Source organism: Bacillus sp. JJ1533 (assembly GCF_036965045.1).
In the GTDB taxonomy this organism is placed as follows: domain Bacteria; phylum Bacillota; class Bacilli; order Bacillales; family Bacillaceae_L; genus Ferdinandcohnia.
The window spans coordinates 268,341-358,346 of record NZ_JBALOV010000035.1 but is presented as its reverse complement, the minus strand read 5'-3'; the positions used below and the strand labels follow the sequence as shown (position 1 = coordinate 358,346).

Genomic DNA, 90,006 nt, shown 5'->3' with positions numbered 1-90,006 from the left:
TTACAATAAGAAGTAAATGTTCAAAAAAGAAAGATAGAACTAAACCAATAATTAGACCAAAAATAATATGAATTAAAAATGCTTTTTTATATCTTTGTTTGCCGTTTAAATTCTTAGTTAGATAATCAGATAAGACAGATACTGGTGAGCCAATAAGAAGTATAAATGGAGCCGCAGCAACAAGCAGAACACCAAGAGCAGCATATAAATTATAATTATCAAAGCCATCCATCATTGCAAAAAAAAGGTTAAGAAATAATCCAGTTAAAAGAGTGGTTAAAACAAATCCTATAAATTTCCTTAATAACATCAAAGCCCCCCAATATAAAACAAATTCAATACTGCTTTTTTTCTAGGTTCTCTTTTAACAAACGTCTGCCCCTAAAAATTCTATTTTTAATAGTACCAATATCTTCATTCAATATTTTGCAAATTTCCTTATAAGTGTGATGTTTATAATGATAAAGAATAATTGGTTTCCTATAGTGCGTAGGTAATAAATGAACAGCTTGCAAAAGAATATCCTTTTCAAAGTTCTGTAAAGCCTCAAATTCTGCCGACTCAGAGCTTAATAGATTTATTTCATTAAGATTTTCGGTTGGAATAACATTTTTGATTTTTTGACTTCGAAGATAATCAATACACTGATTACCAGTAATCTTATAAAGCCAGGACCTTATAGTTGATCTCTTTTCAAACGTATTAATATATAAGAAAGCTTTTAAATACACTTCTTGCATTATGTCATCAACTAATATCCAATCCCTCACATACTTATAAGCTAAAAAGCGTAATTCAGGATCGTATTTAAAAATTAAATTTTCTAGTTCTTTTTCATACAATGGTTGAGAAGTAATAAGGTGTTCACTATTTACTTGTGATTCTTCTGTCATATCGCTCACCGCTTTATTCAACACTTAAAGTTCATACTACTGTAAATTAATACTAGCATATTTTGGTAATTTTATGGAAAGGAAATTTCAAGTACGTTTAAAAAGTGGTACAATTTAAAAATTTCACTTTTCCTTTACAGCCGGAGCTACTAATATGTATTTAGCACTTAGAAAATGCCGTTAAAGGCAATATCTTTAACGAATATAAGAAAGCCTAAAATACGCAAGCATTGAATAAAACCCTGCATATTTAGGCTAATTATTTTGTTTCTTATTGTGCTAATGCACCCTTTAGTTGAACAAGAACCATATTATTTTATGATACATCATTATTCAGCTAAGACAAAAGCATGCATTAATGCTGGCTTTTCCCCTTTTCACATTTCATTTATTTAAATATTATATCTTTCACATCATTTTTTTGAGGTATGGTATCTTTCGCCATACAAAATGACTTAGCAAAAAACTTAGAATAATTCCTAAAAATGTCGTTATAAGAAATTTAGTCCAGACTGATATTGGTAGGTCATTCAATGTATATTGAAGGAAGACAACTACTGGGACATGGATGAAATAAACAACAAATACATTGTTTGATAACATCTTAGACCAACGATTAGTGCCGTTAATTTTTTCTCTAAATAATATTAGAAGACCGATTACAAGCGAAATACACAGTAACGTCTCAATTAATGATCGAGCCAACGAACCGAAGTTTTGCCCCCCTTTTAAAAGAAAAGGATCTACCGTATTTCCTCCAGAATACAAAATGGTTACTATTAATACTCCAATACTAAGCCAGATGTATCCTGCTCTCGCACTCAAAGTTAAAAACCATTTGCGATGATAGGCCATAATGCCTAAACAAAAAAAACTCACATACTGTGGTACATGTGCAAATTCTGTTTGAATTAATCCTAAAAAAGCTGTCCAATGATCAATAGGAAACCATATCCTTGTAATAAAAGTCACTAAACTAACTACCAACCACAGGGAGAGAATCTGATAAAACTTAATGTTTCCATCAAATATATTTGTGGATTTCCTAAATGTAAAGAAGGTCCAGACTGAAAACACAACCGCATACACAAGTAAATGCTCTAAAAACCATAAATGGCCAAATTGCATATCAGGCCATGATGGACCAGACCAATTCGTGGGTTCATTACCAAGTCCAAAAAATATATTAACATAGTATGAAAAAAATGAGATGGGTTCATAATCTCTGAAATTAATGTAATATAAATACATCAGAATAGGAATTATCACTAGAAATCCCAGTAGCAATGGAATACCAATTCTAATAAGCCGTTCTTTTAAAAACCGTTTCGGCCCTTTTCTCGCAATTGATTGAGGGAGAAAATAGGCTGATAAAAAGAAAAACATACTCATAAAAAATGCTGCATTTACAGAGAAAAACCTGCCCAACCAGTTGATAGATTCATCATCCAAAAAATACCACCAACCACCTGGTCCATAGGCTTGTCCAGCATGGTGAGCTACTACAAGCATAATTAAAGCTATTTTTATATTATCGATGAAATATAAATGATCACTCTCTTTTTTCACCTTTAAAACTCCTTTCCCATTAAAAGTTATACTTTAAATAATAGTAACGTATATTTCACCATTATTGGAAAAAGATTGCATTTATGGTTAATAATCTCTTATTCTTGATCGATCATTTTTTTGCATTATTGTCCTTCTGTGATATAGATAATAAGCTAATTCCTACTTCTACTAACCTGACCTTTAGTTCAATAATAAAAGGTGATTACCATTTATTTTAGTAATCACCTCCTGTTACTCTATTCAATAAAGTCTATTTTATTTTCCCGGCACCATTCAATCGCAATTTGTTTATAACACTCGTCTCGGTATGAATACCATTGGTATTCTAATCCATAATCTATAATTTTGTCCTTAAATCTTCTAAAGGCACCCTTTCCCTTAATTGCCTTAAATAAAGAATCCTGCTTTCGTTGATCACTCACTGTTAGGCAAAAGTTTTCTATTATCTCATATTCATTCACATCATATTTAGTAGGTAAATCTATATAATTTTCAAAGTTTTCCACCACATCAATTGCCAGCATTCTATTTTCACGTTCCCATTCGGGTAAATGATCAAATGGTTGTTCGTCCTCAGCAGCTCTCAGGTCATCCGAGGTCACTATCACTATTTCACCCGTTTTAATATTTAGTAAGGAACGTGATTCTTCAAACTGTATTTCCATTTCCTCAATAATATCTTTTAGTTTGACTTGTATACTCATAATTAGATCACCTTTTGATATTTTTTATTAAAGCACCCTTTAGTTGAACAGAAAATTTATTATTTATTCACATCAAATGCTATTAATCTAAAATAGACTCTATAGAAAATTCTATAATAGGGTATTGTGGATTTTCATAACTATCATTTAAACTCTTTAGTTTTTTTTCACCTTCTGTTAAATCTTCTGAGTCAGCACGGTGTTCCAAGTCATCAATAAAATTTTTATTTTTGATAAACACGCCATACCAATCTTCTCCATCCTTATCAGTCATCTCTATAGCTACTCCATTATACTCTTCTTTAAGACTTTCAAATGAATCAGCTATAGATTGCTTAGCATCTTCTTCCCCTGAACCTTCCGTTACAAAGTTCAATTGAACGAACCTTTTATTTTCAATTCTATCAACCACTTTAAAAGAGGGCACGTTTTCTCCATCAACACCCAACTCCTCATAAATTGATGTTCCACAAGCAGTTAAGAATAACAAACCAATCAAAGAAACAAAAAATCCAGAATATCTAAATTGAATAATAATCAATCCTTTCATATATTATTGTCTCATTAACTTCAACAAAAATATGCGAGAATCCTTCTTGGACTATCGCACCCTTTAGCTTAAGTAAATATTTCACAAAATCTAAAAACAAGTTTACCTTTAGGTATTTTTTTATGCTCCTTTTTTAAGTTTTAAGTCTACTAAAATTATGATATTTTATAATTGCGATTGATTTATTCCGATTGTTGTTTTCTTTTTATGGTAGTGGCGACAGTCAGCACAACTATCATCATTACATTAATTACAATTAGCCCGACTATTGCTGATGAGAAGCTATTCGTCGCATCGTGAATCCAGCCAAGAATAAGGGGGCCAGTTGCACCGATCACATAGCCTGCTGATTGAGTCATGGCCGACCAAGCAGCCGGCTCCTGCGGATTGTCGGTGGCATCGAAAGGCAGTAGTGATTTTCATGAAGTCCTTTTTCGTTGGGGCACATGAAACTGGACATATTTTAAAGAATCCAGTTTCAACAATATATTATGTCTTCTAGTTTGAATATCCTCTTTTTAACTTTAGTAATGAAATAAGCCAAAACTATTCAACTCTGTATAAAAAGCTCCATAATATTGGCTCTAAAGATTTTATATGTTATAGAAGATTAGCTTTTCGTTACATTAACAGAGCCTTTCTAATTAAAAATTATAGGAAAAGTAAATGTAACGAAGGCTGCCCAAAGTCCATAGACCGGCAAATACTTAGTGACGGCATCTTGGATAGTTGAAGGTCCGGATTTGTTTTGTAGAAAACGCAAATAGGAGAGCATAATCCAAATTAAATTTGCCCAGATAAGTATGTTTACTCCTAAAACAGCAAGTCTATTAGGCGTAATCCCATAAGTAGAAAGTCTGAACACGATGGCAGACAAAGCCGAACTGTCAATGATAAGCGCAAGAACAATTAAGGCAAGATTTATATAATCTGATATGTTCTTTTTCTCGTCTGAATCGCTCTCGATAATGGAAAATATGGTAACGGCCAATACACCAAGGAGTATTCCGTTGAAGGCTATCAGGAAATTGCGGTCCAAGAATGGATTTTTCCCGACCCATATAACCGTTATAAGATAGACCAACAATGTGACCAAGACAAGAGGACTAAAAATTTTAGTTATATATGGTGTAATATTCTTAGCAAGTTTAAGATTCATTGATACCAGGTATGCAGCCACAATAGCGAGAGCGGCTGCACCAAATATAACGACATTACTAAAATAGAAGTCTTCTATATCCAAGCCAACAAAGCTAAATAACTGCATAGTTAATGCTGCTAGTACCATTCCGCTAACTGCCATACTGGCGTAGAGAATACAATATTCCAAATTAAATTTAATATAGGCTAATCTTGTACTGCCTTTTGAATATTCATTTCCTGTAAATGCAAGCCCTACCAATACCCATAAGAATATGGGAAGGTGTAAATAAGCAAGGATAATACTGTCTTTATAATTTAATGGCAGCATATTAAGATAAAACCCGGAAATTAGGAACAACGCTGCAAGGGAATAAATAACACTTTTTTTCGGAGTATTATTGTAAACAAAATAGGCAGCAATAAAGGGAATTATACCAAAAGCCAGGTTAATTGGAGCAATTGCTTCCTGTTCGACAAAATGGAAAATGATCCTGGTGCTTATCCCGGACAGAATGGCTAAAATGCCAATGAATAAGAAACCTTTTTGAAGCAAGGAAGATTTTTCTGTATTTGCCGTCTCCTTGAAATGCAATCTTTCATGCCAAACACCAAGAACCTGAGAATCAGGATTTTGTTCCCATGCATGTGAGAATGACTTTTTAAAACCTTTCGGGTCTTTTCTATACATTCTCTCCAGCTCATGAGGGTTAGCAATATTTTCAATAATCAAATTGTTAATGTCCATAATTATACCTCCCCTAATAATTGTTATATTAAGTTTCCTCCAAAATGTTTAACTGTCTTTTTTTGTATTCTAAAATATCTCCAGGATGACATTCTAAAGCCTTACAAATTGCCTCTAAAGTGGATAATCGAATCGCTTTTGCCTTTCCATTTTCAATATAGAAAGGTTCGCCATTGTTATTCGAACCTTCTCCGAAAGTTTTGTTACGCTCATTTTCTTTTTTGCTACCCACAGAGCAAGAACTGGGACTCCTAAAAGAATAACAGCTATTTTTATAAATAACGTTGTTACTCTTTCTATAAAAAGCACCTCACTTATTTATTCTGATTTTGATTTTAATATATATTTTATTGTTTTTCAATAAATTTTTATTAATTTGAATAACATTTTTATTGCAGTTTTTTGTTTTAAGCAAAAAAAAGCATTCCTCATTCAAAGAAATGCTCTATAACTATAAACCATTAAATTTATAACTTGTACAGCTAACCTGTCCTATTAGCTGAATAACGGGTGCATTATCTCTCTTAAAGTAATGCACCCGTTACTTTAAGTATATTTCTTCACAGACTTACTTTTGGCATTAGCTTAAAGCTGAGTAAAATGATCCCGTTTATACATAACATTTTGCAATTAAAGCAATTGCCTTAGTTCTTCTGTCATTTGTTCAACTAACTCTGGTCTTCCATGAAACTGAGCTGGAGTGTTCTGGTACAACTTGATTTTCCAATTACCTTCATCTTCTTGAACTACGAGCGTGTGGAGTGTATTTACACTCGGATTGATGTCAAATTGTCCTGGAGGTACCATACCTACAATAGCTCGCAAAATAGCAATTTTATCAGACAGAAATTTAACACTTTTAACTTTACTTACAAATCGTGCAGTACGGTGGTGTTTAAAGATAGGCTCTAAGTGAGCGAATATCTCAGCCCTTCCAATTGACTGACTGCCATCGAAACCAATTTGTTCTCCATCTTCAGCGAATAGATCCGCCATTCCATGAGCGCTTTGTTTGTTCCAAGCCTCCAATAAGTCTTGGTAGATAGAAATTATTTTGTTCTCATTTTTCATGTTTATTCCAAGCTCCTTTGTCGTTCACTCTCTTTTTATTTTAAATCTTTTGTTTACTAAAACAAACCTGCAATATAGTTAAATAACAAAAGGATTGCCGCCGCAATCCCATCTTATAGGAGATACCCTGTTTGTTCATCAAGAATTTCACAAAAAAAAGAGCCAATTGGCTCCTAGTTTTCATTTAACAAGCCCGGTTCTCAATGCATTAACGTCAAATTCTAAATATGCCTTCAAACTAGTCAACATAAAGACCCATCCTTCTTTATTATCTAAAATTTGACTTATGAAATCAGCGTCATTTTCGTTAAACCCTTCCTCATTGATTTCAACAATGGTACTACATTCATCTAACTCATTCAGAGTAATGGTAACAATATGCCCCTCTCCATTTGCACCCCATTGAAACACAATTTCACTATTTAGCTCAATTTCTTTTACTTCTATAAGAACTTCAGCATTATATTCATAATATCTCAATGTAATTATCTTTCCTTGCTCCCATCTTTCAGAACTGGTGGAGAACCAGAAGTTCCCAATTTTTGCAGGGTCAACAAAGGCTTCAAACACTTCATTTACAGGCTTAGATATTTTCATTTTTGTTAGGTTGTTCATATTAAAGTCCTCTTTCATACATATTTTTTGTCTTATTATGTGATTTTTATTTTAAATTATCAAGTGTTATTTTTTTGATTCTTGTTGCACTAGCCTGCTCCGTTAGTACAATTACTTCTACAAAAAAGGCACTTCCCCTCCTTTAAGGAAAGCACCATTAAGTGGAATATATAGATGGAAAACCTAGCCAGCAATTCCTCTTGCTAACACTAGGAAAAATACAAAAACCAAGACTCCTCCATTTAAAAAACCACCCACTATTCCTGACAACCACTTCATTGATAGCACCTCAAATACAATACCCAATAGCGAAAGTGTCCCTAGAATGATAATAGCCATCAACAAATTCGTATTAGGTCCTCTTAAAATTAAAAATGAAATAATACTGGCAATAACCATTAGAAAAGAAAAAAATCCTAACTTATTCATCTCATCCCCCCTATAATTTACTTTCAATTATTACTTTAAAGTCTTCCGGTTCGCCCAGAAGGCCGACTAACTAGCCAAAGTAAGGAACAAATTAATATCCCTAAAAACAAGAATATTCTTCCCATTAAAAATCCCCCTTTACGATTTGACGTGAAATATTATTAAACGTTACTCGCTTTTAAACTAACCTGCATTCGTTAGTACAATTACTTCTACAAAAAAAGGTACTTCTCCTTCTTTAAGGATGGCACCCGTTACTTTAAGTACATTCTTTCACAATCTAGTGTACGGAGTAAACATTCTGAAGTTCTGTTTACTCGCACAAAAAAAGGTCGTCAAAAGACGAACCTTTCTATTCAACTTTTCCAAAAGCAACTTGTCTGTTGTAATTTATTTGTTAGCTATTATCAGGAACCTTTTGGAATTTGTTCGAATTCCCTTTTCGTTTCGATTGTTTTCGATGAAATCACTCAGAATACCAAAGTCGTTCTCTCCGTGACCAAAATCAGGAATGATTGGTGTATGTTTGAGTAAGAATATTAGATCCTCTGGTCTTTGATAGTAATCAATAGCATCATATTCAAAAGATTGAACTTCAGTAAAACCCGCTTCTTTCAGTTCTTTTATATATCTTTCTTTTAACGCCCCATCGACTTTTCCAGAATTTTGTCCCCGTCCAAAAGCTGTCTTCAAATTTAATTTGTCATCTTCGCTCACTTGCTGCGTTAAAAAAATTCCGCCGCTTTTTAATACCTTGGCTATTTCGGTTGAAACAAACGGTGCGTGGCAACTTGAGATGACATCAAAAAAACCAGCAGGGAATTGTAAATTATCAGAAGACATTTGGGAAAACCGAACGTTTAACACCTCTGAATTTTTAAGATTGGATTGAGCCGTTTCCATCATTCCGCTTGATAAATCAATTCCAACCAGGAAAAGCAATGAAGAAGCGATTCTTAATACATTTTCTCCTCCGCCAGTGCCAACGTCCAAGAGAATATCTGAACTTTTGCACCTCTTCGTTACTTCTTCGTAAAAATCCCACTTAACACCTTCGGTTGTGACTTGTAATTTACTAAAATCCCAGCCATTTATTTTTCCGACCTTATCATAAAATTCTAATTCATTCATTTATATGAACCTACCTTTCAAATGTAAAAATGCAAAGAAACATCACAGTGACTTGGCTACATAATTAGAATGACTAACCTACACTGTTCCAAGTTCTAGTTTCCGAAAAAAGGGCAGACTCCTCCCTTTATAGCTGGTACGTGTTTTTTTCAACCCGAAAACTAATTACTTCGAACAATACGGAAAGACATTCCACTCACCCCATTTGAAAGAATACTTTTATTATAAAACGCAAGAAAAAATTGTAAAAATAAAATTATAATTATTAAACTAAACTGCCCCGTTAGNNCTTCTTGGATCATCGCACCTGTTTGTTCATTAAGAAAATGATTTCTTTTTCTTATTAAATTCCTCATATTTCCAACTTAATCTAATTCAATTGTATGAGCAGTTCGTTTAGCTGTCTCTTCGTCAAATAATTTGCTAACTACATGCAATGCCATCTGAATTCCTGCGGATATACCCGCTGAAGTGATAATATTTCCTTCATCTACATACTTTACTCCTCTAATAACTTCTACTTCTGGGAAACTTCTTTCTAACAAATTTAAGGCTACCCGATTTGTAGTCGCTTTTTTTCCGTTAAGAATTCCAGCTTGGCCTAAGAAAAATGCTCCAGTACACACAGATGCTACTATCTTGTCTTTATAGTTTTCAATCCAAGTTATTATTTCTTTATTACTCTCTACTAATTTTAATGCCTTTAACGGACCTCCAGGAACAATGATGATGTCAAATGTTGGTGCATCAGAAAAACTGTAATCAGGCTTTACTTTTAACCCGTTATGTGCAGTTATTTGCTTTCCATCTTTAGAAACTGTACTTACCATAAAAGGTTTATCTTCTAAATTGTTAGAGAAGAGTTTTTTTACATCGTTATCATTATAAGTAGTTAAGTTAAAAACTTCATAAGGTCCAGTGAAATCTAAAACATCAACATAATCAAATAGTAGTATACCTACATTATATTTATTGCGCATTTATTAACCTCCTTTAAGTAAACTATACCCCCCCACCGTATGAAAAGCAATTATAAATATTTCTTATTAAACAAAACTGTACCTTTAGTAAAATAACTTCAACAAAAATATGCGAAAATCCTTCTTGGATCATCGCACCCGTTAGCCATCCATGAATCGCAAAAATCAGCTCTTCACCACAGAGATTGAAAATATCCTAAGATGTCTATAATGGTTCTTAACACAGTTTATCAATCTATAGATTAATGAGTAGCAGCTCTCTTTTTTTTACGAATTAGGAGGGTCTTCTTTGATGTTGTCTCTTTTTGTAATTAGAGAAGTTTATTTTCATGGTAGTTGAAGATCTAGCCAGTTAAATTTTATTGGTCTTGCGACTTTCAAGAACATTGAGAACTGAGTAAGATACTATTAAGATTACCCCAATTAGGAATGCAATAAAAAAACCAAACATCCCTAGAAAACCGACCCATCCAATCGTGAATGTAAGGAAAAATAGTTCATAACAAAAACCGGCTATTATTATTGCAATAGGTACGTTAAAAGGAAATAATCGTTTCCAACCTAAAGCTAAAAAAGAAGAAATTAAAAGTATAGCAACTGAAATGATTGTGTGTAAAAAGCCCCAACGGAATTCCGCACGAGACTGTCCTTCATCACCTAAAGTAGTGTGTGTTGTACTATTTAAGTCATATAACGTAATCACTGTAGTAACAACACCCACCAATACAATGATTGTGAAAATTACCCAGTTTATCATTTTAAAATTATTTTTATTTTTCATTTTACTTACCCCCTAAAAAAATAATCTCCTACTTGTATTTCTATATTCTTGTTTTAAACCCCTTCTTCAAGTAACCTGCCCCGTTAGCACAATAACTTCTACAAAAAAGGATGCTTCTCCTTCTTTAAGGAAAGCACCCGTTTGTGAAAGAACGCAAGGTTATTCAAATGGTAACTGAAGTTCCACGTTGTACATTATATCTTCACTAAAATCCCAATATAGACCTTCTACATCTAAATTCATAACTTTTTTATAATAGCCCATTTTAAATAGCGTTTCTCCATCATTATTAAAATGCACTTCATAGTCAGGTGACTCAAAGTCCATAGATGCTGTTGAGGATGTTCTGGCATTAACTAACTCTTTTACAAGTTCTTCAATAAATTCTTTTTCATCAATAGTGGTGACCAGTTCATCACTGCCCCATTCATACACCTCGATACTTTTAACATCATCACTTAGGCTTAGGGTATTGTTTTGGCACCCTATTAAGAAAAAAGAAAATAACAAGAGTACAGAAACCAATTTTATTTTTGCCATTAAACTTGCCTCCTTTACTTAAATGGACGTTATGGATTATTGTAAAGTTTCAAGTTCTTATTAAACTATCCTGCTCCGTTAGTACAACAAGAAAAAGCTGCCCATACGACAGCTCTGATATTCAAATCTTGCACCCCGTTAGCACAATAAGGAATAACTTATTTTTTACCTTTTAAGTCGCCATAATGGTCAACAATACTATTCAACTGGCGTAATGTTGAGGCTAAATAACTTTGTTCACTTTCAAACTCATAATGTAGAATATTCTCTTGGTGTGCCACTTCCTGAAAATATCCTTGAATGTTTATCTGACCAAACCTATTAAAATTAAGTTCGATTTTCAGATTATCATCCGATTCTGAAAAGGTAACACTACCTTTTAATTCGCTATAACATTTCTGCAACTGAATGAAGAACTGATATACCTGACCAGTGGAAAACCATATTTCAGCATCTTTAACAAAATAATTTCCACTCTTTATGTCGATTTTGCCTTTAACATCATAACCGCCCAAATAACTTGTTTCATTAGGATAACCATACACTTCGTTTAATTCAATTTGTATAAACCCCTGGTTACCAGCAATTTTAAACTCATTCACTTTTATCACTCATTTCATTCAGAAGCACTAATTTAAGGATACCAAAATAGCCCAAAGCATAACAGTTCCTTCTTCCACTAACCTGCCCGTTACTTGAATAAGAAGGAATAGGCTGCACTCCATCTTGAAGTAAATCTACCCGCTAGTTGAAGATATGCTCCAATTCTTTGCCAGAATAAAGTATATTCCAAAAATAAACATGATAATTGGAATGATATAACTTAATGAATATATCCAAGGTATGTTATATGATACTGTAGTAACCCCAGTGTTCCAATCTATCATTTCTTCCCTAATCTTATAACGGTCATAAAGCATATTCATAATTTGGTAAGTTAGTAAAGCTTGAACAATAAGAAATATCCCTAATGCACGTTTCATCAATTCCACCTCCCAAAAACCACTTTGCATATAATATTTACATAAAAACGGAACCCTACCTCTACTAAACTGCCTCGTTAGTTGAGTAACTTCAACAAAAAGGTACATTAATCCTTTTTGGATTAACACACCATCGAAATTTGGTACAAGCTTTTAACCTTCTCTTTTTCTAAATTTAATACATACTAATGCAATTGAAATTATTAAAGCTACTATGCTTGATATAAAAAAACCAATTGAATACAAAGGTATATTTTCTTCTCGAACCCTGTCATTTATTTCAAGACCTAAAAAATATATTCCAGTACCTGCCCCATCAACATTTGTTCCAAGAGACCATAAATCTATGCCGTTTTTAAACAATAAAATAGTAAACACCATAAGGATAAGAGCAACAATCCAACGACTACTATAATTCATCTGAACTTCCTCTCTTATTAGATTTATGAAAAGTTTACCACAAAATACCAAAATGTTGTATATAGTTTATTAAACTAAACTGCCCCGTTAGCTAAATAAGAAAAAGCCACCAAGAATTTTTGGCAGCTAGATCTTCGATTCTTGCCCTCGTTAGGTCGAATTGAAACTTCTCAATTCCATCTGAAACATTCCTTGATTCAAACCCATATTTAGGATAGGGATGGCAATTTCATCACTTTTTTACTTTAATTTTCTCGGGTATGGTTGTCCAGTACATTGGGTCTTCTAAGCCAAGTCGCCAAATCCCGATTCCCCGTAAGTTATATTTCTCTACAAGGTCTAGCTTAAACCGCAGACTATGGCTATTCTCAAACCAGACCTGATGGCTACGTTGTTCTTGATCAACGTAACTGAAATGAGGTGTTTGCGAATTGGAGTCCCATATTACTTCAGCTTTATATTTATTTTTCTGATCCATTATCTGTTCATAGGAGCTATACACGGCTTTGTTTGCTGTTGTATCCCAGTCCCATCCATAACCTGCGATACCGAGTAAAATTTTTGATGGTGATACTCCCTGGTTCAAAGCATAACGAATCGTTGCTTCTGTCCAATCAACTGATGCTGTTGCTCCTGGTGGTGTTCTTGGGTTATGTTCATCGTATGTCATAATCATTAACCCATCAGAATATTGTCCAAGTTTTTCGTAATCAAACCACGGTGACCAGGGATTAGCACGGGCATCACCTGTGTTTGCCGGGACTGAAACCGTAACTTCTTTTCCATCACGATGCAGAGCATCAGACAATTTTTCAATCAGCAGACTAAAGGAATCTCGGTCAGTCAAATTCAAATTTTCCATGTCGATATTAATACCGTCATAATTAAACTGTGTTATTTCATTGCGTAGGTTCTGAATGAAAACATTCCGGTTTTTATCGTTATTAAGTACATCACTCGCTACCTGCTTGCCTCTCTCCACAGTTTCATAGAAGAGATTATGTACAACCATATATACCTTCAGGTTTTTATCATGTGCACTTTGAGTGACATTTCTTTTATGATCTGATGTAACGGTTTCTATAAGATTGCCTGGACGTTTTTCATCAAGCTTATACCAAAAAGGTGCAATGATGCTTAAACGGGCGAATTCCGAGTCAACTGTAGGCTGAGACCCCGGTAACGGTCCTTCCTGTTCTGTGTAGAAACCTAAAACTTCACGAGGAGTTTTCTCATTATTGTGTTCATCTTTTCTTTGTAACTGACTACACGATGTCATAAGTAATAAGGCCAAACTTAAAGAAATGACGGTGATTGACCGATAACAATTCTTCACCATAATACACCTTCTTCTAATTTGTATATTACTTATGTTTATAAGAAAAGTTTAATCTTATTCACGAATTTACCTTCCCTCCTTAAAGGATTTCGGGAAGAAGAATGCAATTTTGAAATAAAGCACCCTTTAGTTGAAGAAGACTATACTATTTTCCCGATGTTTCCTCCAATTCTTTAAATAATTCATAAGGTTCTACTTCTAATCCAATTAACTTCGCATTCCAGTTAACCCCAACTAACAAGCCATCTTGATTCATTCCGTATAGCCAATTATTCATAAATTCTTCTAAAGATAAAGATGTCGGCTCATAGTGCGACCATTCTTCAACTGCACATTGTCGTGCATATGCTTCATCTGACCAAAAAAGCATAACCTCTGTATTTTCATATTCGTTCGATTCACACACACCACCCATCTTCACTTTTTAATCCCCAAACCGTCTTACTATCTGACACTCTTCTTATAAAGTTTTCATATCGTCTTTTAGAATTTATAGTCAAGTCAAACTCCATCACTAATCTCCTTTACATATTAGATACATCTAATAATTCCTCTTTTCTTTATTAAATATTCTTTTAATCTTTTGTATTCTTGCTTTTTGTTCTTGATAGTCGTTTCAGAAAAATTTTTACTAATACAGTGATACAAATATTCCTCTAACACATCTTCTAACAACACAAAAAACCACTCCATTCTGGTTAATTTTTCATCAGAATAAAGTGGTTTTTGATTGTAAAACGTAAGTTACACTTATGTTTTGAGGTAAGATACACTAAACTATACTTTTTAATATATCATCTTCCTCAACGTAGTAGTTGGATGCAACTTAGCTCGTCCAACTTTCTATTACTTGTCCATTTGACCGTTCATAGCTTTTAGCATTTGATTGATTTTCTTCTGAGATGGTTTCATACCCATTTGCATCATCATCACTTTTAGCATTTGCTCATTGATTGGTGGATTTTTCTTTAAGTAATTCATCATGTATTTACGTGCAATAAAAAATCCTAATGCAGCGCCGCCAAGTAAAGCTACCACGATTAGTAAGATAGCTAACCATATTTGCATCATACAAAAACTTCCTCCTTCATGTTGTCTCATTACAGTGTACTAAACCAATAGCTATTATACAATATTTGTTTTATGTTTTCCTAGCCTTTATACAAACTTTCTTTCCTTAATTGGATTTAACCACCCATATTTATTGGCCGAAAAATCCATCGCTAGAAAACACCGATCATATTTACGTAGGATTTCAAAAAAGGCCGTTTCCGCCTCAAAGCTTCCAGTCGATTGTAGATGGATGTAATCATTATGTATGGTTAGTTTTGCGTAGCTATTAAATTCATTCCATTCTAAAATGTGGATATGACTCTCACGTTGGTAATAGGAATAATGAGCAAGGCTTGATTCTATTTTTTGTTGGATGCGTAAAGTTGGAATGGACCTCGTAATAAATTCGATTTGTTTATATAAAATTTGTTTACGCTCTTGCTTAGATTGGTTATATTCTAAGAACAAATGATAGATTAGTGATTCACGCCCAAAGTAATGAGTGGCAAATTCTTCTTCTATTAAATATATGTAATACTCTCTCATCCTCTTTCCTCCTAACACTATCAAATATGCATTATTTAATAGTATATTCGAAAGAGTATGTAATTTTTGTCTGAAACCGGAGTAAGAATCGTCTAGTTTTGTCGAAATCGATATTTTAATGGAAAAGGGGGCCGAATCCGACCCCTTTATTGATTATTGAAGCAATTGCTTTACTCGATTCACAACATTTTCGACTGAGAACCCGTATTCTTTCATTACAATTTCACCTGGTGCAGAAGCCCCAAATTCGTGAATACCGAGGATATCTCCTTCATCTCCAGTATATCTCTCCCATCCAAGTGGAGTAGCCATTTCAATCGCTAAACGCTTCTTCACATGTTTAGGAATCACAGACTCTTTATATTCGGTTGATTGTGCCTCGAAACGGTCCCATGATGGCATACTTACTACAGATACCTCAATATTTTCGGTAGCGAGTTGTTTTTGTGCTTCTACGGCAAGACTTACTTCAGAACCTGTTGCTAAAATTAGAGCTGCCGGTTGTCTAGATTTTGCAGGTGAAACCACATATGCGCCTTTTTGTACTCCTTCATACGCTTTTTCTGCTGTTCCTTCTAGAGTGGGTAGGTTCTGTCTTGTTAAAATAAGGGCAGTCGGAACATCTTTTGATTCAATAGCTGTTCTCCATGCAGCCGCGGTTTCATTGCCATCCGCTGGCCTTATCACAGATAAGTTTGGCATTGCTCTTAATGCTGGTAATTGCTCAACTGGTTCATGTGTTGGACCATCTTCACCAACTGCAATACTGTCATGTGTAAATACATATGTGACTGGTATTTTCATTAATGCAGCAAGCCTAATCGCTGGTCGTAAATAATCGGAGAATACAAAGAATGTTCCACCGAATACTTTAAGACCGCCATGGAGAGCCATACCGTTTAAGGCTGCACCCATAGCAAATTCACGAACCCCAAACCAAATATTTCGTCCACTATAATCATTAGGCATAAAATCAGCAGAACCATTAATCATCGTTTTATTTGATCCTGCCAAATCAGCAGAACCACCAAAGAATTGTGGCACACTCTTTGCAATTGCATTTAATGTTTCACCAGATGATGCTCGTGTTGCAAGCTTCTTACCTACCTCATAGACTGGCAACGTTTTTTCCCAACCTTCAGGGAGCCTGCAATCAATCGCCATTTCTAGTTGTTTTCCTAGCTCTGGATTGCCTTCTTTATATTGATTAAACAGCTGGTTCCATTCTTGTTCACTTTGTTCACCGGCCTTTTTCACGGTTTCCTCAAAATGAGCATAAACCTCGCTTGGAACATGAAAATCATTTTCAAAAGTCCAATTATACGCTTCTTTTGTAAGTTTTAATTCATCCGCGCCAAGTGGTTCACCATGTGCTTTTGATTTTCCTGCACGATTCGGAGAACCATAACCAATAGTTGTGCGAACCTCAATAAGTGTAGGACGGTTTAAATCTCCTTTTGCTTCCTCAATTGCTTTATCAATCGCATCAACATCATTCCCATCCTCTACACGTAGATACTGCCAGCCATAAGCTTTGTATCTTTGTTCAATGGATTCCGAGAACGCTTGGTCAAGGTCACCATCGAGAGATATATCATTTGAATCATATAAAACGATTAAACGCCCTAATCTTAAGTGCCCCGCTAGTGATGATGCTTCACCCGAAACACCCTCCATCAAGTCACCGTCTCCACAAATGGCGTATGTATAATGGTTTACAATCTCTAATGAGTCTTTATTGTAGACACCCGCTAAATGGCGTTCGGCCATTGCCATTCCGACGGCCATTGCGATACCTTGTCCGAGTGGACCTGTTGTTGCATCGACACCTGCAGTATGACCATATTCGGGATGTCCAGGAGTCTTGCTTCCCCATTGCCGAAATTGCTTTAAGTCATCAATCGTTAAGTCATATCCAGATAAGTGAAGCATACTGTACAATAATGCCGATCCATGCCCCGCTGATAGAACGAAGCGATCGCGGTTAAACCAATTCGGATTTTTCGGATTGTGCCTCATATGTCGGGTCCACAAAGTATACGTCATTGGGGCTGCCCCCATTGGCATCCCTGGGTGTCCTGAATTAGCCTTTTCAACTGCATCAATCGAAAGTGTTCGGATCGATGCTATCGACAAGTCAGTAATTGAATGTGTCATAAACAAAACATCCTTTCAAAAGATAGTCGGTTCTTATGTAGTATGCACAAAAAGAAAAGAATACATAGAAGTCTATGTATTCTTTATTAATGCAATCTTTTCCGTTTACTCTCTTTTAATTTTTCAGGGGTTACATCATTTCCCTCTGGATCTACCACTGTTACGGAATGTAATGTATTTGTCATTGAACTTCTAAAAACACGTAAATACTCTTGTCTTAGCTCTTGTTGTTCTTCTTTTTCTTTATCTGAAAGACCAACTGACTTTGCTTTTTTTGCAAGAGCATTGATCCGATTAAGTTTATCTTTTGAAAGCATAATATTTCTCCTTGTATCATCTTTTCTAAATCATAGTTCATAGTACTAGATGAAAAGATTTTTTACAAGTATTCCACTTTCCTTCATTTAACTTGCAGTGATAAAAACCATTCCCATACTTAATAAAACAAATAATACATAATAGATGAATCCGCCTTGTAATTTTTTAAACATGTCATTTCCACTCCTATACAGAATGTTTGTTCGTATTTGTTGTTTTTATTATATATCGAACAAATGTTTTGTGTCAACAACAATTCGAACTTATGTTTGTATAATCTACTAAAACATGCTATACTCTACTTAACAAATTCGGTATTTGTCGAACACAAAAGCCAAATAACCGAACATAATGAAGAATGAGAATTAGATACATATAAAAAAATAAAAAAGCAAGGGGATGAGCGTAGATGACAACAAAGCTTTCAAAACGACAGCAGGACATATTGAATTACATTAAACAGGAAGTAAAAGATAAGGGCTACCCACCTTCAGTAAGAGAAATTGGAGAGGCTGTGGGGCTAGCTTCCAGCTCTACAGTCCATGGGCATTTATCTAGACTTGAAAGCAAAGGATTAATCAGAAGAGACCCGACAAAGCCTCGTGCAATTGAAATTTTACAAGTAGATACAAATGATACAATCCCAACAGCTAATGTTATCAATGTTCCGGTTATCGGTAAGGTTACAGCAGGTCAACCAATCACTGCAGTTGAAAATATTGAGGAGTATTTTCCATTACCTGATCGTTTTGCTGCCCACGATGACCAAATCTTTATGCTTGAAATTATGGGTGATAGTATGATTGAAGCTGGAATCCTTGATGGGGACTATGTCATTGTTAGACAACAGCATGCAGCAAACAACGGGGATATTGTTGTGGCAATGACAGAAGAAGATGAAGCAACTGTAAAGCGTTTCTTTAAAGAAAAAGATCATATTCGCCTCCAGCCAGAAAACTCAATGCTTGAACCGATTATTTTAAAGAATGTATCTATTCTAGGTAAAGTCATCGGTGTATATCGTGCGATTCATTAATAAGTTAAAGGACCATTTCTTTTTGAAGTGGTCCTTTTTATGTAGAAGATTCTCGTAGGTTCAAGTAAGTTATTTACCTACTTTATGTATAATACAAGCCACGAATTGCAACTCCTAATGAACTTTTACCATAGGACTATACCTTTAATTTTCAAAGTTGCTATTTTAGAATAATCTAGTGATGGAAGGGTAATATACGGAGGAATTCAAAAAAGGAGGGTAAATCCATACATGTACTTTTATCGTGAAGACTTGATTAATATTATTGTCCCCGATAAGCCTGATCCATCTGCAGCCAAAGTTTTACAAGAAACCTTGGGGGGAAGATTTGGTGAAATGCGGACGATGATGCAGTTCTTTTTCCAAAGTTCAAACTTCCGCGGAAACCAAAAACAGTACCGTGATTTAATAAGAGGTGTGTTTCTAGAAGAAATTAGTCATGTCGAGCTAGTTCAAACTACTATCAATCAACTCCTAAATGGCGCAGGGGAAAATGCAGTGGGTTCCGAAGGTGCGACTGGTGCACCGCTTGAAGAAGCAATCAAACATGCAAATCCGCATCACTTTATTATGGGAGCACAATCTTCATTGCCAGTAGACGCTGCGGGTAATCCTTGGAATGGAAACTATGTATACAGCCATGGCAACTTAATAAGCGATTTATTAGATAATCTTGTCTTAGAATCTACAGGTGTTCTTCAAAAATCACGGATATATGAGATGAGTTCAAATAAAACCTTTAGAGAAACACTAGCTTTCTTAATTGTAAGAGATAATGCCCATCAAAATGCGTTTGCAAAAGCATTAGAGACTCTTGGTGTAGATTGGGCAAAAATTTTCCCGGTGCCAAACTATGATATTAATAAATATCCAGAGTGCCGTAAATATGTTGAAATGGGATTTCATAATGCACAATTTAATTTTAGATTGGATGACACTTTAATTGGTCAGATATTTCAAGGGGAGTCTCCAAGCCGTAATGATGGTACTCTTCAAGTTGTACCACCACCACAGGGATATCCTATACCAGAAATGCCGGAGATGCCTAACGAACATAGTCCTGGTTTACATGATTTAAATGAATAAAACTAATTCGAAGTGTAATTAACCAGGTTAACTAACTAACCTGGCTTTTTTGTATTTCCGAGCAACAAAAACCCTCAACATCAATAGTGTCAAGGGTTCATCTCTATTAATACATCGTCATATATTGCTCACGTTCCCAAGGGTGCACTTGTGTACGGAACATATCCCATTCAATCTCTTTCGCTTCGATAAAGTGTTCGAACAGATGTCCGCCTAGAGCATTAATTAACACTTCATCCTGTTTTAACTTTTCTAATGCCAGTGCTAAAGTTGGTGGTAAATCCACAATTCCTGCTTCATTACGCTCCTCTGCGTTCATGACATAAATATTTCTGTCAACAGGTGCCGGTGGTGTAAGTTTGTTCTTAATACCATCTAAGCCAGCTGCTAATAATACAGCCATTGCCATATAAGGATTTGCAGATGGGTCGACGGAACGGACTTCAACACGCGTGCTTAGCCCACGAGAAGCTGGGATACGAACAAGCGGACTTCTATTTTGAGCTGACCAAGCCACATAACAAGGTGCTTCATAACCAGGTACTAAGCGTTTATATGAGTTTACTGTTGGATTTGTAACAGCTGTAAAATTAGGTGCATGTTTTAAAATACCGGCAATAAAGTGTCTTGCGTTATCACTTAATTGAAGGTCGGCATTCGGTTCAAAAAATGCATTTTCATTACCTTTAAATAATGAAAGGTTACAGTGCATTCCTGAACCAGCTACACCAAACAATGGCTTTGGCATAAACGTTGCGTGTAATCCGTGCTTGCGGGCAATGGTTTTAACAACGAGTTTAAATGTTTGAATTTCATCACAAGCTGTAAGAGCATCTTCATATTTAAAATCAATCTCATGCTGACCAGGTGCTACCTCATGGTGAGACGCTTCAATTTCAAAGCCCATTTCCTCAAGCTCCAGGACGATATCACGACGGCAGTTTTCACCGAGGTCGGTTGGGGCTAAATCGAAGTATCCTCCATTATCATTTAGCTCAAGCGTAGGTTCACCTTTTTGATCTAATTTGAATAAGAAAAATTCAGGTTCAGGTCCGAGGTTGAAATTTGTAAATCCTAGCTCTTCCATTTCTCTTAAGACTCTCTTTAAGTTATTGCGCGGGTCACCCTCAAATGGCGTACCATCTGCATTATGGATATCACAAATTAAACGAGCAACCTTCCCTTTTTCAGCAGTCCATGGGAATACGACCCAGGTATCTAAATCAGGGAATAGGTACATATCTGATTCTTCGATACGTACAAAGCCTTCAATTGAAGAGCCATCAAACATCATTTTATTACTTAATGCTTTTTCTAATTGACTTACAGGAATTTCAACATTTTTAATTGTTCCAAGAATGTCTGTGAATTGTAAACGTATAAATTTTACATTCTCTTCATTTGCTAAACGAAAAATATCATCTTTCGTATATTTGGACATTAAGTTTTCCTCCCCAAACCTTGTTGTAAGTATAGTTAGTTACATATTCATCCTTAATGAAAAAATCTCGACATATCATTATGATGAGGACCTGATTGCTTTTTAAATCTTCCTGCTTGAAGCAATTCATTTCTCAGCAATCTTCTCAACTCAGAATTAGATATTTCATGTTTCACAGGCTCAACAGGTTTTTCTTCAACGATTGGTTGTTGTTTTTGAACTGCGAAAATTTGTTTAATTCCTGCGAGATTAACTTTTTGTTCGATCAAGCTTTTGATTTCAAGTAATCGATCAACGTCATTAAACGAATAGAGTCTTCGATTTGTTTCAGTTCTTGCAGGAGAAATCAGCCCATTTTCCTCATAATAACGGATTTGTCGGGCAGATAATTCAGTTAATTGCATAACAATTCCTATCGGAAAGAGTGGCATAGAACGTCGAATCTCATCACTCATATGGGAGCCTCCTTTGCAAAGAATAAGTTGATTTTAAATGATGTTAGATATTCTGTCAAGTTCATGTTAGATATTCTGACATGGAAATTAATAAAAAACAGAGGGATTAATCCTCTGTTTTTATGGATATTAGTTGTTTTGAAAGTAATTGATTTAAAGCTAAACAAATAGCTATTTTTACATGTGAATAAGTTAGACCACCTTGTACATATGCAACAAACGGTGGACGAGTGGGTCCGTCCGCTGTTAGTTCGATGCTTGCACCTTGAATAAATGTCCCTGCAGCCATGATGACATCATCCTCATACCCGGGCATATAGCTTGGATATGGCGTTACATGGGAGTTAATTGGTGATGCGAACTGGATAGCCTGACAAAATGCAACCATCCTATCCTTGTCATCAAATTGAACAGATTGAATTAAATCGGTACGTTCACTATCCCAGCTTGGCTCTGTTTTCAGGCCGACTTTTTCTAAAATAGCTGATGTAAATACAGCTCCTTTTAATGCTTGTCCAACAATATGTGGAGAAAGAAACAACCCTTGATACATTTCCTGAAGTGTATAAAGAGATGCTCCGGCCTCTGCTCCGATTCCTGGAGATGTCATACGGTATGAGCAAGCCTCAACAAGTTCTTTCTTCCCAACTAAATAGCCGCCTGTTTTTGCAAGTCCGCCTCCTGGGTTTTTAATCAGTGAACCTGCAATTAGGTCGGCCCCTACATGACAAGGCTCTTGTCGCTCGACAAATTCACCATAGCAATTATCAACAAAAACGACAACATCAGGTTTGATTTCCTTCACAAATTCAATCATTTCTTTTATTTCAGCAATGGTGAAGGATGGTCTTGTTGCATATCCTTTTGATCGTTGGATGCCAATCATTTTTGTATTTTTATTAATAGCATTTTTAATAGCTACATAATCTGGTCGTCCTTCAGCTGTTAAATCGACCGTGTTATAGCCTATATGAAATTCCTTTAATGACCCATTCCCTGAACCACGAATCCCCACAATTTCTTCTAATGTATCATATGGATTCCCAGTAATATAAAGTAATTCATCATTTGGACGCAATACTCCAAAGAGTGCGATTGAGATTGCATGTGTCCCAGAAATAATTTGTTGGCGGACTAGTGCAGCCTCCCCTCCGAAAAGGTCGGCGTAAACTGCTTCAAGTGTATCTCGTCCAATATCGTCATACCCATATCCTGTTGATGGTATAAAATGAGAATCACTCACTCGATTGTTTTGAAAGCTTTTCAGTACTCGATACTGATTATAATCAATATTTTTTTCAATCATTGTATGTACTTCTTTGATCTGTTCTTCTGTTTCATCAACTAATTCTGAAATTAGTTTACCATAATCTAATTCTGTAAACATGATGTTTTCCCCTTTATGAATAAAAATCCCTAAGTTGTCCTATTAAAGAATGACTAGGAAAAATAAAACCTGTGCAATCATATTTTTCCGAATCTTCATTGTAACGCAGTTCTTTTAAGATCGTTTCTTGTTTCAAATGAGCTAATATTCTACCTTCCGAGCTAGGTAGTGACACCTTGTATTCTTCCATCTCCTCCACCATGGATTCCTCCACCTTTGTTTTAATCACCACTAAATCATTTTCATCAAACGCACTAACTAAAACGGATTTCGAAGTTGATGACGGCACAAAATCAGGGTGGACTTTATCTTTTTTATTGTAAAGCGTTAAGATAGGAATCGATTCTACCCCTAATTCATCCAAAAGCTTTAGCACTGTTTTTTCATGATTAAAATAATCCGGATTTGAAGAATCAACGACATGGACAATTAAATCTGCTTCCTTTACTTCCTCTAACGTAGAACGGAATGCAGCGATCAAGGATGTTGGCAAGTCTTGAATAAACCCAACAGTATCAGTTAAAAGAGTGGTTAGTCCACATGGAAGAATCATCTTACGAGTCATCGGGTCAAGCGTTGCAAACAATAAGTTCTCTTCAAACGAATCTGCCTCAGTCAATCGATTAAATAAAGTTGATTTTCCGGCATTTGTATACCCTACCAATGCGATTTGATATGTATTGTTTTTCTTTCTCCGTTCACGATAGCGTTCGCGGTGCTGTACAATGACTGATAGTTGATTTTTAATGTCATCGATTCGCTTATGAATATGTCGTCTGTCTGTCTCAAGCTTGGTTTCACCGGGCCCCCTGGTCCCAATTCCTCCTCCAAGTCTAGATAACTCAATCCCTTTACCTGTTAGACGTGGTAACAGGTATTGAAGTTGTGCTAATTCGACCTGTAATTTTCCCTCTTTAGAATTCGCTCTTGAAGCAAATATATCAAGAATGAGTTGTGTTCGGTCAATCACTCTTGCTTCGAGCTTGGAAGATAAATTCCTCACCTGGCTAGGTGATAATTCGTCATTAAAAATAATGACGTCTGGTTCTAATTCTTCTGAGAGCTGAAGAAGTTCCTCTACTTTTCCTTTCCCAATATAAGTTGCTGGATGGACACGTTCCCGCTTCTGGGTCACTGTCATGATAACCTGACCCTTTGCTGTTTTAGTCAATGATTGCAATTCTTCAAGGGAATATTGAAACCTGTTTTCGTCTTCGGTTTGAGTCTGACATCCTACGAGTATGGCTTTTTCTAATTCTTTCTTATGTTCGTTCGCCAATCAATTTACCTACTTTCATGAATGGTCTTTTTCCTTTAGTTATCATATCAAATTTATTGAAACTACACCAATCTGAGACGAAAAAACCGCCTAGTTGAATAGGCGGTACGGTTATTCTTTAAAAATTAAATCTTGTGTTCTGATTGTTTGAAGCTCCTGTTTACTGTAAGTATCATCAATTAATAATCTCATCGCTTGCGTACGTATTGATTTTTCAATCACGTTCCGGACGTAACGACCATTGCTAAAGGAACCTGGGTAAGAGTCTATTTTAACAGCAAGTAAATGTTCACGTAATTTTCGCTCTGCCTCAGGACTAAAATTATATTCACGTTCAGCCATCATTTTTGCTGAGATTTCCATCAATTGATCGACTGTATAATCTGGAAAATCAACAACAATTGGAAACCGTGAATATAATCCCGGATTCAATGAGAGAAAGTGTTCCATTTCTTTTGAATACCCAGCTAAAATTAAGACAAATTCGTGTTGCTTATCCTCCATATGCTTCACTAATGTATCAATTGCTTCTTTACCAAAATCCTTTTCTCCACCTCTAGCCAATGAATAAGCTTCATCAATAAATAATATACCGCCAATTGCCTTTTTAATTAAATCTCTTGTTTTTTGTGCAGTATGACCAATGTATTCCCCGACAAGATCCGCTCTTTCCGCTTCAATCAGATGCCCTTTTGAAAGAACATTCATTTGTAAAAATAATTTTCCAAGTAAGCGGGCGACCGTGGTCTTACCTGTACCAGGATTTCCCTTAAACATCATGTGCAGCGCTTGCTTTCCTACCTTTAGCCCTTGTTCTTCACGTTTTTTATTAATATAAATCCATGCATAGATTTCTTTAACCATCTTCTTCATTTCATCCATACCAACAAGAGCACTCATTTCTTCCTCTATTTCTTTAAGAGCCGCATGTTTCGTTTGGATTTTCTCTGAAATAGCTTCCTTTGACGTTGAATGCAGTACCTTTAATTTCTTTTTTTCACCATTCAAAACCACATTTATTTGTCCATTATTTTTCATTGTAATTGGTTGATCCAAGAGCTCTCACCTCTCATTTTGTGTACATTATACGTTGTTGGGTTCATTTCGTGACAAAAGCCCAAGGAAAAATCAAAAGTGCAAGCGCATTTAAGCGGAACATCGACTAAATACTGCCACGTCCTGTGGCAAACGTCGATGTCAGCACATCCTCGAAAATGCTTTGCATTTTCTTCGTGCGATGATTATGCTGACGAAGCATTCCTTGTCCTGTGCAAGTCCGACAAGCACAAGACGGGCCGGCTAGAAGGTTGTTCTTTAACCTTCTTGACGGAACGGCTTGTGACCTCGAACGTTTGCCTTTTTCCTTTTATTTCAACAATTTGCTACAAAAAGCCCTTGCTTTTTGTCAAAGATTGCGCTTTCCCAGAAAATATTCCATAACACTATATGTATATGAGGAGTTTTTAAAATCTTGAAGAAAAAATAGACAAGATGAAAAAAACAACCCTACTTTTAAAAGTAAGGTTGTTTTTCGTTTGCTATTCAAGCTCAAGTTTAATATTTTTTTGTGGGGCAAAAGTAGAAATCGCATGCTTATAGATAAGCTGTTGCTTCCCTTCTGTTTCTAACAAAACTGTAAAATTATCGAACCCTTTTACTAATCCTCGTAATTGGTATCCATTTAATAAGAATACAGTTACAAAAGTCCCATCCTTACGCAGTGTGTTTAAAATTTGATCTTGAATATTAACAGCTTGTTTCATGAACATGTCCTCCTCTATATCTTCGGCACAAAATATGCTGGTTCTATCATTGCCCTTTTTTCGGACAATACGAATAATCCTATTATTATCTATTCTCTTAAATTCCCAGCTTTCCTGCTATATATTTATAAATTTCATTAAATTTTTCTTCAAACTCATTTTTCTCTGTCATATCAAACCATTTTACATCCATTTTATTTCGAAACCAAGTCAATTGGCGTTTCGCATATCTTCGGGTATTTTGCTTTAATTGAGAGATTGCTTCTTCTAGTGATAGTGCCCCATCTAAATAATTGTAAAGTTCTTTATAGCCGATTGCTTGGATGGATTGGCAATCACGTAACCCTTGAGAATGAAAACTTGAAACCTCTTCAAGTAACCCCGATTCTATCATCAAGTCAACCCGCTCGTTAATTCGCTCATACAACTTCTTTCGTTCCATTGTTAACCCAACAAGGGCAACATCAAATATCAGCTCTTCCTTCTGTTCTTCCATATATTCCGTCATCGTTTTCCCAGTGGTTTTAAAAATTTCCAAGGCACGAATAACTCTTCTCACATTATTTGGGTGAATTCGTTCAGCACTCTCCGGATCTACTACTTTTAGCTCCTGAAAAAGAAAATCCACTCCGTCTTCAGCAACTTGTTGTTCAAGAATTTTTCGATACTCAGGATTTGAGGCATCATCTGTAAACTGATAATCATAAATGACTGATTGAATATATAGCCCCGTTCCTCCAACAATCATCGGTAATTTTCCACGACTATGTATTTCCGATATTAAATTTCTTACATCCATTTGAAACTCTGCAACCGAAAAACTTTCATCAGGTTCCTTAATATCAATAAGATGATGTGGAATTCCTTCCATTTCATCCATTTTAATTTTAGCTGTACCGATATCCATACCTTTATAAATTTGCATGGAGTCTCCGCTAATAATCTCAGCATTTAGCTTCTTCGCAAGCTCGATACTTAATTTTGTCTTTCCAACGGCGGTTGGACCAATTAGAACAACTAGTTTTTCTTTTTTCTTTTCTTCCAATCAATCACTACCTTTACTTCAATTCATACTATTATCGTAACATAGATAATAAGACGAATACTAAATTATTATATCCAAATTGGCATAGAAAATAACATTTTTTTCTAATCTTCTATACAACTTTCGACATATATGGCAAAAACTCGCCGAATTAGCGAGTTTTTGCCTTTTTAAAAGGTTCCTTACATGACACGCTTAAACATTTTCTCCATTTCATAGGTCGAATGGTGTATGATGATGGGTCGGCCATGCGGGCATGTAAATGGATCACTTGTTTTACGAAGAGTTTCAAGCAAAGCGAAAATTTCATCATTCCGTAAATGATGGTTTGCTTTAATAGATGCTTTACAGCTCATCATAATGGCTGCTGCCTCTCTCAATTTCTTAATATCTATTTTCTTATCGTTAAGCACTTGTTCAATAATTTCCTCGATGACCTCTTTTTCATCCCCTTTTGGAAACCATTGCGGATGTGATCGGACGATATAACTGTTATGACCGAACGGTTCGAGGAAGATTCCAACCTTCTCCAGGTCTTGTTTGTGTGCATTTATCATGATGCATTCATTTGTTGAATACTCCAGAGTAATTGGCAGAAGCAATTCCTGAAGATCTGAAATGTTTTCGCCAACTTTTTCTCTGAAATATTCATATTTAATTCGCTCTTGAGCAGCATGCTGGTCAATAATATATAAGCCTTTTTCATTTTGAGCAAGGATATAGGTTCCATGCATTTGGCCGATGGGATACATAACCGGAACCCGTTCTTCCAAGTTTACAGTTTTTGTATTCGTAACATCTATCTCTTCATGTTCTTCTAGTCCATCACTTGTAGCATCCTGATTTTCTGCAATCACTACGTTTTCCATTTCATATGATTTTTCTTCATATGAAGGATTGGTTACCATTGTTTTCGTTTCAGTTACAAATTCTTCTTTCCTCGGTTCCTCTTGGAACGACTCTATAAATCTAGGGATAGAGGTTTGTTGCTGAGGTTCCGATTTTATGGAATGCTGAAATACAAATTCTTGTTGTTCTGATTTCTCTACTTCTTTCTTCTTTGGGTTTACTGCATCCGGGATTAGTTGTTTATGCTTGAAAACATCCTTAATTCCTTCGTCAATTAATTGATTGAGTTCTGCTTCTTTACTAATTCTGACTTCTAGTTTTGCGGGATGGACGTTCACATCCACTAATAAGGGATCCATCATTATATCAAGCAAAACAATTGGAAATCTTCCAATCGGTAAAAGGGTATGATAGCCTTGTTGAATGGCTTTTACTAATGGATAGTTTCTGATATATCTACCATTAATAATAGTTGAGATATAGTTTCTTGATGCCCTTGTAACCTCTGGCATGGATACAAAACCTTCCACTTTAAAATCTAAGGATTCTAGGTGGATGGGTACCATTTGTTTTGCGATTCCTAAACCATAGATAGCAGCAAGAACCTGCCTTACGTCTCCATTTCCACTTGTATATAATAGTCGTTTCCCATTATGAAGCAAACGAAATGAAATGTCTGGATGCGCAAGAGCGATTCTGTTTACCGCATCAGTAAGATTTCCCAATTCAGTATGAACCGTTTTTAAATATTTCAAGCGTGCTGGAGTGTTAAAGAAGAGATTGGAAACTGTAATATCCGTACCCTTACGACTATTTGTTGCTTTTTTCTCTACAAACTGACCACCCTTAATTAAAATATGAGTGCCTGAATGGTCCCCGGTGCTTGTCTTCATTTCAAGTTCCGATACCGATGCGATACTCGGGAGTGCCTCTCCTCTAAAACCTAACGTCCGGATTCGAAATAGATCATTTTCGTCCTTTATTTTACTCGTTGCATGACGATGAAAGGCATTTACACAATCCTCACTATCCATCCCGTCTCCATTGTCTATAATTCGAATTTTGGAAAGGCCCGCTTCTTCAATTTCAATTTCGATTATTGTGCTATTTGCGTCAATGGCATTCTCGACTAATTCCTTCACAACAGAGGCAGGTCGTTCGACCACTTCCCCTGCTGCTATTTTATTTGAAAGAAGGTCGTCTAGTTGGATTATTTTCCCCATGCCTTCACCCCAATTTCTTAGTGAATCTTAAAAAAATCATCAAATGATATGTTTCGTATTTCAAACATTAATTTTTATGCTTTTAATTGTTTTTGAATTTCGTATAATTGGTTAATGGCTTCTAATGGTGTAAGTCCTAAAATGTCCATTTCTCTAATCGACTTTAATACATCCTTTTCTTTCGAAGATACTGCCTTTTCTTCTTTTTGATAGGTAGCCTTAGTTTCCTCAAAAAATGAAAGTTGTTGATTAGTCAAAAGGTCAATAGAATCTTCCCTAGTGGCCGTGACTTGCTTTTCACCTTGTTCGAGCTGACTCAAAATTTCTTTTGCACGCTCAATTAAGTTATCTGGAAGTTCCGCGAGTTTCGCAACGTGAATCCCATAACTTTTATCTGCAGCACCTTCTTTAATTTTATGAAGAAACACAACATTATCATTTTCCTCAATTGCACTGACATGAACATTTACTAGATTTTCAAGGCTCACTTCCAATTCTGTTAACTCATGATAATGTGTAGAAAATAGGGTATGAGCCCCAATATTTTGATGAATATACTCAATAATTGCTTGTGCTAAAGCCATCCCATCATAGGTGGATGTACCCCGTCCAATTTCATCAAATAATAATAAACTCTTAGATGTTGCATGAACGATCGCATTTTTTGCCTCAAGCATTTCAACCATGAATGTGCTTTGACCAGAAATTAAATCATCCGCAGCTCCAATTCTTGTAAATACCTGATCATAAATTGGTAAGACGGCTTCACTTGCTGGAACAAAGCAACCAATTTGGGCCAATATAGCAGTAAGAGCTATTTGTCGCATGTAGGTTGATTTCCCAGACATATTTGGTCCTGTGATAAGTAATAATGAACGGCCATAATCCATTATACAATCGTTTGGTACATATTCCTGCGCTTGCATCACTTTCTCCACAACTGGATGACGTCCATCCTTAATAAAAAGCTGTCCTTCCGAAAAATGAGGCATACAGTAATGGCGTTCCTCACTAATTGTTGCAAAGCACTGCAGGACATCAAGTTCACTAATGACTTTTGCTAAAGACTGAAGCCTTGGAATATAGCTCTTCACTTGTTCACGAATATCAAGGAAAAGATCATATTCCAATTGAACAATCTTTTCCTCAGCTTCTAGAATTAAGGTTTCTTTTTCTTTAAGCTCAGGCGTGATAAAACGTTCCGCATTTGTTAATGTTTGTTTCCTTTCGTACATACCCTCCGGTAAAAGCTGTAAGTTTGCCTTCGTCACTTCAATATAATAGCCAAATACACGATTATATCCTATTTTTAAGGACTTAATTCCGGTTTTCTCACGTTCCTGTTTTTCTAAGGACGCAATCCACGTTTTCCCATTTCGGCTTGCATCACGATATTGGTCGAGAGTGGCGTTGAAACCATCCTTGATAATATCCCCTTCTTTAATAGTCATAGGAGGGGAATCCTTAATAGAGCGCTGTAAAAGTTCTGTGAGCGATTCACAAAGCTCCATTTCCTTTCTAAGATTGTCTGCATATGGATGCTGTAACCGGGTCATAAGATGGTATATTCCCGGAACCTGTGCAAGTGATTTTTTTAGCTGTAACAGGTCTCTGGCATTGACATTTCCATAGGCTACTCGTCCAGCAAGACGCTCGAGGTCATAGACTTCCTTTAATAAATCCCTTAATTCGAGCCGTTCGAAATATTGATCAATAAAGGTTTGGACCATATTTAATCGGGCTTCAATTTCATTCTTATTTAATAATGGTCTGTCAATCCATTGTTTTAACAAGCGTCCACCCATCGCTGTAACGGTTTGATCTAAAAGCCACAGTAAAGAACCTTTCTTCCCTTTACTCCGAATCGTTTCAGTTAACTCCAGGTTCCGCTTAGAATATAAGTCAATTTTCATAAATTGATTAGTATAATAAACTTGAATCTGTTGTAAATGATCCAGTGATCGTTTTTGTGTTTTGATTAAATAATTTAATAGTCGGCCAAAGGTGATAATTAACTTTTCATTCTCAAGACCGTTCGCAAGCTGTTGTAAATGATCAGCCACCTCAACATTATCTTCATGCGAAATCGTAACGTGACAGCGTTCCATCATCACTTTTTTATAATTTTCATCAAAATCAGATGAAACAACTACCTCTTTTACACCATTGGCATAAATTTCTCCGATTACATCTTCAAAATGAGAAGATAATAATGAAACTCTATTTTCGCCAGTTGATAAGTCTGTTAATGCAAAGCCAAAATGACCATCGGAAAAATTTGTAACAGATGCTAAAAAATTATTTTCTTTATCTAAAAGGTTTTTTCCTTCCATTACAGTTCCAGGTGTGACTAATTGAATAACCTCTCGCTTAACGACACCTTTTGCCTGCTTCGGATCTTCCGTTTGCTCACAAATTGCGACCTTATGTCCTTGATTCACTAATTGCTCAATATAACCTGCTGCAGAGTGATAAGGGACCCCACACATTGGGATTTTTTCATTAACACCACCATCTCTAGCCGTTAAGGTTATTTCTAAAATCTGTGATGCATTTATTGCATCCTCAAAAAACATTTCGTAAAAATCTCCAAGTCGAAAAAATAAAAAGGCATCCTGATAATCTGCCTTTATCGCTAAATATTGCTTTATCATCGGCGTATACTCTGCCATTTAATAATCCCCCAACAACTTTAATTCTGATGATATTATATCATAAATTTGAAAATTGGATGGGGAGACTTGTCTTCCATAAAGTGAAACTTCATTAAGTGGGTGTTTTCTTCATCCCCCACTTAATGTTAGTTGAACCAATCGGGCTTTTAATGGCAGTTAATCCTCCGTTAGGGGGGCTTACTGCCAGTTAATGCGGGATAAAATGAAAAAAAACTAGGAAGTCGTGCCTCCTAGTTTCAATTATTCTTCTAAATCTCCAACTAAGAAGTCAGGATTTAAATCCTCAAATTCTTCGTCGTCTACATCCCAATCTTTAAAATCGTCATAGCATCCATCCGGATTAACGTGGACACATACCTTTGTTTCACCAATAACTTCTGCAAGAAGCTCTCTTTCTACCTCAACAAGAATTTTGTTTCCGTTTGGAGAAATTGTGCATTCTAAGCAGTTTGGCTGTTGCAGCACTTCAACGATCACGTCACAGCTATCGCCTAAGAAATTCTCATCTCTATACTTAAGTTTGATGCAATCCTTGTATGAAAGTGTTTCGGTAACGACCTCTGTTTTTGTATTGTTACCAAATGAATACCACGAATTGACATCGAATGTGCCAGTTACTTCTACCGTATTCCCTTTTTTCTCCGCTTCATAACGGTGGTTAATGATCCAGCACCCTAAAATGTTGGATGGGTGGTGTGGTGGAGAAATTGTATAAGTAGACTGTGAAAACTTACGTCCTTTACCTACAACAGCTTTTGTAATAATCTCTCTGTATTCAGACATTCGAACAAACCCTCCTCAATCAATCTTCAATTCATCCTATGCGGGACATTTGACTAGTGTGATAAAGACTGATTTCTTTTTCAAAACTTTTTGCTTGTCACTTCAATATTTTTCTGTGAGACATGGAAAAAGTTGAATAAACTTTTAAAGTAAGTACTAAAAAAACGCAATGTCCTTCTTTTTATACATCAACCTTACGATTACCGTATAGTTCATTGTATGCGCGTTCGCCCATTTATGTACCATTTTTTAAAAGCTGTACAAGCAAAAATAATAACTAGGAGGAATCAAACTAAAAAAACGGCAAAAGCTTTAAGCCTTTGCCGTTTTTTTAGTGACAACCACAGCCACTATTGTTATTCACTTTTGAACCCGTTTCACCTGCTAATAAATCTCCACCAGTAGATGTGATAATTTCATTTGTTACATTGTTTGAAATAGTATGTGCCACAAGCTGTAGAAGATCGTTTACTTCCACTTGTGAGTTTTTGAATTCTTCTACAACTGGGATGCTATCAAGCTCAGCTTGGAGATTATCAATTTTTTCTTCAACCTGCTTTAATGCTTCAGACTTACCATAGTGTTGGAAATTTACTGCTTGTTTTTGCAAGCTTTTAATTGTTTCAATAATTTCTTGAACTTTTTTGTTCTGGTTAATTTGTGCTTCTGCACGCTTAAAGAAATCTACTTCATCTGTTTCTGCAATCATCTTTGCAAGCTCTGTTGCACGTTCAACGATTTGTTCTTTTGTGTATTGTGCCATTTTAGTTCACCTCTACCACTTCTTCGATCATTTCCCCATCTAATGACCAAGTTTTTGCTTTTATAATTTTCACTTTTACAATTTTACCAATTGCTGATTTTGGACCTTTAAAGTTAACCAATTTATTTTTACTCGTATATCCAGCTAAAACATCCGGATTGTTTTTACTTTCACCTTCAACAAGCACTTCAACGATTTGATCTTGGTATGCAAGATTTTTCTTTGCAGAAATCTCATTTACAAGTGCATTTAGACGCTGAAGCCTTTCTTTCTTCACTTCCATTGGTATGTTATCTACCATTTTTGCAGCTGGTGTTCCTTCACGTGGTGAATAAATGAAGGTATATGCTGAATCGAATTCGACTTCTTTATATAAGGAAAGAGTTTCTTCGAATTGTTCGTCCGTTTCATTTGGGAAACCAACTATTATATCTGTCGTAAATGAAGCATTCGGAATTTGTTCCTTCATTTTGTGAACTAATTCTAAATACGATTCTCTCGTATATTTACGAGACATTAATTTTAGTACTTGAGAGCTGCCAGATTGTACAGGTAGGTGGATGTGCTCCATAAGGTTTCCACCTTTCGCAAGTACTTCAATTAAATGGTCATCGAAATCACGTGGATGACTTGTTGTGAAACGAATACGTGGGATGTCAATCTTACGTAACTCGTCCATTAAGTCACCTAAACCATATTTAATATCTGTGAAGTCCTTACCGTATGCATTTACATTTTGGCCAAGTAAGGTAATCTCTTGGTAACCTTGTCTTGCTAAATGACGTACTTCTTCAATAATATCCTCTGGACGACGGCTACGTTCCTTACCGCGTGTATAAGGCACGATACAGTATGTACAGAATTTATCGCAGCCGTACATAATGTTGACCCAACCCTTGATATTTCCCTTACGTACTTTTGGAAGGTTTTCAATGATGTCCCCTTCTTTTGACCATACTTCAACAACCATCTCTTTACTAAACATTGCTTCTTTTACGATGTGAGGAAGGCGGTGAATATTGTGAGTACCAAAAATCATATCAATAAATTGATGTTTTTCAAGAATTTTATTAACTACTGATTCCTCTTGGGACATACATCCGCAAACACCGATTAAAAGATCTGGTTTTTCAAGTTTTAATGGTTTAAGGTGACCGATTTCACCAAAAACTTTATTTTCTGCGTTTTCACGAATCGCACAAGTATTAAGTAAAATGATGTCAGCATCCTCGGTATTTTCAGTAGGCTCATAGCCCATCTCGATAAAAATACCAGCCATTACTTCTGTATCATGCTCATTCATTTGGCAGCCATAGGTACGGATTAAAAAGCGTTTTCCTTTTCCAGCATCTTTCATATCCTCAGGAATCGAAAATTCTTTTAAATAATTGACTTGTTCTTTACCACGTTTTTTCGCATCTTTTAATGAAGGTGGTTGATAAACGGATTGAAAATACTTACTGTAATCCTTTTCGGATTTTTTGTCCGCAGGTTTTACTTGAGTACTTTCAAGTCGTTGTTTTTCGTTCATGTGGTATCTCCTTCCTTTTTACAAAACAATCTGTTAAAAAGTTATAACAATCTTTAACGCTATAAACCTACACATTTAACTAGTATAAGGTTTAACAAGTATTAATACAATAAAACCATAGAAAATGTAGAAATTTGTACAATTTTAACAACGAAGACATACATGCCTATTTTATCATTCAAAAAACAGTGAGTAAAGGTATAACAAAAACCCTACTTAGAGAAAAATCTTTAGTAGGGTTTTGTTCATATTACATAAATTCTGCAACTAACTTATTAAACTTTTCTTCATCCAGATTCAAATCAGCGTGTACAAGTGGTGTTTCGTTATATCCATGTACAAGTTCTTGATATGAAGGCTTTTCTGTATTTTGATAGATTAGCCCTGTAACAAGACTATTATGCTTCATTAATGTCTGCATGGCCACCGAACGATCAGATGGGTCATAACCTTCAACATCTGCTAATTTTGTAAGATTTTCTTTGAACCAGTCATATGTGTTCACTTTATTGTACGTAACACATGGGCTAAATACATTAATTAAAGAAAACCCTTTATGTTTGATTCCAGCTTCAATAAGTGCGGTTAAATCTTTTAGGTCTGTTGAAAAGCTTTGTGCAACAAATGTTGCCCCAGCAGTTAAAGCCATTTCCATTACGGAAAGTGCAGACTCGATAGAGCCTAGTGGTGTACTTTTTGTTTTAAAGCCCATTTCACTTCTTGGTGAAGTTTGGCCTTTTGTTAAACCATAAATTTGGTTATCCATCACAATGTAGGTGATGTCAATATTACGACGAATAGCATGGATGGTGTGGCTCATCCCAATGGCATATCCATCACCGTCTCCACCAGAAGCAATAACGGTTAAATCACGATTAGCCATTTTGACCCCTTGCGCAATTGGCAATGAACGTCCATGAATTCCGTGCAATCCGTAGGCATTGATATATCCAGAAATACGTCCAGAACAGCCAATCCCTGAAATAACTGCTAGTTGCTCCGGCTCAAGTCCAACATTTGCAGCCGCACGTTGAATGGCAGCTTGTACGGAGAAGTCTCCACATCCTGGACACCAGTTAGGTTTTACATTATTACGAAAATCTTTAAATGTTGCCATATTAGAACAACTCCTTACATTTTGTGTGAACTTCATGAGGTAGGAACGGATTACCATCATACTTTAAGAAATTAGTAATCTTGTCTGCATGTCCTACATTCATCTTCATAATGTTTGCGAGCTGACCTGTAGCGTTATTTTCAACCACTAATACTTTTTTAGCTGATTGAACTAACGGTAAAATTTCGTCAGTTGGGAATGGGTGAATTAAACGAACTTGTGCATGGTTCACTTTTATTCCGTCATTCTCAAGTCGAGTCATTGCTTCCTCAATAACACCGCGAGTGGAGTTAAAACCAACAACTAAAAGGTCCGCATCGTCATGCTTCACATTTTTATGAACAGGAGTCTTGAATTGAATGTTTTTAATCTTCTTAAGGCGTTTTTCCATTTGAGCTTTACGATTACTTGCAACCTCAGATGGCTTACCTTGTTCATTATGTTCAACACCAGTAACATGGTGGATTCCATTTTTCACGCCTGGAACTACACGTGGAGATACTCCATTATCCGTCACTTCATAACGTTTAAAGTATTCTTTGTTCTCTAATTCTGGCAATTCATCATCAAGAATTAGATTACCACGTCTGATTTCTATTTTAGAATAATCGAGTGGTTCAACCGTCTGTTTACCAAGTGAAAGCTGTAAATCGGTTAGAAAAATAACGGGACACTGATATTCTTCTGCCAAGTTAAATGCTTCGATTATGTCATAAAAAGCTTCCTGAACTGTACTTGGAGCCATTACGATCTTAGGGATTTCTCCGTGAGTACCGTAGATCATGGCCATTAAATCTGATTGTTCTTGCTTAGTTGGAAGACCAGTACTTGGGCCTCCACGCTGTGTATCGATAATAACAAGCGGAGTTTCAGTGATACCTGATAATCCGATTGATTCCATCATTAATGATAATCCAGGTCCAGCCGAAGCAGTAAATGCACGAACACCTGCATAATTAGAGCCAATTGCCATTGTACATGCAGCAATTTCGTCTTCGGTTTGAATAACTGTTCCACCAAAATCAGGTAGTTTACTAATTAAGTATTCCATAATTTCAGAAGCCGGGGTTATAGGGTATGCAGGCATAAATCTTGCACCACCTGCTAGAGCGCCCAATGCAATAGCGTCATTACCAATCATGAACATACGTTGCTTCCCATCAGCCTTTTCTAGCTTCATTTTTACATCTTCGCTTAGTTGATTCTGTAAGAATTCACTACCAGCCTTGATTGCTTCCATATTCTTTTCAACAACCTGCTGACCTTTTCGACCAAATATTTCTTCAACTACATCTAGATATACACTTAAATCAAGGTCTAACAATGAGCTAGTTGCACCAATTGCAACCATGTTTTTCATCAGGGACGTTCCAAGTTCAGTTGCAATTTGAGTAAAAGGAACAGAATACAAATGAACATTTGTGTTCTCTGGAATAGTTGGTCCGAACTTAGCATCCGCCAACACTACTCCTCCATCTCTTAACTCATGAAAATTAAAATCAATTGTTTCCTGGTCAAAAGCTACTAAAATATCAAGATCATCTGAAATTGAACGAACATTGGTTGTACTTACTCGGATTTTGTTATTCGTATGTCCACCTTTAATACGTGATGAAAAGTGGCGATAACCGTATAAATAGTAGCCTAAACGATTTAAAGCTATGGAAAAGATTTCCCCTGTACTCTCTATTCCTTCCCCTTGCTGTCCGCCAACTTTCCACGAAAGTTGATTGATCATGACTTACACCCCTTTGGAATACGTTCTATATAAGATTTTTTTAGTTTTTGGTGTATAGCACTTCCAACTTTGCTGGATATGTTTATGTAAATTCTCGCGGTTAGAAAAAGGACTTTTTTAAACAACAAAGATGGCAGAAAATCACCAAAAATGAAGTGCAAAAAAACTGTCCAAATGTAACCGTTGGATATGTACTAAACGCTTTCATTCTAGACCTATCAACGAAAAAAAGCAACCCTTCGTAAGCAAATTATGGAGAAAAGTGCATATTTTTTTATTTTTCAATTAATTTCATTGCATTCCCATTAAATTCGGGTTATTTACATAGGTAAGTTCGAAACAAAATTATCAAACAGAAATTTTTTAACCTGACTTTCTGAGTAGTGTTTTAGCAAGTGATTTACAAGTCTATCGTACCCAGCGAAATTTTCAAGTCCGGTTGTGGTTTCGGTGATACCATCAAAATCAGATCCAAACCCAACATGGTTTTCGCCACCGAGTGAACAAATATAGTCGAGATGTTTTAATACATCATCGATTGATGCACTGTCATGATTGCTTAAAAATTGGGGGACAAATGTAATTCCAATCATACCTTTTTTTTGAATGAGCGCGCGAATTTGATCATCTTGTAGATTTCGTCGATGCTTGCAAATAGTAATTGCATTTGAGTGAGATGCTATCGGATAGTCCGCTACCTCCATGACATCCCAGAATCCTTTTATCGATAAATGAGAAACGTCTGTCCATATAGATGCCTTATTGTGCTCCTTTACAACCTGTTTCCCAAAGCTGGATAGTCCCGCTCCTCGAGGTTCTCCTATGCCATCAGCAACAAAATTTGCATTATTCCATGTTAACCCCACTGAGGAAACACCAAGCCTTAATAACGTTTGAAGCTTGGCTATACTTTGATCAATGGCATCACATCCTTCTAGAGTTAAGAAGGCACCTATTTCATTGGCTTCTAATGCTAAGATATCTGCTTTAGTTCGTACCACCTTTAATAATGGAGAAGGGGCAATTACTTTCGAGTAAAAAATTTCTACCATCTCTAATGCCACTTCAAATCGACTTTCTGGCCCTACCCCTTCAGGTATATAGATCGCAAAGCATTGCACCTTGCTTCCCGAAGCCCGTAATTGATTGTAGGTAATATGCAATTTTGGTGAGTCCGCAAAATCAATAGTCGGATCCATCCACATTTTATACAAAACATCTGAATGGGCATCAAATATTTTCAAATGGATCAGCTCCCTTTTCTTTTTATTTTACACAAAAATACCTGTTTGTCTCAGTGGACAAACAGGTTTCTACCCGTCACTTGACCATGTTATATAAAAGGAAATTTGATTTTATCGTGGTTCAACGATTAATTTTATAGCAGTTCTTTCTTCACCATCAATTAGAATATCAGTAAATGCCGGAATACAGATTAGGTCCACTCCACTCGGTGCCACAAACCCTCTAGCTATCGCTACTGCTTTCACTGCCTGATTTAATGCACCTGCACCAATCGCCTGGATTTCTGCAGCTCCTCTTTCACGCAATACACCCGCAAGCGCACCAGCTACAGAATTTGGATTAGATTTTGCTGAAACTTTTAATATTTCCATTTCTACTTTCCTCCTTGTTCTTTACAATGTTTCCCTGAGTGATCGGTAGAACCATACAAACTAATAACGACTGATAAATTTACATCCTATAATTATATCTCTAATGATCGTATAATCTACCAGAGGCTATCCTTATTCAACCAGGGATAACCGAGTCTCTTGTTGAACAACGAATAATGATCCCATAACTACTATATTCACTAGAAACTACCAGTATTCCTGCTTGTTTATAAGTTTTTTCTAAAAATTCAAAAACTTGTTCAAATTATGAAAAAAACCAAGATATTCAATGGATATCTTGGTTAAAATTTCAGTCGAAAAATGGATGGTCATCATTGATGAGGATTCGCTTAATCCCTTTTGCCTTACCACTTTTAGGATCTACATCTACGAGAACTCCATTTAATTGGGTTCTTCCTTCAACAACCTCAAAGCGAACAGGTAATGCCGTTTTAAATCTATGAATGACAGCCTCTTTGTCCATACCTAAAATGCCATCGTATGGCCCTGTCATACCAACATCTGTAATAAATGCTGTACCTTTTGGTAAAACACGGTTGTCGGCTGTTTGTACATGTGTATGTGTTCCAACAACTGCTGTCACTCGTCCGTCGAGATACCAGCCCATTGCAATTTTCTCACTCGTGGCTTCCGCATGAAAGTCAACAAAAATAATAGATGTTTTCTTTTTTGCTTGCTCAATTAATTCATCGCACTTTTTAAATGGATCGTCAATGGCTGGAAGAAATGTCCGCCCTTGCAAGTTTATAATCGCAACCTCTTGTCCATTGACTTTACTATACATGATACCTTGACCCGGTGTTCCCTCAGGGAAATTTGCCGGACGTATCATGTTTTTTGCAGTATCAATAAACTCGAAAATGTCTTTGTTGTCCCATGTATGATTACCTAAGGTAATTGCTTGGGCGCCGTTCTCGAGAAATTGGTTATATATTTTCTTGGTGATCCCTCTACCTGATGCTGCATTTTCTCCATTCACAATTGTCAGTGTCGGATGGAATTTTGCCTTTAGTTTTGGAAGATATTCTCGAATCATTTCTCTTCCTGGTGAACCGACTACATCACCTATAAATAAAATCTTCAATATAAAAGCCCCTTTCATAAAAATTGAAGCACAAAAAGCGAAAAATCGCAATGTCAAAGGACAGTTTTAGTGAGTTTGTCAGTCATGGGATAATTTTATGCAAAAAAATAAAGTGGTCTAATGACCACTTTATTTTGCGTATTCGACCGCTCTTGTTTCACGAATGACGGTTACCTTGATATGACCCGGATAATCCAACTCTTCTTCGATTCGTTTACGGATATCTCGGGCTAATCGATGGGCGTTTAAGTCATCGATTGCATCAGGTTTAACGATAATTCGAACCTCACGTCCAGCTTGGATTGCGAAGGATTTTTCAACACCATCATAGGATTCAGAAATTTCCTCGAGCTTTTCAAGTCGGCGTATATAGTTTTCAAGTGTCTCACTTCTAGCACCAGGTCGTGCAGCAGATAAAGCATCAGCTGCTGCAACCAATACAGCAATTATCGATGTTGGTTCTGTATCACCATGGTGGGAAGCAATACTGTTGATTACAATTGGATGCTCTTTATATTTCGTAGCTAATTCTACACCGATTTCAACATGACTACCTTCCACTTCATGGTCGATAGCTTTACCGATATCATGTAAGAGTCCAGCACGACGAGCAAGTGTTTCATCTTCACCTAACTCAGCAGCCATTAAGCCTGCTAAGAAAGATACTTCCATTGAATGCTTTAAGACGTTTTGGCCATAGCTTGTACGATACTTTAAGCGACCTAAAATCTTAATTAAATCTGGATGGAGTCCATGAACACCAACCTCGAAGGTTGTTTGTTCACCCACTTCACGAATATATTCATCCACTTCACGTCTTGATTTATCAACCATCTCTTCAATACGTGCTGGGTGAATACGACCGTCTTGAACTAGTTTTTCAAGGGCGATTCTCGCTGTCTCACGGCGAATTGGATCAAAGCCAGATAAAATAACAGCCTCAGGTGTATCATCAATAATAAGGTCAATACCCGTTAATGTTTCAAGTGTACGGATGTTTCGTCCTTCTCTACCAATAATACGACCTTTCATCTCATCATTAGGCAAATTAACTACAGATACTGTAGTTTCTGCGACATGATCAGCGGCACATCTTTGAATAGCAAGTGAAAGTATTTCTTTTGCCTTTTTATCAGATTCTTCCTTTGCACGATTTTCTGCTTCTTTCACCATCATTGCAACATCATGGGAAAGTTCATTTTCAATTCGCTCAAGGATGATTTGCTTTGCTTCTTCACGTGTTAAGCTAGAAATTCGCTCTAGTTCAGTTTGTTGTTTGTGTACCATCTCTTCCACTTTGCTTTCCATCTCTTCAATATGCTGTTGTCTTTGAGCGAGAGAATCCTCTTTCTTTTCTAACATGGATTCACGTTTATCTAATGTTTCATCCTTGCGATCAAGGTTCTCTTCTTTTTGCATTAAACGATTTTCTTGTTTTTGTAGTTCGTTTCTTCGATCACGGATTTCTTTTTCTGCCTCTGTACGAAGTTTGTGAATTTCATCCTTTGCCTCTAACAGTGCTTCCTTCTTTAATGAATCTGCTTCTCTATTTGCATCTTCAATAATTTGTTCGGCAACACCTTTTGCACCTGCAATTTTAGTTTCGGCAATTGATTTACGAACATAAAAGCCAACAATCGCACCGACGATTAGGCCAATCAAAGTGGAGATGATTATAGAAATGGGATCCATCTTCTTCACCTCCTCTTGCTATGAACTTTTTCTTGCTAGATCAAAATGTCGGCATGTACATTTTTGCAATATACAGCGCAAAGGCTTTTTAAGCTAATCAGAGTCTTAGGTTACGATCCGATAGCAGCTGAACTACTCCGGGTCTGAATAGCAAAAGCTCAAACCGAGTTTTGCTTCTAACGTTTTAATTCTAACAAAATGTAAAATATACATTTTAATTGTAAATGTGTGAATTTTTATTGTCAAGGGCTGTCAGAAATAGAGTTACATGAAAATGGAAATTTTCTTTAGTTGAATGGTTATTATTATGGTTTTGAGGGGGCAGGAGGATTTTTATAAGTGGAAAAAAATAACTTTATGGAAAATTAATAAAGAGACACAATTTCTGTGTCTCTATCTTCATTAGTCTTCTAAATTAAATTCTTCTTGCTCTTCGTCTGAAGGCGCTACTACAACACCATCAAGGCCATAATGATTTCTAATTTGCTGAAGGATTTCAGCACGTACATCAGGGTTTTCTTTTAAGAATTGTTTAGCATTTTCACGACCCTGACCAACTCTCTCATCCTTGTAAGAATACCAAGAACCGCTCTTTTGGACGATATCAAGTTCCGAGCCGATATCAATGATTTCGCCCTCAATTGAAATTCCTTCTCCGTACATAATGTCTACTTCAGCTGTTTTAAATGGTGGTGCTACTTTATTCTTAACAACCTTCACTTTTGTTCTATTACCAACAAGTTCATTGCCTTGTTTTAATTGTTCCGCACGACGAACCTCTAGTCTTACAGAAGAATAGAATTTAAGGGCACGTCCACCTGGAGTTGTTTCTGGGTTTCCGAACATTACCCCAATTTTTTCACGGACCTGGTTAATGAAAATTGCAATTGTATTTGATTTATTGATTGCACCTGAAAGTTTACGTAATGCTTGTGACATTAAGCGGGCTTGTAGCCCCATATGGGAGTCGCCCATTTCACCTTCAATTTCCGCTTTTGGAACAAGTGCTGCAACAGAGTCAACTACTAAAATATCCACTGCGCCACTTCGCACTAATGCTTCAGCTATTTCTAATGCTTGTTCACCAGTGTCTGGCTGAGATAATAATAGTTCATCAATGTTTACACCTAATTTTTGTGCATATGCTGGATCAAGCGCATGTTCTGCGTCAATAAACGCTGCTTGTCCACCAGTTTTTTGTACCTCAGCAATTGCATGAAGTGCCACTGTGGTTTTACCAGAGCTTTCTGGTCCATATATTTCAATTATCCGTCCTCTTGGATATCCTCCAACACCTAATGCTACGTCTACTGCTAGTGATCCACTAGATATAGTGGAAATTCTACGATCAGTTTGTTCTCCAAGCTTCATGATTGAGCCCTTACCAAACTGTTTCTCTATCTGCTTCAGTGCCATTTCTAAGGCCGCTTGACGATCACTCACTATTTTTCCTCCTTTATTCAATGAAACTATTATTACTATACAATGTTTTGTTCGATTTGCCAAGCAAAAAGTCGAACATTTATTCGGTTATTTTTGCTAATAGTTTTTTCCCATAAATCCAATTATGAATAGTTGAAAATCCTATTTTCAAAGTAATAGAGACCATCAAATTTGAATTTTAATCTTTTTTTAAAATTTCCTTAGTTATAAAAAAAAGCGTAAGTATATCCTACTCACGCCATTTTTTTCAAACCTGTACCTTTATTTATTGCTATGTTCTTCTTCCCATACTTTATCTAAAACTTGATTGAACACCTCAACTGGCTGGGCACCAGATACAGCATACTTGTCATCGAATACGAAGAAAGGGACACCTTGCACACCAACCGAACGTGCCTCATTGATATCCTCCGTTACCATTGTGGTATTGTCTTTACTTTCCATAACTTTGCGTACTTCTTCACTATTTAGACCGACCTCTTCCGCCAAACGGACAATCGTCTCTGTATCGCTTAAAACCTCACCTTCGGTAAAATGAGCGGCATAGAAACGATTGAAAAACTCATTTCCTTTTCCCTGTTCTTTTGCATATTGGAAGACGCGATGGGCATCATACGTGCTCGTCAGTTTGGCATTGTCGTAGTTAATTTCAACTCCTGAATTTTTTGCCATGTCTGTCACTTGTTTAAGCATTGTTTTAGCCTGTTCTAGCGGGACTCCCTTCATGTTAGAAAAGGTTTGTGCATAGCTTTGACCAGGGACATATTTCGCATCTGGCATAAGTAAAAAGCTTTTATATTTTATTTCAACTTCTTTAGCATGAGTAAAATTTTCTAGAGCTTGATTAAGATGAGATTCCCCAATGAAGCAGAAAGGACATACAAAGTCTGACCAAATTGTTATTTTCATTTTTTTCCCTCTTCCTTTTGAGTTACCGGGCTGCATATGCCAGTATTGATATCACAGACAAATCCCGAGGAACTGTCAATGTCCAAGCTTTTAAATTTCTTATTACCATTTAGTTCTTTTAATACTCCATTATCATCTGTTGATGAAGGTGTTGATTTAGTTTGCTTGTCATCTAACATTGATTATTCCTCCTTTTGTTTTGTTTCATAATGATATTTTATATGAAATTCCCCTTGTTTTCTAATAATTGAACTTCAGCTGTTTTCATTACCCCTTGTATAATTTCAGTATTTCTACAAGATCAAGCTTTTTCATTTTTAAAACAGCCCGATTAACTCGTTCAATTTGTTCTGGTGTGCCTTTACTCATCATCTCATCCATTGCTCGTGGCACAATTTGCCAAGACACCCCATACATATCTTTCACCCAGCCACATTGTTCGGCTCCAGGAACTGCAGACAGCTTATCCCAATAGTAATCAAGTTCTTCTTGGGTGTCGCAATATACCATAAATGAAATCGCCTCGTTAAATTGAAATTTATGATCTTCGGCACTATCCATTGCTACAAACCAAAGGTTCTCAAGTCTAAAATCAGAAAACATAATTGTTCCTTCTTTGTTGGGTTCCATGCCAGCAGGGTATCGGGCAATATGGCCCTGCTTTGAGTTCTTAAATATGGATAAATAAAATTTCAGAGCTTCTTCTGCTTTACCGCATTTATCACCAGTGAACATGAACGACGGAATAATTGGTGGTCTTTCTTCACCTTCTGGATTTGTTAGAATTAGTTGCCACGATAAACCGTACTTATCTTGAATCCAACCGTACCTCTCACTAAACGGATACTTGCCAAGAGGCATAAGCACTGTGCCGCCCTCGGCAAATTTGTCCCAAACCTCATTGATTTTTTCGCTCGCGTTTTCTTCTCGCGAAGGGTCAAAATTAACAAAGAAAGAAATCGATGGATTAAATTTAAAATACGGTCCCGCACTAATTGCCATAAACTTCTGTCCCCACAACTCAAATAAGACTAAATCTGCATCTCCAGATGGGGTATCGCGGAGTGTATGAATATTCGTAATGCTTGAATCTGGAAAAATGGAAGTATAAAACTCTGCAGCTTCTTGCGCCTCATTGTTATACCATAAATGCGGTACGATGTTTTGATTCGTTTTTCCCATTATTATTGCACCCCTTATGTAATTGTATTTATTATACCCATTCAATAATATTAGGTTTTTTCCTTCTATTTCCACAAAAAAGACGATCTATAATGATCGCCTTTTAAAGTACAAAGTCAGTTTCCCTGTTTGTTTAAAAATTGGAGTAAATAGTAGAAACCATATTTAATTGTTCTAGTTCTGATTCCTTGTCGTGAACCTGCTAATTGTAACGGATATACCTTGGTAGGGTGGTCTAAATAAGAAATTCCTATATACACCGTACCTACCGGTTTTCCTTCCGATTCACTTGGTCCCGCTACACCAGTAAAACTTATCCCGATATCAGACTTTAAGAGCTTCCTCACATTCTCAGCAAGCTGTTCGGCTGTTGAACTACTTACAGCCCCCTCCGTATCAAGGGTTTCTTTCCTTACATGTAAGACTTGTTCCTTCACTTCATTGGTATAACAAACCACTCCACCCTTCACAACTGCTGATGAGCCAGAAAGATTTGTTAATTCCTCGGCGAACAAGCCTCCTGTTAAACTTTCAGCACTTGCTATCGTTAACTTAGCTGCTTTTAACTTATTCATAAGTTCATTGACTAATGAAGTCGAGTTATAGCCATATAAGAACTGGCCTACTCTCTTTAGGATTTGTGCCTCAGTTTCATCTAATAGCTTATTTGCAACTTCGAGTGAGCTATGTTTTGCTGTTAAGCGTAGTGTAACCTCACCATCACCTGCTAATGGGGCAATCGTTGGGTTTGTTTGTTTATCAATTAAATCTTCAATCTCGGTTTCAAGCTGTGATTCCCCAATTCCAAAGAAACGCAATACTCTTGATTCAATTCGTTCAACGACACCTAGCGATTTTAATAAGAAGGGGGCACCGTATGATAGAAACATTGGATTAAGCTCTTTAGGCGGACCTGGAAAAAGCATATAAGTGATTCCATCAAACTCTAGTCCCATTCCTGGTGCCATCCCATGATCGTTGGGCAGGATTTCAGATCCCTCTATGACAAGAGCCTGCTTTTTATTATTTTCAGTCATATGGCGATTGGTTTTCTTAAAGAAGTCTTCAATACTACGTAAGGCCGTTTCGTCAAATACAAGCTGTTTTCCTACTATCCTTGAAATCGTCTCTTTCGTTAAATCATCCTTTGTTGGACCCAATCCACCAGTAAAAATGATTAAACTCGAACGAGATTGTGAGATTTTAATCACATCTTCTAAGCGATCGGAATTATCACCAACAACTGTATGAAAGTAAACATTGATTCCAAGCTCAGCAAGCCGTTTAGATAAAAATTGTGCATTTGTATTTGCGATTTGACCCAAAAGGAGTTCAGAGCCTACGGCAATTATTTCAGCATTCATTTAAGAACCCACCATCCTATTTGGAGTTTGCAAAAACCCCTTTATTTTTCGCAAAATAATCCCAACCAGAAACAACCGTAAAAATGACAGCAATCCAAAGTGCAATCATATCAAATGGGATTGAAAGATATTCAAACGGCCAGTTATGTAATAATAATGCAGAAACGGCCACTACTTGAGCCCACATTTTAATTTTCCCAAGCATTTTTGCTGCTGCAACCTCTCCACTTTCCGCCAACAGCAGACGTAAGCCAGTGACGGCAAACTCCCTGCTTATGATAATAATAACCATCCATGCAGGTGCCAAGCCGAATTCGACTAAACTAACCAATGCTGCGGATACAAGCAGCTTGTCTGCAAGAGGGTCTAAAAACTTCCCAAGGTTTGTTACTAAATTATGCTTTCTTGCCAAATGACCATCAATCCAATCTGTACAAGAAGCCACAATAAAAATAATCGCTCCGACTAAATGGGCAACAGGAATGGACATAGAGCCAATCGATACATCGCCCCATCCAAACGGAACAAACATAATAATTAAAAATAGTGGAATTAAGCAAATCCTTGCCACTGTAATCTTATTTGGTAAATTCACAATCATACCTCCAACATGTACTAAAATATCTATAATAGTGATAATACCACTTATACGAAACAAAAAGCCATCATAATGATGACTTTTTTGTTATTCCTCGGTTCCTGGAGTGTACTTTATTGTGAAAATCTGTTGAACAACCTCTCCAGTGTTGAAAGGATATTGAAATGGTTCGCCGTTTATTTCAATGGCAAGATCTGAAGACCTTCCAATATTAAAATTAATTTCAGATTGGTTAGTCAAGTCCACTTCTTCTGATTGACCATCAGCAATGTTTTTCCAAACAAATCTTTCATTTTGTCTATTTGTTACAGCAACCCATGCCTGCCCGCCAGCTTTAGCGGTAAGTTTGACCTTAAAGGAATCCGTGTTTTTCAACTCATAGGTTGCGGTACTCGTACCTTTTTCCACTTCGACTAGCTCCTGAGTAGGAGTCTCTTCCACTGGTTCCTCTTCTTCAGCAGGGGCATCATCCGTTTCTCCAGCCACTTGTTCCTCTTCATTTGGTTCCTCTTTTTGTTCAGCTTGAACAGGAGGTGGATCATCCGATTCTTCATATTGTGTTTGCTGAGTCTCTTCTTGTGTGTCCGGTTCCTTGGCAACATCTTTATTGGATACAAACCAATAAATTGTCATTGCACCACCGAGAAGGAAAAGAACCAATATTATGATTGGTACTTTATCTATAATTTTCGAACTTGTCGTAGAAATTTGTCTTCTCGATTGTACTCTAGAAATTTGTTCGGGAATGTCCTCATTATATGTACCTGGAATTTCCGATTTAAATTCCTCAAATATTTCTTCAGGATTTAGTCCCACTGCTTCAGCATATTGTTTAATAAATGCACGGACGTAGAATTTACCAGGCATTACAGAATAATTACCCTCTTCAATCCCAACTAAATACCTTTTTTGGATTTTCGTAATTTGCTGTAAATCATCCAAGCTTAAATCTTTTTGTTCTCTCGCTTCCTTTAGTCGAGAACCTAATTCAGTCATTTTTTTCACCTACCAATTCTCGAGATATCTATTGGTGTATTTGCGTTCATTATACTAGCATTTTTATGTTTTTTAGTAAAGGTTTTACTTTAATCTTTACAAAAAAATTAAAATTCGAAACCAGAAAAGTCAGAACTTGAAAACTGTTGGTATTCCATATCATATGTAATTTCTTCTTCAGGATTATTTCGCAGTTCAATAATGTAATCAAAATCCTTCAATGTATATTCAGTATGACGTACAAACATATCAGGATGCTCCACTAATTTAACGGCAGGAAGTCTCATGATTTCTCTAACTAACTGTAAATGCTTTTCAGTTGCCCGCCTTGTTGAAACAATGCCATCTATGATGAAAAGATTATCAACATTGTATTCATCATGAATTAACTCATTTCTCATTGTTTGCTTTAATAAAGTGGAGGATACAAATAACCATTTTTTATGCGCACATACACTCGCAGCAACAACTGATTCGGTCTTACCCACCCTTGGCATGCCACGAATCCCAATAAGCTTATGGCCCTCCTGCTTAAAAAGCTCAGCCATGAAATCAACAAGAAGACCTAACTCATCACGAGTAAACCGAAATGTTTTTTTATCATCTGCATCGCGCTGAATATATCGCCCATGTCTTACCGCAAGCTTATCTCGAAGCTTTGGTTCTCTAAGCTTTGTAACATTTATCGTATCCATTGTATGTAAAATTGATTCAAGTCTTTCAATTTGCTCATTACTATCACTTAATAAAAGCATACCCCTTCTACGATCATCGACACCATTTATTGTAACAATATTAATGGATAGCATTCCTAATAATGAAGAAATATCCCCAAGAAGTCCAGGGCGATTTTTTGCAATCTCATATTCCAAATACCACTCTTTTTGTCCCATATTTCCAGCCCCTCGCAGTGGTTATCATTTCCAATTAGTTTATAATGCATTATTTTCATTATAAACTAATCAATTCATATTTTATAGAGGGATACATAAAAATAGTGGATTGCAAAAATAAAAAAGAGAGGAAAATCCTCTCTCATTTTCATACACTTTCCAACCTATTGGACAAGCTTTACCATAACATTAGCAATTGCTTGTTGCTCTTCTTCAGAAGCAACGTTCCATAGGTCCCGTAATACTTTTTCTTGAGCATTTTTCGGCTCAACTTCACTTGCTAGGTAATCACCTAGTTGATGAGCCATGTCATTGATCACATTTTGATCCATTCCTTCAGATTTTGCATGCTGCAAGCGATCACCTAAAAAATTTTTCCAATCCTCGAAATTGTCTAGTACTGACATAAGTGACCCTCCTTATAAGGTTATTACAATGTTAGTTTGTCGATTGTAAAATAATTTATTCGTAAAAAAAGTAAAGTTAACAATGCCAACCACCATTTACTGATAAAACTTGTCCTGTAATGTACGAAGCTTTACTTGAAAGTAGAAATGCAACTGCATTCGCGACCTCATTTGGCTCTCCAATTCTCCCCATCGGAATTTCTTCACTAATTCCTTCTATATCTTCTGGGGTAAATTCCTTTAACATGTTTGTGTTTATGGCACCTGGTGCAACAGCGTTAACTCTAATCCCGCTGAGTGCAACTTCCTTTGCTAACGCTTTTACAAAAGAAATTTGCCCGCCTTTTACCATTGAATAAAGCACTTCACAGGATGCGCCTGTGATTCCCCAAATCGAGGATATAACAATAATATTTCCCCTTTTCCTTGTAATCATTGTAGGAAGCAATGCTTTTGTTAACAGATAAGGTGTACTCACATGAAGGTGTACCATTTGTTCAACGGTCTCTTGGTCAAAATCTGTTATAAGCCCAAACGCACTTTTTCCTGAATTATGTATGATCGTATCGATTGGATGGTGAATTTGCTTCATTACTTGATCCACACCGTTCAACAGACCCAAATCTGCTTTTATTAAGTACGTTTCCACACCTTCAAGTGCTAATTCTTCTGCGATTCGTTTCATTGACTGTTCATTTTCGTGGTAGTGAAGGTACAACGAATAACCTAGTGTGGAAATTTCTTTCGCAATGGCGCTTCCAATCCCTCCGCTCGCACCTGTAATTAATGCATATTTTTTCATATTCATTTCCCCTTAAAAAAGCATCCTTTATCGTGAAAGGATGCTCTTTACTAACTACTTTTTAGGTATTACCTGACACTCTGTCATGCGAATTTCATCAAAGAATTCATTCACAGTGTTTGTAATATCGTCTACTGTTAGACTTTCCATCATTGGAACGACATCGAATAAATTCATCTCATTAAATGCATATCGTGTAAATTGATTGGCGATATAATCAGGTGAATTTAAAGAGCGTAAAAATGCCCCAATCTTTTTCTTTTTGACACGTTCCAGTACTTCTGAAGTGATCCCTTGATTTTTACTTGAAAGCATAATGTTTCTTACTCTAGATGATAATTCATCTGGATTGGAAGTATCCCCTCCAACAATAGCAAAGCCAAAACCTTGTTCTTCCGTATAATCATACGTAAATGTATCATCAATTAAGCCCTCATCATACAAGTCCTGATAATGCTTTGAACTTTTTCCAAATAGCCAATCTAGTATGATCGTAATAGACAATTCTTGTTTTAGTAATTCATCGCCTTTACGTGACGGGTTTAAGGCTTTTACGCCCACCATACATTTTGAGGATTGAACATTCATTTCAAGCACTTTCTTCTTTTCATTTACTTCGATTGGTTCATCTTCAAAATGGCGTTTGATTTCCGACTGATTTTGATAGTCCTTTTGGGCTTGGTTGGAACGAATTTGTTCCATTATTTTTTCCGGATCAATTGGACCAACAATGAACAATACCATATTGCTCGGATGATAGAAGGTTTCATAGCATTCATAAAGCATATCCTTTGTTATTTTGGCGATAGAATCAATTGTTCCGGCAATGTCGATTCGGACAGGATGATTTTTATACATATTTTCAATGACACCGAAATACAGTCTCCAATCCGGATTGTCATCGTACATTGTTATTTCTTGACCTATGATTCCTTTTTCTTTTTCTACTGTTTTTTCAGTAAAATAAGGACTTTGAACAAAGTCAATCAATGTCTTAAGATTTAATTCAACATTGGACGTACTTGAAAAAAGATAGGCTGTTCTTGTAAATGAAGTAAATGCATTTGCCGATGCACCCTGTTTACTAAAATCTTGGAATACATCACCATCTTCTTTTTCAAAAAGCTTATGCTCTAAAAAATGAGCAATCCCATCCGGTACATGAATGAACTCATCCTTCCCTAATGGTACAAATTGATTATCCACTGATCCATAATTCGTTGTAAACGTAGCATAGGTTTTATTGAATCCCTTTTTCGGGAGGATGTATACATTAAGGCCATTATCAAGTTTTTCATGAAAAAGATCCTCTTGAAGTTGATCAAATGTGATTTTTTCCATTACCTTCCACCCTCCAATCCTGTAAGGAAGTAGATTGTATCAAGTTCGATTTTTTTAGCGACATTGATTACTTCCTCCTTTGTTACAGCTTCTATTCCAGAAATCCAATCTTCGAGTTTTCTTGGTTTAGGAGCAACAACATTATGATATAAAACCTCTGCTATACCTCGCGATGTATCGATGGTTTCAAGTAGCTGATTTCGTATAACAGCTTTTGTTTGAGCCATGACTTCTTCTGTGAAATCACCATCAACCATTGCTTGCATTTGTTCTTTAATAATGGTTACAGCTCGGTCATAATTACTCACATCAATCCCAGACATCACCATTAATAATCCCTTATGGCTCTCGACTCGTGATGCCGCATAGTAGGCCAAGCTTTCTTTTTCCCGTACATTGATAAACAACTTTGAATGCGAAAAGCCGCCAAAAATCCCATTAAAGACCTGAAGAGCATCATAATCAGAATCACTGTAAGTAGTATTTGTTCTGAAACCAATATTAAGCTTTCCTTGTTTGACATCTTGTTTTTCAATGACTTCATTCACACTTGAAATTTGTTTTGATTTCGTTTCTGTATGTGGACGCTTGTTTCGGTCAGCCAATACAAATGCGGATGAAACAGCTTCCTTCACCTTTTCAGGTTCGATATTGCCAATTATATATAGATCAATCTCGTCTTCTGCCAGTGATTTTTGATAATATTTGTATAAGGATTCTGCTGAAATCTGTTCAAGATCTTCAATTCGTCCATTTACGTGAAGGTGATATGGTTCATCCTTACACATTTCCTCAACTAATCGTAAATTCGAATACCTCATTTTATCATCATTCACTGCTTGAATTCGCTGTTTAAGGCTACGCTTCTCTTTTTCGACGATTTCATTCTTAAAAGCTCCATTTTCAGTAACTGGTGAAAGTACCATCTCTTGTAACAACGCGATTGCCTTATCAAGCAAAGGTGTTTGATCTTTTAAAAATAATTCATTCGCAATTTCGACGAAAAATGTAATGATGTGATTTTCGCCTTTTTTTGCTAAGTCTACATATAACGCAGCACCATATAATTCGTCTAGATAGGACCGTAAGCTAGTAGTTGATGGATAGCTAGGTGTCTCACTTTGCAAGACATATGGGAGCAATGCCCTCTGTGTCACATATTCCTCCTGAAGCGGGGCTTTCATTCTCAGTACAATGGTATTTGTTTTAAATTTATCTGTTTTAATCGTATGGAGTGTCAAGCCATTTAATTTATGCTCCATTTCATCCAGTAAAAGCATTATTCGCAGCCTCCTTTTTGGTCATAACAAAACCTATATAACTATTTTCAACCAAAGCCGTTTAAATAATCTTAAAATCACTATAACCTCAAATTAACAATAAATTCAAGTTTCTGCCCAAAATTTGCCTAAAAAAAGGAATGACATCTCTGCCACTCCTTTTTATAAATATTAACTTACCGTTTTCCTGAATCAAATGGTTCTCCTGCAGCCTTTGGTGCTTGTGAAGATTTAGAGAACACAACCAAGGCAATTAATGTTACCACATAAGGGAATATCTTTAAGAGAATTGGTGGAACAACTGCAAGCTCTGGGATAACCTGTGAAACATTGGCAACAGTACTCGCAAAACCAAAGAAGAAGGTTGCACCTAAAATGCCAAGTGGTTTCCATTGACCAAAGATTAATGCCGCAAGCGCTAAGAAACCTAATCCAGATACATTACCAGTAAATTCACCTGCATAGGTTACAATGATAATTCCCCCACCTAAACCTGCAAATGCTCCGGAAAGTATGACACCTAAATAACGAATTTTTCGTACATTGACACCAGCTGCTTCAGCCGCCTGTGGGAATTCACCACAGGATCGTAGACGAAGACCTGTTTTTGTTTTATATAGGACAAATCCGCTAATAAATAAAACTAATAAGATAAACCAAGTGGTTGGGTATGTTTTTGTAAAAAACAAATCCCCGATTATTGGTATAGATGATAATACTGGAATATCAGTAGGTGAAAAACCACTTGTGATACGGATATTCCCACTGCCTGTAATATTTCTGGCTAAGAATACGGTTAAAGCTCCTGCAATCAGATTAATCGCGGTACCACTGATAATTTGGTTTGCATTTAAGTTAATACTTGCAAATGCATGCAATAAAGAAAAGAGGATACCAACAATCGCTGCAACTAATAACCCAATCCATAAAACAAGATTATGATTCATCATTGATCCTTGAAGAAAATGAATCGTTAGAGACCCTGCAAAAGCTCCAAAAATCATTAATCCATCCAAGCCGATATTAACGACACCACTTCGCTCACTGAATAAGCCTCCAAGCGCTGTTATTAAAAGAGGAATGGTAAAGACAATTGCATATGGAAAGATTTGTTCAATGATTGCCCACATTTTACGCTTCCTCCTTTTTCACAGCAGTGCTGTCATTTCGTCGTCTCTTAAACTTATTTAGTAATCGTTCAATTAAAATACTTGTAGCTGCGAAATAAATGATAATTGCAATAATCGTATTTGCAATCTCTGGTGGGATTTCTGTCATAGCATTCATAAATCCTGTTCCGGAATAGAGAATTCCGAAAAATACAGCTGCAAAGAATACCCCAATTGGATTATTCGCTCCTAATAAGGCTACTGCAATTCCATCAAAGCCTTGACTTGGTAAATTACCAATTTGCATCGTGCTTGCATTACCTGTGTACATTGCTACTCCGGCGAGACCTGCTAAGCCTCCGGAAATTAACATTGATAACACGATATTAGAATTCACACGCATTCCTGCAAATTCTGCAGCGTGACGGTTAAAACCAACGGCTTTTAATTCAAATCCCAACGTCGTTTTATTGATAATAAACCCAATGATTATAACTGCTATAATACCTAAGAACAAACCTAGATTAATATAAGAGCCTTGGAACATTTCGGTTAGAAATGGTGCTCTTAACGTTGCTTCATCTGGTAATTTTCTTGATTCGGTCTCAAGGAATTCACCTTTGAAATAACCAGGGACTACGTAATAAACAGTCCAATAGGCCACCCAGTTCATCATAATCGTGGAAACAACCTCATGTACATTAAACCTTGCTTTTAGCAAACCTGGAATAAATGCCCAAAGCGCGCCACCAATAAACCCTATTAAAATCATTACAAGTAATAGAACGGGTCTCGACCATTCGAACGTTAAACCAACGGCTGTTGCAAGTAACCCTCCGATTAACATCTGACCAGAAGCCCCGATATTAAATAAGCCTGTCCGGAAAGCGAAAGCAACTGATAAACCAGTGAATATTAATGGGGTTGCTGTTGCTAATGTATCACCGATTCTAGAAATGTTTTTCAAACCACCCTGGAACAAATAGAGATACCCTTCAAAAGGATTACTTCCAATTAAGAACATTAAAATTCCACCGGCGATTAGACCAAAAAGCACTGCAATTAACGAAATCATTGTAGTTCTCATACACTTCTCTCCTTACCTACACCCGCCATCATGAGGCCAACCTCATTTTCATTTGTTTCTGAGGCATTAACAACACCAATAAGTTCACCATTGTTTACGATGGCAATCCGGTCTGATAGCTGCAACACTTCATCAAGTTCCAACGAGATTAAAAGTACAGCTTTTCCTTTATCACGATGTTCAATTAATCGTTTATGAATATACTCAATTGACCCAACATCTAGTCCCCTTGTTGGTTGAACAGCTACTAGCAATTCAGGATCTAATTCTAGCTCACGTCCAATAATTGCTTTTTGTTGGTTACCGCCCGATAAAGTTCTCGCTATGGAAGTTTCCCCTTCACCTGAACGCACATCAAAGTTCTCTAGTATTTTCTTTGCATATTCTTTCATTGCAGATACATTTAATAGACCATACTTTGAAAATGGTGGTTTATTATAAACTTCTAATACCATATTGGATTGAAGTGTGTAATCTAAAACAAGACCTCGTTTTTGTCTATCTTCAGGTATATGAGCAATCCCTTTTTCAATACGTTGTCGCACTGGAAGTGTTGTAATATCCTCGCCGTTTAACAGGATCTTTCCTGATTCTACTTTGCGAAGACCTGTGATGGCTTCCACTAACTCCGATTGACCATTGCCTTCAACACCAGCAATACCGACAATTTCTCCTTTTCGTACATTTAGAGAAAAGTTTTTTAATCCCATTACTTTTCTATTATTTTTTACAGAAAGGGAATCTATGTCTAATACCACATCACCTGGTTTACTTTCTTCTTTAACAACATTAAAGGAAACATGTCGACCAACCATCATCTCAGCTAAACTAGCTTCACTTGTTTCAGCCACATTCACCGTTCCTATGTATTTACCGCGTCGAATAACTGTACAGCGATCTGCCACTGCTTTAATTTCTTTTAATTTATGGGTAATGATGATGATTGATTTTCCTTCTTTAATAAGGTTTTTCATAATCTTCATTAATTCATCTATTTCACTCGGGGTTAAGACAGCTGTCGGCTCATCAAAAATGAGCACATCAGCCTCACGGAAAAGCATCTTCATGATTTCAACCCGTTGCTGCATTCCAACTGAAATGTCTTCTATTTTTGCGTGTGGATCCACATTGAGTCCATAATATTTGGATAACTCTGCAATTCGTTTTGCGGCACTTTTAACATCTAAAACAACCCCACTCTTTAGTGGTTCACTTCCTAAAATGATATTTTCAGTAACCGTAAAGTTTTCAACTAACTTAAAATGTTGGTGTACCATTCCAATTCCTAGACGATTTGCCACATTAGGGTTGGAAATATGTACCTGTTCTCCGTTAACTTTGATAATTCCTTGTTCCGGTTGATACATTCCAAATAAAACACCCATGAGCGTGGACTTACCTGCCCCATTTTCACCAAGTAGAGCGTGTATCTCTCCCTTTTTTAATGTAAGAGTGATATTATCATTCGCTACAATACCCGGAAACTCTTTTCTGATATTCAGCATTTCCACAACATATTCCATAGTAGCACTCACCTTTTTCCTTATTATAGGAGTCTCCTATTCGTTTCCAAAAAAATGTGTTACCTCTACGTCTAATTTTAATATAAAAGAGACGGATGAAACCGTCTCTTTTATCAGCAAATTTATTACTTGATTAAGTTCCCTTGTTCACCGGAGACTTTAATTTCACCTGATTTAATCTTTTCAAAAACTTCATTTACTTTGTTAACAGTTTCTTCGCTTAAATTAGGATTCTCATCCGGAAGGCCTACCCCATCATTTTTTGCATCATATGTTATAGTTTGTCCGCCTGGGAATTCTCCGTCAAGTTCTTGTTTGATAATTTCTTTAGTAGCATGAGTGATTTTCTTCATTGCAGAAGTTAAGATAACGGATTTATTGTTAGCTTCATCATAAATTCCATCAGCGTATTGGTCAACATCAACTCCTACAACCCAAACTTCTTCACCATTACCTGCACGAGTTTTTCCTTCATTGATTGCTCCAACACCTACACCACCTGCAGCGACAAAGATTACATTTACACCACGGTCATACATGGATGCTGCAATTTGTCCACCCGCTGCAGAATCAGTAAACGTACCTTGGTAGACAACGTTTTGTTCTTTAATGCCAAGATTTGTTCCCAAATTTTCATTTGCATATGTTACACCTTGTTGGAATCCCCAGTTAAACTTTTGTACAGCAGGGATTTCCATACCACCGATAAATCCAGCTTCTCCTTCTTTTAACTCTAGAGCAGTTGCAACACCAGCTAAGAAACCGGATTCATGCTCAGCAAAAAATACCGCAACCGTGTTGTCAGCAACATCCGGAACAAAGTCACCTTTATGTGGGTTACCGTCTATAATTACAAATTTTGCATCTTCGTATTTAGACTGTGCTTGATAAATTGCTGTTTCAAATTTAAAACCTGGTGTAAACATGAACTTGTAACCAGCATCATAAAGATTGCCAATCTCTTTTAAGTATTCTGCTTCTATTTCACCAGCAGGTCTAAGGTATTTCTCTTGTATACCATATTCTTCTTTAGCAGCCAAGATTCCTTCCCATGTACCTTGGTTAAATGATTTATCATCAATTGTACCAGCATCAGTAACCATACCTACTTTTAGGTCGGCACCTTCGCCATTCCCTTTGCCTGTACCTTCTTCATCTGTGCTTCCACAAGCACCTAGTAATGTTCCAGCAGCAAGAAGAAATGCAAGACCGAAACCAGCTTTCTTTTTAAACATGAGTTAACCCCCTAAAAATTTTAAATCAAAACAAATTCTTACTATTATTTATTTGTTAGTAACGGACTACTTATTCACCTCCTTGAAGTGCGCATTTTTACCAGATTATAATACACGTTTTCTTACAACATGGAAGGAAAATTTGTCCGCTCTAAAATAATTTTGTGAAAATAATACTGGCTCATCATTTTCATCATAATGCATTTGTTTTAATAGCAAGAGGGCTGTTTCCGGATCACAATTTAATACTGGGGAAATGGTCTCATGATACCCAATGGGTTCAATATGAGTCACGGCATATGTAATCTTTTTTCCCGCTTTATTTTCTAATAATTCAAAGATTGATTCTTCATGTGAGTAGGTAGAAGGTAAATTTTTACTAAGAATTTTATCAATACAATACACAACTGGCTCACCGTTTGCAGTACGTACCCGCTCAATCACCGTTATTTCTTCATTTTCTACACAACTGAAGCCTTTAATATCACCATCAGTAGGTGTTTTAATCGTTTTGGACAAAAAAATTGTACCAGGCGACATACCGGCTTGAATAATCATATCTGTTATACTGCTAATTTGCTCAATTCCAGAATTAAAGAGTGGTTTCGCATTGACAAAGGTTCCAACGCCATGTCTTCTAATAATGACATTCTCTTCTTCTAGAATTCGTAAAGCTTCTCTTAAGGTTGCTCTACTAACACCTAGTTGCTTAGCCAGGAGAAATTCCGATGGTAGTTTTTCCTTTTCTTTATAAATTCCGTTGTCAATATCAAGTCTGATTTGATCTATCACTTGCAAGTACAATGGTCGATTGTCCAACTTGATAGTCATCTGCTGTTCCCCCAGTTTTTATATAGTCATCAGACCTCTGATGTTAGACCCTTATTAATCCGAAAATAACTATATCATTTTTTCTAAAAGAAATAAATAAGAATTGCGTAATTTGTCGAAAAAAAAGAAGAGCAACTGCTCTTCTATAATCAAATGTAATTAACTCCCAACATCTTCGTTTTTTGCAGAAACAAGAACCACCCTTGGTTTGCTACCTTCATAAGGACCAACAACACCTCTTAACTCCATAGCATCGATCAATCTAGCAGCTCTTGTATATCCAATTCGGAACCTACGTTGTAGCATAGAAACAGAAGCTGTTTGCATTTCAATTACAAGTTGTACAGCATCCTCATATAATTCATCATCCACTTCATCAGTCGTTTCAACCGTATCAGTCGGAATCATTTCCTCTTGATATTGTGCTTTTTGTTGAGATATGACGAAATTTACAACTTCTTCAACTTCGTCATCAGATAAAAATGCACCCTGTACCCGAACAGGCTTTGAAGCTCCAACAGGTAAAAAGAGCATATCACCTCGACCTAATAACTTTTCGGCTCCCCCCATATCTAGAATTGTCCTAGAATCTGTTTGCGAAGAGACGCTAAAAGCAATACGTGATGGAATATTTGCTTTAATAACACCTGTAATTACGTCGACTGAAGGTCGTTGTGTTGCGATAATTAAGTGAATACCGGCAGCACGAGCCATCTGCGCTAAACGGGTGATTGAATCCTCAACATCTGATGAAGCTACCATCATTAAATCTGCTAGCTCATCGACAATCACAATAATATATGGAAGAGTAGGTTGCTTAGCCTCTTCTTCACTATTATGACGACAAATATAGTCATTGTAGCCTTCGATATTTCTTGTATGAGTATGTGCGAATAATTCATATCGACGTTCCATCTCATTTACGACTTTTTTAAGAGCTTGTGATGCCTTTTTAGGATCTGTCACAACCGGTGCTAATAAATGTGGAATTCCGTTATAGACATTCAATTCAACCATTTTCGGGTCAATCATCATCATTTTCACTTCATGAGGTTTTGCCCTCATTAAAACACTTGTAATGATACCGTTAATACATACACTCTTACCACTACCTGTCGCCCCTGCAACTAATAAGTGTGGCATTTTATTGAGTTCTGCAAATTTTGCCTCACCTGAGATATCGCGGCCAAGTCCAATTAATAGCTTAGAATCTGAACGTTGAGGTTCAATATCCTCTAATACTTCACGGAGCGACACAACAGCAATTTCGGAATTTGGCACCTCAATCCCAACCGCCGATTTACCAGGGATTGGTGCCTCAATGCGAATATCTTTTGCTGCTAAAGCAAGTGCTAAATCGTCACTTAAATTCACGATTTTACTAACTTTTACCCCAACATCAGGATACACTTCATATTTTGTAACCGCTGGCCCGAGGTGAACTTTTGTGACCTTTGCCTTTACCCCAAAGCTATGGAATGTTTTTTCTAGCTTTCTAGCATTTTCATAAATATTTTCATGCTCTGCACTTTGACTTGTTTGTTTCGGAGGATGAAGAAGATCAATAGGTGGTAATTCATAATCAACATTCTCCAGTTCACCTTCTGTAAAGGTAATGGGCATTTTCTCATCATGATCATCGTCTTTTGCATGATGTTGTTGCACATGTTTTTCGTGCTGGGCCTCTTGGTCTTTTGTATATGCCTTGTCTGCAAAGTTTGAGATAATCGGCTCAATCGGAATTTCAACAGGGTCGTCTTCAAGTGGGTCGTCCTGTGAAACATGACTATCTAGTTTTTTAGGCTCTTTCCTCTTCTTTTGTTTTTCTTTTTTAGGCTGGCTTTTGCGTTGTTGGGACCAATCCTTGAGATCATCTACAAATGCAATCCATTGATTCTTAAAAAATAAAACAACAGGATGAAAGATTTTCGCAATTGTGTCATGGAGTGATTTACCCGTCACCAGCACACCACCAATTACAATTAAAAAGACCGAAATGATTTTTGTACCCGTTTCATCAAATAAGAAATATGACGCAGCAAATAGGATTGAACCAATCATTCCTCCGCCTAAATCCGTTGTACTCGTATCCCCATTCACAACTGCCCAAAACATGCTCCAAGTATTCTTAATAACACTAGGGTCTGTGAATTTGCCTTCATTTGTTTGCAAATTAAATAAGGGGATATGACTTAATAGTAGCATTGCGCTAATGATTAAGTAGACTCCTATTAATTGCCTTGTAATAATTTTTGGCCATGTTCGGTTCCAAATGATATAAAGTGAAACAAGCAATAGTCCGATTAATCCAAGAATGTCCCAATTCCCAAGGAAAAATCGAAATAGATAGACAAGCCCCGTTCCCACTGTTCCGAGCCTAGCTAATCCTATACACGCCAAAGCTAGCAATAGTAATCCTAGCAATTCAAATTTAAGTGTTTTTTTCCATTCATCTTTTCGTTTCGACTGTCTACGTTTTCGTTTTGCCATACTACACCTACTCTACCAATCAATAACAGTAAGGCAGCCATAATATGGCTGCCTCTGTAATGAAAATCTACTTAAATTATAGCACAATCAAATGCGCCTTGGCGTATTTGTGCCTAGATTTTTTGAGTGCTCGAAAAGTTTCCTCTGAAAATCTTCAGCATCCGCTTTGTCTCAAAGTCTTATTTTCTGCCCCGGTGAATACCTTCCGTCTAGAAAGTGTTGCGGGTCTGTGCTCATTACTCTTTCGATGATATACTCACCATTTTGAGAATGACTAACCGCCAACGAAACTCCATTTACATCGACATATTTAAATTGATTATCTTCCATATCAGTTTGCGGATAAATTAGCTCCTGAGGCATCATCGTATATAAAATCATTGAATCATCTGCTCACTTTCATTGGAAAGATTTTTCTCATCAATTAACTCATTCAATTTCTTAATCGCTTGCCCAATTCCCCCGATTTCATCAATAAGCCCGTACTCTACTGCATCCGAACCAATGACATTTGTCCCGATATCTCTTGTTAAATTGCCTTTTGAAAACATCAATTCCTTAAATTTTTCTTCACGAATATTTGAATGATTGATAACAAAATTCACAACGCGCTCTTGCATTTTATCAAGATACTCAAATGTCTGTGGCACTCCAATAACAAGTCCTGTTAGTCGGACTGGATGGATTGTCATGGTCGCCGATTCAGCAACAAAAGAATAATCGCAAGCCACAGCTATAGGTACGCCAATTGAATGTCCTCCACCTAAAACAATGGAAACAGTTGGTTTAGAGAGTGATGCTAGCATTTCAGAAATGGCAAGTCCTGCCTCCACATCTCCCCCCACTGTATTTAAGACAACAAGTAAACCTTCAATTTTAGGATTTTGTTCAATCGCAACAATTTGAGGGATTACATGTTCGTATTTTGTTGTTTTATTTTGTGGAGGCAATTGAACGTGACCTTCAATTTGGCCAACAATTGTCAGGCAATGAATTTTACTGTCATTTGACAATTGAGGGACATTTGTTTGTCCTAATTGCTGGATTTTGTCCACTAATGATGAGCCCTTAGATTCATTTTTATCTTGATCCCCTTGTGGTTGTTCTTCATTTATGTATTGATTATTATTCATTGTAATCTCCTTTCAACCCATTTACCATTTAGTATAAACACATGACCCCTTTTCATTCCGGTTTCTGGGGTGAAAGAAAAAAAGCCAATCTAATGATTGACCTTTATCCCAATTCTTTTTTTAAATTAAGTTTGATAATTGGATGCGTTCTTGCTCATTTAATGGAACAAGCGGCAAACGAACAGATCCAACGTCTAGTCCCTTTATTTGAAGAGCTGTTTTTACAGGAACAGGATTTGGTGCTGTAAATAGTCCCTTCATAATTGGTAACAGCTTTTGATGTAGCTTAGCAGCTTCAGTTGTATTACCAAGTAAAAATGAACTCACCATTTGCTTCATCTCATTACCGATTACATGAGAAGCAACCGATACTACACCCTTTGCACCAATTGAAAGTGCTGGTAATGTAATGCCATCATCACCACTGTATACTTCAAAACTTTCATCTGAATTGGCTATAATTTCGGTCATCGCCTCTAAGCTTCCGCTCGCTTCTTTTACGGCTACGATATTCGGAATCTTAGATAATTTAATAATGGTTTCAACCGACATATTAATTACTGACCTTCCCGGAATGTTGTAGAGCATAACCGGTAAATCTGTACTTTCGGCAATTGTTTTAAAATGCTGATAAAGCCCTTCCTGATTTGGCTTGTTGTAATACGGTACAACAAGCATAATCGCATCAACACCAGCTTCTTGTGCTTTTTTAGTTAGCTCGACTGATGCATACGTATTATTACTGCCTGTTCCAGCAATGACTGGAACCCTTCCATCAACTACTTTTACAACATGACGGAAAAGTGCTACTTTTTCCTCAGAAGATAATGTGGGAGATTCACCTGTTGTCCCTGCTACAACCAGTGATTCTGTACCATTGTTTAATAAATAATTGATCAACTGAGTTGTTTTGCCGAAATCAATATTTCCTTTATTATCAAATGGTGTCACCATCGCCGTAGAGATTCTTCCAAAATCAATCATGCTTTTACACCTACTCCCATCAATTACGCCTAGTTATATTAATAAGTACTAGGCTTGATCAAAAACTACATCCTTACTAGTATTGAAAAGAGAAGGGACACCCCAAAGTTGAAGGCTCCCTTTCATCTTAATAGTCTACCACTTCAGCTCCAACAGGTCCATCAGATAAATGGAATGCCTTGTGAAGAGCATTAATCGCTTCTATCATTTCGGATTCTTTTACAAGTACCCATATCGTTGACAGACTATCTGCAGATTGGAGAATTTGGATTCCTTTTTCCGAAAGTGCTGTTACAATGCGGGCAGTTACTCCGGGTACTCCATTCATTCCCGCTCCAACTGTTGCTACCTTCGCACATTTCTCATTCACTAAAGGTTCATATCCCATTTCTTTCAGTTTTGTAACAGCACGTTCCGTCATATCTCCTGAAACAGTGTAGACTACTCCGTTTGGTGTGATATTAAAGAAATCCACACTAATTTTTTCTTTTGCCATAGCCTTAAATACTTCAGTCTGAAGATTATATTGACCTTTTTTAGCTTGAACTTTTAATTGGGTAACATTTGTTACATGAGCAATACCTGTGATCAATCTTTCCTTGACCTCAACGCCTCTTCGCTTTTCTATGGTGGTTACAAGTGTACCTGGAGCATCACTATAGGTTGAACGCACTCTAATAGGTACCTTTGCTTCCATCGCAATTTCAACTGCACGTGGATGAATGACTTTTGCACCCTGATATGCCATGTTTACAATCTCGTTATATGTGACCACCGATAACGGTTTGGCATCTCCAACAATTCGAGGGTCCGCAGTCATGACGCCTTCCACATCTGTAAAAATATCAATCCATTCGGCTTGCAGCGCAACACCAAGAGCTGCTGCTGACGTGTCGCTTCCGCCTCTGCCTAGAGTCGTAATATCTCCTATTTTAGAGATGCCTTGAAAACCTGTGACTACTACGACATCATGGTCTTCAAGCGTTTGAAGTAACCTGTCGCACTTCATTTCCGTAATTCGGGCATTTGTATGATCATTATTGGTACGGAAGCCGGCCTGCCCACCGTTTAAGGCTGCTGCTGAGATCCCAGACTGATTCAACATATTGGTGAATACAACACTAGAAATAATCTCACCGCAGGATACTAGCATATCCATTTCTCTGTTGCTAATCTTAGCGTTCTGATCCCCTACTAAGCTTAGTAGTGTATCTGTTGCATAAGGGTCGCCTATACGACCCATTGCGGATACAACTACGACTACTTTATATCCATCAGAGACCGCACTCTTAATATGCGTTTTTGCTCTTTCACGAGATTCTTCATCTCGAACTGAGGTTCCGCCAAATTTTTGTACAACAATATTCATGAAACCACCTCATGTTTGGGTTGAAACGATTATTTTGCAACTAAGCCTAGCTTTAATAGACTGCCTGCAATTTGGACAGAGTTCCATGCGGCACCTTTTAATAAGTTGTCAGATACGACCCACATGTGGAATCCATTATCTTGGTCTAGGTCTTTTCTAATTCTACCTACGAATACATCTTTTTTACCGACTGCATGTATTGGCATTGGGTATACTTGCTCTGCAGGATTATCCTCTAGTACAATTCCTGGTGCAGTTGCGATTACCTCTTTAACTTCCTCAGCAGAAACATCATTTTGAGCAACTTCAAAATAAACAGATTCAGAATGTCCAGTTTCAACTGGTAAACGAACACAGGTTGCCGCAACATGAAGTTCTGGTAAGTGCATGATTTTTTTTGTTTCATTAATCATTTTCATTTCTTCAAAAGTAAATCCATTTTCCTCAAATTTATCAATTTGTGGAATGGCATTAAATGCGATTTGATAATGCTTTTTGTCACCTTTTACAGGTAAAACTTTTGGAGTAAATTCGTTTCCTTCAATAATATCCTTTGTCTGCTCATTCATTTCTGAAATGGCAGCTACTCCAGAACCTGAAACTGCTTGATATGTTGAAACAATAACCTTTGATAAACCATATGCTTTACGGATTGGTTCTAAAGCGACAACCATTTGAATGGTTGAACAGTTTGGATTTGCGATAATTCCTTTGTGATTAAGAAGGTCGTTTTCATTTACCTCTGGAACAACAAGAGGAACATTTTCATCCATTCTAAATGCACTTGTGTTATCTACTACAATTGCACCACGTTTAACAGCTTCTGGCGCTAGTTCTTTCGAAACACCACCACCAGCACTAAATAATGCAATATCAACACCTTCAAATTTTTCAGGAGTTGCAACCTCAACTGTTACTTCTTTACCCTTATACGTAATCTTTTTACCAGCAGAACGTTCTGATGATAATAAAGTTAGTTTTGTTAATGGAAAATTCGTTTCTTCAAGTGTTTTGAGCATTTGCATTCCTACGGCACCTGTAGCACCTACAACCGCAACATGTAATTCTTTTTCTACTGTCATTTGTTATTCCCCTTCCTAGTAATGCTAGAACGTCTAATTTACGTTTAATGATATATATTTTACCACATACAAGTAGTAAAGGAGAGAAGAATTTTCATTCTTTCTCCTTTATTATGAAGATTTCATTAGTTTTCGTCGTCACGGTACCTTTCAACAAGGACTGGCTGTAATTGTTTTCCTTCAATTGCTGCAGCTACCGTATCTCTAAGCATGGTCATGCGAGCAACCATTGAATTAGGCTTCTTCATTGGTGCGTCCTGGCCATAAGGGATAAAATAAATATTCTTAGTTGCCATGAGTCTCATGAGGTTTACACCATTTAAGCCTAATGCATCATTCGTAGAAATTCCTAAAACAACAGGATTTTGATTTCGTAATGTGGCTTTCGCAGCCATTAAAACAGGAGAATCTGTTAAGGCGTTGGCGAATTTACTCATGGAATTCCCTGTAAGAGGAGCAATCACCATGCAATCCAGCGGGAGTTTAGGACCTAATGGCTCGGCTTTTACAATTGAATCAATTACTTTATTGCCTGTCGCTTTTTCGATTTTTTCGATCCACTCTGCACCTTCTCCAAAACGTGTATTTGTTGACTGTACAGTCCAAGAAACTACAGGTAATACATCAGCACCTTCGTCTACAAGTTTTATAATTTCAGGGAATACTGCATCATACGTACAATGGGACCCTGTTAAACCAAATCCGATTCTTTTTCCTTTTAATGATGTCATATTATTCTTTCTCCTCTCTTTGTTGTAATAACTCAAGAAGTAGTTGAGATAATACATTCGCAACGATTTGGCCTGCTGTCTTAGGTGCTACAATACCAGGTAATCCAGGAGCTAATAATGCTTTAATTCCTCTTTTTTCTGCATACCTAAAATCAGTTCCCCCTGGCTTCGATGCGAGATCAACAATCAATGTGTGAGCAGGCATTTTTGAAATCACACTTGCTGTGACAATTAAATGCGGGACCGTATTAATACAAACATCAATATCCTTAACCTCATTCGAAAGATTGGAAAGTTGAAATGGTGTTAATCCCATCTCTGTAATTCTCGCAATATGTTCTGTTTTTCTGGCACCAACTTTAACATTTGCTCCTAATGCAGCAAAGCTTCTTGCCACACTCATTCCAACCCTTCCTAATCCAAGTACCGCAACATCTGAATTATGAATGGTTATATCCGTATGTTGGATTACCATCATAATTGTTCCTTCAACAGTTGGAATGGAATTATAAATAGCCACATCATCTCTTTCAAATAAACGTACTAATTTTCGATTTGTAGCATTCACGATTCCATCTAAATACGAATTGCTTATTCCCGAATAAACTACACAGTGTTCAGGTGTTTGTGCCAGGATTTCCTCTGATAAGACGACCGTTTCATTTGAAAAAATGGTTTCAACTTCACCTTCACTGTTTGTTCCGGATACCGGCAAAATAATTGCATCTATATCTGAAAAATCAATTTCGTCTAATCGTTCTTTTGAAGCTCCAGTAAATCCATGGTCCAATTGGTCAAATCCAATCAAAGAAAGCCTTGCATCTAACTCAATTAGTTTACGAATCACTTCTAACTGTCGTGCGTCTCCACCAATGATTGCTACATGCATATCAGTTAACATACGTTTTATCACCTTCTTTACCAAAAATGAAGCTCGAATGAATGTGAGTAAGTGAATGCCTCACACCAGCGTTCTCGGCTTTTCTCCTATAGTTAGGAGGGAAACTTTCCGCAAAAGCATTTAATAAAATCACCACAATTTTATCTACTCCACCATACTATGAGGCAAAACGAAAATAGGTGAATGAACAGAGAAAAATTTGATTAGAATAACATTTTTCTCAAAAAATAAAAACCCACGGAAAAATTTCCGTGGGTTCCTCTTTTTTCTATTCATTTTCCTCTGTGTCGTATTCGTCAGGAATATCAATGATGATCATATCAGTTCCGATTTTACGAATATGCTGCCAAGACACTCGAACTTCATTTCCTTGCTTTTTTAAACCAAACCATTTTAAAGAAGGAATAATGAGAGCCTTAATTTGACCTGTTCTTTCATCAATTTCAAGATCTGTTTGACCTAAAACACCTAATCTTTCGGCACGTTTGACATCGACAATTTCTTTTCCACTTAATTCGCTTAATCTCAACGAAGACCACCCCTTCAATGTCCTTTGTACATTTTATGGAGTAGTCCACTTTTTTAGAAGTAAATTCAGTTTGAAAGCTTACTTGGTAAATCATCAGAAGGACTAATTAACGCTAGTGAAAAATCATCCTTGAATATTTGTGTTGCCATTGAATTGACACTATCTTCATTTACTGCATTTATTTCATCAATAATTTGATCAAGACTCTTATGTTCTTTTAATAATAATTCATTTTTACCGTTTCGGCTCATTCTGCTATTTGTACTTTCAAGGCTAAGCATAAGGCTGCCTTTCATTTGTTCCTTGCTATTTTTTAATTCTTTTTCAGTAATACCGTCTGCTTTTAGCTTTGCTAATGTATCCTGAATTGTTTCAAATAACAGATTTAGTTGCTTACTACCTGTTCCCCCGTAAATTGTCACCATCCCCGCATCCTTATACGAAGAATGATAAGAGAAAACAGAATAGGCAAGGCCTCTTTGCTCACGCACTTCTTGGAATAATCGACTGCTCATGCTGCCACCAAGAATATTATTTAACACAATTAAGTCATATACGTCTTTATCCCCGATTTGCAAGCCATTAAAGCCTAAACAGAGATGAGCTTGTTCGGTTTCTTTTTTACGTGTGATTTTATTTGCATGGAATGATGGCTTTTGTAATTCTTGCTTAGTTTGATTACCTGAATAACTACCAAAATAGGCTTCAACTTCAGAGATGAAGTTTTCATTAATATTTCCTGCAATAGAGATTACAACTTTGTCCGGTGTATACATTTCATTCATATATTGACGCAGCATATCTCCATTAAAGGTTTCCAATGTCTCTTCAGTACCCAGAATCGGATAACCTAATGGGTGGTTCTCATAGCTTGCTTTACTTAATAAGTCATGGACGATATCATCTGGCGTATCTTCATACATTTTAATCTCTTCGAAGACCACATTTTTTTCTTTTTTCAATTCTTCTTCGTCAAAGGTCGAATTAAAAAACATATCGGCTAGAACATCTAATGCAAATTTTGAATGTTCGTCTAATACCTTTGCATAATAACAAGTATATTCTTTTGATGTGAACGCATTTACCTGTCCACCAATGCTATCGAATGACTCTGCAATCTCTCTAGCAGATCTTGTTTTTGTTCCTTTGAAAAACATGTGCTCAAGGAAATGAGAAATCCCGTTGTTCACTGGGTTTTCATTTCGTGACCCTGTCCCAATCCAGACACCAATTGCTACTGATCGAACAGTGGGGATGTTTTCTAATACAATTCTTACACCATTTTGACAAGTATATTTTTTGATCAAGGTTGTATTCCTCCTGTTCTTAAAGCACCGTTACTTTTTCTTTAGTATGATTCGTTCTTCGTTTAATAATGTAGAAACATTGTCTATTGCCAAATCTTTTTGTTTAATTGATAGAATTAGTCTTTCAAGACTTTGAGCAGTTGGTGATGTCGGATGCATTAAAACAAGAGCTCCAGGGTGAATTTTCCCCATTACTCTCTGGACTAATACATGTGGCTGTGGACGCTGCCAATCGATTGTATCAACACTCCACATAATTGTTTTCATCCCCAGCTCATCTGCTATTTTAACAACTTCGTCACGGTAACTTCCACTTGGAGGTGCAAAAAGATTCGGCTTCTTCCCTGTTGCTGCCTCAATTACCTGATTCGTCTTAATTAATTGCTCCCTAACAAGCTCAGAAGACAATTTTTTCATATCTGGATGTGTATAGGAATGATTACCAACCTCATGCCCGGCATCTACAATCATTTTTGCTAAATCAGGATTTTCCTTGACCCATCGACCTTCCAAGAAAAAAGTTGCTTTTACATTATGTTTTTTTAGAGTTTCGAGCATATCAGGAATATATTCATTTCCCCATGCGACATTTATTAAAAATGAAACCATCGGTTTGTTTGGATGACCACGGTAAATCGCGGAGGATGGTAAATCTTTTAAATGTACTTTTGGTGAGAGCTGCTTATACACGAGCTTACTTTCATCAAAGGTACCAGCTTTTTTCATCTTTTCATAGGAAGCTTGAATATCCACCTCGAGACCATTCAGGCCAGGTGTTGCTTTCCAAACAGGGTCTATTTTAGCATCTTCCGCAGGGATGCTATACTCAATTGCCCTTTTTTCAATTTCATTTAATAGTTGATCACCTTTACTGCTAACAGGTATTGCGTCAGCGCCCTCTTTTAACCCCTTGACGTAATCATTTGTATACGGATTATGTAAGGACCCAATAGAAATTAGTAAAATGCATATAAAAACAAAAAATTGTATGTATTGTTTTTTCATCATTATCCCCCTCTTTACTAGAAAATATGTAAAGGAAGGACAAGGTAGAACTTAAAATAAGAAAAGTGTAAGGCGCCCGTTTATCGGCGACAAGCATAAGACGAGCGCTGGCAGAAGGTGCCCTTTACCTTCAGAAGCGATTGGCTTATGACCTCGAGCCGATGGCGCCTGGAACTAGACACCAAAAACTATGTAGAAACATTGCGTTTATAAAACCTAAAAAGCCCGGTTTACCAGGCTTTAGAATAAATTAATTTTGTTGTTGTTTTTCTTTTTCCTTTTGTTCACGTAAGACAGCTTTTCTAGATAAGTTCACTCGACCTTGCTTATCAATTTCTGTAACTTTTACGAGTATTTCATCACCAAGTGCGACAACATCCTCAACTTTTCCAACTCGCTCTTCAGCAAGCTCAGAAATATGAACAAGTCCATCTTTACCACTGAAAATTTCAACAAATGCACCGAATTTTTCAATGCGTTTTACTTTACCAAGATACATCTGACCCACTTCTACTTCACGAACGATATCCTCAATGATTTTCTTAGCTTTTTGATTCATCGCCTCATCAACAGAAGATATAAAGACTGTACCATCTTGTTCAATATCGATTTTCACGCCAGTTTCATCAATGATCTTATTGATTTGTTTACCACTTGGTCCAATCACATCACGAATCTTATCTGGATTGATTGCCATTGTTAAAATCTTTGGCGCGTATTTAGAAAGCTCAGATCTTGGTGTTGTTAAAGTGGCTAACATGGAATCCAAAATCTGCATACGACCTTTTTTCGCTTGTTGCAATGCTTCTTCAAGAATATCGCGGGAAAGGCCAGCAATTTTAATGTCCATTTGAAGGGCTGTAACACCTTTTGATGTTCCGGCAACCTTAAAGTCCATGTCTCCTAAATGATCTTCCATACCTTGAATATCCGTTAATACGGTATAATGTTCACCTGATTTAACAAGTCCCATTGCAATACCAGCTACAGGAGCTTTAATCGGAACACCTGCATCCATCATCGCAAGTGTACTTGCACAAATACTTGCTTGTGAAGTAGACCCATTTGATTCTAACACTTCAGATACAAGACGAATTGTATATGGGAAATCTTTTTCAGAAGGAACCACAGGTTCTAATGCACGTTCCCCTAAAGCACCATGCCCAATTTCACGACGTCCAGGACCTCTCATTGGACCCGTTTCACCAACACTGAATTGTGGGAAATTATAGTGGTGCATAAAACGTTTTGTCTCTTCAATTCCTAATCCATCTAAAATTTGCACGTCCCCTAAAGCACCAAGTGTACAAATACTTAATGCCTGGGTTTGTCCACGTGTAAATAATCCTGAACCATGTGTACGTGATAATAATCCTACTTCTGATGAAAGTGGACGAATTTCATCAATTTGTCTTCCATCCGGACGAACCTTTTCAACGGTGATTAAGCGACGAACCTCTTCTTTTACAAGTTTATTTAAAATTTCCTTCACTTGCTTAATGGTAGCTTCATCAGCTTCCTGTCCTTCGTATTCAGCCACAATTGCTACCTTGACTTCATTAATTGCATCTTCTCTTGCATGCTTTTCAGCAACTTGTACAGCTTTATTGATGTCTTCTTCTGCTTTTGCTCGAATTTGCGCTTCTAGCTCTGAATCAAGCTCATAAAGAACAATTTCCCTTTTTTCTTTACCGACTTCAGCTACTATTTTTTCTTGGAATGCGATTAAACGCTTGATTTCCTCATGGCCAAACATAATAGCTTCCAGCATCACTTCTTCAGGGACCTCATCTGCACCTGCTTCAACCATGTTAATAGCATCTTTTGTTCCAGCAACTACTAAATGGATATCACTTTTTTCTTGATCTGCTACTGAAGGGTTAATGATAAACTGATTGTCTACTCGACCAACCGTTACACCTGCAATTGGACCCTCAAATGGGATATCTGAAACAGATAATGCTAAGGAAGAACCAAACATAGCCGCCATTTCAGATGAACAATCCTGATCCACACTCATGACAATGCTGACTACTTGAACTTCATTTCTAAATCCATCAGCAAACAAAGGTCGTATTGGACGGTCTATTAATCGACTTGCTAGAATTGCTTTTTCACTTGGTCTACCTTCACGTTTAATAAATCCTCCAGGGATTTTTCCAACTGCATATAATCGCTCTTCATAGTTTACAGTAAGTGGAAAGAAATCTAATGGTTTTGGTTCTTTTGACGCGGTTGCTGTACTTAAGACAGCCGTTTCTCCATAGCGAACTAATGCAGCTCCATTAGCTTGTTTCGCTAATTGACCAATTTCGACGGTCAGTTGCCTGCCAGCCCAGTCCATGGAAAAAATTTGCTTTCCTTGTTCCATATAATAGTACCCCTCTCTAAATCACATTCAAAATGTATATTATGTACTGATAGTATGAACTAATTTATTCGAACATATCAATACTCGTTCAATATGTAAAGTGAATTTTGTTCAAATATAGTAGAAAAGAAGGAAAAATATCCCTCCATTTTTAACCTAATAAAAAAGCGGGAATGCTCCCGCTTTTTCGTAGATTATCGACGTAGTCCAAGCTTGTTGATTAATTCACGGTAACGAGTAACGTCTTTATTACGAAGATATGTTAATAAATTACGACGTTTACCAACCATCTTTAATAGACCACGACGTGAATGATGATCTTTCTTGTGTGTACGTAAATGATCATTTAACTTATTGATTTGCTCAGTTAGGACAGCGATTTGAACCTCTGGTGAACCAGTGTCATTTTCATGAGTTTTAAACTCGCTGATAATTTCATTCTTACGCTCTTGTGTGATAGCCATCCTATTCACCTCCTATAATAGTATCCCCGATTACCTAGCAGACGTTGGTGATTCGAACTGCCACGCAATGGTTCTTTTTCATACTTAACTAGAATACAACTTTTTATGATAAAAAGCAAGTATGTTCGTCTATTTTCTCAAAGTATTGCTTTGCCTGTTCCTTATCCTGGCCAATTTGTTTGATTAACTCATCTATGGACGGAAACTTTCTTTCGGAACGTATTCTGTTATGCCATTCTACGACGACTTCTTCCTTATAGATGTCTTCATTAAAGTCAAACAGATGAACTTCAATTGATGGTACAGTCTCATCTTTATTAAAGGTAGGTTTTACCCCAAGGTTACAAACACCATTATACCATTTTGAACCGACCTTTAATCTGACGGAATATACCCCCATTTTAGGGATAATATACTCCTCACTCGTTTTTACATTTGCTGTCGGAAAGCCGATTGTTCTTCCTCGTTTATCACCATCAACTACGGTACCTTTAACTGTATAAAATCTACCCAAAAGCGGAGGAAGTAGGTCCACTTCTCCTTTTTGAATCAAGTCTCGAATTACTGTCGAACTCACCTTCTCATTATTGAAGGTTAATTTCTCAACAGTCGTCTGAGTAAAACGTCCATTAGCTAGATCGGGAAGAATGTCCATTGTTCCCTTTCCAAATCGACCAAATGTAAAATCGAATCCTGCAACAACATGCTTCACATTCAAACCAATAATGTATTGATCGACAAATTGTTGTGGTGATAAACTTGCAAACTCAGATGAGAAATTTACAATATATAAATAATCAATTTCCATTCCTTCAAATAACTCTTGTTTGTGATGTAATGGAGTAATATATTGAACATCCGTCACATCTTTTTTAAGGACAATTGATGGATGAGGATCAAATGTCATAACAGAACATGCGATTCCTTGCTTCTCTGCTTCTTTCTTAGCAGTGTCAACAACCTTCTGATGACCTAAATGAATACCATCAAAATATCCCAAAGCTAAAACAGTTGGAGGTAAATCTGTTTGATTAAAGGAATGTGGGTGTGTGATATGAATCGTTTTCACTTCTAATTCACCTTTTCTACTTTCGAATAACCTATCTTATTTTAATTCCTGGTTATTAACTAATACTTTAATAGGTTTTATCAATTGTGTTTTTTCTGGATGTCGTTGATATATTGCTAGGATTTCTCCTTGATGAAAAACAGCAATAGGTTCCCCAGCAGGAATCTCATTTAATTCTTGTGGAAGCGGGAAAACAGACCCATTTTTTACTTTCTCTGCTACTTTATCATTAATTAAAATTTTGCGCAAATGAGAAAGAGCATCTTCAATCTTTAGAAGTTGGTCCTCTGCTGTTCCCGTTTGGACATACTCCTCTAATTCTTCTAGCGTCACGCATTGATCAAGGGTAAAGTCACCCGAAGAGGTCCTTATCAAATCAGACATATGAGATGGATACCCAAGTTTTTCGCCGATCTGCACAGCTAAAGTTCGAACATATGTGCCCTTACTGCAAGTTACACGAAAACGAAAAGAGGCCGTTCCATCCATTTGAACGATATCACTGAGCAGCTCTAGTTTATGAATAGTTATTTTCCGAGATGGTCTTTCGATTACCAAACCTTGTCTAGCGTACTCATAGAGGCGTTTTCCATTAACTTTGACTGCAGAATACATAGGAGGTGTTTGAACGATTTCACCAGTTAATGAACGAAATACGTCTAAAACTTCAGCTGTTGTAATTTGCCGTTCGACTCGTTTTTCTTCCACCCTTTCACCTGACGCATCCTCTGTTGTCGTTGAAAAACCGATTGTCGCTTCCCCTTCATAGGTTTTATTTGCAGCTGTTACATATTCCGCGATCTTTGTTGCTCGTCCTAAACAAATGGGTAATACTCCTGAAACATCAGGATCTAATGTGCCCGTATGGCCTACTTTTTTCATTTTAATTAACTTTCGCACCTTAAAAACACAATCATGGGAAGTCATCCCTTTTGGTTTATTGAGTAATAAAATTCCATCCACTAAGAGCCACTCCCTAACTTTTCTCTTATGCTTTCGTTGTTTATGTATAAAAAACAACTGAAAAAAGGGATAGACTTTATAAAAAAGCCTATCCTCCCCCTTATTCTCGGTTTGATTCTTGATTTGATTCCTTATTAATTTCATGAAGGATGGATTCAATCCGATTCCCGTAATCAATTGATTCGTCAAACTCAAATAGAATTTCCGGTGTTTTCCGTAAACGAATACGCTGACCGATTTCTGAGCGGATAAAGCCTTTTGCTTTGGCAAGACCTTTTAACGTATTCTGTCTTTGTTCTTCATCACCTAAAACCGATATAAAAACTTTAGCTTGCTGAAGGTCTCCAGTAACTTGGACGTCGGTTACAGTAACAAATCCGATCCGAGGATCCTTGATTTTCCGTCCAATGATATCACTTAATTCCTTTTTCATTTGTTCTCCAACACGATTAGGTCGTAAACTCATCTAGATATCACCTCTTATAACCACTCAAAGTCGGTTATTGTTCGATCTAATTCTGGGAACGAATCAATAAACTTTAGGGCATTGTTTAATTCGAGTTCAGAATGCTTTCGACTCGAAGACACAGTAACGATTGCTATCTTGGTGCGTTGCCATGTATCTTGATAGTCTACCTCTGCAACTGAAACATTAAACTTTTGTTTGAGTCGAGTCATAACACTTTGTAATACGGCTCGTTTTGCTTTTAGAGAATTTGCATCATATATGACACATTCGCACTCTACATAGCCGATCAATGACGATCAACTTCTTCCATCACGAATGCTTCAATGATGTCTCCTTCTTTAATATCGTTATATTTTGTAATTGTTATACCACACTCGTAGCCTTGTGCAACTTCTTTGACATCATCTTTGAATCGTTTCAATGTATCAAGTTCACCTTCAAAGATAACAACTCCATTACGGATTAGGCGCACTCCACTATCACGTGTAATTTTTCCATCTGTTACATAAGAACCAGCAATTGTACCAATCTTAGATACTTTAAAGGTAGTACGAACTTCCGCTTGACCGATTACTTTTTCTTCAAATTCTGGGTCAAGCATACCCTTCATAGCGGATTCGATTTCTTCAATTGCTTTATAGATAATTCGGTGAAGGCGGATATCAACTTCCTCTGCTTCAGCAGTTCGCTTTGCATTCACATCAGGTCGTACATTAAATCCGATTACAATCGCGTTTGATGCTGATGCGAGAGTAATATCTGATTCATTAATTGCACCGACACCTGTATGAATAATCTTAACTTTAACACCTTCTACATCTATTTTTTGAAGAGATGCAGCTAATGCCTCTACTGAGCCTTGAACATCAGCTTTAACAATAAGATTAATTTCCTTCATTTCACCTTGTTTAATGTGCTCAAATAAATCTTCAAGACTAACTTTTACTTTATCACCACGTTGCTCTACTAATTGCTTTTGAGCTCTAGCTTCTCCAACCTGGCGTGCTTTCTTTTCATCTTCAAATACAACAAACTGGTCGCCAGCTTGTGGTACATCATTTAACCCTGTGACTTCTACAGGAGTGGATGGACCAGCCTCTTTGACACGACGGCCAATGTCATTAACCATTGCACGGACACGACCAAATGTGTTTCCAACTACAATTGGATCACCAACACGAAGTGTTCCATTTTGAACTAATAATGTTGCAACAGAACCTCTGCCTTTATCAAGTTGTGCTTCAATGACTGTTCCAGTCGCTCTTCGCTTCGGATTTGCTTTGTATTCCTCAACTTCACTGACAAGAAGAATCATTTCGAGTAAGTTGTCGATACCTTCACCTGTTAATGCCGAGATTGGAACGAAAATGGTGTCTCCACCCCAATCCTCTGGAATGAGCCCATGTTCTGTTAATTCCTGCATAACACGATCAGGATTTGCAGTTGGTTTATCCATTTTATTAACAGCTACGATGATTGGAACCTCAGCAGCCTTCGCATGGTTAATCGCTTCTACTGTTTGTGGCATTACACCATCATCTGCAGCAACAACTAAGATAGTGATATCCGTAACTTGAGCACCTCTTGCACGCATAGTTGTAAACGCAGCATGTCCTGGAGTGTCCAAGAACGTAATTTTCTTATCATTTACAACTACTTGATATGCACCAATATGCTGAGTGATACCACCGGCTTCGCCAGCTGTGACCTTTGTATTTCTGATTGAATCAAGGGTGGTTGTTTTACCATGGTCAACATGTCCCATGATTGTTACGATAGCTGGTCTTTCAATTAAATCTGCATCGTTATCTTCTTCAACATACTGTTCAAATTCGGTAACGTCAAAGACAATTTCTTCTTCAACCGCTACTCCATAATCAGATGCAATTAATTCAATTGAATCCTTATCAAGTTCTTGGTTAATTGTAGCCATAACACCTAGCATGAAAAGCTTTTTAATAATTTCTGAAGGTTCTTTGCCTAGTTTTTTAGCTAATTCCCCAACCGTTAATGAACCGATAAACGTAATCTTTTCAGGCAATTTCTTTTCAGGCTTTGGTTGAACAGGTTGATGTTGATTATGCTGACGAATATTACCTCTTTGTTTGTTTTTATTATTCTTATTATTTCTATTATTATTATTAGACTGGAATCCCTTTTTTTGTCCTACAGTTTCGGTTTTTTTACTACCGTCACGATTTTTAGGAGGTACAGGCTTTTTCTTCGTTTCTTTTTTGTCAACCACTTCTTTATCATTAACAGGTAGTTTTGCTGTACTATTTTTGGTTTGTTCCTTCACAGGCTGAACCTGTTCTGACTTCTTTCCAAATGATTGATCTAATTTATTCAAAATATCTCCCTCTATCGTTGCCATATGATTTTTAACCTCAATGTCCATCTCTTTAAGCTTATTAATTACTTCTTTACTTGAGATATTTTGTTTTTTTGCATATTCGTATACACGCATTTTACTCATATGTTCACCCCCAAATATGTTAATCGAGCAAGTGACTAATTTTTTTTGCAAACCCACTTTCTGTTATTGCGACAACCACTCTTGCATCCTTTCCAATTGAATGCCCTAATGTATACCTATCGCTTACAGTACGAAGTTGAACTTGATAATACGTGCTTTTATCCGTAATTTTCTTTGTAGTGTTTGCTGACGCATCTTCAGATAAGAGAACTAGCTTTGCGTTTCCATTGCGAATTTCCTTCACAACAAGTTCTTCTCCTGAAATGACTTTTCTCGCTCGATTGGCAAGACCCAATAACGACATCCATTCCTTGTTTTCCATCTACAAAGCTACTCCTTATCTACCAATTGAAGTAATTCTTCATAGATTGAATCATCAATCGTTGCTTTCAGTTGACTAGCAAGAATGTTCTTTTTCTTTGCCATTAAAATACACTCTTTGTCTTTACTGAGGTATGCACCACGACCAGACTTTTTTCCAGTGAGGTCGATTGAAACTTCGCCTTCTTTGGAACGTACAATTCTGACAAGTTCCTTTTTTGGCTTCATTTCGCCACTAGCAATGCATTTCCGCAATGGTATTTTTTTATTACTTACCAATTTCCTTCACCTCACTCGATTTCTTCAGATTGCAAATCGAATGCTTCATCCTCGGCTTCTTCTTCATTGTCATCAAATAAACCAAAAGCCTCTCTTGGGAAAATCCCCGCTTGCTCAGCTTCTGTTTGACTTTTGATATCAATTTTCCACCCAGTTAGTTTTGCAGCTAAACGTGCGTTTTGTCCGCGTTTTCCAATTGCTAAAGATAATTGATAGTCAGGAACGACAACAGTTGTTGCTTTTTCTTCTTCGTGAACAATGACATCAAGTACTTTTGATGGACTTAAGGCATTCGCAACAAACACAACTGGATCATCAGACCACTTGACTATATCAATTTTCTCACCTTTTAATTCATTCACAATGGCTTGAACTCGTTGTCCCTTTGGACCAACACAAGAGCCAACTGGGTCTACTTCAGAATTATCTGAGTGAACAGAAATCTTAGACCGATCTCCAGCTTCCCTCGCAACTGACTTAATCTCAACTGTTCCATCATAGATCTCAGGAACTTCAATCTCAAAAAGACGCTTTAATAATCCTGGATGTGTTCTAGAAACAAAGATTTGTGGTCCTTTTGTTGTTCGTTCAACCTTTGTTATGTAGACTTTGATTCTGTCGTGCGGCTTATATTGTTCATTTGGCATTTGTTCGTTTACTGGAAGCAATGCTTCAATTTTCCCTAAACTTACATAGATAAACTTAGAATCTAGACGCTGAACGATTCCCGTCATGATATCTTCTTCGCGATCAATAAACTCTGAATAAATAACTCCTCTTTCTGCTTCACGAACACGTTGAGTTACAACCTGTTTTGCAGTTTGAGCGGCAATTCTACCAAAGTCTTTTGGTGTTACTTCAATTTCGACAACGTCTTCGACTTGGTAATTAGGATTAATGGTTCTTGCTTCATCCAAGGAGATTTCTAATCGTGGGTCAAACACTTCATCTACTACATCTTTTCTAGCAAACACACGCATCGAACCATTTGCTAAGTTTAAATCGACTCTTACATTTTGAGCCTGATTAAAATTCCGCTTATAAGCAGAAATAAGTGCTGCCTCAATTGCTTCAATAATTACATCTTTGCTAATGCCTTTTTCTTTCTCGAGCAATGTTAAGGCATCTAATAATTCACTACTCATTTCTTTTCTAATCCCCCTTATGAATTCTAACTATTAATGAAAAGTAACAGCAAGTCTTGCGTTTGCAACCTTTTCATACGGAATTTCTACAGATTTTTTGCGTGTTTTGACCATGATATTAATCGTAATTGTGCTTCCATCAAATGATGTAAGCTCTCCTTCAAAAATCTTTTCACCATCGATTGGTTCGTATGTTTTCACATACACCTGTTTTCCAATTGCCTTATCGAAGTCACTCATCTTTTTTAATGGGCGTTCAGCACCAGGACTTGATACTTCGAGAAAATAGTTATAAGGAATAGGATCTACTTCATCAAGCTTTTCGCTTAATTTTTCGCTTACGGTTCCACAATCTTCTATATCAACCCCTTTATCAGAGTCAATGTAGACACGTAAAAACCAGTCTTTTCCTTCCTTTACATACTCCACGTCGACAAGTTCCATTTGTAATTCAGTTACAATAGGTATCACTAATTCTTCCACTATTTGTGTTACCTTTTTACTCATGTTTTTCCTCCTAAGCTGAAAAGGAATTTCTTTTTTATACGTTAGTATTTCCTAAGTAGTGTAAAAACACCCTGCTATAATAGCAGGGAGGCAGTTGGAAAATATAGAGAAGTCCCATCTAAAAGAAAGTTGTTACACATTTAGCCTCAGTCAAAGAATAAAGAGTGGGAAGCCCCACTCTTTTACCAGTAATTATACATAGCATTTCCATAAAAACTATAACATAATCGCTATTTATATGCAAATCTTATTGAATGGAAAAGTGAAAGGCGCTTAGCTTTAGGCGACAAGTATAAGACAAGCGCTGGCAGAAGGTGTATTTTACCTTCCGAAGCGATTGGCTAGACCAGAGAGCCGATGGCGCCTTGACCTAGACATCAAAGAATTAGAACAAGGACAATTGATTTTGTTCTGGCATATCTTCTAAGCAACCATGGTTTTCAAGATATTCCATGATTGTTTTCGATACTTTTCCACGCTTTTGTAAATCTTCTTTAGATAAAAACTCACCTTGTTCTCTTGCTTTCACAATATTAATAGCAGCGTTTGTCCCTAGCCCAGGAATTGAATTAAACGGTGGAATAAGAGCGTCTCCGTCAATAATAAATTCAGAGGCACTTGAACGGTACAAATCAATTTTCTTAAAGGAAAATCCTCTTTCACACATTTCGAGTGCTAGCTCCAGAACAGTTAATAGATTTTTTTCCTTAGGTGAAGCGTCAAGGCCTTTGGCATTAATTTCTTCTATTCTTGCACGTATTGTACTAGAACCCCGAACCATTGCATCAACATCAAAATCATCTGCACGAACTGTGAAATATGCTGCATAGTAGAGCAATGGCAAATGAACCTTGAAGTAAGCAATCCTTACAGCCATTAATACATAAGCGGCAGCATGGGCTTTTGGGAACATGTATTTAATTTTCAAGCAAGAATCAATATACCAATCAGGGACATCATTTTTCTTCATTTCTTCCATAAATTCATCTGTTAGTCCTTTACCTTTACGGACTGATTCCATAATTTTAAATGCCATTGAAGGGTCTAACCCTTTATAGATCAGATACACCATAATATCATCACGACAACCAATAACTTCACTTAATGTACAAATATTATTATGGATAAGCTCCTGTGCATTTCCCAACCACACATCTGTACCATGTGATAAACCTGAAATTTGAACAAGTTCAGAGAAAGTAGTCGGCTTCGTATCCTCAAGCATTTGGCGTACAAATCGTGTACCGAATTCCGGAATACCAAGTGTACCCGTTTTACACATAATTTGATCTTCGGTTACTCCAAGTGATTCGGTCCCACTGAAAATTTTCATTACCTCTGGGTCATCAGTCGGAATCGTTTTTGGATCAATTCCACTTAAATCTTGGAGCATCCTGATTACAGTCGGATCATCGTGTCCAAGTATATCTAGTTTTAATACATTGTCATGAATGGAGTGGAAATCAAAATGGGTAGTTTTCCATTCAGAATTAGTATCATCAGCAGGAAATTGTATAGGTGAAAAATCAAAAATATCCATGTAGTCTGGTACTACAATAATACCTCCAGGATGCTGTCCAGTAGTTCGTTTTACACCGGTACAGCCTGCCACTAAACGATCCGTTTCGGCACCACGCATCGTTAAGTTATGATCATTGGCATACCCCTTGACATAACCATAAGCAGTTTTTTCCGCTACTGTACCAATGGTTCCAGCACGATAGACATATTCCTCACCAAACAGAACCTTTGTGTAGTTATGAGCTCGTGGCTGGTATTCACCAGAGAAGTTTAAGTCGATATCAGGTACCTTATCTCCTTTAAATCCTAAGAAGGTTTCGAAAGGAATATCATGGCCATCTTTTTTGTAATTTGCACCGCAGTTTGGGCATTCCTTATCCGGTAAGTCAAAGCCTGAACCAACTGAACCATCGTTAAAGAACTCAGAATGCTTACAGTCCGGGCACACATAATGTGGAGGTAATGGATTTACTTCTGTAATTTCCGTCATGGTAGCCACTAATGAAGAACCAACCGAACCACGAGAACCAACGAGATACCCATCATCAAGTGATTTTTTAACAAGTTTATGTGAAATCAAATAAATAACCGCGAATCCGTGCCCAATAATACTTTTTAGTTCTTTTTCCAATCGTGCTTCAACGATTTCAGGGAGTTCCTCACCGTAGATGCTTCTTGCCATGCTATAGCTCATATCCTTAATTTCATCATCCGCACCTTCAATTTTAGGCGTGTACAGATCATCTTTTATCGGTTTCACTTCGCCTATCATATCGGCAATCTTTTGTGTGTTAGTAACAACAATTTCTTTTGCTTTTGCTTTTTCAAGAAAAGAAAAACAATCCATCATTTCATTTGTTGTTCGGAAATGAACCTCTGGAAGTGAGTGTCGATTTAAAGGATTGGCCCCACCTTGAGACCTTACTAAAATTTTTCGATAAATATGGTCCTCAGGGTTTAGATAATGTACGTTCCCTGTTGCAACAACCGGTATATTTAGCTTTTCTCCAAGGCCGACGATATTCTTTAATATATCCCTTAGTTCACGCTCATTTTGAATCAGATCTAATTCTAATAAATGCCTATAGTTTGAAGGTGGCTGAACTTCCAGGTAGTCATAAAATTGAGCAATTGACTCTACTTCCTCAGGTGACTTCTGCATCATTCCTTCAAATACTTCCCCTTTGTCACAAGCAGAACCCACTAAAATACCTTCTCGATATTTTTGCAGCAGTGATCGAGGGATACGTGGTACACGGTAAAAATAGTTAAGATGTGAGAAAGAAATCAATTTAAATAAGTTTTTAAGTCCCACATCACTTTGGGCAAGCAATGTCGCATGATAAGGTCTTGAACGTTGATATGCCTTCCCCTGTCCCATATAGTCATTTAATTGATCATGGTACACAATCTCTCTTTCGGCTGCATCTTTTAATAATTTTAGGGTCAGATATCCTGTTGCCTCCGCATCATAAATTGCCCTGTGATGCTGGGTTAATTCAATATCAAATTTTTTACACAATGTGTTTAATCGATGGTTTTTTAACTCTGGATATAAAAATCTAGCGAGTTCAAGTGTATCAATAACTGGGTTTGTTGCCTTTTCAAGTCCGGATTTTTTGTAGCCAACATTTAAAAAGCCCATATCAAAGCTCGCATTATGAGCAACTAGGATTGCATCCTCAGCCCAATTATTGAATTTCACTAGAACCTCACTAACCTCAGGTGCTGTATTAACCATATCATCTGTTATTCCCGTAAGATCGATTGTAGTTGCACTTAAGCGATGATGTGGATTAGCAAATGATTCAAATCGGTCAATGATTTCTCCATTTCTAATTTTCACGGCAGCTAACTCAATGATCGTATTATAGACTGCAGATAAACCAGTCGTTTCAACGTCAAAAACGACATACGTGTCCTCTTCTAAATTACGATGCTGTGAATTATAAGCAATTGGAACACCATCATCGACTAAATTGGCTTCAACCCCATAAATCATCTTTATTCCATTTTTCTTAGCAGCTGAATAAGCTTCTGGGAATGATTGAGCACCAGCATGGTCCGTTAAAGCAATTGCAGTGTGACCCCATTTTTTAGCTTGTCCAACATATTGACTGATTGAAGTTACAGCATCCATCTGACTCATTGGCGAATGCAAATGAAGCTCGACGCGTTTTTCTCCCTCAGGAGCAGTGTCCCTTCTTTCATTCATTGGCTGAATTTCATTAATATCATTTGCAATCATAACAAGGTCTCTAACAAATGTATCATTCTGAATGCTTCCTCGGCAGCGAACCCACATCCCTTTTTTAATGGCTTGTAAATGCTGAACATCCTCTTTGTCACGCGAGAATACTTTTACTAGAATTGAATCTGTATAGTCGGTAATTTTGAATGTTAGAAGGGTTCTTCCACTGCGCAATTCCTTTGTTTCAGCAAAGAAGACATAACCCTGAATCGCAATTCTACGCTCTTCGTCAAGGATCGAACTTATTTCTTTAAAGTCTTCATCATCTTTAATTGTATAACCAATTGAAACAGGTCCAGAAACCGTATTCCCCTGTTCTTTTTCCTTTTCTTTCTTCTGCATATCAGCAACTGCTAACAGTGCTCTTTCCTGGTCTTCCTGTTGTTTTTTCTCTAAAAACTGTTCATACTCTTGACTAGAAACCTCTACCTCTGTTTCAAGCGTGAACAATGGAAAACCGTAGGATTGATAGATGGTGCCTATTAATTGGCCGTATTTCTTCTTAATCGCAATCGATTCTGTATCATTTCTTGTTTTAATATGAAGCTTAAGTCCTTGTTGTGTTGGAATTTGATTATGCAACAAATTCAGAATTGGTGGTGCGATTCCATCTAATTCTTGTAAGCAAAGTGGCCAATAATCTTGTACCATTTCTTCGGACACTTGCTGTGACCCGACATGTAAAGAGAAGGTAACAGATGCAATATGGGCAAATTTTGTTCGTATTTGTGTCGAAAAAATCCTCATGACATCAGCCGGAATCACATTTTCAAAAGAAAATAAGAAATGCCATTCTTTTTTTTCTTTATCAATCGTCAGTTTTACAATGCCCGCATTGGCAAAATGTGTGACGAATGCATAGTCGGTTAATTCTAGTTGCTGCAGCAAAACCTTAAAACGTTCTTTCTGCTGTGGTGATAATTCCATCCTCGTTCCCCCTCTTCAGACAGAATAATTTAAGGTACCCCATTTTTGCGAGGTACCCTATTTCTTTTCTATTCACTATTTTACTACATATTTATTAATTGTCTCGATAAGATTCTCAATATTTATTTCCAATGTTTCCCCTGTCTTGCGAACCTTCACCTCGACTACACCTTCACTAGCACGTTTTCCAACTGTAATTCGTAACGGCAGACCAATTAAATCAGAATCCGCAAATTTCACACCAGGCCGTTCAGCACGATCATCAAATAGTACATCATAGCCACTTTCCTGGAGTGATATATATAACGATTCTGCTAGTGCCTTTTGTTCTTCGTTCTTCATGTTTACAGGAATTAAATGAAGATCATAAGGTGCTAGATTTTCTGGCCAAATTAGTCCATTTTCATCATTGGATTGCTCTGCTACAGCTGATAGTGTTCTTGACACACCTATGCCATAGCATCCCATAATCATTGGCTGAGATCTTCCGTTTTCATCAAGGAAGGTTGCCCCCATTGCTTCACTATATCGTGTACCGAGCTTAAAGATATGTCCAACTTCAATTCCTTCAGCAAAAACAATCTTCCCATGTCCATCTGGTGAAGGGTCACCTTCTTGAATAAAGCGAAGGTCTTTATATTGGATCCCTGCAAAATCACGGTCTGGATTAACATTTACAAAATGATAATCCTCTTCATTTGCCCCACAGACTCCATTCACAACGGATGCTACAGCATGGTCAGCAATAACAGTGACTTCCTTAGTTACATTAATTGGACCTAGAGATCCAACTGTACAACCCATGATTCGTTCTGTGTCCTCAGTACTTGCTAATTCAACATTCGTAGCTTCAAGCAAATTTTTCACTTTAATATCATTTACTTCATGGTCACCACGTGCCAGGACAAGAACAAATTTTTCGTCTACCTCGAAAAGAAGCGATTTAATGCATTTGTCCTTAGGAACATCAAGGAATGCAGCTACTTCTTCGATTGTCTTTTGCCCGATTGTTTCTACTTTTTCAAGTTCTTTTACTGGCTCATCACTTTTTGGATATTCCATGACCACAGGCGCCATTTCAATATTTGCTGCAAATGAGGAAGTATCAGAATATGCAATTGTATCTTCCCCAACCTTTGACAAGACCATAAATTCGTGTGTATCTTTACCTCCCATTGCTCCTGAATCTGCAATAACTGCTCGGAAATTAAGTCCACATCGCGCAAAAACATTTGAATAAGCAGTATACATTTTTTCATATACGTCATGGAGGCTATCTTGATCAGCATGGAATGAATAAGCATCTTTCATGATGAATTCCCGACCGCGTAATAACCCGAAACGAGGTCTTTTTTCATCACGGAATTTTGTTTGAATTTGATAAAGTGTAATCGGTAGTCTTTTATATGACTTAATTTCATCACGAACAAGACTAGTAATCACTTCTTCATGTGTTGGACCTAAAACGAAATCACGCTCATGACGATCATGAAGGCGCATTAGTTCTGGACCATAGGAATACCAGCGTCCAGATTCCTGCCAGAGTTCTGCAGCCGTCAATGCTGGCATAAGGAGTTCAGCGGCACCCGCTCGCTCCATTTCTTCACGAACAATGGCTTCAATTTTTTGTAAAACACGTCTTGCTAATGGTAGATAGCTATAAACTCCACTTGCATTTTGTCTAATAAAACCAGCGCGAATTAAAAGCTGGTGACTTTTGATTTCGGCATCGGCTGGTACTTCTCGTAGTGTAGGTATTAGCGTCATACTTTGTTTCATATCTTGCACCTCGTTTTATTGAACTTCAATTTATAAAAAGAATCGTTGAATATCATTCCATGTTACAACCAACATCAAGAGCATCAGTAAGGCAAACCCTATAAAATGAACCATGCCTTCTTTTTGCTTGTCAATCGGTTTTCCACGTACGGCTTCCAACGCAAAGAAGACTAATCGTCCACCATCAAGTGCTGGTAAAGGTAATAGGTTGACAATCCCTAGGTTTATACTAAGGATAGCAGCCCATTTCATCACATAAAAGATTCCAGATTGAACAACTGTATCAGTCGATACATATATCCCAACTGGTCCGGAAAGCATGTCAATCGAGAATTGACCTGTAATTAGCTTTCCAAGGCCTAGTAAAATTTCCTTTGTCCACATAAAGGTTTCCATAACCCCATATTTCAAAGATGGAAATACAGATTTTTCAACAGGTCCATATACTCCGATAATCCCAATCGTTTGATCTTCAATCTGTTGAGCCTTTGGAGTTACAGTAATTTCATGAAGTTCCCCATTACGTTCAACGACAAAACCAATTTCTTCTTCAGGATGGGAGCGAATAATATTTACAATATCATTCCAAGTAGAAACCTGTTCGTTGTCAATTTCACGAACGATATCACCCTCATGGAGTCCGGCTTGAAGAGCAGCCCCATCTTCGGTTAGCTTTCCAAGGATTGGTTTATCAATTGGAGTACCTTGCAGTAAGCCAATGACAATTAAAATGATAAAAGCTAGTACAAAATTCATTGCCGGACCAGCGGCAATAGCCAATGTACGTTGCATCAATGTTTTAGAAGAGAATTGGCGATTGTATGGTGCGATTTGAGTTTCTTGTCCGTCTACAACAAAAAAAGCAGTTTCGCTAACCTCATATCTTTTTAAAACCTCATCATCTCCATCTTCATAACCAGAAATAAAAAGATTATGTTCTAAGTCTGCTTCCTCAACTTCAACGACCTTTAAATCAGGATATTTATCCTTGTTATTTAAAATAATTTTATTAACTTTACCGTTTTTATCAAATAATAACCCGATATTATGACCAGGTTTAATCTCAACCATCTCGGGGTCTTCGCCAGCCATTCTAACATATCCACCAATTGGAAGGAGACGAATCGTATAAAGTGTTTCATTTTTACTAAAGGTAAACACCTTTGGTCCCATCCCGATTGCAAATTCACGACAAAGAATGCCAGCTCGCTTTGCAAAAACGAGATGTCCCAACTCATGAAAAAATACGAGTGCACCAAAAATAATGATAAAGGCTATCACAGTCTCCACATATTTAACCACCTTTTGTTAGTTTAAGCCAAAAGCACAAGGCGCCCGCTAATCGGCGACAAGCACAAGACGAGAGCTGACGGAAGGCGCTTTTTTGCCTTCAGAAGCTCTTGGCTTGTGACCTCGAGCCGATGGCGCCTGAAGCTAGACGTAAAAACCTATTTTTTATCTACTATTTCACGAACAAAAGCTCGTGTTTCTTTATCTACCTGTTGGATGATATCCAAACTAGGGTTTTGGATGGTATTATGTTTTTCCAATGTTCCTTCTATGATTTCTTCAATTTCTAAGAATGAGATTTTCCCATTTAAAAATCCTGATACCGCCTCTTCATTTGCTGCATTTAGAACAGTTGGAAGAGTCCCTCCTGTTTTACCGGCGTGAAATGCAAACCCAAGGCATCTAAATCTGTCGAAATCCGGCTTCGAAAAATTTAGTTTTCCAATCTCCCAAAGTTGTAACCTTTCCTTAGAAGCAGGCATTGGAAAACGATCCGGATATGAAAAGGCATATTGAATCGGAACTCTCATATCTGGTGTTCCAAGCTGTGCAATAACACTGCTATCATGGAACTCGACCATTGAATGTATAATGCTTTCTTTATGAAGGATTACATCAATTTGTTCATATGGAAGATTGAACAACCAATGAGCTTCAATTACTTCCAATCCCTTATTCATCATCGTTGCAGAATCAATTGTAATTTTAGCACCCATTGACCAGTTCGGATGCTTAAGGGCATCATCAACTGTTACGCCATAAAGTTCATCACGAGTTCGGTCACGGAAACTTCCACCGGAAGCTGTTAAAATGATTTTCTCAACATTTTTTTCATATTCACCTTGTAAACATTGAAAAATGGCAGAATGCTCACTATCAACTGGTAAAATGGCAACATCATGTCGCTTTGCTGCATCCATAACAAGATGTCCTGCAGTAACTAGTGTTTCTTTATTGGCTAGTGCAATTGTCTTTTTCGCTTCTATTGCTTTTAAAGTTGGTAATAATCCTACGCTTCCAACGACTGCATTAAGAACGATTGTCGCTTCATCGTATGTAGCAACCTCTATTAAGCCTTCATCTCCGTAA

At 36.9% G+C, this 90,006-nt stretch carries 85 protein-coding genes and 2 pseudogenes (1 of these 87 cut by a window edge); 2 read left to right on the top strand and 85 right to left on the bottom strand.

The window, feature by feature from the left end; genetic code table 11:
• The 24 genes and pseudogenes from V7138_RS19420 to V7138_RS19305 all read right to left on the bottom strand — a co-directional run.
• Positions 1–310 (bottom strand): hypothetical protein (locus V7138_RS19420; protein ID WP_335400583.1); only part of this gene is annotated, 310 nt, incomplete at its 3' end.
• 25 nt (positions 311–335) lie between these two features.
• Complete coding sequence (locus V7138_RS19415) at positions 336–893, bottom strand: RNA polymerase sigma factor (RefSeq protein ID WP_335400581.1); 558 nt, start codon at positions 891–893, stop codon at positions 336–338.
• 408 nt (positions 894–1,301) lie between these two features.
• Positions 1,302–2,462: an acyltransferase family protein gene (locus tag V7138_RS19410; protein WP_335400580.1), complete on the bottom strand. Its 1,161-nt coding sequence runs from the start codon at positions 2,460–2,462 to the stop codon at positions 1,302–1,304.
• Positions 2,463–2,701: 239 nt separating this feature from the next.
• Complete coding sequence (locus V7138_RS19405; RefSeq protein WP_335400578.1) at positions 2,702–3,169, bottom strand: UPF0158 family protein; 468 nt, start codon at positions 3,167–3,169, stop codon at positions 2,702–2,704.
• A gap of 82 nt (positions 3,170–3,251) precedes the next feature.
• Entirely contained in the window at positions 3,252–3,719 is a 468-nt protein-coding gene (locus V7138_RS19400; RefSeq protein ID WP_335400576.1) for a hypothetical protein, read from the bottom strand.
• Positions 3,720–3,901: 182 nt separating this feature from the next.
• Positions 3,902–4,078 (bottom strand): hypothetical protein, encoded by a 177-nt coding sequence (locus V7138_RS19395; RefSeq protein WP_335400574.1) that lies wholly within the window; start codon positions 4,076–4,078, stop codon positions 3,902–3,904.
• A gap of 281 nt (positions 4,079–4,359) precedes the next feature.
• Positions 4,360–5,607 (bottom strand): DUF4153 domain-containing protein, encoded by a 1,248-nt coding sequence (locus V7138_RS19390; protein ID WP_335400571.1) that lies wholly within the window; start codon positions 5,605–5,607, stop codon positions 4,360–4,362.
• 28 nt (positions 5,608–5,635) lie between these two features.
• Positions 5,636–5,820: pseudogene (locus V7138_RS19385) on the bottom strand (helix-turn-helix domain-containing protein).
• Between the two features lie 417 nt (positions 5,821–6,237).
• Positions 6,238–6,678 carry an SgcJ/EcaC family oxidoreductase gene (locus tag V7138_RS19380; RefSeq protein ID WP_335400570.1) on the bottom strand — a complete coding sequence of 147 codons (441 nt, stop codon included), beginning with the start codon at positions 6,676–6,678 and terminating at the stop codon, positions 6,238–6,240.
• A 180-nt stretch (positions 6,679–6,858) separates the two neighbouring features.
• Positions 6,859–7,293: an SRPBCC family protein gene (locus tag V7138_RS19375; protein WP_335400568.1), complete on the bottom strand. Its 435-nt coding sequence runs from the start codon at positions 7,291–7,293 to the stop codon at positions 6,859–6,861.
• A gap of 183 nt (positions 7,294–7,476) precedes the next feature.
• Positions 7,477–7,722 (bottom strand): hypothetical protein, encoded by a 246-nt coding sequence (locus V7138_RS19370; RefSeq protein ID WP_335400566.1) that lies wholly within the window; start codon positions 7,720–7,722, stop codon positions 7,477–7,479.
• Positions 7,723–8,112: 390 nt separating this feature from the next.
• Positions 8,113–8,853 (bottom strand): class I SAM-dependent methyltransferase, encoded by a 741-nt coding sequence (locus V7138_RS19365; RefSeq protein WP_335400564.1) that lies wholly within the window; start codon positions 8,851–8,853, stop codon positions 8,113–8,115.
• A 365-nt stretch (positions 8,854–9,218) separates the two neighbouring features.
• Complete coding sequence (locus V7138_RS19360; RefSeq protein ID WP_335400562.1) at positions 9,219–9,833, bottom strand: DJ-1/PfpI family protein; 615 nt, start codon at positions 9,831–9,833, stop codon at positions 9,219–9,221.
• A 352-nt stretch (positions 9,834–10,185) separates the two neighbouring features.
• Positions 10,186–10,614, bottom strand: coding sequence for an RND transporter (locus tag V7138_RS19355; RefSeq protein ID WP_335400560.1), 429 nt, complete (start codon positions 10,612–10,614; stop codon positions 10,186–10,188).
• 159 nt (positions 10,615–10,773) lie between these two features.
• Positions 10,774–11,154: a hypothetical protein gene (locus V7138_RS19350; RefSeq protein WP_335400558.1), complete on the bottom strand. Its 381-nt coding sequence runs from the start codon at positions 11,152–11,154 to the stop codon at positions 10,774–10,776.
• A gap of 158 nt (positions 11,155–11,312) precedes the next feature.
• Entirely contained in the window at positions 11,313–11,756 is a 444-nt protein-coding gene (locus V7138_RS19345) for a WapI family immunity protein (RefSeq protein WP_335400556.1), read from the bottom strand.
• 135 nt (positions 11,757–11,891) lie between these two features.
• A complete protein-coding gene (locus V7138_RS19340; protein WP_335400554.1) occupies positions 11,892–12,137 on the bottom strand; it encodes a hypothetical protein in 246 nt (81 codons plus the stop codon).
• 153 nt (positions 12,138–12,290) lie between these two features.
• The gene (locus V7138_RS19335) at positions 12,291–12,557 is read right to left on the bottom strand and encodes a hypothetical protein (protein ID WP_335400552.1); all 267 of its coding nucleotides are present in this window, start codon (positions 12,555–12,557) and stop codon (positions 12,291–12,293) included.
• A 232-nt stretch (positions 12,558–12,789) separates the two neighbouring features.
• Positions 12,790–13,896 (bottom strand): glycosyl hydrolase family 18 protein, encoded by a 1,107-nt coding sequence (locus tag V7138_RS19330; protein WP_335400549.1) that lies wholly within the window; start codon positions 13,894–13,896, stop codon positions 12,790–12,792.
• Positions 13,897–14,041: 145 nt separating this feature from the next.
• On the bottom strand, positions 14,042–14,311 hold the full coding sequence (locus V7138_RS19325) for a DUF2750 domain-containing protein (RefSeq protein WP_335400623.1): 270 nt from the start codon (positions 14,309–14,311) through the stop codon (positions 14,042–14,044).
• Positions 14,312–14,742: 431 nt separating this feature from the next.
• Positions 14,743–14,964, bottom strand: coding sequence for a YneF family protein (locus V7138_RS19320; RefSeq protein WP_335400622.1), 222 nt, complete (start codon positions 14,962–14,964; stop codon positions 14,743–14,745).
• Between the two features lie 90 nt (positions 14,965–15,054).
• The gene (gene sirA, locus V7138_RS19315; RefSeq protein ID WP_335400547.1) at positions 15,055–15,495 is read right to left on the bottom strand and encodes a sporulation inhibitor of replication protein SirA; all 441 of its coding nucleotides are present in this window, start codon (positions 15,493–15,495) and stop codon (positions 15,055–15,057) included.
• 153 nt (positions 15,496–15,648) lie between these two features.
• Positions 15,649–17,652, bottom strand: coding sequence for a transketolase (gene tkt / locus V7138_RS19310; protein ID WP_335400544.1), 2,004 nt, complete (start codon positions 17,650–17,652; stop codon positions 15,649–15,651).
• Positions 17,653–17,738: 86 nt separating this feature from the next.
• Positions 17,739–17,969, bottom strand: a complete 231-nt coding sequence (locus V7138_RS19305) for a DUF896 domain-containing protein (RefSeq protein ID WP_335400541.1) — start codon at positions 17,967–17,969, stop codon at positions 17,739–17,741.
• A 410-nt stretch (positions 17,970–18,379) separates the two neighbouring features.
• Here V7138_RS19305 and lexA point away from each other — a divergent pair, with 410 nt between their 5' ends.
• Both lexA and V7138_RS19295 read left to right on the top strand, forming a co-directional pair.
• On the top strand, positions 18,380–19,006 hold the full coding sequence (lexA, locus tag V7138_RS19300; RefSeq protein WP_335400539.1) for a transcriptional repressor LexA: 627 nt from the start codon (positions 18,380–18,382) through the stop codon (positions 19,004–19,006).
• A gap of 231 nt (positions 19,007–19,237) precedes the next feature.
• Positions 19,238–20,092 (top strand): manganese catalase family protein, encoded by an 855-nt coding sequence (locus V7138_RS19295; RefSeq protein ID WP_335400536.1) that lies wholly within the window; start codon positions 19,238–19,240, stop codon positions 20,090–20,092.
• 106 nt (positions 20,093–20,198) lie between these two features.
• On the opposite strand, the gene glnA is transcribed toward V7138_RS19295, so the two are convergent.
• The 61 genes and pseudogenes from glnA to dxr all read right to left on the bottom strand — a co-directional run.
• On the bottom strand, positions 20,199–21,533 hold the full coding sequence (gene glnA, locus V7138_RS19290; protein WP_335400533.1) for a type I glutamate--ammonia ligase: 1,335 nt from the start codon (positions 21,531–21,533) through the stop codon (positions 20,199–20,201).
• A gap of 53 nt (positions 21,534–21,586) precedes the next feature.
• Positions 21,587–21,988 carry a MerR family transcriptional regulator gene (locus tag V7138_RS19285; protein WP_335400530.1) on the bottom strand — a complete coding sequence of 134 codons (402 nt, stop codon included), beginning with the start codon at positions 21,986–21,988 and terminating at the stop codon, positions 21,587–21,589.
• A 106-nt stretch (positions 21,989–22,094) separates the two neighbouring features.
• The gene (locus V7138_RS19280; RefSeq protein WP_335400527.1) at positions 22,095–23,375 is read right to left on the bottom strand and encodes an aminotransferase class I/II-fold pyridoxal phosphate-dependent enzyme; all 1,281 of its coding nucleotides are present in this window, start codon (positions 23,373–23,375) and stop codon (positions 22,095–22,097) included.
• Positions 23,376–23,388: 13 nt separating this feature from the next.
• Positions 23,389–24,654 (bottom strand): GTPase HflX, encoded by a 1,266-nt coding sequence (hflX, locus tag V7138_RS19275; RefSeq protein ID WP_335400524.1) that lies wholly within the window; start codon positions 24,652–24,654, stop codon positions 23,389–23,391.
• A gap of 111 nt (positions 24,655–24,765) precedes the next feature.
• Positions 24,766–25,692: a stage V sporulation protein K gene (spoVK, locus tag V7138_RS19270; RefSeq protein ID WP_335400620.1), complete on the bottom strand. Its 927-nt coding sequence runs from the start codon at positions 25,690–25,692 to the stop codon at positions 24,766–24,768.
• 500 nt (positions 25,693–26,192) lie between these two features.
• A complete protein-coding gene (hfq, locus tag V7138_RS19265) occupies positions 26,193–26,417 on the bottom strand; it encodes an RNA chaperone Hfq (RefSeq protein ID WP_335366512.1) in 225 nt (74 codons plus the stop codon).
• A gap of 97 nt (positions 26,418–26,514) precedes the next feature.
• Positions 26,515–27,462 (bottom strand): tRNA (adenosine(37)-N6)-dimethylallyltransferase MiaA, encoded by a 948-nt coding sequence (miaA, locus tag V7138_RS19260; RefSeq protein ID WP_335400522.1) that lies wholly within the window; start codon positions 27,460–27,462, stop codon positions 26,515–26,517.
• A gap of 182 nt (positions 27,463–27,644) precedes the next feature.
• On the bottom strand, positions 27,645–29,534 hold the full coding sequence (mutL, locus tag V7138_RS19255) for a DNA mismatch repair endonuclease MutL (RefSeq protein WP_335400519.1): 1,890 nt from the start codon (positions 29,532–29,534) through the stop codon (positions 27,645–27,647).
• Positions 29,535–29,608: 74 nt separating this feature from the next.
• On the bottom strand, positions 29,609–32,206 hold the full coding sequence (gene mutS, locus V7138_RS19250; protein ID WP_335400516.1) for a DNA mismatch repair protein MutS: 2,598 nt from the start codon (positions 32,204–32,206) through the stop codon (positions 29,609–29,611).
• Between the two features lie 243 nt (positions 32,207–32,449).
• Positions 32,450–32,992, bottom strand: a complete 543-nt coding sequence (locus V7138_RS19245; RefSeq protein WP_335400514.1) for an outer spore coat protein CotE — start codon at positions 32,990–32,992, stop codon at positions 32,450–32,452.
• Between the two features lie 331 nt (positions 32,993–33,323).
• On the bottom strand, positions 33,324–33,755 hold the full coding sequence (locus V7138_RS19240; protein ID WP_335400512.1) for a RicAFT regulatory complex protein RicA family protein: 432 nt from the start codon (positions 33,753–33,755) through the stop codon (positions 33,324–33,326).
• 1 nt (position 33,756) lies between these two features.
• Positions 33,757–35,286 carry a tRNA (N6-isopentenyl adenosine(37)-C2)-methylthiotransferase MiaB gene (gene miaB / locus V7138_RS19235; protein ID WP_335400510.1) on the bottom strand — a complete coding sequence of 510 codons (1,530 nt, stop codon included), beginning with the start codon at positions 35,284–35,286 and terminating at the stop codon, positions 33,757–33,759.
• 250 nt (positions 35,287–35,536) lie between these two features.
• Positions 35,537–36,403: a 2-oxoacid:ferredoxin oxidoreductase subunit beta gene (locus V7138_RS19230; protein ID WP_335400507.1), complete on the bottom strand. Its 867-nt coding sequence runs from the start codon at positions 36,401–36,403 to the stop codon at positions 35,537–35,539.
• A 1-nt stretch (position 36,404) separates the two neighbouring features.
• A complete protein-coding gene (locus tag V7138_RS19225) occupies positions 36,405–38,141 on the bottom strand; it encodes a 2-oxoacid:acceptor oxidoreductase subunit alpha (protein WP_335400504.1) in 1,737 nt (578 codons plus the stop codon).
• 320 nt (positions 38,142–38,461) lie between these two features.
• Positions 38,462–39,385: a dipeptidase gene (locus V7138_RS19220; protein WP_335400502.1), complete on the bottom strand. Its 924-nt coding sequence runs from the start codon at positions 39,383–39,385 to the stop codon at positions 38,462–38,464.
• Between the two features lie 111 nt (positions 39,386–39,496).
• Positions 39,497–39,757 carry a stage V sporulation protein SpoVS gene (gene spoVS, locus V7138_RS19215; RefSeq protein ID WP_003211281.1) on the bottom strand — a complete coding sequence of 87 codons (261 nt, stop codon included), beginning with the start codon at positions 39,755–39,757 and terminating at the stop codon, positions 39,497–39,499.
• 310 nt (positions 39,758–40,067) lie between these two features.
• On the bottom strand, positions 40,068–40,862 hold the full coding sequence (locus V7138_RS19210) for a TIGR00282 family metallophosphoesterase (protein ID WP_335400499.1): 795 nt from the start codon (positions 40,860–40,862) through the stop codon (positions 40,068–40,070).
• Between the two features lie 129 nt (positions 40,863–40,991).
• Complete coding sequence (rny, locus tag V7138_RS19205) at positions 40,992–42,554, bottom strand: ribonuclease Y (RefSeq protein WP_335400496.1); 1,563 nt, start codon at positions 42,552–42,554, stop codon at positions 40,992–40,994.
• A 402-nt stretch (positions 42,555–42,956) separates the two neighbouring features.
• A complete protein-coding gene (gene recA, locus V7138_RS19200) occupies positions 42,957–43,997 on the bottom strand; it encodes a recombinase RecA (protein WP_335400493.1) in 1,041 nt (346 codons plus the stop codon).
• 261 nt (positions 43,998–44,258) lie between these two features.
• Positions 44,259–44,906, bottom strand: coding sequence for a DsbA family oxidoreductase (locus V7138_RS19195; RefSeq protein ID WP_335400491.1), 648 nt, complete (start codon positions 44,904–44,906; stop codon positions 44,259–44,261).
• Entirely contained in the window at positions 44,903–45,085 is a 183-nt protein-coding gene (locus V7138_RS19190; protein WP_335400488.1) for a hypothetical protein, read from the bottom strand. Before V7138_RS19190 ends, V7138_RS19195 begins: the two co-directional genes overlap by 4 nt.
• A gap of 88 nt (positions 45,086–45,173) precedes the next feature.
• The gene (locus V7138_RS19185) at positions 45,174–46,088 is read right to left on the bottom strand and encodes a VOC family protein (protein ID WP_335400486.1); all 915 of its coding nucleotides are present in this window, start codon (positions 46,086–46,088) and stop codon (positions 45,174–45,176) included.
• Between the two features lie 116 nt (positions 46,089–46,204).
• Complete coding sequence (locus V7138_RS19180) at positions 46,205–47,452, bottom strand: competence/damage-inducible protein A (RefSeq protein ID WP_335400483.1); 1,248 nt, start codon at positions 47,450–47,452, stop codon at positions 46,205–46,207.
• 16 nt (positions 47,453–47,468) lie between these two features.
• On the bottom strand, positions 47,469–48,047 hold the full coding sequence (gene pgsA / locus V7138_RS19175; protein WP_335400481.1) for a CDP-diacylglycerol--glycerol-3-phosphate 3-phosphatidyltransferase: 579 nt from the start codon (positions 48,045–48,047) through the stop codon (positions 47,469–47,471).
• 90 nt (positions 48,048–48,137) lie between these two features.
• The gene (locus V7138_RS19170; protein WP_335400478.1) at positions 48,138–49,046 is read right to left on the bottom strand and encodes a helix-turn-helix domain-containing protein; all 909 of its coding nucleotides are present in this window, start codon (positions 49,044–49,046) and stop codon (positions 48,138–48,140) included.
• 107 nt (positions 49,047–49,153) lie between these two features.
• Positions 49,154–49,939, bottom strand: a complete 786-nt coding sequence (locus V7138_RS19165; RefSeq protein ID WP_335400476.1) for a YmfK family protein — start codon at positions 49,937–49,939, stop codon at positions 49,154–49,156.
• Positions 49,940–50,103: 164 nt separating this feature from the next.
• Positions 50,104–50,346, bottom strand: coding sequence for a DUF3243 domain-containing protein (locus V7138_RS19160; RefSeq protein ID WP_116350519.1), 243 nt, complete (start codon positions 50,344–50,346; stop codon positions 50,104–50,106).
• Between the two features lie 76 nt (positions 50,347–50,422).
• A complete protein-coding gene (gene ymfI, locus V7138_RS19155) occupies positions 50,423–51,148 on the bottom strand; it encodes an elongation factor P 5-aminopentanone reductase (protein ID WP_335400473.1) in 726 nt (241 codons plus the stop codon).
• Between the two features lie 54 nt (positions 51,149–51,202).
• Complete coding sequence (gene yfmH, locus V7138_RS19150; protein WP_335400471.1) at positions 51,203–52,489, bottom strand: EF-P 5-aminopentanol modification-associated protein YfmH; 1,287 nt, start codon at positions 52,487–52,489, stop codon at positions 51,203–51,205.
• Positions 52,489–53,769, bottom strand: coding sequence for an EF-P 5-aminopentanol modification-associated protein YfmF (gene yfmF, locus V7138_RS19145; protein WP_335400468.1), 1,281 nt, complete (start codon positions 53,767–53,769; stop codon positions 52,489–52,491). Before yfmF ends, yfmH begins: the two co-directional genes overlap by 1 nt.
• A gap of 176 nt (positions 53,770–53,945) precedes the next feature.
• Positions 53,946–54,899 (bottom strand): ABC transporter permease, encoded by a 954-nt coding sequence (locus V7138_RS19140; RefSeq protein WP_335400465.1) that lies wholly within the window; start codon positions 54,897–54,899, stop codon positions 53,946–53,948.
• Between the two features lies 1 nt (position 54,900).
• Complete coding sequence (locus tag V7138_RS19135; protein WP_335400463.1) at positions 54,901–55,965, bottom strand: ABC transporter permease; 1,065 nt, start codon at positions 55,963–55,965, stop codon at positions 54,901–54,903.
• Positions 55,962–57,488, bottom strand: coding sequence for an ABC transporter ATP-binding protein (locus V7138_RS19130; protein WP_335400461.1), 1,527 nt, complete (start codon positions 57,486–57,488; stop codon positions 55,962–55,964). Before V7138_RS19130 ends, V7138_RS19135 begins: the two co-directional genes overlap by 4 nt.
• Before the next feature lie 125 nt (positions 57,489–57,613).
• Positions 57,614–58,723: a BMP family lipoprotein gene (locus tag V7138_RS19125; protein WP_335400459.1), complete on the bottom strand. Its 1,110-nt coding sequence runs from the start codon at positions 58,721–58,723 to the stop codon at positions 57,614–57,616.
• Between the two features lie 105 nt (positions 58,724–58,828).
• The gene (locus tag V7138_RS19120; protein ID WP_335400455.1) at positions 58,829–59,554 is read right to left on the bottom strand and encodes a GntR family transcriptional regulator; all 726 of its coding nucleotides are present in this window, start codon (positions 59,552–59,554) and stop codon (positions 58,829–58,831) included.
• A 159-nt stretch (positions 59,555–59,713) separates the two neighbouring features.
• Positions 59,714–62,044 carry a DNA translocase FtsK gene (locus V7138_RS19115; protein ID WP_335400452.1) on the bottom strand — a complete coding sequence of 777 codons (2,331 nt, stop codon included), beginning with the start codon at positions 62,042–62,044 and terminating at the stop codon, positions 59,714–59,716.
• Between the two features lie 171 nt (positions 62,045–62,215).
• Complete coding sequence (locus tag V7138_RS19110) at positions 62,216–62,425, bottom strand: YlzJ-like family protein (protein WP_335400448.1); 210 nt, start codon at positions 62,423–62,425, stop codon at positions 62,216–62,218.
• Positions 62,422–63,177, bottom strand: a complete 756-nt coding sequence (locus V7138_RS19105) for a ClpP family protease (protein ID WP_335400446.1) — start codon at positions 63,175–63,177, stop codon at positions 62,422–62,424. The genes V7138_RS19110 and V7138_RS19105 overlap by 4 nt, the downstream gene beginning before the upstream one ends.
• A 120-nt stretch (positions 63,178–63,297) precedes the next feature.
• Entirely contained in the window at positions 63,298–64,161 is an 864-nt protein-coding gene (dapA, locus tag V7138_RS19100) for a 4-hydroxy-tetrahydrodipicolinate synthase (RefSeq protein ID WP_335400442.1), read from the bottom strand.
• Positions 64,162–64,288: 127 nt separating this feature from the next.
• Entirely contained in the window at positions 64,289–65,530 is a 1,242-nt protein-coding gene (gene dapG, locus V7138_RS19095; protein ID WP_335400439.1) for an aspartate kinase, read from the bottom strand.
• A 29-nt stretch (positions 65,531–65,559) separates the two neighbouring features.
• Positions 65,560–66,612, bottom strand: a complete 1,053-nt coding sequence (gene asd, locus V7138_RS19090; RefSeq protein ID WP_335400436.1) for an aspartate-semialdehyde dehydrogenase — start codon at positions 66,610–66,612, stop codon at positions 65,560–65,562.
• A gap of 125 nt (positions 66,613–66,737) precedes the next feature.
• Positions 66,738–67,343, bottom strand: a complete 606-nt coding sequence (dpaB, locus tag V7138_RS19085) for a dipicolinate synthase subunit B (protein ID WP_335400433.1) — start codon at positions 67,341–67,343, stop codon at positions 66,738–66,740.
• 1 nt (position 67,344) lies between these two features.
• Positions 67,345–68,244, bottom strand: a complete 900-nt coding sequence (gene dpaA / locus V7138_RS19080; protein ID WP_335400430.1) for a dipicolinic acid synthetase subunit A — start codon at positions 68,242–68,244, stop codon at positions 67,345–67,347.
• Positions 68,245–68,512: 268 nt separating this feature from the next.
• Positions 68,513–68,773: a YlmC/YmxH family sporulation protein gene (locus tag V7138_RS19075; RefSeq protein WP_335400429.1), complete on the bottom strand. Its 261-nt coding sequence runs from the start codon at positions 68,771–68,773 to the stop codon at positions 68,513–68,515.
• 65 nt (positions 68,774–68,838) lie between these two features.
• Positions 68,839–70,080 (bottom strand): M16 family metallopeptidase, encoded by a 1,242-nt coding sequence (locus V7138_RS19070; RefSeq protein WP_335400426.1) that lies wholly within the window; start codon positions 70,078–70,080, stop codon positions 68,839–68,841.
• Positions 70,081–70,110: 30 nt separating this feature from the next.
• Positions 70,111–71,085: a polysaccharide deacetylase family protein gene (locus V7138_RS19065; protein ID WP_335400423.1), complete on the bottom strand. Its 975-nt coding sequence runs from the start codon at positions 71,083–71,085 to the stop codon at positions 70,111–70,113.
• A 250-nt stretch (positions 71,086–71,335) separates the two neighbouring features.
• Entirely contained in the window at positions 71,336–73,456 is a 2,121-nt protein-coding gene (gene pnp / locus V7138_RS19060) for a polyribonucleotide nucleotidyltransferase (RefSeq protein WP_335400420.1), read from the bottom strand.
• Between the two features lie 194 nt (positions 73,457–73,650).
• Positions 73,651–73,920, bottom strand: coding sequence for a 30S ribosomal protein S15 (rpsO, locus tag V7138_RS19055; protein ID WP_136378383.1), 270 nt, complete (start codon positions 73,918–73,920; stop codon positions 73,651–73,653).
• Positions 73,921–74,004: 84 nt separating this feature from the next.
• Positions 74,005–74,989, bottom strand: a pseudogene (ribF, locus tag V7138_RS19050) (bifunctional riboflavin kinase/FAD synthetase).
• A 36-nt stretch (positions 74,990–75,025) separates the two neighbouring features.
• Positions 75,026–75,952, bottom strand: a complete 927-nt coding sequence (gene truB / locus V7138_RS19045; RefSeq protein WP_335400414.1) for a tRNA pseudouridine(55) synthase TruB — start codon at positions 75,950–75,952, stop codon at positions 75,026–75,028.
• Positions 75,953–76,052: 100 nt separating this feature from the next.
• On the bottom strand, positions 76,053–76,418 hold the full coding sequence (gene rbfA, locus V7138_RS19040; protein WP_335400411.1) for a 30S ribosome-binding factor RbfA: 366 nt from the start codon (positions 76,416–76,418) through the stop codon (positions 76,053–76,055).
• A gap of 14 nt (positions 76,419–76,432) precedes the next feature.
• A complete protein-coding gene (locus tag V7138_RS19035) occupies positions 76,433–76,711 on the bottom strand; it encodes a DUF503 domain-containing protein (protein ID WP_335400409.1) in 279 nt (92 codons plus the stop codon).
• On the bottom strand, positions 76,708–78,897 hold the full coding sequence (infB, locus tag V7138_RS19030) for a translation initiation factor IF-2 (RefSeq protein WP_335400406.1): 2,190 nt from the start codon (positions 78,895–78,897) through the stop codon (positions 76,708–76,710). The genes V7138_RS19035 and infB overlap by 4 nt, the downstream gene beginning before the upstream one ends.
• A gap of 19 nt (positions 78,898–78,916) precedes the next feature.
• Positions 78,917–79,219, bottom strand: a complete 303-nt coding sequence (locus V7138_RS19025; protein ID WP_335400404.1) for a YlxQ family RNA-binding protein — start codon at positions 79,217–79,219, stop codon at positions 78,917–78,919.
• Positions 79,220–79,227: 8 nt separating this feature from the next.
• Positions 79,228–79,497 carry an RNase P modulator RnpM gene (gene rnpM / locus V7138_RS19020; protein WP_335400401.1) on the bottom strand — a complete coding sequence of 90 codons (270 nt, stop codon included), beginning with the start codon at positions 79,495–79,497 and terminating at the stop codon, positions 79,228–79,230.
• A gap of 11 nt (positions 79,498–79,508) precedes the next feature.
• Positions 79,509–80,642: a transcription termination factor NusA gene (gene nusA / locus V7138_RS19015; protein WP_335400399.1), complete on the bottom strand. Its 1,134-nt coding sequence runs from the start codon at positions 80,640–80,642 to the stop codon at positions 79,509–79,511.
• A 33-nt stretch (positions 80,643–80,675) separates the two neighbouring features.
• Positions 80,676–81,149, bottom strand: a complete 474-nt coding sequence (gene rimP / locus V7138_RS19010; protein ID WP_335400397.1) for a ribosome maturation factor RimP — start codon at positions 81,147–81,149, stop codon at positions 80,676–80,678.
• 385 nt (positions 81,150–81,534) lie between these two features.
• Positions 81,535–85,848, bottom strand: a complete 4,314-nt coding sequence (locus V7138_RS19005; RefSeq protein WP_335400394.1) for a PolC-type DNA polymerase III — start codon at positions 85,846–85,848, stop codon at positions 81,535–81,537.
• 75 nt (positions 85,849–85,923) lie between these two features.
• Positions 85,924–87,627 (bottom strand): proline--tRNA ligase, encoded by a 1,704-nt coding sequence (locus tag V7138_RS19000; RefSeq protein ID WP_335400391.1) that lies wholly within the window; start codon positions 87,625–87,627, stop codon positions 85,924–85,926.
• A 30-nt stretch (positions 87,628–87,657) separates the two neighbouring features.
• Positions 87,658–88,917 carry an RIP metalloprotease RseP gene (gene rseP, locus V7138_RS18995; RefSeq protein ID WP_335400389.1) on the bottom strand — a complete coding sequence of 420 codons (1,260 nt, stop codon included), beginning with the start codon at positions 88,915–88,917 and terminating at the stop codon, positions 87,658–87,660.
• Positions 88,918–89,075: 158 nt separating this feature from the next.
• Positions 89,076–90,006, bottom strand: the 3' portion of a protein-coding gene (gene dxr, locus V7138_RS18990; protein WP_335400386.1) for a 1-deoxy-D-xylulose-5-phosphate reductoisomerase. The gene runs 227 nt beyond the window's last position; 931 of the gene's 1,158 nt are visible here — the last part of the coding sequence; its start codon lies off the right edge, out of view; its stop codon occupies positions 89,076–89,078.

Coding starts and splice junctions, on each gene's coding strand:
- V7138_RS19415 (WP_335400581.1), bottom strand. CDS start 893: ATGACAGAAGAATCACAAGTAAATAGTGAACACCTTATTACTTCTCAA.
- V7138_RS19405 (WP_335400578.1), bottom strand. CDS start 3,169: ATGAGTATACAAGTCAAACTAAAAGATATTATTGAGGAAATGGAAATA.
- V7138_RS19400 (WP_335400576.1), bottom strand. CDS start 3,719: ATGAAAGGATTGATTATTATTCAATTTAGATATTCTGGATTTTTTGTT.
- V7138_RS19395 (WP_335400574.1), bottom strand. CDS start 4,078: ATGACTCAATCAGCAGGCTATGTGATCGGTGCAACTGGCCCCCTTATT.
- V7138_RS19390 (WP_335400571.1), bottom strand. CDS start 5,607: ATGGACATTAACAATTTGATTATTGAAAATATTGCTAACCCTCATGAG.
- V7138_RS19380 (WP_335400570.1), bottom strand. CDS start 6,678: ATGAAAAATGAGAACAAAATAATTTCTATCTACCAAGACTTATTGGAG.
- V7138_RS19375 (WP_335400568.1), bottom strand. CDS start 7,293: ATGAACAACCTAACAAAAATGAAAATATCTAAGCCTGTAAATGAAGTG.
- V7138_RS19370 (WP_335400566.1), bottom strand. CDS start 7,722: ATGAATAAGTTAGGATTTTTTTCTTTTCTAATGGTTATTGCCAGTATT.
- V7138_RS19365 (WP_335400564.1), bottom strand. CDS start 8,853: ATGAATGAATTAGAATTTTATGATAAGGTCGGAAAAATAAATGGCTGG.
- V7138_RS19360 (WP_335400562.1), bottom strand. CDS start 9,833: ATGCGCAATAAATATAATGTAGGTATACTACTATTTGATTATGTTGAT.
- V7138_RS19355 (WP_335400560.1), bottom strand. CDS start 10,614: ATGAAAAATAAAAATAATTTTAAAATGATAAACTGGGTAATTTTCACA.
- V7138_RS19350 (WP_335400558.1), bottom strand. CDS start 11,154: ATGGCAAAAATAAAATTGGTTTCTGTACTCTTGTTATTTTCTTTTTTC.
- V7138_RS19340 (WP_335400554.1), bottom strand. CDS start 12,137: ATGAAACGTGCATTAGGGATATTTCTTATTGTTCAAGCTTTACTAACT.
- V7138_RS19335 (WP_335400552.1), bottom strand. CDS start 12,557: ATGAATTATAGTAGTCGTTGGATTGTTGCTCTTATCCTTATGGTGTTT.
- V7138_RS19330 (WP_335400549.1), bottom strand. CDS start 13,896: ATGGTGAAGAATTGTTATCGGTCAATCACCGTCATTTCTTTAAGTTTG.
- V7138_RS19325 (WP_335400623.1), bottom strand. CDS start 14,311: ATGGGTGGTGTGTGTGAATCGAACGAATATGAAAATACAGAGGTTATG.
- V7138_RS19320 (WP_335400622.1), bottom strand. CDS start 14,964: ATGCAAATATGGTTAGCTATCTTACTAATCGTGGTAGCTTTACTTGGC.
- sirA (WP_335400547.1), bottom strand. CDS start 15,495: ATGAGAGAGTATTACATATATTTAATAGAAGAAGAATTTGCCACTCAT.
- tkt (WP_335400544.1), bottom strand. CDS start 17,652: ATGACACATTCAATTACTGACTTGTCGATAGCATCGATCCGAACACTT.
- V7138_RS19305 (WP_335400541.1), bottom strand. CDS start 17,969: ATGCTTTCAAAAGATAAACTTAATCGGATCAATGCTCTTGCAAAAAAA.
- lexA (WP_335400539.1), top strand. CDS start 18,380: ATGACAACAAAGCTTTCAAAACGACAGCAGGACATATTGAATTACATT.
- V7138_RS19295 (WP_335400536.1), top strand. CDS start 19,238: ATGTACTTTTATCGTGAAGACTTGATTAATATTATTGTCCCCGATAAG.
- glnA (WP_335400533.1), bottom strand. CDS start 21,533: ATGTCCAAATATACGAAAGATGATATTTTTCGTTTAGCAAATGAAGAG.
- V7138_RS19285 (WP_335400530.1), bottom strand. CDS start 21,988: ATGAGTGATGAGATTCGACGTTCTATGCCACTCTTTCCGATAGGAATT.
- V7138_RS19280 (WP_335400527.1), bottom strand. CDS start 23,375: ATGTTTACAGAATTAGATTATGGTAAACTAATTTCAGAATTAGTTGAT.
- spoVK (WP_335400620.1), bottom strand. CDS start 25,692: ATGAAAAATAATGGACAAATAAATGTGGTTTTGAATGGTGAAAAAAAG.
- hfq (WP_335366512.1), bottom strand. CDS start 26,417: ATGAAACAAGCTGTTAATATTCAAGATCAAATTTTAAACACACTGCGT.
- mutL (WP_335400519.1), bottom strand. CDS start 29,534: ATGGGGAAAATAATCCAACTAGACGACCTTCTTTCAAATAAAATAGCA.
- mutS (WP_335400516.1), bottom strand. CDS start 32,206: ATGGCAGAGTATACGCCGATGATAAAGCAATATTTAGCGATAAAGGCA.
- V7138_RS19245 (WP_335400514.1), bottom strand. CDS start 32,992: ATGTCTGAATACAGAGAGATTATTACAAAAGCTGTTGTAGGTAAAGGA.
- V7138_RS19240 (WP_335400512.1), bottom strand. CDS start 33,755: ATGGCACAATACACAAAAGAACAAATCGTTGAACGTGCAACAGAGCTT.
- miaB (WP_335400510.1), bottom strand. CDS start 35,286: ATGAACGAAAAACAACGACTTGAAAGTACTCAAGTAAAACCTGCGGAC.
- V7138_RS19230 (WP_335400507.1), bottom strand. CDS start 36,403: ATGGCAACATTTAAAGATTTTCGTAATAATGTAAAACCTAACTGGTGT.
- V7138_RS19225 (WP_335400504.1), bottom strand. CDS start 38,141: ATGATCAATCAACTTTCGTGGAAAGTTGGCGGACAGCAAGGGGAAGGA.
- spoVS (WP_003211281.1), bottom strand. CDS start 39,757: ATGGAAATATTAAAAGTTTCAGCAAAATCTAATCCAAATTCTGTAGCT.
- rny (WP_335400496.1), bottom strand. CDS start 42,554: ATGGATCCCATTTCTATAATCATCTCCACTTTGATTGGCCTAATCGTC.
- V7138_RS19195 (WP_335400491.1), bottom strand. CDS start 44,906: ATGAAAATAACAATTTGGTCAGACTTTGTATGTCCTTTCTGCTTCATT.
- V7138_RS19190 (WP_335400488.1), bottom strand. CDS start 45,085: ATGTTAGATGACAAGCAAACTAAATCAACACCTTCATCAACAGATGAT.
- V7138_RS19185 (WP_335400486.1), bottom strand. CDS start 46,088: ATGGGAAAAACGAATCAAAACATCGTACCGCATTTATGGTATAACAAT.
- V7138_RS19180 (WP_335400483.1), bottom strand. CDS start 47,452: ATGAATGCTGAAATAATTGCCGTAGGCTCTGAACTCCTTTTGGGTCAA.
- V7138_RS19170 (WP_335400478.1), bottom strand. CDS start 49,046: ATGACTGAATTAGGTTCTCGACTAAAGGAAGCGAGAGAACAAAAAGAT.
- V7138_RS19165 (WP_335400476.1), bottom strand. CDS start 49,939: ATGGGACAAAAAGAGTGGTATTTGGAATATGAGATTGCAAAAAATCGC.
- V7138_RS19160 (WP_116350519.1), bottom strand. CDS start 50,346: ATGTCAGTACTAGACAATTTCGAGGATTGGAAAAATTTTTTAGGTGAT.
- ymfI (WP_335400473.1), bottom strand. CDS start 51,148: ATGAAAAAATATGCATTAATTACAGGTGCGAGCGGAGGGATTGGAAGC.
- yfmH (WP_335400471.1), bottom strand. CDS start 52,489: ATGGAAAAAATCACATTTGATCAACTTCAAGAGGATCTTTTTCATGAA.
- yfmF (WP_335400468.1), bottom strand. CDS start 53,769: ATGCTTTTACTGGATGAAATGGAGCATAAATTAAATGGCTTGACACTC.
- V7138_RS19140 (WP_335400465.1), bottom strand. CDS start 54,899: ATGTGGGCAATCATTGAACAAATCTTTCCATATGCAATTGTCTTTACC.
- V7138_RS19135 (WP_335400463.1), bottom strand. CDS start 55,965: ATGAGAACTACAATGATTTCGTTAATTGCAGTGCTTTTTGGTCTAATC.
- V7138_RS19130 (WP_335400461.1), bottom strand. CDS start 57,488: ATGGAATATGTTGTGGAAATGCTGAATATCAGAAAAGAGTTTCCGGGT.
- V7138_RS19125 (WP_335400459.1), bottom strand. CDS start 58,723: ATGTTTAAAAAGAAAGCTGGTTTCGGTCTTGCATTTCTTCTTGCTGCT.
- V7138_RS19120 (WP_335400455.1), bottom strand. CDS start 59,554: ATGACTATCAAGTTGGACAATCGACCATTGTACTTGCAAGTGATAGAT.
- V7138_RS19115 (WP_335400452.1), bottom strand. CDS start 62,044: ATGGCAAAACGAAAACGTAGACAGTCGAAACGAAAAGATGAATGGAAA.
- V7138_RS19110 (WP_335400448.1), bottom strand. CDS start 62,425: ATGATTTTATATACGATGATGCCTCAGGAGCTAATTTATCCGCAAACT.
- V7138_RS19105 (WP_335400446.1), bottom strand. CDS start 63,177: ATGAATAATAATCAATACATAAATGAAGAACAACCACAAGGGGATCAA.
- dapA (WP_335400442.1), bottom strand. CDS start 64,161: ATGATTGATTTTGGAAGAATCTCTACGGCGATGGTGACACCATTTGAT.
- dapG (WP_335400439.1), bottom strand. CDS start 65,530: ATGAATATTGTTGTACAAAAATTTGGCGGAACCTCAGTTCGAGATGAA.
- asd (WP_335400436.1), bottom strand. CDS start 66,612: ATGACAGTAGAAAAAGAATTACATGTTGCGGTTGTAGGTGCTACAGGT.
- dpaB (WP_335400433.1), bottom strand. CDS start 67,343: ATGACATCATTAAAAGGAAAAAGAATCGGATTTGGTTTAACAGGGTCC.
- dpaA (WP_335400430.1), bottom strand. CDS start 68,244: ATGTTAACTGATATGCATGTAGCAATCATTGGTGGAGACGCACGACAG.
- V7138_RS19065 (WP_335400423.1), bottom strand. CDS start 71,085: ATGAAAAAACAATACATACAATTTTTTGTTTTTATATGCATTTTACTA.
- pnp (WP_335400420.1), bottom strand. CDS start 73,456: ATGGAACAAGGAAAGCAAATTTTTTCCATGGACTGGGCTGGCAGGCAA.
- rpsO (WP_136378383.1), bottom strand. CDS start 73,920: ATGGCTATCACACAAGAGCGTAAGAATGAAATTATCAGCGAGTTTAAA.
- rbfA (WP_335400411.1), bottom strand. CDS start 76,418: ATGAGTTTACGACCTAATCGTGTTGGAGAACAAATGAAAAAGGAATTA.
- infB (WP_335400406.1), bottom strand. CDS start 78,897: ATGAGTAAAATGCGTGTATACGAATATGCAAAAAAACAAAATATCTCA.
- V7138_RS19025 (WP_335400404.1), bottom strand. CDS start 79,219: ATGGAAAACAAGGAATGGATGTCGTTATTGGGTCTTGCCAATCGAGCG.
- nusA (WP_335400399.1), bottom strand. CDS start 80,642: ATGAGTAGTGAATTATTAGATGCCTTAACATTGCTCGAGAAAGAAAAA.
- rimP (WP_335400397.1), bottom strand. CDS start 81,149: ATGAGTAAAAAGGTAACACAAATAGTGGAAGAATTAGTGATACCTATT.
- V7138_RS19005 (WP_335400394.1), bottom strand. CDS start 85,848: ATGGAATTATCACCACAGCAGAAAGAACGTTTTAAGGTTTTGCTGCAG.
- V7138_RS19000 (WP_335400391.1), bottom strand. CDS start 87,627: ATGAAACAAAGTATGACGCTAATACCTACACTACGAGAAGTACCAGCC.